At 59.4% G+C, this 110472-nt stretch carries 116 protein-coding genes (2 of these 116 only partly in view); 74 read left to right on the forward strand and 42 right to left on the reverse strand.

Annotated elements, in window-relative coordinates; all coding sequences use genetic code 11:
- From ACR0KW_RS09595 to ACR0KW_RS09610, 4 genes are all read left to right on the forward strand, one after another.
- On the forward strand, positions 1 to 902 hold the 3' portion of the coding sequence (locus ACR0KW_RS09595) for a sarcosine oxidase subunit beta family protein (protein ID WP_480804782.1). Its footprint begins 343 nt before the window's first position; 902 of the gene's 1245 nt are visible here — the last part of the coding sequence; the start codon falls outside the window, past its left edge; its stop codon occupies positions 900 to 902.
- A gap of 77 nt (positions 903 to 979) precedes the next feature.
- The gene (locus tag ACR0KW_RS09600) at positions 980 to 1309 is read left to right on the forward strand and encodes a sarcosine oxidase subunit delta (RefSeq protein WP_170325354.1); all 330 of its coding nucleotides are present in this window, start codon (positions 980 to 982) and stop codon (positions 1307 to 1309) included.
- Positions 1310 to 1376: 67 nt separating this feature from the next.
- A complete protein-coding gene (locus ACR0KW_RS09605) occupies positions 1377 to 4406 on the forward strand; it encodes a sarcosine oxidase subunit alpha family protein (protein WP_480804783.1) in 3030 nt (1009 codons plus the stop codon).
- Complete coding sequence (locus ACR0KW_RS09610; protein WP_480804784.1) at positions 4399 to 4965, forward strand: sarcosine oxidase subunit gamma; 567 nt, start codon at positions 4399 to 4401, stop codon at positions 4963 to 4965. Before ACR0KW_RS09605 ends, ACR0KW_RS09610 begins: the two co-directional genes overlap by 8 nt.
- Positions 4966 to 5015: 50 nt before the next feature.
- On the opposite strand, the gene ACR0KW_RS09615 is transcribed toward ACR0KW_RS09610, so the two are convergent.
- The 3 genes from ACR0KW_RS09615 to ACR0KW_RS09625 form a co-directional block, all read right to left on the reverse strand.
- Positions 5016 to 5447, reverse strand: coding sequence for a hypothetical protein (locus ACR0KW_RS09615; RefSeq protein ID WP_480804785.1), 432 nt, complete (start codon positions 5445 to 5447; stop codon positions 5016 to 5018).
- 272 nt (positions 5448 to 5719) lie between these two features.
- Positions 5720 to 5896 (reverse strand): hypothetical protein, encoded by a 177-nt coding sequence (locus ACR0KW_RS09620; RefSeq protein ID WP_480804786.1) that lies wholly within the window; start codon positions 5894 to 5896, stop codon positions 5720 to 5722.
- Between the two features lie 102 nt (positions 5897 to 5998).
- A complete protein-coding gene (locus ACR0KW_RS09625) occupies positions 5999 to 6760 on the reverse strand; it encodes an FkbM family methyltransferase (protein ID WP_480804787.1) in 762 nt (253 codons plus the stop codon).
- A gap of 100 nt (positions 6761 to 6860) precedes the next feature.
- Here ACR0KW_RS09625 and ACR0KW_RS09630 point away from each other — a divergent pair, with 100 nt between their 5' ends.
- Positions 6861 to 7460 carry a superoxide dismutase gene (locus tag ACR0KW_RS09630; RefSeq protein ID WP_480804788.1) on the forward strand — a complete coding sequence of 200 codons (600 nt, stop codon included), beginning with the start codon at positions 6861 to 6863 and terminating at the stop codon, positions 7458 to 7460.
- Between the two features lie 329 nt (positions 7461 to 7789).
- Positions 7790 to 8239: a host attachment family protein gene (locus tag ACR0KW_RS09635; protein WP_480804789.1), complete on the forward strand. Its 450-nt coding sequence runs from the start codon at positions 7790 to 7792 to the stop codon at positions 8237 to 8239.
- Between the two features lie 44 nt (positions 8240 to 8283).
- Here ACR0KW_RS09635 and ACR0KW_RS09640 read toward each other — a convergent pair whose 3' ends face one another.
- Positions 8284 to 8835 (reverse strand): LOG family protein, encoded by a 552-nt coding sequence (locus ACR0KW_RS09640; protein WP_480804790.1) that lies wholly within the window; start codon positions 8833 to 8835, stop codon positions 8284 to 8286.
- A 126-nt stretch (positions 8836 to 8961) separates the two neighbouring features.
- On the opposite strand from ACR0KW_RS09640, the gene ACR0KW_RS09645 reads away from it, so the two are divergent.
- The 4 genes from ACR0KW_RS09645 (at position 8962) to ACR0KW_RS09660 (ending at position 13084) form a co-directional block, all read left to right on the forward strand.
- Entirely contained in the window at positions 8962 to 10269 is a 1308-nt protein-coding gene (locus tag ACR0KW_RS09645) for a LysM peptidoglycan-binding domain-containing protein (protein WP_480804791.1), read from the forward strand.
- A gap of 79 nt (positions 10270 to 10348) precedes the next feature.
- The gene (locus ACR0KW_RS09650; RefSeq protein WP_480805057.1) at positions 10349 to 12154 is read left to right on the forward strand and encodes an ABCB family ABC transporter ATP-binding protein/permease; all 1806 of its coding nucleotides are present in this window, start codon (positions 10349 to 10351) and stop codon (positions 12152 to 12154) included.
- A 57-nt stretch (positions 12155 to 12211) separates the two neighbouring features.
- Positions 12212 to 12616 carry a DUF2147 domain-containing protein gene (locus tag ACR0KW_RS09655; RefSeq protein ID WP_480804792.1) on the forward strand — a complete coding sequence of 135 codons (405 nt, stop codon included), beginning with the start codon at positions 12212 to 12214 and terminating at the stop codon, positions 12614 to 12616.
- 144 nt (positions 12617 to 12760) lie between these two features.
- Positions 12761 to 13084 (forward strand): hypothetical protein, encoded by a 324-nt coding sequence (locus tag ACR0KW_RS09660; protein WP_480804793.1) that lies wholly within the window; start codon positions 12761 to 12763, stop codon positions 13082 to 13084.
- Positions 13085 to 13130: 46 nt separating this feature from the next.
- Here ACR0KW_RS09660 and ACR0KW_RS09665 read toward each other — a convergent pair whose 3' ends face one another.
- Positions 13131 to 16904, reverse strand: coding sequence for an efflux RND transporter permease subunit (locus tag ACR0KW_RS09665; protein WP_480804794.1), 3774 nt, complete (start codon positions 16902 to 16904; stop codon positions 13131 to 13133).
- The gene (locus ACR0KW_RS09670) at positions 16901 to 18133 is read right to left on the reverse strand and encodes an efflux RND transporter periplasmic adaptor subunit (protein WP_480804795.1); all 1233 of its coding nucleotides are present in this window, start codon (positions 18131 to 18133) and stop codon (positions 16901 to 16903) included. Before ACR0KW_RS09670 ends, ACR0KW_RS09665 begins: the two co-directional genes overlap by 4 nt.
- Positions 18134 to 18358: 225 nt before the next feature.
- Between ACR0KW_RS09670 and ACR0KW_RS09675 the strand changes: the two genes are divergently transcribed.
- The 5 genes from ACR0KW_RS09675 to ACR0KW_RS09695 all read left to right on the forward strand — a co-directional run bounded on the left by ACR0KW_RS09675 (position 18359) and on the right by ACR0KW_RS09695 (position 23768).
- A complete protein-coding gene (locus ACR0KW_RS09675) occupies positions 18359 to 19030 on the forward strand; it encodes a hypothetical protein (RefSeq protein WP_480804796.1) in 672 nt (223 codons plus the stop codon).
- Between the two features lie 39 nt (positions 19031 to 19069).
- Positions 19070 to 20392 (forward strand): outer membrane protein assembly factor BamB family protein, encoded by a 1323-nt coding sequence (locus ACR0KW_RS09680; RefSeq protein WP_480804797.1) that lies wholly within the window; start codon positions 19070 to 19072, stop codon positions 20390 to 20392.
- 48 nt (positions 20393 to 20440) lie between these two features.
- Positions 20441 to 21904 carry a ribosome biogenesis GTPase Der gene (gene der / locus ACR0KW_RS09685; RefSeq protein WP_480804798.1) on the forward strand — a complete coding sequence of 488 codons (1464 nt, stop codon included), beginning with the start codon at positions 20441 to 20443 and terminating at the stop codon, positions 21902 to 21904.
- Between the two features lie 164 nt (positions 21905 to 22068).
- Positions 22069 to 23055, forward strand: coding sequence for a fatty acid desaturase (locus tag ACR0KW_RS09690; protein WP_480804799.1), 987 nt, complete (start codon positions 22069 to 22071; stop codon positions 23053 to 23055).
- 92 nt (positions 23056 to 23147) lie between these two features.
- Positions 23148 to 23768: a helix-hairpin-helix domain-containing protein gene (locus ACR0KW_RS09695; protein ID WP_480804800.1), complete on the forward strand. Its 621-nt coding sequence runs from the start codon at positions 23148 to 23150 to the stop codon at positions 23766 to 23768.
- A gap of 54 nt (positions 23769 to 23822) precedes the next feature.
- Here the strand turns inward: ACR0KW_RS09695 and serS are convergent, their stop codons facing one another.
- Both serS and ACR0KW_RS09705 read right to left on the reverse strand, forming a co-directional pair.
- Positions 23823 to 25115, reverse strand: coding sequence for a serine--tRNA ligase (gene serS, locus ACR0KW_RS09700; RefSeq protein ID WP_480804801.1), 1293 nt, complete (start codon positions 25113 to 25115; stop codon positions 23823 to 23825).
- Positions 25116 to 25187: 72 nt separating this feature from the next.
- Positions 25188 to 26852, reverse strand: a complete 1665-nt coding sequence (locus ACR0KW_RS09705; RefSeq protein ID WP_480804802.1) for a mechanosensitive ion channel family protein — start codon at positions 26850 to 26852, stop codon at positions 25188 to 25190.
- Between the two features lie 201 nt (positions 26853 to 27053).
- Here ACR0KW_RS09705 and yajC point away from each other — a divergent pair, with 201 nt between their 5' ends.
- The 11 genes from yajC (at position 27054) to ACR0KW_RS09760 (ending at position 34504) form a co-directional block, all read left to right on the forward strand.
- Positions 27054 to 27341 (forward strand): preprotein translocase subunit YajC, encoded by a 288-nt coding sequence (yajC, locus tag ACR0KW_RS09710; protein WP_170325331.1) that lies wholly within the window; start codon positions 27054 to 27056, stop codon positions 27339 to 27341.
- Positions 27342 to 27374: 33 nt separating this feature from the next.
- Positions 27375 to 29036, forward strand: coding sequence for a protein translocase subunit SecD (gene secD, locus ACR0KW_RS09715; protein WP_480804803.1), 1662 nt, complete (start codon positions 27375 to 27377; stop codon positions 29034 to 29036).
- 1 nt (position 29037) lies between these two features.
- Positions 29038 to 30006, forward strand: a complete 969-nt coding sequence (gene secF / locus ACR0KW_RS09720; protein ID WP_480804804.1) for a protein translocase subunit SecF — start codon at positions 29038 to 29040, stop codon at positions 30004 to 30006.
- Entirely contained in the window at positions 29987 to 30745 is a 759-nt protein-coding gene (locus ACR0KW_RS09725) for a sulfite exporter TauE/SafE family protein (RefSeq protein ID WP_170325328.1), read from the forward strand. Before secF ends, ACR0KW_RS09725 begins: the two co-directional genes overlap by 20 nt.
- Before the next feature lie 9 nt (positions 30746 to 30754).
- Complete coding sequence (locus tag ACR0KW_RS09730) at positions 30755 to 31108, forward strand: Mth938-like domain-containing protein (protein WP_480804805.1); 354 nt, start codon at positions 30755 to 30757, stop codon at positions 31106 to 31108.
- 66 nt (positions 31109 to 31174) lie between these two features.
- Positions 31175 to 31789, forward strand: a complete 615-nt coding sequence (gene ccmA / locus ACR0KW_RS09735; RefSeq protein ID WP_480804806.1) for a heme ABC exporter ATP-binding protein CcmA — start codon at positions 31175 to 31177, stop codon at positions 31787 to 31789.
- Positions 31786 to 32442 carry a heme exporter protein CcmB gene (ccmB, locus tag ACR0KW_RS09740; RefSeq protein WP_170325325.1) on the forward strand — a complete coding sequence of 219 codons (657 nt, stop codon included), beginning with the start codon at positions 31786 to 31788 and terminating at the stop codon, positions 32440 to 32442. The genes ccmA and ccmB overlap by 4 nt, the downstream gene beginning before the upstream one ends.
- A gap of 61 nt (positions 32443 to 32503) precedes the next feature.
- Entirely contained in the window at positions 32504 to 33277 is a 774-nt protein-coding gene (locus tag ACR0KW_RS09745; RefSeq protein ID WP_170329247.1) for a heme ABC transporter permease, read from the forward strand.
- Positions 33274 to 33432, forward strand: coding sequence for a heme exporter protein CcmD (ccmD, locus tag ACR0KW_RS09750; RefSeq protein WP_170325323.1), 159 nt, complete (start codon positions 33274 to 33276; stop codon positions 33430 to 33432). The genes ACR0KW_RS09745 and ccmD overlap by 4 nt, the downstream gene beginning before the upstream one ends.
- Complete coding sequence (locus ACR0KW_RS09755) at positions 33425 to 33964, forward strand: DsbE family thiol:disulfide interchange protein (RefSeq protein WP_480804807.1); 540 nt, start codon at positions 33425 to 33427, stop codon at positions 33962 to 33964. The genes ccmD and ACR0KW_RS09755 overlap by 8 nt, the downstream gene beginning before the upstream one ends.
- A gap of 165 nt (positions 33965 to 34129) precedes the next feature.
- A complete protein-coding gene (locus tag ACR0KW_RS09760) occupies positions 34130 to 34504 on the forward strand; it encodes a group I truncated hemoglobin (protein ID WP_480804808.1) in 375 nt (124 codons plus the stop codon).
- Positions 34505 to 34577: 73 nt separating this feature from the next.
- Here the strand turns inward: ACR0KW_RS09760 and acnA are convergent, their stop codons facing one another.
- Positions 34578 to 37268: an aconitate hydratase AcnA gene (acnA, locus tag ACR0KW_RS09765; RefSeq protein WP_480804809.1), complete on the reverse strand. Its 2691-nt coding sequence runs from the start codon at positions 37266 to 37268 to the stop codon at positions 34578 to 34580.
- A gap of 237 nt (positions 37269 to 37505) precedes the next feature.
- Between acnA and ACR0KW_RS09770 the strand changes: the two genes are divergently transcribed.
- A complete protein-coding gene (locus tag ACR0KW_RS09770) occupies positions 37506 to 38201 on the forward strand; it encodes a DUF1223 domain-containing protein (RefSeq protein WP_480804810.1) in 696 nt (231 codons plus the stop codon).
- Here ACR0KW_RS09770 and ACR0KW_RS09775 read toward each other — a convergent pair whose 3' ends face one another.
- From ACR0KW_RS09775 to ACR0KW_RS09785, 3 genes are all read right to left on the reverse strand, one after another.
- A complete protein-coding gene (locus ACR0KW_RS09775; RefSeq protein ID WP_480804811.1) occupies positions 38202 to 39125 on the reverse strand; it encodes a lysophospholipid acyltransferase family protein in 924 nt (307 codons plus the stop codon).
- 91 nt (positions 39126 to 39216) lie between these two features.
- A complete protein-coding gene (locus ACR0KW_RS09780) occupies positions 39217 to 40305 on the reverse strand; it encodes a flagellar motor switch protein FliG (protein WP_480804812.1) in 1089 nt (362 codons plus the stop codon).
- Positions 40306 to 40373: 68 nt separating this feature from the next.
- Positions 40374 to 40919 carry a tetratricopeptide repeat protein gene (locus ACR0KW_RS09785; protein ID WP_170399908.1) on the reverse strand — a complete coding sequence of 182 codons (546 nt, stop codon included), beginning with the start codon at positions 40917 to 40919 and terminating at the stop codon, positions 40374 to 40376.
- A gap of 361 nt (positions 40920 to 41280) precedes the next feature.
- Here ACR0KW_RS09785 and ACR0KW_RS09790 point away from each other — a divergent pair, with 361 nt between their 5' ends.
- Positions 41281 to 41700, forward strand: a complete 420-nt coding sequence (locus ACR0KW_RS09790) for a hypothetical protein (protein ID WP_480804813.1) — start codon at positions 41281 to 41283, stop codon at positions 41698 to 41700.
- 487 nt (positions 41701 to 42187) lie between these two features.
- On the opposite strand, the gene purB is transcribed toward ACR0KW_RS09790, so the two are convergent.
- Positions 42188 to 43492, reverse strand: coding sequence for an adenylosuccinate lyase (purB, locus tag ACR0KW_RS09795; protein WP_480804814.1), 1305 nt, complete (start codon positions 43490 to 43492; stop codon positions 42188 to 42190).
- 172 nt (positions 43493 to 43664) lie between these two features.
- Here purB and ACR0KW_RS09800 point away from each other — a divergent pair, with 172 nt between their 5' ends.
- The 5 genes from ACR0KW_RS09800 (at position 43665) to ACR0KW_RS09820 (ending at position 46045) form a co-directional block, all read left to right on the forward strand.
- A complete protein-coding gene (locus tag ACR0KW_RS09800) occupies positions 43665 to 43913 on the forward strand; it encodes a hypothetical protein (RefSeq protein ID WP_480804815.1) in 249 nt (82 codons plus the stop codon).
- Complete coding sequence (locus tag ACR0KW_RS09805) at positions 43910 to 44332, forward strand: DUF6314 family protein (RefSeq protein WP_480804816.1); 423 nt, start codon at positions 43910 to 43912, stop codon at positions 44330 to 44332. The genes ACR0KW_RS09800 and ACR0KW_RS09805 overlap by 4 nt, the downstream gene beginning before the upstream one ends.
- 76 nt (positions 44333 to 44408) lie before the next feature.
- Positions 44409 to 44996 (forward strand): biotin transporter BioY, encoded by a 588-nt coding sequence (locus ACR0KW_RS09810; protein WP_480804817.1) that lies wholly within the window; start codon positions 44409 to 44411, stop codon positions 44994 to 44996.
- Between the two features lie 137 nt (positions 44997 to 45133).
- Positions 45134 to 45694 (forward strand): hypothetical protein, encoded by a 561-nt coding sequence (locus ACR0KW_RS09815; protein ID WP_480804818.1) that lies wholly within the window; start codon positions 45134 to 45136, stop codon positions 45692 to 45694.
- A 12-nt stretch (positions 45695 to 45706) separates the two neighbouring features.
- Positions 45707 to 46045 (forward strand): hypothetical protein, encoded by a 339-nt coding sequence (locus tag ACR0KW_RS09820; protein WP_480804819.1) that lies wholly within the window; start codon positions 45707 to 45709, stop codon positions 46043 to 46045.
- A gap of 10 nt (positions 46046 to 46055) precedes the next feature.
- Here the strand turns inward: ACR0KW_RS09820 and ACR0KW_RS09825 are convergent, their stop codons facing one another.
- Entirely contained in the window at positions 46056 to 47270 is a 1215-nt protein-coding gene (locus tag ACR0KW_RS09825) for a bifunctional alpha/beta hydrolase/OsmC family protein (protein WP_480804820.1), read from the reverse strand.
- A gap of 235 nt (positions 47271 to 47505) precedes the next feature.
- Between ACR0KW_RS09825 and ACR0KW_RS09830 the strand changes: the two genes are divergently transcribed.
- Complete coding sequence (locus ACR0KW_RS09830; protein ID WP_480804821.1) at positions 47506 to 47694, forward strand: hypothetical protein; 189 nt, start codon at positions 47506 to 47508, stop codon at positions 47692 to 47694.
- A 4-nt stretch (positions 47695 to 47698) separates the two neighbouring features.
- Here ACR0KW_RS09830 and dddP read toward each other — a convergent pair whose 3' ends face one another.
- Positions 47699 to 49042: a dimethylsulfonioproprionate lyase DddP gene (gene dddP, locus ACR0KW_RS09835; RefSeq protein WP_480804822.1), complete on the reverse strand. Its 1344-nt coding sequence runs from the start codon at positions 49040 to 49042 to the stop codon at positions 47699 to 47701.
- Positions 49043 to 49161: 119 nt separating this feature from the next.
- Here dddP and ACR0KW_RS09840 point away from each other — a divergent pair, with 119 nt between their 5' ends.
- Entirely contained in the window at positions 49162 to 49905 is a 744-nt protein-coding gene (locus ACR0KW_RS09840; protein WP_480805058.1) for a heme-dependent oxidative N-demethylase family protein, read from the forward strand.
- Between the two features lie 36 nt (positions 49906 to 49941).
- Here the strand turns inward: ACR0KW_RS09840 and ACR0KW_RS09845 are convergent, their stop codons facing one another.
- The 5 genes from ACR0KW_RS09845 to ACR0KW_RS09865 form a co-directional block, all read right to left on the reverse strand.
- Positions 49942 to 50856, reverse strand: coding sequence for a hypothetical protein (locus ACR0KW_RS09845; RefSeq protein ID WP_480804823.1), 915 nt, complete (start codon positions 50854 to 50856; stop codon positions 49942 to 49944).
- A gap of 199 nt (positions 50857 to 51055) precedes the next feature.
- The gene (locus tag ACR0KW_RS09850; protein ID WP_480804824.1) at positions 51056 to 51844 is read right to left on the reverse strand and encodes a lytic murein transglycosylase; all 789 of its coding nucleotides are present in this window, start codon (positions 51842 to 51844) and stop codon (positions 51056 to 51058) included.
- Positions 51845 to 51910: 66 nt separating this feature from the next.
- Complete coding sequence (locus ACR0KW_RS09855) at positions 51911 to 52555, reverse strand: MSMEG_1061 family FMN-dependent PPOX-type flavoprotein (RefSeq protein WP_480804825.1); 645 nt, start codon at positions 52553 to 52555, stop codon at positions 51911 to 51913.
- Positions 52556 to 52657: 102 nt separating this feature from the next.
- Positions 52658 to 54064 carry a type I glutamate--ammonia ligase gene (gene glnA / locus ACR0KW_RS09860; RefSeq protein ID WP_058280622.1) on the reverse strand — a complete coding sequence of 469 codons (1407 nt, stop codon included), beginning with the start codon at positions 54062 to 54064 and terminating at the stop codon, positions 52658 to 52660.
- 30 nt (positions 54065 to 54094) lie between these two features.
- On the reverse strand, positions 54095 to 54433 hold the full coding sequence (locus ACR0KW_RS09865) for a P-II family nitrogen regulator (RefSeq protein ID WP_170325301.1): 339 nt from the start codon (positions 54431 to 54433) through the stop codon (positions 54095 to 54097).
- A 169-nt stretch (positions 54434 to 54602) separates the two neighbouring features.
- Between ACR0KW_RS09865 and ACR0KW_RS09870 the strand changes: the two genes are divergently transcribed.
- The 3 genes from ACR0KW_RS09870 (at position 54603) to tig (ending at position 59234) form a co-directional block, all read left to right on the forward strand.
- Positions 54603 to 56291 carry an NAD(P)H-hydrate dehydratase gene (locus ACR0KW_RS09870; RefSeq protein ID WP_480804826.1) on the forward strand — a complete coding sequence of 563 codons (1689 nt, stop codon included), beginning with the start codon at positions 54603 to 54605 and terminating at the stop codon, positions 56289 to 56291.
- Between the two features lie 304 nt (positions 56292 to 56595).
- Positions 56596 to 57720 carry a porin gene (locus ACR0KW_RS09875; protein ID WP_480804827.1) on the forward strand — a complete coding sequence of 375 codons (1125 nt, stop codon included), beginning with the start codon at positions 56596 to 56598 and terminating at the stop codon, positions 57718 to 57720.
- A gap of 182 nt (positions 57721 to 57902) precedes the next feature.
- Positions 57903 to 59234 (forward strand): trigger factor, encoded by a 1332-nt coding sequence (tig, locus tag ACR0KW_RS09880; protein WP_480804828.1) that lies wholly within the window; start codon positions 57903 to 57905, stop codon positions 59232 to 59234.
- A 99-nt stretch (positions 59235 to 59333) separates the two neighbouring features.
- Here tig and ACR0KW_RS09885 read toward each other — a convergent pair whose 3' ends face one another.
- The 6 genes from ACR0KW_RS09885 to rpsF all read right to left on the reverse strand — a co-directional run bounded on the left by ACR0KW_RS09885 (position 59334) and on the right by rpsF (position 63109).
- Positions 59334 to 60188, reverse strand: a complete 855-nt coding sequence (locus tag ACR0KW_RS09885; RefSeq protein ID WP_480804829.1) for an acyl-homoserine-lactone synthase — start codon at positions 60186 to 60188, stop codon at positions 59334 to 59336.
- Positions 60189 to 60295: 107 nt separating this feature from the next.
- Positions 60296 to 60997: an autoinducer binding domain-containing protein gene (locus ACR0KW_RS09890; protein WP_480804830.1), complete on the reverse strand. Its 702-nt coding sequence runs from the start codon at positions 60995 to 60997 to the stop codon at positions 60296 to 60298.
- A gap of 237 nt (positions 60998 to 61234) precedes the next feature.
- On the reverse strand, positions 61235 to 61678 hold the full coding sequence (locus tag ACR0KW_RS09895) for a transglycosylase SLT domain-containing protein (protein ID WP_480805059.1): 444 nt from the start codon (positions 61676 to 61678) through the stop codon (positions 61235 to 61237).
- A 189-nt stretch (positions 61679 to 61867) separates the two neighbouring features.
- Positions 61868 to 62488 (reverse strand): 50S ribosomal protein L9, encoded by a 621-nt coding sequence (rplI, locus tag ACR0KW_RS09900; RefSeq protein WP_170325295.1) that lies wholly within the window; start codon positions 62486 to 62488, stop codon positions 61868 to 61870.
- Positions 62489 to 62500: 12 nt separating this feature from the next.
- A complete protein-coding gene (rpsR, locus tag ACR0KW_RS09905; protein ID WP_005608650.1) occupies positions 62501 to 62728 on the reverse strand; it encodes a 30S ribosomal protein S18 in 228 nt (75 codons plus the stop codon).
- 27 nt (positions 62729 to 62755) lie between these two features.
- Positions 62756 to 63109, reverse strand: a complete 354-nt coding sequence (rpsF, locus tag ACR0KW_RS09910) for a 30S ribosomal protein S6 (RefSeq protein ID WP_170325294.1) — start codon at positions 63107 to 63109, stop codon at positions 62756 to 62758.
- A gap of 294 nt (positions 63110 to 63403) precedes the next feature.
- On the opposite strand from rpsF, the gene ACR0KW_RS09915 reads away from it, so the two are divergent.
- From ACR0KW_RS09915 to ACR0KW_RS09925, 3 genes are all read left to right on the forward strand, one after another.
- On the forward strand, positions 63404 to 63922 hold the full coding sequence (locus ACR0KW_RS09915; RefSeq protein ID WP_170325293.1) for a hypothetical protein: 519 nt from the start codon (positions 63404 to 63406) through the stop codon (positions 63920 to 63922).
- A gap of 126 nt (positions 63923 to 64048) precedes the next feature.
- Entirely contained in the window at positions 64049 to 64639 is a 591-nt protein-coding gene (locus tag ACR0KW_RS09920; RefSeq protein WP_480804831.1) for a YceI family protein, read from the forward strand.
- A 295-nt stretch (positions 64640 to 64934) separates the two neighbouring features.
- On the forward strand, positions 64935 to 65519 hold the full coding sequence (locus tag ACR0KW_RS09925; protein WP_480804832.1) for a YceI family protein: 585 nt from the start codon (positions 64935 to 64937) through the stop codon (positions 65517 to 65519).
- A 57-nt stretch (positions 65520 to 65576) separates the two neighbouring features.
- Here the strand turns inward: ACR0KW_RS09925 and ACR0KW_RS09930 are convergent, their stop codons facing one another.
- On the reverse strand, positions 65577 to 66803 hold the full coding sequence (locus ACR0KW_RS09930; RefSeq protein ID WP_480804833.1) for a cytochrome b/b6 domain-containing protein: 1227 nt from the start codon (positions 66801 to 66803) through the stop codon (positions 65577 to 65579).
- Positions 66804 to 66973: 170 nt separating this feature from the next.
- Between ACR0KW_RS09930 and fabD the strand changes: the two genes are divergently transcribed.
- The 7 genes from fabD (at position 66974) to mltG (ending at position 73310) form a co-directional block, all read left to right on the forward strand.
- Positions 66974 to 67912, forward strand: coding sequence for an ACP S-malonyltransferase (fabD, locus tag ACR0KW_RS09935; protein WP_480804834.1), 939 nt, complete (start codon positions 66974 to 66976; stop codon positions 67910 to 67912).
- A gap of 41 nt (positions 67913 to 67953) precedes the next feature.
- The gene (fabG, locus tag ACR0KW_RS09940) at positions 67954 to 68691 is read left to right on the forward strand and encodes a 3-oxoacyl-[acyl-carrier-protein] reductase (RefSeq protein WP_170399855.1); all 738 of its coding nucleotides are present in this window, start codon (positions 67954 to 67956) and stop codon (positions 68689 to 68691) included.
- 209 nt (positions 68692 to 68900) lie between these two features.
- Complete coding sequence (locus ACR0KW_RS09945) at positions 68901 to 69134, forward strand: acyl carrier protein (RefSeq protein WP_008756330.1); 234 nt, start codon at positions 68901 to 68903, stop codon at positions 69132 to 69134.
- 141 nt (positions 69135 to 69275) lie between these two features.
- The gene (locus ACR0KW_RS09950) at positions 69276 to 69815 is read left to right on the forward strand and encodes a GNAT family N-acetyltransferase (RefSeq protein ID WP_480804835.1); all 540 of its coding nucleotides are present in this window, start codon (positions 69276 to 69278) and stop codon (positions 69813 to 69815) included.
- Between the two features lie 120 nt (positions 69816 to 69935).
- Entirely contained in the window at positions 69936 to 70679 is a 744-nt protein-coding gene (locus ACR0KW_RS09955; protein ID WP_480804836.1) for a 1-(5-phosphoribosyl)-5-[(5-phosphoribosylamino)methylideneamino]imidazole-4-carboxamide isomerase, read from the forward strand.
- Between the two features lie 204 nt (positions 70680 to 70883).
- A complete protein-coding gene (gene fabF, locus ACR0KW_RS09960; RefSeq protein ID WP_480804837.1) occupies positions 70884 to 72149 on the forward strand; it encodes a beta-ketoacyl-ACP synthase II in 1266 nt (421 codons plus the stop codon).
- On the forward strand, positions 72150 to 73310 hold the full coding sequence (gene mltG, locus ACR0KW_RS09965) for an endolytic transglycosylase MltG (protein WP_480804838.1): 1161 nt from the start codon (positions 72150 to 72152) through the stop codon (positions 73308 to 73310).
- Positions 73311 to 73347: 37 nt separating this feature from the next.
- Here mltG and ACR0KW_RS09970 read toward each other — a convergent pair whose 3' ends face one another.
- Entirely contained in the window at positions 73348 to 74604 is a 1257-nt protein-coding gene (locus ACR0KW_RS09970) for a DEAD/DEAH box helicase (protein ID WP_480804839.1), read from the reverse strand.
- Between the two features lie 413 nt (positions 74605 to 75017).
- Here ACR0KW_RS09970 and ACR0KW_RS09975 point away from each other — a divergent pair, with 413 nt between their 5' ends.
- The 20 genes from ACR0KW_RS09975 (at position 75018) to ACR0KW_RS10070 (ending at position 91165) form a co-directional block, all read left to right on the forward strand.
- The gene (locus ACR0KW_RS09975) at positions 75018 to 76088 is read left to right on the forward strand and encodes a linear amide C-N hydrolase (protein WP_480804840.1); all 1071 of its coding nucleotides are present in this window, start codon (positions 75018 to 75020) and stop codon (positions 76086 to 76088) included.
- Positions 76089 to 76323: 235 nt separating this feature from the next.
- Positions 76324 to 76668: a hypothetical protein gene (locus tag ACR0KW_RS09980; protein ID WP_480804841.1), complete on the forward strand. Its 345-nt coding sequence runs from the start codon at positions 76324 to 76326 to the stop codon at positions 76666 to 76668.
- Positions 76577 to 77947: a DNA-packaging protein gene (locus ACR0KW_RS09985; RefSeq protein ID WP_480804842.1), complete on the forward strand. Its 1371-nt coding sequence runs from the start codon at positions 76577 to 76579 to the stop codon at positions 77945 to 77947. The genes ACR0KW_RS09980 and ACR0KW_RS09985 overlap by 92 nt, the downstream gene beginning before the upstream one ends.
- Before the next feature lie 178 nt (positions 77948 to 78125).
- Positions 78126 to 78476 carry a 4-fold beta flower protein gene (locus tag ACR0KW_RS09990; RefSeq protein WP_480805060.1) on the forward strand — a complete coding sequence of 117 codons (351 nt, stop codon included), beginning with the start codon at positions 78126 to 78128 and terminating at the stop codon, positions 78474 to 78476.
- Positions 78477 to 78623: 147 nt separating this feature from the next.
- Entirely contained in the window at positions 78624 to 79784 is a 1161-nt protein-coding gene (locus ACR0KW_RS09995) for a phage portal protein (protein WP_480804843.1), read from the forward strand.
- Positions 79777 to 79995 (forward strand): GTA head formation protein, RCAP_rcc01685 family, encoded by a 219-nt coding sequence (locus ACR0KW_RS10000; protein ID WP_420586776.1) that lies wholly within the window; start codon positions 79777 to 79779, stop codon positions 79993 to 79995. The genes ACR0KW_RS09995 and ACR0KW_RS10000 overlap by 8 nt, the downstream gene beginning before the upstream one ends.
- A 26-nt stretch (positions 79996 to 80021) precedes the next feature.
- The gene (locus ACR0KW_RS10005; protein WP_480804844.1) at positions 80022 to 80567 is read left to right on the forward strand and encodes an HK97 family phage prohead protease; all 546 of its coding nucleotides are present in this window, start codon (positions 80022 to 80024) and stop codon (positions 80565 to 80567) included.
- 35 nt (positions 80568 to 80602) lie between these two features.
- Positions 80603 to 81781 (forward strand): phage major capsid protein, encoded by a 1179-nt coding sequence (locus ACR0KW_RS10010; RefSeq protein WP_480804845.1) that lies wholly within the window; start codon positions 80603 to 80605, stop codon positions 81779 to 81781.
- 178 nt (positions 81782 to 81959) lie between these two features.
- A complete protein-coding gene (locus ACR0KW_RS10015; protein WP_480804846.1) occupies positions 81960 to 82559 on the forward strand; it encodes a head-tail connector protein in 600 nt (199 codons plus the stop codon).
- Positions 82556 to 82894 carry a phage head closure protein gene (locus tag ACR0KW_RS10020; protein WP_480804847.1) on the forward strand — a complete coding sequence of 113 codons (339 nt, stop codon included), beginning with the start codon at positions 82556 to 82558 and terminating at the stop codon, positions 82892 to 82894. The genes ACR0KW_RS10015 and ACR0KW_RS10020 overlap by 4 nt, the downstream gene beginning before the upstream one ends.
- A complete protein-coding gene (locus ACR0KW_RS10025; RefSeq protein WP_480804848.1) occupies positions 82891 to 83304 on the forward strand; it encodes a DUF3168 domain-containing protein in 414 nt (137 codons plus the stop codon). Before ACR0KW_RS10020 ends, ACR0KW_RS10025 begins: the two co-directional genes overlap by 4 nt.
- A gap of 20 nt (positions 83305 to 83324) precedes the next feature.
- Positions 83325 to 83738 (forward strand): phage major tail protein, TP901-1 family, encoded by a 414-nt coding sequence (locus tag ACR0KW_RS10030; RefSeq protein ID WP_224889277.1) that lies wholly within the window; start codon positions 83325 to 83327, stop codon positions 83736 to 83738.
- Between the two features lie 4 nt (positions 83739 to 83742).
- Positions 83743 to 84060: a gene transfer agent family protein gene (locus tag ACR0KW_RS10035; protein ID WP_480804849.1), complete on the forward strand. Its 318-nt coding sequence runs from the start codon at positions 83743 to 83745 to the stop codon at positions 84058 to 84060.
- On the forward strand, positions 84057 to 84266 hold the full coding sequence (locus tag ACR0KW_RS10040; RefSeq protein ID WP_480804850.1) for a rcc01693 family protein: 210 nt from the start codon (positions 84057 to 84059) through the stop codon (positions 84264 to 84266). Before ACR0KW_RS10035 ends, ACR0KW_RS10040 begins: the two co-directional genes overlap by 4 nt.
- Positions 84253 to 84915: a phage tail tape measure protein gene (locus tag ACR0KW_RS10045; RefSeq protein ID WP_480804851.1), complete on the forward strand. Its 663-nt coding sequence runs from the start codon at positions 84253 to 84255 to the stop codon at positions 84913 to 84915. Before ACR0KW_RS10040 ends, ACR0KW_RS10045 begins: the two co-directional genes overlap by 14 nt.
- Positions 84916 to 84931: 16 nt before the next feature.
- A complete protein-coding gene (locus ACR0KW_RS10050) occupies positions 84932 to 85564 on the forward strand; it encodes a phage distal tail protein, Rcc01695 family (protein ID WP_480804852.1) in 633 nt (210 codons plus the stop codon).
- Positions 85564 to 86451: a DUF2163 domain-containing protein gene (locus ACR0KW_RS10055; protein WP_480804853.1), complete on the forward strand. Its 888-nt coding sequence runs from the start codon at positions 85564 to 85566 to the stop codon at positions 86449 to 86451. Before ACR0KW_RS10050 ends, ACR0KW_RS10055 begins: the two co-directional genes overlap by 1 nt.
- Complete coding sequence (locus tag ACR0KW_RS10060; RefSeq protein ID WP_480804854.1) at positions 86448 to 86894, forward strand: NlpC/P60 family protein; 447 nt, start codon at positions 86448 to 86450, stop codon at positions 86892 to 86894. Before ACR0KW_RS10055 ends, ACR0KW_RS10060 begins: the two co-directional genes overlap by 4 nt.
- Entirely contained in the window at positions 86895 to 90860 is a 3966-nt protein-coding gene (locus ACR0KW_RS10065) for a baseplate multidomain protein megatron (protein ID WP_480804855.1), read from the forward strand.
- 8 nt (positions 90861 to 90868) lie between these two features.
- Positions 90869 to 91165 carry a DUF7742 family protein gene (locus ACR0KW_RS10070; RefSeq protein WP_480804856.1) on the forward strand — a complete coding sequence of 99 codons (297 nt, stop codon included), beginning with the start codon at positions 90869 to 90871 and terminating at the stop codon, positions 91163 to 91165.
- On the opposite strand, the gene ACR0KW_RS10075 is transcribed toward ACR0KW_RS10070, so the two are convergent.
- A complete protein-coding gene (locus tag ACR0KW_RS10075) occupies positions 91146 to 91484 on the reverse strand; it encodes a TraR/DksA family transcriptional regulator (RefSeq protein ID WP_480804857.1) in 339 nt (112 codons plus the stop codon). The genes ACR0KW_RS10070 and ACR0KW_RS10075 overlap by 20 nt on opposite strands.
- 84 nt (positions 91485 to 91568) lie before the next feature.
- Between ACR0KW_RS10075 and cysE the strand changes: the two genes are divergently transcribed.
- Positions 91569 to 92378, forward strand: coding sequence for a serine O-acetyltransferase (gene cysE / locus ACR0KW_RS10080; RefSeq protein WP_170325280.1), 810 nt, complete (start codon positions 91569 to 91571; stop codon positions 92376 to 92378).
- A 66-nt stretch (positions 92379 to 92444) separates the two neighbouring features.
- Here cysE and ACR0KW_RS10085 read toward each other — a convergent pair whose 3' ends face one another.
- From ACR0KW_RS10085 to ACR0KW_RS10115, 7 genes are all read right to left on the reverse strand, one after another.
- On the reverse strand, positions 92445 to 93746 hold the full coding sequence (locus ACR0KW_RS10085) for a pyruvate dehydrogenase complex dihydrolipoamide acetyltransferase (protein WP_480804858.1): 1302 nt from the start codon (positions 93744 to 93746) through the stop codon (positions 92445 to 92447).
- A gap of 14 nt (positions 93747 to 93760) precedes the next feature.
- On the reverse strand, positions 93761 to 95134 hold the full coding sequence (locus ACR0KW_RS10090; protein ID WP_480804859.1) for a pyruvate dehydrogenase complex E1 component subunit beta: 1374 nt from the start codon (positions 95132 to 95134) through the stop codon (positions 93761 to 93763).
- 15 nt (positions 95135 to 95149) lie between these two features.
- Positions 95150 to 96139 (reverse strand): pyruvate dehydrogenase (acetyl-transferring) E1 component subunit alpha, encoded by a 990-nt coding sequence (pdhA, locus tag ACR0KW_RS10095; RefSeq protein ID WP_480804860.1) that lies wholly within the window; start codon positions 96137 to 96139, stop codon positions 95150 to 95152.
- 141 nt (positions 96140 to 96280) lie between these two features.
- Positions 96281 to 96562, reverse strand: coding sequence for a DUF3144 domain-containing protein (locus ACR0KW_RS10100; protein ID WP_352988434.1), 282 nt, complete (start codon positions 96560 to 96562; stop codon positions 96281 to 96283).
- Positions 96563 to 96645: 83 nt separating this feature from the next.
- Positions 96646 to 96945 (reverse strand): FtsB family cell division protein, encoded by a 300-nt coding sequence (locus ACR0KW_RS10105; RefSeq protein WP_480804861.1) that lies wholly within the window; start codon positions 96943 to 96945, stop codon positions 96646 to 96648.
- A 129-nt stretch (positions 96946 to 97074) separates the two neighbouring features.
- Positions 97075 to 97419: a lysozyme inhibitor LprI family protein gene (locus tag ACR0KW_RS10110; RefSeq protein ID WP_480804862.1), complete on the reverse strand. Its 345-nt coding sequence runs from the start codon at positions 97417 to 97419 to the stop codon at positions 97075 to 97077.
- Positions 97420 to 97485: 66 nt separating this feature from the next.
- Complete coding sequence (locus ACR0KW_RS10115) at positions 97486 to 98676, reverse strand: phosphoglycerate kinase (RefSeq protein ID WP_480805061.1); 1191 nt, start codon at positions 98674 to 98676, stop codon at positions 97486 to 97488.
- Between the two features lie 134 nt (positions 98677 to 98810).
- On the opposite strand from ACR0KW_RS10115, the gene ACR0KW_RS10120 reads away from it, so the two are divergent.
- Positions 98811 to 99317, forward strand: coding sequence for a peptidylprolyl isomerase (locus ACR0KW_RS10120; protein WP_480804863.1), 507 nt, complete (start codon positions 98811 to 98813; stop codon positions 99315 to 99317).
- Positions 99310 to 99858, forward strand: coding sequence for a peptidylprolyl isomerase (locus ACR0KW_RS10125; protein WP_480804864.1), 549 nt, complete (start codon positions 99310 to 99312; stop codon positions 99856 to 99858). Before ACR0KW_RS10120 ends, ACR0KW_RS10125 begins: the two co-directional genes overlap by 8 nt.
- A 43-nt stretch (positions 99859 to 99901) precedes the next feature.
- Here ACR0KW_RS10125 and aqpZ read toward each other — a convergent pair whose 3' ends face one another.
- The 6 genes from aqpZ to ACR0KW_RS10155 form a co-directional block, all read right to left on the reverse strand.
- Positions 99902 to 100588: an aquaporin Z gene (gene aqpZ, locus ACR0KW_RS10130; RefSeq protein WP_170325271.1), complete on the reverse strand. Its 687-nt coding sequence runs from the start codon at positions 100586 to 100588 to the stop codon at positions 99902 to 99904.
- Positions 100589 to 100710: 122 nt separating this feature from the next.
- Positions 100711 to 101520, reverse strand: a complete 810-nt coding sequence (locus ACR0KW_RS10135) for a M90 family metallopeptidase (protein WP_480804865.1) — start codon at positions 101518 to 101520, stop codon at positions 100711 to 100713.
- Between the two features lie 97 nt (positions 101521 to 101617).
- Positions 101618 to 102118: a bactofilin family protein gene (locus ACR0KW_RS10140; protein ID WP_170325269.1), complete on the reverse strand. Its 501-nt coding sequence runs from the start codon at positions 102116 to 102118 to the stop codon at positions 101618 to 101620.
- Complete coding sequence (locus tag ACR0KW_RS10145; protein WP_480804866.1) at positions 102108 to 103433, reverse strand: DUF5930 domain-containing protein; 1326 nt, start codon at positions 103431 to 103433, stop codon at positions 102108 to 102110. Before ACR0KW_RS10145 ends, ACR0KW_RS10140 begins: the two co-directional genes overlap by 11 nt.
- 179 nt (positions 103434 to 103612) lie before the next feature.
- Positions 103613 to 104428, reverse strand: a complete 816-nt coding sequence (locus ACR0KW_RS10150) for a ferritin-like domain-containing protein (protein WP_480805062.1) — start codon at positions 104426 to 104428, stop codon at positions 103613 to 103615.
- An 85-nt stretch (positions 104429 to 104513) separates the two neighbouring features.
- Positions 104514 to 104975 (reverse strand): peroxiredoxin, encoded by a 462-nt coding sequence (locus ACR0KW_RS10155; RefSeq protein ID WP_480804867.1) that lies wholly within the window; start codon positions 104973 to 104975, stop codon positions 104514 to 104516.
- A gap of 68 nt (positions 104976 to 105043) precedes the next feature.
- On the opposite strand from ACR0KW_RS10155, the gene ACR0KW_RS10160 reads away from it, so the two are divergent.
- The 3 genes from ACR0KW_RS10160 to ACR0KW_RS10170 all read left to right on the forward strand — a co-directional run.
- Positions 105044 to 108421 (forward strand): YhdP family protein, encoded by a 3378-nt coding sequence (locus ACR0KW_RS10160; protein WP_480804868.1) that lies wholly within the window; start codon positions 105044 to 105046, stop codon positions 108419 to 108421.
- Between the two features lie 31 nt (positions 108422 to 108452).
- On the forward strand, positions 108453 to 109499 hold the full coding sequence (gene queA, locus ACR0KW_RS10165) for a tRNA preQ1(34) S-adenosylmethionine ribosyltransferase-isomerase QueA (RefSeq protein ID WP_480804869.1): 1047 nt from the start codon (positions 108453 to 108455) through the stop codon (positions 109497 to 109499).
- Between the two features lie 114 nt (positions 109500 to 109613).
- Positions 109614 to 110472, forward strand: the 5' portion of a protein-coding gene (locus tag ACR0KW_RS10170) for an MFS transporter (protein WP_170399744.1). 413 nt of this gene lie beyond the right edge of the window; the window shows 859 of its 1272 coding nt (coding positions 1-859); it begins with the start codon at positions 109614 to 109616; its stop codon lies beyond the right edge, outside the window.

Consider the following 110472-nt stretch of genomic DNA (forward strand, 5'->3'; position numbering starts at 1 on the left):
CGCGCGGCGTGATGATGCTGGCCCAGACCCAGCACGAAATCCGCGGCTATCAGCGCACGGCGCACGCCAACGCTCTGCAGGGTGTGAAGACCGAATGGATCACGCCCGAGCGTGTGAAACAGCTGGTGCCGATCATTAACCTCGACGGCCCGCGCTATCCGGTTCTGGGTGCGTTGTGGCAGGAACGCGGTGGCACCGCCCGTCACGACGCCGTGGCCTGGGGCTATGCCCGTGCGTGTTCGGCCATGGGAATGGACATCATTCAGCAGTGCGAAGTGACCGGTGTTCGTTCGGATAACGGCCGCGTTGTCGGTGTCGATACGACCAAAGGTGCGATCGACTGTGACAAGCTGGGTATCGTCGTTGCGGGTCACTCGGGCCAGTTGGCCGAGATGGCAGGCTTCCGTCTGCCGCTGGAGGCGATCGCGCTGCAGGCTCTGGTGTCCGAGCCGATCAAACCCTGCATGGACGTGGTCGTGATGGCCAACACCGTGCACGGCTACATGTCTCAGTCCGACAAGGGCGAGATGGTGATCGGCGGCGGGACCGACGGGTTTAACAACTTCACCCAGCGCGGCAGCTTCCACCATATCGAGGAAACCGTCCGCGCGCTGGTCGAGACCTTCCCGATGATCTCGCGCCTGAAGATGCTGCGCCAGTGGGGCGGTATCGTGGACATGACCGGCGACCGCTCGCCCATCCTGTCGAAGACGCCGCTGCAAGGCTGCTTCATCAACGGCGGCTGGGGCACAGGCGGCTTTAAGGCAATCCCGGGGTCCGGCTGGGGAATGGCACAGCTGATGGCCACAGGCCATTCACCGCTGACCGAAGCCTTCTCGCTGGACCGTTTCAAAGAGGGCCGCTTCATCGACGAAAGCGTAGCCGCCGGGGTGGCGCACTAAGGGCATTGCCCAAAGTTGCCCACTAACAGAATTCAGGTCGGCCATTGCGCCGACCGACCGCCAAAAAGGATGACCATATGCTGATCCTGAATTGCCCGTATTGCGGCGTTGACGCCGAAGAAACCGAACTGGCCGCTGGTGGCGAGGCGCATCTGAAGCGTTTCGGTCCGGGCTCATCGGATGACGAGTTCCACGACTACCTGTTCATGCGTGAAAACCCCAAAGGTGTTCACTTTGAACGCTGGCGCCATGCGAATGGCTGCGGCAAGTGGTTCCACGCTGCCCGTTGCACGAACACTCTTGAAGTGTTCGGCACGTACTCGGCCCAAACCACCGAGCCGCCGCAAGAGATCAAGGACGCCATCACCGCCAAACGTCCGGGATGGACATGGAGAGAGTTCTCCTGATGCTTCGTCTTTTCAAAACTATTCCCGCCGGAGGCTTTGATGCCTCCACCTGCGAAAGGTCCGCAACATGAGCACCCGTCTCGCAAAACAGGGCCGGCTGATTAACCGGTCAAAACAGGTCACCTTTACCTTCAACGGCACATCGATGCAGGGCTACGAGGGCGACACGCTCGCCTCGGCCCTGTTGGCCAACGATCAGATGATGGTGGGCCGGTCGTTCAAATATCACCGTCCGCGCGGCGTTGTCGCCAGCGGCGCCGAAGAGCCGAACGCTCTGGTTGGTCTGGGGCAGGGTAACCGGTTCGAGCCGAACCAGCGCACCACCACGACCGAGCTGTTCAACGGCCTGACCGCGATCTCGCAGAACCACTGGCCGAACCTCGAGTTCGACATCGGCGCGGTCAACACTGCATTCGCGCGCTTCCTGCCGGCCGGTTTTTATTACAAGACGTTCATCCATCCGAAACCGTTCTGGAAACACGTCTACGAGCCGTTCATCCGTCAGTCCGCCGGTCTGGGCAAAGCGCCCGACAAGGACAGCCGCGACGCGGACACCTATGAGCACTTCTACCACTTCACCGATGTTCTGGTGATCGGCGGCGGTGTCGCTGGCCTGCAGGCCGCGAAAGTTGCCGCGCAATCCGGTGCCAAGGTCATGCTGATCGAGCAGACCGCCCATTGGGGTGGCCGTGCTCCGGTTGATGGCGGAACCGTTGATGGCGAACCTGTGGATAAGTTCGTGGAGCAATTGGTTTCCGAACTCGAAGCAATGGACAACGTCACCATGCGCATCCGCTGCATGGGGGCAGGGGTCTATGATCACGGCTATGTGCTGGGGTATGAACGCCTGACCGACCACACCCCCGGCGTTCAGGGCCCGCGTCACCGCCTGTGGCGCATCCGCGCCAAGCAGGTTGTGACCGCCACAGGTGCGATCGAACGTCCGCTGTCTTTTGCAGGCAACGATGTGCCGGGCGTGATGCTGGCCGCAGCCATGCGCGATTACGTGGTGAACTGGGGTGTGACCCCGGGTGAACGCGTAATCATTGCCACCAATAACGACGACGCATATCGCACCGCGATCACTCTGAAACAGGCTGGTGTAGACGTTCTGCGCATCGTTGATGCACGGGCCGCGGCTGGTCCTCTGGCCGAAGAGGCGCGTCAGCTTGGCATCCAGGTCGACCCGGGCAAGGCGATCGCCAAGGTCAAGGGCGGCAAGCGCGTCAAGAAGGTCGCGCTGTGCAATCAGGAAGGCATCGGCGGCGCTCGCGAAGAAGTTGAATGCGACGCAATTGCCATGTCGGGCGGCTGGTCTCCGGTCGTTCATATGTGGTCGCATTGCGGCGGCAAGCTGATCTGGGATGAGGCGAACGCCCATTTCCGTCCCGACGCCGAACGTCCGCCGCTGGGCGCGAATGGCGAAGGCTTTGTGGTTGCCGCCGGTTCCGCCAACGGACCGCTGGCGCTGGGTGATGTGCTGGCAGACGCGCAAACCGCAGGTGAAGCTGCCGCCAACGGCGCGGGTTTCACCCCCAAGACGGCAGACGCTCCGAAAGGGGAAACCACGGCCGAGGCTGCGATGGAACCGGTCTGGCTGATGCCCTCGAATGCCGAGATCAGCCTGCGCATGAAGTCCTGGCTGGACTTCCAGAACGACGTCAAAGTCTCCGACGTCCAACTGGCTGCGCGTGAAGGCTATGAAAGCGTCGAACACACCAAGCGTTACACCACGCTGGGCATGGCAACCGATCAGGGTAAGCTGAGCAACATCAACGGCCTGGCGATCCTTGCTGATGCGTTGGATGCGGAAATCCCCAAGGTGGGCACCACCACATTCCGTCCGCCCTATACGCCCATCTCGCTGGCGTCGATTGGTGGCGAAGCCCGTGGTGAGGTGTTCCAGCCGATCCGTCAGACACCGATGCACAACTGGCACGACAAGAACGGCGCCGATTGGGAGCCGGTCGGCCATTGGCGCCGGACCTATGCCTATGTCCGTCCCGGTGAATCCGTGCATGACGCCGTGAACCGCGAAGTGAAGAACACCCGCGAAAACCTCGGCCTGCTGGACGCCTCGACGCTGGGTAAGCTGATCGTCAAAGGCCCGGATGCTGGCAAGTTCTTGGACATGCTGTACACCAACATGATGTCCACGCTGAAGGTCGGCAAATGCCGCTATGGCCTGATGTGTTCGGAAAACGGCTTCTTGATCGACGACGGTGTTGTTGCCCGCATCGATGAGGACACCTGGCTGTGCCACACAACCACCGGCGGAGCCGAGCGCATCCATGGTCACATGGAAGAATGGCTGCAGACCGAGTGGTGGGACTGGAAAGTCTATGTCGCCAACGTGACCGAGCAATACGCTCAGGTCGCCGTGGTCGGCCCCAACGCCCGCAAGGTGCTGGAGAAGCTGAACGCGCAAGCGGGCGGTGGCATGGATCTGTCGAAAGAGGCGCTGCCCTTCATGGAATGGCGTGACGGCAAGATCGGTGAGTTCGACGCACGGGCCTATCGCATCTCGTTCTCGGGCGAACTGTCCTATGAAATCGCGGTTCCTGCGTCTCAGGGTCAGGCGTTCTGGGATGCGCTGATCGCGGCAGGGCAGGAGTTCGGTGTCATGCCTTACGGCACCGAATGTCTGCACATCCTGCGGGCCGAGAAGGGCTTTATCATGATCGGGGACGAGACCGACGGCACCGTGATCCCGCAGGATCTGGGGCTACACTGGGCGCTCTCGAAAAAGAAAGAGGACTACCTCGGTAAACGCGCCCATTCGCGCACCCACATGGCCGATCCCGAGCGCTGGAAACTGGTGGGCCTCGAGACTGTGGATGGTTCTGTCCTGCCGGACGGCGCTTACGCAGTGAGCGACGGCGTCAACGCCAACGGTCAGCGCAACATGATTGGGCGGGTGACCTCGACCTACTATTCAGCCAACCTGGACAAAGGCATCGCCATGGGCCTGATCAAGCACGGTCCCGACCGCATGGGCGAGATCGTCGAGTTCCCGGGCACCGATGGTAAAACCTACAAAGCCAAGATCGTTGACCCGATCTTCTTCGACAAAGACGGGGAGAAGCAGAATGTCTGAACCCATCAGCGCACTGAACCACGCCAGCTATGATGGCATCGTCAAGGTCGAGGAATGCGGCCTGCAGGGGATGATTACCCTGCGCGGCGACCTGTCGGACAAGGTGCTGGCCAAGGCCGTCAAGGACGCAACCGGGCAGAAAGTGCCCGGTCAGCGCGAAGCTCTGGTCAATGGCGATACCGGCGTCTGCTGGATGTCCACTGACGAGCTGCTGGTGCTTGTTCCTTATGCCGAGGTCGAGGCCAGGCTGACTGCAATGAACAACGCGCTTAGCGGCACCCATGCGCTGGCCGTCAATGTTTCGGACGCGCGCGCCGTGTTCCGTATCTCGGGCGCAAGCGCGCGCGAGGTGATGGGCAAGGTCGCGCCGGTTGAGCTGTCAGTCGAAGCGTTCCAGCCCGGCCAGATCCGCCGCTCGCGTCTGGCACAGGTGGCGGGCGCGTTCTGGATGGACGATGCCGAAACCTTCCGCGTCGTCTGTTTCCGATCGGCCGCGGATTACGCGTTCAAACTGTTTAAGGTTGCGGCGCAGCCCGGCAGTGAGGTCGGGGTTTACTAGTCCGGCTGCAAGTCATGAAAAAGCCCCGAGTGCTCGGGGCTTTTTTGCATTCAACTGCGCCGGATTTTGCACTTTCCAAATGTTTTTGGAGGGTTTTCCAGCCAGCGCCGAACGAAGGTGCCGCGCAGACCGATGGAATTGCTTTCCGGATCGATCCTGGCGAAGTAGTCTATCCAAAACTGCTGGCCATTCGTGGCTGTGGGTCGGCTTTGCCAGTAAAGGAGGTAATGACCTTTCCGGTTTCTTCTAACCCGGGTTGGTGTAAAGCCGTAAACGTCTGTCGCGTGGTCTGCTTTCATGTGCTGGGTGTCAATTCTGAACACGTACTGCGGTGCAATCCAGCCACGGCTTTCTTGGTTCTGTATGGCGCATTCATAGATCAACGGCTCGCCAATTGCCATTTGCGCTGTCATCGTTGCGCCGCAAACCAACGGCAGCAACCGTTTCAGCAATGCAGAATGTTGCAGGGTTTTTCGACTCACACAGGTTACCCTCAGAATTTAGTTACAGAAGGCAATTAGCTCTGTTTCATCCAGGCCGGTTCCTGCTCGACGACGGCGCAATTTCCGGTTCCGTAGGGTTTGTTTGATGCGCTGACGTTGCCGAAAGTGCCCCGCACCTTGATCGTGTTTTTCTTCTGATTAAGGTTGGCCTGATATCGCATCCGAATGGCCTGACCTTGCGAACTTGGGAGTGTGACCCTCCAAGTCACTTGGTACGTGCTGTTATTGCGGGCTTTAAGGTTGGCATCTGTCTAGTCGTGATACCCGTTGATGACCTGCGCCTTGCCTGTTTCGGGATCAAGACGAAAGTAATATTCCGGTGCAATCCAGCCGTCGCGGCCTTTAATTTTGCAGTGATAAATAAGCTCTTCAGCCGCGACGGTGTGGGCAGCGAATGCCGCGGCGAACAATGCCAAAAGACGTTTCATTTCTTTCTCGCTATGGGAAATCAATTTCCATCCTGGATTGAATAAAAAGCTTTAAAAAACAACCGTATTCACACGCTTAGCGCGAAGGCGAAATGCCGCAGTCTACCTCTGCAGTATAATTGCGCGGTACCGCAGCAATTCCTGTGGTTCCAGCAATTCCCGAGCACTTACCGGCTTCCCGGCTTCGTCAAAGATTTCCGTGTAAAAGGAAAGGCTCTGCAGCAGTTCAGATGTGCGCTTCAGCCGGTCTTGTTCCGGCAACATCGGCGAATGTAATGACAGGAACAGAGTAGGGCGCTGTTTTTTCAGCCATTCGATCAGGGTGGGCAATACGAAAAACTCGGCGCCCTCGATATCCATCTTGACCAGTGATACGCCCGACAGATCGTTTGTGGCCTCGAACTGATCCCACGCGATGGTCAACGCATCGGAACCATGCGCGCCGTCATGCAGTAGGGAACTGGTGGAATCGCCCGGCTCTCCGCGCACCGAGGCGATGCGGGCCACTCCGAACCGGTCCGACAACGCCACCCCAAAGGCCGAGACGTTGTGGATGCCGTTCAGGTCCAGATTCCACGCCAGATGTCGGAACGCGGTGGGGTCGGGCTCGAAACACCAGACATGCCGGGCCTTGCGGGCACCGTACAGGACCGTGGGGCCGATCCAGGCGCCGATATCCAGATAGTCGCTGTCCGGTGACAGGTATTTGTCCAGCACGGCGAAGGTTTCCGGCTCCCATGCACCGGAAGAGGCCTTGCGCCAGAATTTCGAGTGGTAGGGGTCCAGACGAAACGGCTCATCGTTCAGATTGCCCGCATAGTATCCGCGGGCGCGGTAGAACATCTTGCGCGCCTGTGTCAGCATCGCCTGCCTCCGGGTTTTGTGATCTCTGCCCTTGACCTGCGGCGCTTGCCAAAGCATTTAACCCTTGGGAACCGCAACTTTTATTTTACAGGGGGCCGAGATGGCTTTTGAACTTCCTGATCTTCCTTATGCACATGACGCGCTGGCAGCCAAGGGTATGTCCGCGGAAACGCTGGAATATCACCACGACCTGCACCACAAGGCCTATGTCGACAACGGCAACAAGCTGATCGCCGGCACCGAGTGGGACGGCAAGTCGCTGGAAGAGATCATCGTTGGCACCTATGACGCAAATGCCGTCGCGCAGAACGGCATCTTCAACAACATCAGCCAGCTGTGGAACCACAACCAGTTCTGGGAAATGATGGGCCCCGGCGACAACGCCATGCCCGGTGAGCTGGAAAAGGCTCTGGTCGAAAGCTTTGGTTCGGTTGATGAATTCAAATCGCAGTTCAGCGCCGCTGGTGCTGGTCAGTTCGGCTCGGGCTGGGCATGGCTGGTCAAGAACGCTGACGGCTCGCTGGCTGTGACCAAGACCGAGAACGGTGTGAACCCGCTGTGCTTCAACCAGACCGCTCTGCTGGGTTGCGACGTGTGGGAGCACTCGTACTACATCGATTTCCGCAACAAGCGTCCGGCTTACCTGTCGAACTTCCTCGACAACCTGGTGAACTGGGAAAACGTCGCTTCGCGGATGTGATTTTTGACCCGATAAGGTGTCAACAAGGGCCTGCTGGCGGTGACGCTGGCAGGCCTTTTTGCTGCCGGACACAGGCGTATCAGATCGCAGGTCGAAATCTTGGAACAGGTGCCGGTCTGACAGGAGAAATCCCGCCGATGAAGAAAGTTTCATCCTGAGACGGGATTGCACCTCGCCCGACAGTACTTACCTTAGGTGAGGCGGAGGGAGAGACCGCTAACCAGTTGAAACATAATCAGGCAACGCACCGGATCACTCTGGTCGCGTCACGGTAAGCCTTTGCCTGATGGAAAAGAGACGGCTGTTACAGCCACTACAAGGAGAGCACGATGGTCGCACTTGAGCAGGGAACATGGGTTGTCATTGCCGATGGGGAAAAGGCGTTGTTTGTCGAGAATATCACCGATGCCGAAGACCCCAATCTGGTCGTTGTCTCGGTCGAGGAACAGGATGCGTCCACAGGCCCGACCGACCGGGCAGGGCGGCGTTTCGACGGTGGGCCGAACCAGAAATCGGCAGTTGAAGAGCCAAACTGGAAATCCCACGCGAAGTCCCTGTTTGTTCAGGATGTTGCCAATCTGTTGAACCGCAAGGGGCTGAAGGGGGCATTCAACCGTCTGGTTCTGGTCGCCAGCCCGCATGTTCTGGGCCTTCTGCGCCGCCGTCTACACAGCGAGGTTTTGGCCAAGGTCGTGGCCGAGGTCGACAAGACCCTGACCAATCACCCCATTCACAAGGTTGAAAAGCTGCTGATCAGCCGCCTTAGCCCGGCCACCTAGGCGACAGAATTACGACGGGCGGTCCAACACCGCCCGTTCACTCGTCAGGTTAGGAAGCCGCGCAGAGTGGACATTGCGTGTGCTGGGTCATCGACCCAGGTGATAAACTCCGCCAGCGATCCGTCGGCAAATCCCCGACCGATGACCTGCTGCAACAGATCGTGTAGCGCATCCCAATAGCCATCCACATTCATCACCAGAATGGGTTTTTCATGCAGGCCCAACTGACGCCATGTCAGGGCCTCGAACAGTTCGTCCAGCGATCCCGGGCCGCCGGGCAGGACTACCACCGCATCCGCATTCATGATCATGACCTTTTTGCGTTCGTGCATCGTCTCGGTGATCACGAAACGGGTCAGATCGGTTTTGCCGACCTCGCGCCGCAGCAGGTGAACCGGGATCACGCCGAACGTGTCGCCCCCGGCGGATTGAGCGGCGCGCGCGACCTCGCCCATCAGGCCCACATCCCCGGCGCCGTAGACAAGGCGCCAGCCTTCCTGCGCCAGCAGGGTCCCAAAGGTCTTGGCGGCTTCAGAGTAGGCGGAATTGGCGCCGTTGCGTGACCCGCAATACACACAAACAGATTTCTGAGTCATGGTGAACGCTCTCCGGGGTTGCGCCGTGGGTTTTGACCCCTGATAGCGGGATTGATAGATTGGCTCAACCGTCAGGCAGAATGTGTTATAGCCAAGGCACTTGCGCTGCGGAGTGAAAGGAAAAGAATGAACGCCGAGTCGGGAAACGGAAGCTCTGGTAGCGTTGTCTGGGGGGTGATCGCCGGTATCGTAGTAGTAGTTGGAGCGGGCGGGTTGTTCTTGTCCCGTATGGGTGCAGACGCGCCTGAAGAGCCAGCGCCGCAGGTCGAGGTTGCAGTTCAGAGCAACGAAGACAGCACCCCGGATGAGCCAGCCGAACAAGAACCCGAGGCCGAAGCGCCTGCCGCTGAAGCGTCCACTGCTGAACAGGAGGATACGGCAGAGGCCGCCCCGCCTGTCACCCCCACTTTGGATCAGATATTTGTCGAGCCGGACGGCAATGCGGTTTTGTCCGGCTCAGCAGAACCCGGTGCCGAGGTGAACGTGCTGTTGGATGGTGAGCCGGTCCACAGTTTCACGGTCGACCCCAGCGGCCAGTTCGCCGAATTCCTGTCGATCCCGTTTGCTGACACCGCACGCGGCCTGACGCTGCAAACGCAGGGCGATGAGTCGGTGCGCTCGGACGACTATGTCATCGCGGCTCTGCCAGAGCCGGAACCGGTGGCAGAGCCCACAGCGCCCGCCGAAACGGCGGAAAATGAAACTACCCAGCCGGAGAATGCGGAAACGGAAAACGTGGCAGCAGCCGAAACAGCTGACGTGGCTGAGCCGATTGAGACAACCGATGCGCCTGAACCTGTTGAAACAGCCGACGTCTCCGAACCCGAGGCTGAGACTGAACAATCGGCGCAAGCGACGGGTGAAGACGCTCAGGCCCAAGGCGTCGCTATCCTGCGGTCGGGTGAGGACGGCGTCGAACTGGTACAAGCACCAACTGCGCAACCGAAAGAACCGGATCAGGTTGCTCTGGACACGATCGGCTATTCCGATGCCGGCGATGTCGAACTGACGGGCCGGGTGCCGGATGGATCGGTCGTACGGCTGTATCTGGACAACCGGCTGGTGGATGACCTGACCCCCGCCGAAGACGGCAAATGGCGTAGTGAGCTGGATGGTATCGAGCCCGGCGTCTATACCCTGCGCGTGGATGAGGTCGGCGCAGATGGCACAGTGATCAGCCGCCTTGAAACCCCGTTCAAACGCGAGCCGCAAGAGGTCCTGCGCGCGGCTGAGGCGGCCGATGAGCCGGAGCTTGACCCCGATACACCTCCGATCCGTTCGGTGACCGTGCAGGAGGGTGACACGCTCTGGGCCATTTCCCGCGAACGGTTCGGGGACGGTGTTTTGTATGTGAGGCTGTTCGAAGCCAACCGGGATTCGATCCGCGATCCTGACCTGATTTATCCCGGTCAGATCTTCACGATCCCTGAATAAACCTTTTGCCTCTGGCCCTTTCCGGGCTAGGGGCTATCTCTGACCGCAGATCAGGTACGTGATGAGACGAACAGCCCCGATGCATTCCGACGACATGCCCAAAACAGACGAGCGCCGCTCCGGCTGGCGCACGATCCGCAAGGTTGCGCCATATCTCTGGCCCGAGGATGAGCCTTGGGTCAAACGCCGCGTGGTTCTGGCGCTTGGTATGCTGGTGCTGGCCAAGCTGATCGCGGTCTACACGCCGATCCTGTACAAAGGCGCGGTCGACGCTCTGGCTGGTGAGGGTGTGCCGCCGCTGGCATTGGGCGCTGTTGGCCTGACCGTTGCCTATGGCGTGGCGCGGATGATGACCGTGGGCTTTCAACAGCTGCGCGATGCGGCTTTTGCGCCGGTGGGTCAACGCGCCTTGCGGGCGCTGGCATTGGAGACGTTTCAGCACATCCACCAACTGTCTATGCGCTATCACGTGACGCGCCGCACCGGCGGCCTCAGCCGGATCATCGAACGCGGCGTGAAAGGCGTGGAGTTCCTGCTGCGCTTCCTGCTGTTCTCGATCGGGCCGCTGATCCTGGAACTGCTGCTTGTGGCAATCATCCTGATGTGGCTATTCGATGTCTGGTATCTGGTCGTCGTGGCGGTGACCATCGGGTTTTATATCTGGTTCACCTTCGCCGTCACCGAATGGCGCGTAAAGCTGCGGCGTGAGATGAACGATCAGGACACCGAGGCCAACCAACGTGCCATCGACAGCTTGCTGAACTTTGAAACCGTTAAGTATTTCAACGCCGAACAACGCGAAGCTGCGCGCTATGACGTGTCGATGAAAGCCTATGCAGGGGCGGCTTTGAAAACGGCCTATTCGTTGGCCTTCCTGAACTTTGGCCAGTCTTTTCTGATCACCTGCGGGCTGATTGGGGTGATGGTTCTGGCTGCCATCGGGGTTCAGAATGGCTCGCTGACCGTGGGCGATTTCGTCATGGTCAACGCCTACATGATCCAGATCACCGTGCCATTGAACTTTCTGGGCACAGTGTACCGGGAAATCCGTCAGTCACTTGTGGATATGGGGCAGATGTTCGACCTGTTGGAGCAACCCGCCGAGGTTACCGACAAACCCGACGCGCCGGATCTTGCAGTCAATGGCGGAGAGGTCACGCTGGAGAATGTCCATTTCGGCTATGACGCGGATCGGGAAATCCTCAAGGGTGTGTCGCTGACCGTACCAGCGGGCCGGACGGTGGCTATCGTCGGGGCGACGGGCTCGGGCAAGTCCACCATCGGGCGGCTGTTGTTCCGGTTCTATGACGTGACTGGCGGGGCGCTGAAGATCGACGGGCAGGACGTACGCGACGTGACGCAGAACAGCCTACATTCCGCCATCGGCGTAGTGCCGCAGGACACGGTACTGTTCAACGACACCATCCGCTATAACATCGCCTATGGCCGCGACGGTGCCTCGCAGGAAGAGGTCGAGGCTGCCGCCAAAGCCGCCCAGATTCACGACTTCATCGTCACGCTGCCCGAAGGCTATGACACCAAAGTGGGCGAACGTGGCCTGAAACTGTCCGGTGGCGAAAAGCAACGGGTCGGCATCGCCCGCACGCTGCTCAAGAACCCACCGATCCTGTTGCTGGACGAGGCGACCTCGGCGCTGGATACCGATACCGAGCAGGACATCAAGGACGCGCTGGCGCGGGCCGGGGAAGGGCGCACCGTGCTGACCATTGCGCACCGTCTCAGCACCATCGCCGAGGCTGACCGCATCGTCGTGCTGGAACAGGGCGAAATCCTTGAACAGGGCACCCATGACGAACTGCTGCAACGCGAAGGCCGCTATGCGCAGTTGTGGAGCCGTCAGCAATCGGACGCACAGGCTGCCTGACCTGCACTGCGCGCGTCCACGGATGTGCTATGATGGCCGGATATAGGAGGAGGTGTGATGCGAAAACTCGTTCAACCTGCATTTATCGCAGCCGCGCTCGCCCTGTTGACGCCAGCCCTTGCGGCGGCTGACCCAATCGTCGGCGTCTGGAAAACCGAACCGGACCGGAAAAAGCTGATCTCTCATATCAAGATATCGGCTTGCGGAGACAAATTCTGCGGCCAAATCCAGTCGGCCTATGACACATCCGGCAAAGAGGTGCAGACCCCGAATATCGGCAAGAAGCTGTTTTGGGATGTCGCCAGTGAAGGGGGCGGCAAATATGGCGGCGGGGATTTCTGGATTCCGATGGTCAATGTTGATGTCGTGCCGCAAATGACGCTGAATGGGGACACCCTGCGCGTACGCGGCTGTGACCACGCGATATGCGGGCACCAGACGTGGACCCGTTTGTCCAACTAAAAGTAAGGACTCGGTTGCTGGATTGTGAATTCTTTCAGTTCCCGGCTTGATCGCAGACGATTGTCGTTTGCCCGATGGCGCCTTCCGGTTATGACCGGTAGCACCAATCGTTTCGTGTTGGAAAACAAATCAGGGAAACACCAAATGAAGAAGTTGTTTGCTGCGCCGTTTGTTCTGGCGTCGCTTTTTGCCTCGACCGCATCTGCCGAGGATCTTGTATTTCTGCTGGCCAACGAAAGCAGCGTCGATCTGGTTGAATTCAACGTCTCTCCAAGCTCGTCGGACAGTTGGGAATCGAACTTGCTCGGCGGTGATTACATTGCACCGGGGTACGAGGCGGACGTATTGATCGCCGACGGGCTGCAAACCTGCGTATACGACATTCGTGGCGGGTTTTCTGATGGATCCTCTGCCGAAGACTTCGGCTTGGATCTATGCGAACTGGGCGAATACGTTTTCACCGACTAAGACAGGTTAAAGCGAAAAATGGCGAGCCTTCGGGCTCGCCATTTTTTTATTCAGCGGCTTTCAGAGGCGTCCCCGGCGGACGTTCCGGCGTTTTGGCATCCGTGGACGCGGGTTCCCTTTCATCGCCCCAGACAACTTCGGTCGCCTGTGCCTGACGGGCAGCCTTGCCGATGGCCATATCCTGCGCCACCTGGCTGGAATGCCCCGACGTTACACGGGCCAGAACCCTGCCCAACCACACCAGATAGGTCGAGACCCACACGCGCAGCGCAAGGAACGAAGGCGTCACGATCAGCGTCAGAACTGTCGCGATGCCCAGTCCGAACACCACAGCAGTGGCCAGCTGTTTCCACCACAGCGCCGTCGGGCTGTTGATCGAGTAACCGCCATTGATGAAGTCCAGCGACAGGCCGAACATCATCGGCGTCAAACCGGCCATCGTGGTTAAGGTGGTCAGCAGAACCGGGCGGATACGCGCCTCGGCGGTGCGGACGATCGCTTCGATCCGGGGCATGTAGCGGCTGTATTCCTGATAGGTGTCGATCAGAACGATGTTGTTGTTCACCACGATCCCCGCCAGCGCCACGATGCCGGTACCGGTCATGATGATCGAGAAGGGCTGCTGCATGATAATCATCCCGATCAGCACCCCGGTGGTCGACAGCACGACCGCCAGCAGCACCAGGACCGAGTTATAGAGCGAGTTGAACTGCGCCAGCAGGATTACGAACATCAGCCCCAGCGCGCCCAGGAATGCGCTTTGCAGGAAGGCTCCGGATTCCTCCTGATCCTCCTGATCGCCGGTCCATTCCCAGCTGATCGCGGTCGAGAACGGCTCGGTGTTCAGCCATTCGGTCAGCACTGCAATCCGCTCGTTCGGATTGACCAGAGCAAATCTGGCCTCGCCGTCTTCGATCGCTGCGCGCAGGTCGTCGACGCTGTCGGCTCCGGTCAGTTGGAACAGCTCGTATACTGTACCGTCCGGTTTGGTGACGGTTGCCCCGCTGGGATCGACGCCTTCTTCGACGGCTCGCACAACGGCCAGACTTTGCTCGGATCCGTCCGGACCATCGACAACCACTTTGGACAGGCCCGGTTCGACATCCGCCTTCACGTCGTAATACCGCTGCTGATCGATCCGGTTGATCTCGGCCAGTTTGGCCACCGGCTGGCGGGTCACAAAGTTCGACAGCGGCACCAGCCCGTCGGGCGTGCGCACCTTGAGCGTGTCGAGCGTGGACAGTACCCGGTCTTCCTCGGGCAGGCGGACGCGGATTTCGACCTCTTCATCGGTGCTGTCGGGGCGCATCTCGCCCAGCAGGATTCCGCGTGTGACAAGTTGCACCATCGCGCCGACGGTGGCGACGTCGGCGCCGAACCGACCTGCCTTGGCAACATCCACGTCGATCTGCCAGTCGATGCCGGGCAGGGGCATGGTGTCTTCGACCTTGATCAGGCCGGGCGTTTCATCGAACACGGCGCGCGCTGATTGGGCGGCGGCGGTCAGTTCCTCCCACCCGTCACCCTTGATGCGCAGATGCACCGGCTTGGCTGCCGCCGGGCCTTGTTCCAGCGGAAGGATTTCCACGATGAAACCGGGCAGTTTGGCGAGTTCCACGTTCAACTCGTCCAGAACGAAATCACCGTCATATTCCGGTGCGATGATTTCACGGTCGAACAACCCGAACAGGGCGGGTTCGGTCTGCTTGGGCCGGTCTTCCCACGGAGTGATTTCGAACTGCACACGGCCCACGGTATCGGCAGGCGCCTGCGCGCCTCCGTTGTTCTGGTTCAGACCGCCTTCGCCGGCAAAGGAGAACACGTTGGTCACGGCCGGGTGCGCGCTGATCACCTCTTCGGCGGCCAGCACCATCGCGTCTTTTTCCTGCAGCGACAGGTTGCCCCGGGCTCGGACATAGGCGGTGGCCTGTTCCGGTTCGGTTTCGACGAAGAACTCGACGCCACGGTTGTTGTTTATGAAATAGGTCATCACCCCCATGACGCTGAGCGCCACGACAGCAATCGAAACCACGGGCATGATCGGGTTGCCGACCAGGAATTTGACCACGTAACCGAACCAGCTGTGTTCGCGCGCGGTATGGACGCGCTCTTCGTGGTGGCGCTCGATCTTGGCGGCGCTCAGGGTCACCGAGCCGGCAAAGCCACCTGCGATGAACAGAAGCGCACCCGCAACCACTCCGCCGGGCAGAAGGTAGTCCGGGTTCAGCATTTGCATCGCGCCAAGGAAGATCATATAGAGCGACGGAGGAACCAAGATCGCGCGCACCCACCATGGGGCTACACTCCGCAGCCAGTTTGATGTGCGGTCGAAGGTCCGGCTGAGGCGACCCGAGACACCACCCACGACAGGCAGGTAGATCAGCGCGACGATCAGCGACGAAGAAAGTACGAAGATCAGCGTGATCGGCAGCATCTTCATGAATTCACCGGGCACACCCGGCCAGAACAGCATCGGCAGGAAGGCGCACAGCGTCGTTGCGGTGGACGACACGATGGGCCAGAACATCCGCTGTGCCGCCTCGACATAGGCGTGCATCGGACCGATGCCTTCCTTGATGCGTTTGTCGGCGTATTCCACCACCACGATGGCCCCGTCGACCAGCATCCCCACGGCAAGGATCAGCCCGAACATCACCATGTTCGAGATGCTGACCCCCATAATGGCAAGAAACGCAAAGCTCAGCAGGAACGAGGTCGGGATCGCAAAGCCTACCAGCAACGCTGCGCGGGTGCCCAGCGAGGCCAGAACCACGATCATCACCAGCGCAATGGCGGTCAGGACCGAGCCCTCAAGCTGACGTACCATCGAGTCGACGATACGGCTCTGGTCGTTCGAGGTGCCGACATCGACGGCGGCACGCAGCTCGGATGGCCATTTCTCCTGTGCGGCGGCCAGTGCCTGTTTCACCTGCGCCACCGTGTCGATCAGGTTGAAACCTTTGCGTTTGACCACCTGCAACGCCACGGTGGATTCGCCGTCGAACCGGGCGGTGCCTTCGCGGTCTTCGAAGGTGTAGTTGATCTGCGCCAACTCACCCATCGTCACGACACGGTCGCCATTGACCTTGACGGGCAGGCTGTAAACATCCTCGGCGGTTTTGAACGAGGACGGAATCTTGACCGAGAAGGTGCCCTGCGCGGTGTCGACCTCACCCGCAGCGATCAACTGGTTGTTGTTCTGCACGACGCTGATCAACTCATCCGCTGATACGTCGTAGGCCTCAAGCCGCAGCGGGTCGATGATGACCTCGAGCAGTTCATCGCGATTGCCCGCGATTCCGGCCTCAAGCACCGAATCCAGCGCTTCCAGATCGTCCTGCAAGTCTTTGGCAATGCGCGCCATCGTGCGTTCGGGCACGGCGCCAGTCAGGTTGACGATGACGATGGGGAATTCGGAAAAGTTGATTTCGAACAGCGAGTATTGCTCGGCCCCTTCCGGGAAATCGGCCTGTGCGCTGTTCATCGCATCGCGCACGTCCGCCATGATCGCCGTCTTGTCCCAGCCAAAGTCAAACTCGAGCGCGATACCGGCATAGCCTTCGGCGGCGGTGGCAGTCATCTCTTTCAGACCGTCCAGATCCGCCAGCTCGGTTTCCATTGGCTTGATCAGCAGGTTTTCCGAATCCTCGGCAGAAATGCCGGGGAACTGGACCGAGACGAACAAGGCCGGGATTTCGATATCCGGCTCGCCTTCCTTGGGCAGGCTGACATAGGCGAACCCGCCGACAACCAGCGAGATCGCGATGAAGGCCAGAACCATGCGGGCCCTGTCGGCGGCCCATCCTACCAAACCTGTCATTGTGCAGCTTCCCGATAGGTGGGCTTAACGATGACGCCCTGTGTCACGAACTCCTGCCCGACAACGATGACATCCGCGGTTTCCGGCAGCCCGTCGACCCAGACGCCCTCAGCCGTGTCACGCAGCAGGCGGATCGGCATGAAGCCGACGACGTTTTCCGCGCCTACGGTGCGGACGCCAACCTGACCTTCGTTGTTCAGTGTCAGGGCGGATTGCGGCAGAAGATGCGCTTTTGCCCCTTCGGCCGAAATGCGGATATCGGCAGTTTGACCGTCGCGAATGTTAAGCTCTGGATTGGGGACAGTGATCTCAACCTCGAATGTGCGGGTGGTTTCATCCGCCGACCGGCTCAGGAACGTGACACGACCAGCGACCTGAAGACCGGTAACAAGCTGCGCCGAGGCTTCTGAGCCGACAAGGATCTTGTTCACATCGACCTCGGGCACGAAACCGACCAGCTTGATCGGGTCCAGCTGAATGACGGTCGCACACAGCGAGCCGGGCTGCATCAGGCTGCCCAATTCGGCGGTGTCGCTTTCCAGCAGCCCTTTGAAGGGGGCTTCGATGGTCTGGCGGTCGATCTCGCGCTGGGCGGCCTTGACCTCGGCAGTGGCGGCTTCGATCCCGGCGCGGGTGGCTTCCAGACCCGCCTCTGCGGTTTTGACACCGGCTTCGGCCGAACGCATCGCGGCCTCGCTTGAAATCCGGCGGGTTTCCGATCCGAACCCGGTTTCCGACAGTTTCTGAGCTGCCGTCAGATTGATCTGCGCCTCGGCAACCAGCGCGTGCGCTTCTTCCAGGCGCGCCTCGGCCTCAGGAATACGGCTTTCGGCTTCAAGCCGGGCGGCTTCGGCCTCGGCCAGGCTGGCAGGGCGGGTGCCGGGGTCCAGTTCACACAGCAGGTCACCGGCCTCAACAAAGGTCCCTCTTCGCTTGGGTTCCGAAATCACGGTCGAGGTGGTTTCGGCCAGAACTTCAACCTGACGGTTGGCCTTGGTTTGCCCGCGCAACAACACGGCGCTGTCAATTTCTCGTGCTGCGGACCGCAGGACAACAACGCCTATGGCGTTCTGGTCTGACGTCGTGTTGGCTGCGAATTCCGCATTTGACGCAGCGTCAGTCTCAGAGTCGCCACGACCGGCGAAAGCAAACAGCGCGTCCCTTTCGAAGACCAAAAAGAACAGTGCGGCAATCACCAAAAGCGCATTCACGAATGAAATCAAACGCATACAAAGACTCTCCCAGAATTCGTCGCCGATTGTCCTTCGGCGTGTATGCCTGAAAATGGGGTCAGGCATGCACCATTTCTACACTAAACTGGATAGTTCGGTTCACTTTTTTCTGCAAGGGCAGTGCATCGCGGTGAAAATGTCCGAATTCCGGCCCTTGGCTTGGCAAAGGCGGCGGGGTATGACATGGCGCCATATGAACAGGTTACAGCCCGGGGAGCAGGGATGAGCGACACCGACAGTTTTATTGATGAGGTGACCGAAGAGGTCCGCCGCGACCGTCTGTTCCTGCTGCTGCGCCGCTGGGGTTGGGTCGGCGTTTTGGCCGTAGTCCTGATCGTAGGCGGTGCCGCCTTCAACGAGATTCGCAAAGCCCGGACCACCAGCGCGGCGGAAAAGCTGGGGGATGAGATTCTGAGCGCGCTGACGCAGAATGACTCCGCGGAACGTGCGGCCAGCCTGGCCAGCATCGATGCGGCCACGCCCGGCGGCGATGCCGTTCTGAACCTGCTGCTGTCCTCGTCGCAGATCGAGGCCGGATCACGCGAAGACGCTGTGAACAGCCTGAATGCCGTCGCCGTTCAGGGCGACCTTCCCGAGATCTACCGCGCCATTGCCGCCTTCAAGGCGCTGCTGCTGCAAAGCGACACTTTGCCGGTCGCCGACCGCCGCCAGCAGTTCGAAGCTCTGGCCGCACCGGGCGCACCCCTGCGGTTGCTGGCCGAGGAACAGCTGGCTCTGATCGACATTTCCGAGGGCAACAACGATGCGGCGATCGAGCGGCTGCAGGCGATGCGTCAGGACGCAGAGATCGGCGTAGACCTTCAGCAACGTGCCGCACAATTGATTGTCGCGCTCGGCGGCGAACCGGAACCGTTGGTGGCCCAGCAGGGCTGATACGGCGGCAAAAAGAATGACAGGCGAGTTCGGAGCATCATGGTGACAAGTCTTTTCTCCCGCATTGGATTGTCGGTTGCGGCACTATCTCTGACGGCGCTTGCTGCCTGTGAAGAGCCTGAGGTCATTCTGCCCGGCGAGCGCGAGGATATCCGTCCGGCCTCGGATACTGAGACCACCGAAACCCGCGGTTCGAAGCCGATCAGCCTGCCGGCGCAAAAGGCGAATGCCAACTGGTCGCAAAGCGCTGGAACGCCGGCTTACCGCACCACCAATGCGGCCCTGCGTGCCACGCCCCAGCGCATCTGGTCCACCTCGATTGGCGACGGAGATTCGCGGAAGCGGCGCATCACCGCCGAGCCTGTCGTTGCAGGTGGCCTGATCTATACGCTGGATTCCGGCGCGACCGTCTCGGCGGTTACCCCGCAGGGGCAGGTGGCGTGGAACACGAACCTTATCCCTGCGAACGACGGGGATTCGGATGCGACCGGTGGCGGACTGGCCTATGCAAACGGAGTTCTCTACGTGTCGTCCGGCTTTGGGCGGCTCACGGCACTCGATGCGAAATCCGGCGCGATCAAGTGGCAGAAACGCCTGAATGCGACTGGCAGCGGTGCACCGCTGGTCAATGACGGCCTGTTGTATTTGGTTGCGGGTGACGAAACCGGCTGGGCCGTGAACACCAAGGATGGCCGCATCGCCTGGCAGATTCAGGGTACGCCGAGCGTTGGCAATGTGCTTGGCGCACCGGCTCCGGTCATTGCGTCAGAATTTGCGGTGTTCGCTTTCGGCTCGGGTGACGTGGCTGCGACCTTCCGCAAGGGCGGCATCCGGCGCTGGAACGCGTCAGTTGCGGGCGGGCGCCGTGGGCGTGCTGCGGCGCAGATCGTGGACGTAACCGGCGGCCCGATGGTTGTTGGCGACAAGATTTATATCGGTAACCACTCGGGCCGGACCGTGGCATTCGACGCGGGCTCGGGCGAGCGGATCTGGACTGCGGGTGAAGGTGCCGTTGATACGGTCTGGCCTGCAGGCAACAGCCTGTTCCTGATCAGCGACCGCAGCCAGCTGGTCCGTTTGAATATCGCGGACGGCTCGATCGTCTGGGCGCAGGACCTGCCAGGCTTCGTCAAGGACAAGCCGAAACGTCGCGGCCCGATCGTTGCCCATTATGGTCCGATATTGGCGGGCGGGCGCATCGTGGTCGCCTCGAATGACGGTTACCTGCGGTTCTTCAACCCTGTGGACGGGACGCTGGTGAACAGGGTCGAGGTGCCCGGTGGCGCCACCACGGCCCCCGTTGTGGCGGGGCAGACGTTGTACGTCGTATCGACCAAAGGTGAACTGCACGCTTTCCGTTGACGACAAGATGCGTTAAAGGGCGCGTCTGAGTCTTGAAAGTTGAGTATCATGTCGCTGACCCTCGCCATCGTGGGGCGCCCGAATGTGGGCAAATCCACTCTGTTCAACCGCCTTGTGGGCAAACGTCTGGCTTTGGTCGACGATCAGCCCGGCGTGACGCGTGACCTGCGCGAAGGCGAAGGGCGTCTGGGCGATCTGCGTTTTACGGTGATCGATACGGCGGGTCTTGAGGACGCGACCGATGACAGCCTACAGGGCCGGATGCGTCGCCTGACCGAACGCGCGGTGGACATGGCCGATGTCTGCCTGTTCATGATCGACGCCCGTGTGGGTCTGACCCCGACCGATGAGATGTTCGCCGAGATTCTGCGGAAACGCTCGAAACACGTGATCCTTGCGGCGAACAAAGCCGAGGGCAGCGCGGCGGATGCCGGTGTGCTTGAGGCCTATAACCTGGGTCTTGGTGAGCCGGTTCGCTTGTCGGGCGAGCACGGTGAGGGGATGACCGACCTTTATGCGCAGCTGATGCCCCTGGCCGATGCAGCGGCCGAAAAGGCCGAGGATAACGCGCCTGAAATCGATGTCGAACTGGATGAGGATGGAGAGGGTGAAACCCCTCTGATCAGCGCAGCCAAGCCTTTGCAGGTGGCCGTCGTTGGGCGTCCGAACGCGGGTAAGTCCACTCTTATCAACAAGATCATCGGTGAAGACCGCCTGCTGACCGGCCCCGAGGCCGGGATCACGCGCGATGCGATCAGCCTGCGGATCGACTGGGCCGACCCGGATGGCGGCAGCACCCCTATGCGTATTTTCGATACGGCGGGGATGCGCAAGAAAGCCAAGGTGCAGGAGAAGCTGGAAAAGCTCTCGGTCTCTGACGGTCTGCGCGCGGTGAAATTCGCCGAGGTTGTGGTGGTTCTGCTGGACGCTGCGATTCCGTTCGAACAGCAGGACCTGCGTATTGCTGACTTGGCAGAACGCGAGGGCCGCGCCGTGGTTGTCGCCGTCAACAAATGGGACATCGAAGAAGACAAGCAGGAAAAGCTGCGCGATCTGAAAGAGTCGTTCGAGCGTCTGCTGCCGCAGCTGCGCGGCGCACCGCTGGTTACCGTGTCCGCCAAGACCGGCCGCGGGCTGGAGCGTCTGCGCGCCGCCATTTTGCGTGCCCATGATGTCTGGAACCGTCGCGTCCCCACCGCGGCGCTGAACCGTTGGCTGACCGCGATGCTGGAACAGCACCCGCCGCCAGCTCCGCAGGGCCGCCGGATCAAACTGCGCTATATGACACAGGCCAAGACCCGTCCCCCTGGGTTCGTGGTGATGTGCTCGCACCCCGACAAGATGCCGGAAAGCTACACGCGCTATTTGGTCAACGGTCTGCGCGAAGATTTCGACATGCCGGGAACGCCAATCCGCCTGACGTTGCGCGGGCAGGGCGACAAGAACCCCTATAAGGGGCGGCGCAAGAAAAACGCGGGCGCGCTGGCCAAACATCTCAAAGGTCGCGCGTAACTGCGCCAATTTTCAGCATTTTTGGCTGAAGGGCGTGACAGCCCGGCTGCCGCAGGCTAGCATTCGCCTGTGCGCATGTGTTTCTGTGTGCGCGACTTGAATAATAGGAAGATGCAAATAGTTTCGTTGTGATACTAACTTGGCCAACCGTGGGGACAGGCTGAATGAATTTGCGGGAATATACACGACAATATGCGGTGCAGGACAATCGGCTGGCTGCACTGAGCTATTTTGGAACATTCGCGGTTTATTTCACGTCGCTGGCGCTGGCCATTGTATATGTCGACCGCTGGTACATCATGATCCCCGCCGGGATCGTCTTCGCCTTTTCCGCTGTGCGGCTTTACGTGTTGCAGCATGATTGCGGACACCATTCCCTGTTTGAAACGCGTGAACAGAATGAATGGGCCGGGCATGGGTTGTCTCCGTTCACCTTTGCTCCGTTCGAGGTGATGAAGCAGAACCACAACCTGCACCACGCGGGCATCGGCAACTTGGAACATCGGGAAACCGGTGAGATCCACACTATGACCCTGCGCGAGTGGAATGAAGCGGATTGGAAAACCCGTTTGTTCTATCGGCTTTACCGCAACCCATTCATTCTGGTTCCGGTTGGCGCGCTGTTCACCTATTTCATCCGCTATCGCTGGCCCAAGAACACGGTTCGGTTCGGGGCCAAGGGCGTGGTGCTGCACAACCTGTCCATCGTGGTGTTCCTGGGTCTGCTTTATCTGATCGCAGGCTCGACAGGCATTCTGGTCTGGCTGGTGTTCTCTCTGCTGGGCGGGATGCTGGGCGTGTTCCTCGTCTATCTGCAGCACAATTTCGAGGACACCTATTGGGACCGCCGCCCGGATCTTGATCCGCAACTGGCGGCCCTGCAGGGGTCTTCCGCGTTGGATTTCGGCTGGTGGTTCGACAACGCGGTGGCGTGCATTACCTTGCATGACATTCACCATTTCAACGCGCGCATTCCGTCTTACCGGTTGCGGGCGTGCCACTATAACCTGCCGCCCGAATACACGCCGCGCCGGATCAAATTCCCCGAGGCCGTGGCGGCACTGAATCTGAAACTTTGGGACGAGGATGCCAAACGCCTCGTGCCATTTCCGAAAAAGGACTCAACCGGTACGCTGGCGCACAGCAGTTGACAACTTGGGGCGGCTTTGGCCGTTCATTGGCTTGCTGCTATGTATATTCAGCGTATATACGTTAGAGCGCAGGGAAAAAGAAAGGACTCGCAATGACCGCAGTGACCAACGTGAAGGGTGTAGGTGAGGCGCTGGGGCAGGCGCTGACCGCTAATGGTTTCAAGACCGCCGAAGCCATCGCCAAAGCCAGCCCCACCGACCTGGTCAAAGTTTCTGGAATTGGTGTTGCCCGTGCGCCGTTGCTGATCGCCGCAGCGAAAGAGGCGATTGCGGCAAAACCAGCTGCGGCCAAACCGGCCGCGAAACCTGCGGCCAGAAAACCCGCTGCCGCCAAGCCCGCAACGCGCCGCACCCCGGCCCGTAAACCTGCGACGCGCAGACCTGCGGCCCGGAAAACCGTCGCCGCTGCAGCCGCCGAAAAGCGTGCTGAAGACGCTGCACGCAAGGCAGCCGAGGAAAAGGCCGCAGCCGCGGCCGCCGAAGCGAAAGCCCGCAAAAAGGCTAAGGCGAAAGCCAAGGCTGAAAAGGCCGCCAAAAAACTGCAAGAGATGGAAGCCGTGTTCTCGAAGGCAAAGGACAAGGTAAAGGCCAAGGCCAAGAAGGACAAAAAGTCCAAGAAGGACGACAAGAAAAAAGCTCAGAAGAAAAAAGACGACAAGAAGAAAGATAAAAGCAAAGACAAGAAGAAAGGTAAGAAAAAGGCGAAGAAGTAAGCCCTCTCCGCCTTTTGGGTTGTCGAACCGGTGCCGTTTGAGGCGCCGGTTTTTTTAGGCCAGCGTGCCGTCCAGTTGCAGGATCAGCTTACCGCCCAGATAGGGGGCCAGAACCTCGGGCAGGGTGACTGTGCCATCGGCGTTCTGGCCGTTTTCCAGCACGGCAATCAGGCAGCGACCAACGGCTAGGCCCGAGCCGTTCAGCGTGTGAACATATCCCGGCTTGCCGCCGCCTTCGGGGCGGAAGCGCGCGTTCATGCGGCGGGCCTGAAAGTCACCGCAGGTCGAGACCGAGCTGATCTCGCGATAGGTGTCCTGACCGGGTAGCCATGCCTCGATGTCGTAGGTGCGGCGCGCGCCAAAGCCCATGTCGCCGGTGCACAGGATCACGGTGCGATAGGGGATGCCCAGTTTTTCGAGGATACCCTCGGCGCAGCGCAGCATGCGTTTCTGCTCGTCGTCCGATTTATCCGGATGGGTGACCGAGACCATCTCGACCTTTTCAAACTGGTGCTGGCGCAGCATGCCACGGGTGTCTTTACCGGCGCTGCCTGCCTCTGACCGGAAGCACAGCGAATGCGCGGTATAGCGGCGGGGCAAGTAGCTTTCCTCGATCATCGTGTCGTTGACGATGTTGGTCAGCGAGACCTCGGAGGTCGGGATCAGCCACCAGCCCTCGCGGGTTTGATAGCTGTCTTCACCGAATTTCGGCAGCTGACCGGTGCCTTGCATCATCTCGGATAGGACCAGAACCGGGCCGTTCACCTCGGTCAATTCGTTTTCGTTGATATGCGTGTCCAACATGAACTGCGCCAGCGCCCGGTGAATGCGGGCAACACCACCGGACAGCAGCACAAAACGCGAGCCGGAGAGTTTCGCGGCGGTTTCAAAATCCATGCCGTTCTGAACGGCTTCGATCTCGAAATGCTCTTTGGGTGCAAAGTCCAGTTCGCGCGGCGTGCCCCAGCGGTTGATCTCGACATTGTCGTTCTCATCCGCACCTGCGGGCACGTCCTCGGCGGGCAGGTTGGCGATGCGGATCAGCTGGTCGGTCAGCAGGGCGTCCAGGTCCTTGGCTTCGGTCTGCATGCGCGCGACCTCGGCCTTTTTCTCGGCGACCAGAGTGCGCAGACGTTCGAACTCGGCCTCATCGCCGCGCCCTTTGGCTGCACCGACCTCTTTGGACGCCTTGTTCTGTTCGGCCTGCGCGGTTTCCGCGGCCAGAATCTTGGCGCGGCGGCTTTCGTCCAGCCTCAGCACATCTGACGACACCGGCGCGTCCCCACGGCGCGCAAGGGCGGCGTCGAAGGCGGCTGGGTTTTCGCGAATGGCGCGGATGTCGTGCATGGTTCAGATCCTTAAATGCGTGAATCACTGAAACCGCTTATGCACCATCTGAAAGGCAGGGTGTAGCACCGGTTACGACTTATCCGCGCCCTCGTGCGATTCATGTGCCAGGTGGCCATCCCATTCCTCTGCCGGGATTTTTGGCTCGGGCGGATCGGCCATGTAAGAGGGCGTCATGATCTGCACATTGTTCTCATTGAAGACGGCCACGATGTTGCGGTGCAGGTCCGAGCGGATTTTCGGGATGATGCTGCCGCGCGTGGTATAGCCGTTGATCTGATAGTTGATCGCGTAATCCGCCAGAGCGGTCCACAAAACAAAGGGTTCCGGCTTGGCCTTGATCCCCTTGGTCCGATGGGCGGCCTCGATCAGCATCGCTTCGACTTTCTCGGGCGGCTCTTCATAGCCGATGCCGACGGTGGTGTGCAGCAGCAGCCCACTGCCATCGGTTTTCTTTGAGAAATTGACCACGTCCGAATTCATCAATTGCGCATTGGGGATCGAGATCAGTTCGTTCTTGATCGATTTCAGATGCGTCTCCATCAGCTTGATCTGAACCACGTCGCCAATATGATCCCCAATCTGAATGCGGTCCCCGATCGAGGTTGAACGGCGATAGATCACGAACAGCCCGGCCAGCATGTTCGATACGACCGAGTTCGCCCCCAGCGACAACATCGCCCCGACCAGAATGGTCAGGCCCTGAAACGCAGCCGAATCCGAGCCTGGTATGTAGGGCACCGCAAAAACCAGCGCGATCAGGATGACAACGACGCGGGCGATGTTGAACGTAGGGCTGACCCAATGTTTCTCGAAATCGCCCATGTCGAATGAGCCGGCCTCGACCGCGTCAAAAAACACACGCAACCCTTTGATGATGTACATCGTCACCCAGGCGATCAGACCCAGCATGATCATATTTGGGATGTAGCTGAGGATACCTTTGAAGATCAGCAGAACCGGCTCGGTCAGATAGGTGAGCAGCAACTGCGCGAAATAACGGGTTTCGGCAAAGGCCAGCAGGACGAAGGACAGATAGTAGTAGAAGCCCAGAAAAAAGATCACCAAAAGAACGAAGTTCAGCCCGTAGCGGACTAATGCGGCAATTGCTTCGGCCTGAACGCTTTTGGCGGTGGCGGTTTCCACATCCTTCAGGTGTCGTTTGACGAATTTCAGCGTGCGTCGCCGAATTCTTCGGTGCAACCAAAGGATGGCCACGACAAAGATAACAAATCCGAACGTCCAGGCGGCGGCTTCGATAGCACCGGATACGCGCGCCTGTTCGGTGCGATTGGCGCGATAGGCCTCGATGGCTTGTTCGATCGCAGTGCCGTGCAGCACGCTGAGGACGCCCAACTCCATCTGGTCCAGTTCGGAATCGGCAGTGGTGACGATCGAGATTCTCTCGCCATCGGCCATAATCCATGTACCAAGTTCGGTCTCTTCATAGGTGATCTCGACCGAAGGCGCGTCCGAGGCTTCGGCGATTTCTATGATCTTGTTCTGCACGCCTTCCGCGCGCTCTGGCGCGGGCAGGGCGCTGGACCCCCGGACCTGAAACAAAACGTCCCCATCCACGATGACAGGGGCCATGAAAGCATCCGACTCGTCGACCTCGGACGTGACATTTTCGACGGGCGTTTCCTGAGCCCAAACAGGACCCGAAAACCACAGGCTCAACACCAGTGGGATCAAGAAATAAGGCAATAAAAGGAAGGGCTTGAAATACCGTACCATGTGTCCCCCTTGCCCCGAACTATACCCGGTTTCGGCAATGTTCATAGGGCATATCTGCAACGCTTTGTGTGTTCTTGGTAGGGTCGGGTCGGGTTCAGATGGGTCACAGCGCCGCCTTTGCTTGCAAAGGTTCAACTCAAAGCATAGGTTCTCGCCAAATTTGCGGAGCCCTCCGCATCATCAAAACAAAAGGAATATCCCATGGAAGGTGGCGCAATCGCCCAGTTTCTCCCGCTGATCCTGATCTTCGCGATCATGTATTTCCTGCTGATCCGTCCGCAGCAGAAGAAGATGAAGGAACACCAGGCCATGGTCGAAGCCGTGCGCCGGGGCGATCAGGTGGTCACCCAGGGTGGTCTGATCGGCAAGGTGTCGAAGGTCAAGGAAGGCGAGAACGAGATCGAGGTCGAACTGGCCGAGAACGTCAAGGTCCGTGTGGTCAAGTCGACCATCGCTCAGGTTCTGAACAAGACCGAACCGGCGAAGTAACTTCGCGCGATAATTCCTTGAAAAGGCAGGGTAATGCTGCAAATTGATACCTGGAAGCGGGTTCTGATCTGGTTGGTCTGCGTGACCGGCTTGCTGATGGCCCTGCCGAATGCGTTCTACACGCGCGTCGAGCAATCCAACGATGCCAAGGCCGCGATCGAGCTTGGCATCGAAACCCCCGAAATGCAGGCGCAGGCGGCGCAATGGCCGAACTGGCTGCCGTCGTCGCTGGTCAATCTTGGCCTCGATCTGCGCGGCGGGGCGCATCTGCTGGCCGAAGTGAAGGTCGAAGATGTCTACGAATCCCGGATGGAGGCGATGTGGCCCGAGGTCCGCGACGCCCTGCGGGACGAGCGCGCAACCGTCGGCACGATCCGCAAACAGGAATCGGCCCCCGATGAGATTCGCGTGCTCATCAGCCAGCCCGAAGGGATGTCCCGAGCGCTGGAAGTTGTGCGCGGTCTGGCCCGTCAGGTCCAGACGCTGACCGGCGTTGGTGCAACCGATATCGAGGTGCGCGCCGAGGGCAATACCCTTGTTGTGCAATTGTCAGAGGCCGAGAAGCTGGCCTCGGACGACCGCACCGTTCGTCAGGCGCTGGAAATCATCCGCCGCCGGATCGACGAGGTCGGCACACGTGAGCCCACCATTCAGCGCCAGGGCGCCGACCGTATCCTGATCCAGGTGCCGGGCATCGGCAGCGCGGGTGAATTGAAAGAGATCATCGGCACCACGGCGCAGCTGACCTTCAACCCGGTTGTGGGTCGCGGCACCGAACCGGGTGTTGCTCCGGGCATCGGGGAAAAGGTTGTTCCGTCTATCGACGAAAGCGGCGTGTTTTACACCATCGAATCCGCCCCGGTCGTGACAGGCGAGGAACTGGTGGATGCGCAGCCCTCGTTCGACCAGAATGGTCGCCCGGCGGTCAGCTTCCGGTTCAACACGTCCGGCGCGCGCAAGTTCGGTGACTACACCCGAGACAACATCGGCGCTCCTTTCGCTATCGTACTGGATGACGAGGTGATCTCGGCCCCTGTGATTCAGGCACATATTGCCGGCGGATCGGGGATCATCACCGGTAACTTCACCGTAGAGGAAAGCACCAATCTGGCCGTTCTGCTGCGTGCTGGCGCGCTGCCCGCCGGGTTGGAGTTCCTCGAAGAACGCACGATCGGCCCCGAGTTGGGTCAGGACAGCATCGACGCGGGTAAAACCGCGACCATCGTGGCTTTTGTCGCGGTGCTCAGCTTCATGGCGCTCAGCTATGGTCTGTTCGGCGTGTTTGCCAATATCGCGCTGATCATCAACGTGGGTCTGATCTTTGGCCTGCTGTCGCTGATCGGGGCCACGCTGACCCTGCCGGGTATTGCGGGCATCGTTCTGACGGTGGGTATGGCAGTGGACGCCAACGTGCTGATCTTTGAACGTATCCGCGAGGAACTGAAATCCGCCAAAGGTCCGGCGCGTGCCATCGAATTGGGTTATGAAAAGGCGTTGTCGGCCATTGTCGACGCTAACGTGACGACGTTCATCACAGCGGTGATCCTGTTTGCCATGGGCAGCGGCCCAGTGCGCGGTTTCGCGATTACGCTGGGTCTTGGTATCCTGACCTCGGCCTTCACCGCAATCTTCGTCACGCGCCTGTTTGTCGTGATGTGGTTCGAACGCCGCCGCCCGAAAACGATCGAGGTTTGACATGAGACTGAAACTCGTACCCCAGAATACCTCGTTCGATTTCTTCAGCCGCTGGAAAGTTTGGCTGGGCATCTCGGCCCTGATGATGGTTGTGGCCTTCACCTCCTTCATGCTGCAGGGGCTGAACTTTGGTATCGACTTCCGCGGCGGGACCACGATCCGGACCCAATCCACGCAAGAAATCGACATCGGTGCCTATCGTGACGCCATCGCGCCGCTGGAGCTGGGCGATGTGACGATAACCGAGATTTTCGATCCAACTTTTGGAGACGACGAGAACGTCGCTATGATCCGCATTCAGGCGCAGGCTGATGCCGAAGCGGTCTCGGCCGCCACGGTCACCGCGGTGGAAGAGGCGTTAAAGGTTTCCGTGCCGGATATCGAATTTGTCTCGGTCGAATCCGTTGGTCCCAAAGTGTCGGGCGAGCTGATCCAGACCGCCGTAATCGCGGTGATGCTCGCTATCGGGGCGGTGCTGGTCTACATCTGGCTGCGCTTCGAATGGCAGTTTGCGCTGGGGGCCGTGGCCGCGCTGGTGCATGACGTGATCCTGACCATCGGTATCTTCTCGGAGCTACAAATCCGGTTCGATCTGGCCATCATCGCGGCGCTTCTGACCATCGTGGGTTACTCGCTGAACGACACTGTGGTCGTGTTCGACCGGGTGCGTGAGAACCTGCGGAAGTACAAGAAGAAGGACCTCAAAGAAGTTCTGAACATCTCGATCAACGAAACGCTCAGCCGGACGGTGATGACCTCGGTGACCACGCTGCTGGCGCTGATCTCGCTGTATGTGCTGGGCGGCGACGTGATCCGCGGCTTTGTCTTCGCGATGATCTGGGGTGTGATAGTGGGCACCTATTCGTCGGTCTTCGTGGCCTCGACCATCCTGCTTTGGCTGGGGGTCAAGCGCGACTGGTCCAAGCCGTCCAATACGGCGGGCAATCAGTTTGCCAACATCGACGCCTGAGATTTTCGGCCAGTCCCCAACGGGGCTGGCCGTTATCGTTTTTGCGGCCTTTCTCGGCGGCATTGTGCGCGGGTTTTCCGGCTTTGGAACCGCGCTGATCTTCCTGCCGATCTCCACCCCCTTCCTTGGCCCGTTCGGAGCCCTGATCGGCCTGACCATCATGGACATCTTCGGACCGCTGCCGAACCTGCGCAGGGCCTGGCGTGCGGTGGATCGTGGTGATCTGGTGCGACTCGCGGCCGGATGCGCGTTGCTGCTGCCAGTGGGATTATGGGTGCTGACGCGGGTTGAGCCCGAAGTATTTCGTTACGCGGTCAGCTTTCTGGCGCTCTTCATGCTGGCCGTGCTGATTCTCGGGCTGCGGTATCATGGTCGCGTCGGTCGCGCGATGGTCGCCGGTATCGGCGGTGCGGCGGGTTTTCTGGGCGGCGTGGCTGGGTTGCCCGGTCCGGCGGTGATCCTGTTCTACATGTCGCGCCCCTTACCGGTCGAGGTAATCCGCGCGACGATCCTGCTGTTCCTGTTCGTCTTCGATTTCCTGATCCTCGGTTTTCTGACCGGCATGGGGCGGGTCACCTGGCCCGCTGTGGCTTTGGGGTTGGTGTTGTCCGTGCCGAACTTGCTGGGCAACTGGCTGGGGGGCTGGCTGTTCCGGCCCGAGTACGAACGGCTTTATCGCGCCGCTGCTTATCTGGCGATCGCGGTTGCGGCCTTGTCGGGGCTGCCGCTTTGGGGCTAGAAGGTGCCCATGCGCTTGAATGAGATCACCTATAACAACGCAGTTCCGGTTGACGGCTACGGCCCCGGCTTTTTCCGCATCGGCGGGCAGGTTTACAATGGGGCCGTTCTAACCGGACCTACCGGAACCTCGGACTGGGGCGGATACACCGACGATGCGCCGCTGCTGGCGTTGTCCGAGGCGGTGGACGTTCTGTTCATCGGTACCGGAGAGGCACTAACGCATATCCCATCCGACCTGCGTAAGGCGCTTGAGGATGCGGGGTTGGGGGTTGAGATCATGAACTCCCCTGCGGCGTGCCGCACTTACAATGTGCTGTTGTCCGAAGGCCGCCGTGTTGCGTTGGCGTTATTGCCGGTCTGACCCGGTCGCAGGGCCTGCGGCAAATCTCGCCTTTTGCCTCTGTCAGCAATCAGATAAGCGGAACCCATGACACTGACTGTGACCGATCTGGCCATCGCCCGTGGTGGCGTTCCCGTCCTTGAGGGGCTAAGCTTTGCGCTGCAACCGGGCAAGGCGCTGATCCTGCGCGGGCCGAACGGCATCGGCAAGACGACGCTGTTGCGTACTCTGGCGGGATTGCAACCGCCTCTGACCGGACAGATCGAAGGGGCCGAGGACCAGATCGCCTATGCCTCGCATTCCGACGGGCTGAAGCCGACGTTGACGGTGGTCGAGAACCTGACCTTCTGGGCCTCGGTTTTCGGCACGAATGGCATCCAAGCTGCACTGGACGCCTTTGCGCTGAACGAATTGTCGGATCGCCACGCGGGCAACCTGTCGGCGGGGCAAAAGCGGCGTCTGGGTTTGGCGAGGATGCTGGTCACCGGGCGGCCGATTTGGATGCTGGACGAACCCACCGTATCGTTGGACAAAAACGCCGTGCAGATGTTTGCCGATGCCGTGCGGGCGCATCTGGGGCAGGGCGGCTCGGCCCTGATCGCCACCCATATCGACCTCGGCCTGGATGGTGAGGTGCTGGACGTGGGTCCCAACAAGGCGAAACCTAAACCCATCGACGATTTCGACGGAGGCTTCCTGTGATCGCCCTGTTGCTGCGTGACCTGAAACTGGCCTTCCGCGCGGGCGGGGGCTTTGGCCTCGGTCTGGCGTTCTTCCTGATCGTGACCGTTCTGGTGCCGTTTTCGGTGGGGCCGCAATCCTCGCTGCTGTCGACCATCGCACCCGGTATCCTGTGGCTGGGCGCGCTTTTGGCCTGCCTTCTGTCGCTGGACCGCCTGTTGGCGCTGGATTGGGAGGACGGCTCGCTGGACCTGCTAGCCACCGCGCCACTACCGCTGGAATCGGTGGTCTCGATCAAGGCGCTGGCCCATTGGCTGACCACCGGTCTGCCGCTGGTTCTGGCCGCGCCGTTTCTGGGGGTGCTGCTAAACCTGCCGGTGCCGGGGTTCTTCTGGCTGGTGGTTTCGCTGCTGATCGGCACTCCGGCCATGAGCGTCATCGGCACCTTCGGCGCGGCCCTGACAGTGGGTTTGAAGCGCGGCGGCTTGCTGCTGTCGCTGCTGGTCCTGCCGCTTTACGTGCCGACCCTGATCTTTGGCGCCGAAGTTGCGCGGCGTGGCGCCACGGGGATGGAAACACAAACGCCGCTACTGATGCTGGCGGGGATTACGGCAGCCACCATCGCACTGCTGCCCTTTGCCAGCGCAGCTGTTCTGCGCATCAACCTTCGGTGACGCGTTCAAACTTTGACCAATGTCAATTGAGAACGCACCCGACTCGGACTAGATAAGGCCCATGTCTATCGCAGCCAAAGCCAACGCCCTCTGGGAATACGCCAACCCGCGCAAGTTCCTTGCCACCAGTGAACGGGTGATGCCGTTTTTCTGGGTGACCTCGCTTGCGTGCATCGTGGTCGGACTGGTCTGGGGGTTCTTCTTCACGCCGGACGATTACAAGCAGGGCTCGACCGTCAAGATCATTTACCTGCATGTGCCGGCTGCGCTGATGGCGATCAATTGCTGGCTGATGATGCTGGCGACCTCGCTGGTCTGGCTGGTGCGGCGGCACCATGTCAGCGCGCTGGCTGCCCGTGCGGCGGCCCCCATTGGCATCGTGATGACGCTGATCGCACTGGCGACCGGCGCGATCTGGGGCCAACCGATGTGGGGCACATGGTGGGCCTGGGACCCGCGCCTGACCTCGTTCCTGATCCTGTTCCTGTTCTATCTGGGCTATGTTGCCCTGTGGGAAGCGATCGAAGACCCCGATACAGCGGCCGATCTGACCTCGGTCCTGTGTCTTGTGGGGTCGGTCTTTGCGCTCCTCAGCCGTTATGCGGTGAATTTCTGGAACCAAGGCCTGCATCAGGGCGCATCGGTGATGCGTGCGGCGGCCGTGACCGGGGCGGATACCGAAGAGAAGGTCAGCAACATTTATTTCTACCCGCTGCTGCTGTGCATCATCGGTTTTGTGCTGCTGTTCATCGCACTGGTTCTGTATCGCACCGGCACTGAAATTCGGGCGCGGCGGATCAAGGCGCTGCTGGCGCGGGAAAGGGTAAACGGATGATCCCTGATCTTGGAAAATATGCCGATACGGTCCTGTGGTCCTATGCGGCCTCGATCGGGCTGCTTGTTCTGCTGATCGTGTTCAGCATTGCGCGAGGGCGCAAGGTTCGGGCCGAGATGGAAAAAGTCGAACAAAGGATGACGCGCAATGGCTAAGATTTCGCCCCTGATGATTGCGCCTCCGGTGATTTTCGGCCTTTTTGCGGTCGCCGCCTTGGTGCAATTGCAAGATGGCTCGGACGACACGCTGCCGTCGGCCCGTCAGGGCCAGGCTGCGCCACCGGTCGTTCTGACCGAGTTTCCGGGCAAGACGGTGTTCGACGATGCGACCCTGCGCGACGGCGAGGTTAAGCTGGTCAACTACTGGGCCAGTTGGTGCGCCCCCTGCCGGGCCGAACATCCGAACCTTGAGGCGCTTTCCGAGGAAGGCATCCCGGTCTATGGAATCAACTACAAAGACAAGTTGGACAACGCCGAAGCGTTCCTGACTGATCTGGGTGACCCGTACAAGGCCATCGGACGGGATGAACAGGGACGCATGGCGCTGGACTGGGGCCTGTATGGTGTGCCTGAAACCTATGTGATCGATGGTGAAGGTACGATTATTCTGCGGTTTGCCGGGCCGATCACCCAACGCGTCATCGAAAGCACCATCCGACCCGCCTTGGAAGAGGCAGCAGGTCGCTAAGGTTTTCCCACTCTTTGGTCACTGTAAATTCCTGTCGTTCAGGGCTTGCCTTGGGGCGGGCAATTCAGATCACCGAACGGTGAACAACCGTTTTGACCAATGTCAATTGGCGCGTGGCGCGGTCTGATAGACGTTCCGGATCATCATCTGACAAACGGAAACGACATGACTGAACAAGCAAGCCTTTATAGCCGACTGGGTGGCTATGACGCCATCGCGACATTTGCCGATACTCTGATGCCGAAAATGATGGCGGATGAAGTTCTGGGCCGTTTCTGGGCCAATCGCGGTGCAGATGGTATCGCCCGCGAGCATCAGCTGCTGGTCGACTACCTTGTCGCCAAAACCGGCGGTGCGCTGCACTATACCGGGCGCGACATGAAGATTACCCATGTGGGAATGAAAATCAGCGAGGATGATTGGAACCGCTTTTTGGGGCACGCGGTGGATAGCATGAACGCCTTGTCGATCCCGGTCGACATGCAGGGAGAGATCGCGGAATTTGTCGCCAGCCTGAAAGACGATATCGTCGAGGTTTGAACGGTCGCTTCAGCCCAATTGGGAAAGGCCATCAGCATAGCTGGTGGCCGTCATTTTGTATTGGAACAGGCTTTTACCCCGCTTTCGCCAAGTTTCTCAGTACGTATTGCAGCACACCGCCGTTCTCGATGTATTCAATCTCGGGTGCGGTATCGATGCGACACTTGAGGAGGATCGTCGTCTCGGCACCGTCGGCATAAGTGATTGTGCAGGGCACCTTTTGCAGCGGCTCAACCGTGTCCAGCCCGTGGATCGAGACGGTCTCATCACCCTTCAGTCCCAGTGTTTTGCGGTTGTCGTTGCCAGTGAATTCGAACGGGATCACCCCCATACCCACCAGGTTTGAACGATGGATACGCTCAAAGCTTTCGGCGATCACGGCCTTGACGCCCAACAGTGCGGTGCCTTTAGCCGCCCAGTCACGGGACGAGCCCGCGCCGTATTGCTCGCCGCCAAAGACCACCAGCGGCGTGCCCTGCGCCTGATAGGCCATCGACGCGTCATAGATCGAGGTCTGCTGACCGTCCGGTCCCTTGGTATAGCCGCCTTCGACGCCATCCAGCATCTCGTTCTTGATGCGGATATTGGCGAATGTGCCGCGCATCATGACCTCGTGGTTGCCCCGGCGCGACCCGTACGAATTGAACTCGCGCGGTTGCACCTGACGGTCCATCAGGTATTTGCCCGCAGGCGAGGTGGTCGCGAAGGACCCGGCGGGCGAGATGTGGTCGGTGGTGACCATGTCGCCCAGAATGGCCAACACTTTGGCTCCCTCGATATTCGTAATCGTGCCTGGCTCAGGCCCCATGCCCTGAAAATAGGGTGGGTTCTGAATATAGGTCGATGTGGGCGGCCAGTCATAGGTTTCCTGTTGCGGAACCTCGACATCGCGCCATTTCTCGTCACCTTTGAAGACATCGGCATATTTCGACTGGAACGCATCGCGGGTCACCGTCTGCTCGACCAGTTCCGCAATTTCGCTTTGGGTTGGCCAGATGTCCTTCATGAAGACGTCGTTGCCATCCTTGTCCTGCCCGATCGGTTCCGAGGTCAGGTCGATATCCATGGTGCCCGCCAGCGCGTAGACGACCACCAGCGGCGGTGAGGCCAGATAGTTGGCGCGCACGTCCGGGGAAATGCGACCTTCGAAGTTGCGGTTGCCGGACAGGACCGAGGTAGCGACAAGATCGCCTTCTGCAATGGCTTCGCTGATCTCCTTCTGAAGCGGGCCCGAGTTACCGATGCAGGTGGTGCAGCCATAGCCCACAAGGTTGAAACCGATGGCATCCAGATGCTGTTGCAGACCGGCGGCCTCAAGGTACTCCGACACGACCTGCGATCCGGGCGCCAGCGAGGTCTTGACCCAGGGTTGACGGTTCAGACCCAGCTCATGCGCCTTTTTCGCCACCAGACCGGCGCCAATCATCACATATGGGTTCGAGGTGTTGGTACAGGAAGTGATCGAGGCGATCACGACCTTGCCCGAATCCATTGCGTAGTTTTCACCTTTGACCAAGACTTCCTTGCCCATCGGGCGCTTGAAGGTCTTCTCCATCTCGTTCAGGAAAGCCGCCTTGGCATCGGTCAACGCCACATAGTCCTGCGGGCGTTTCGGGCCCGAGATCGCCGGGACGATAGTGCCCATGTCCAGCGTCAGGGTGTCGGTGTAGATCGGCGCGTAGTTTTCATCACGCCAGAAACCGTTCTCCTTGGCATAGGCCTCGACCAGCGCCAGACGGTCCTCGTCGCGCCCGGTATTGCGCATGTAGCGCAAGGTTTCGCCGTCGATCGGGAAGAAACCGCAAGTCGCGCCATATTCGGGGGCCATGTTTGCAATTGTCGCCCGGTCGGCCAGGGGCAGACGGTCGAGACCTTCGCCATAGAACTCGACGAACTTCCCAACCACGCCTTTCTCGCGCAGCATCTCGACGACCTTCAGCACAAGGTCTGTGCCGGTAGTGCCTTCGACCATCGCGCCAGTCAGTTCAAAGCCCACAACCTCGGGGATCAGCATAGAGATCGGCTGACCCAGCATTGCGGCCTCGGCCTCGATCCCGCCGACGCCCCAGCCCAGAACGGCCATGCCGTTGACCATGGTGGTGTGGCTGTCGGTGCCGACCAGCGTGTCGGGATAGGCGACCTCATCCCCGTTCTGGTCGGTGTCGGTCCAGACGGTCTGGGCGAGGTACTCCAGGTTCACCTGATGGCAGATGCCGGTGCCGGGGGGAACAACGCGGAAATTGTTGAATGCCGACTGTCCCCATTTCAGGAACTGGTAGCGCTCCATATTGCGCTCATATTCCCGGTCCACGTTCATCTGGAAAGCGCGTGGGTTACCGAATTCGTCAATCATGACCGAGTGGTCGATGACCAGATCCACCGGGTTCAGCGGGTTGATCTTTTGCGCGTCACCACCCAGCCCCTTGATTCCGTCCCGCATCGCAGCCAGATCAACCACGGCGGGCACACCGGTAAAGTCCTGCATCAGCACGCGGGCAGGGCGATAGGCAATCTCACGCGGGTTCTTGCCGCCATTGGCCCCCCATTCGCCAAACGCCTTGATATCATCGACCGAGACGGAAAAGCCATCATCCTCAAACCGCAGCATGTTTTCCAGCACGACTTTCAACGCGGCAGGGAGTTTCGAAAAATCGCCCAGACCAGCCTCTTGCGCGGCGGGGATCGAATAATAGGAAATGGATTTGCCGTTCACGTTCAGGCTGCGGCGCGTCTTGGCGGTATCCTGTCCGACTTTAATTGGCATGAGTTGGCTCCCTCTCAAATGACTTGGGCAACGGGGTTCGCTGATAGCAATCTTTATCACGTTTCGCCGGGGTTCAAGGACCAAGACGCGCAAAGTTGGTCCGGTTCTGCCGCGTCACGCATCGTTGGGGCAGGGTGGTTTCAAGAAACCTTGATTGGAGGGTGAAGTCCAAAGGGTTTAAAGCATTCGGGTATCTTATCGGTCGCAAACAGAAAAGTTATCACCCCGAGGTCAAACATGCTCAGAACCGCCATCATTGCCACTGTGCTTGCTCTCGCCGTGCCCGCAGCGGCTGAAAACGATCCTGTGGTGGTCGAGTTGTTTACGTCGCAGGGCTGTTCGTCCTGCCCACCGGCCGACCGGCTGATGCATGACCTGGCCAAACGCGATGATGTAATCGGCTTGGCCCTGCACGTGGATTATTGGGACTACATCGGGTGGGAGGACGAATATGCCGATCCCGATCACACATTGCGCCAGCGTGCGTATGCGCGTCAGGGCGGACGGACGATGATCTACACGCCACAGATGGTGATAAACGGTCAGCATGACGTGGTCGGTGCGCAATCGCGTGAATTGGAGCGCCTGATCAACGCGCATCTGACGGCCGCGCCCGAGGCCGAAGTCGTGGCCAAACGGTCGGGCAATGAGGTGACGGTCGATGTCACCCCTGTCGAACTTCCCGAAGGTGAGGCCTATGATGTGCGGGTAGTGCAGTATTCACCGATGCGCCATGCCTCGATCCGTCGGGGAGAACTGGCGGGGCACGAGTTGGATTATGCCAATGTCGTGGAGTCCTGGCAGGTGGCCGGTCAGTGGGACGGGGTCGCGCCTCAACGGTTTTTGGCCAAGCTGAATTCGGATCTGCCAGCCGTCGTTCTGGTGCAAAGGGCCGGGCACGGGCCGATCGTTGCCGCTGCACGGGTCAAGTGATCAGGGCATGTCCTCGGGCTGCACGCCAAGCCCGTTCCAGGCCTTCCAGCGCCGATGAATCCAGAACCATTGACCCATATGTTGCCGGACCACAGCCTCAAGATCGTCATTGGTGAACTGGGTCATGGTCTTGGGGTCGGTATGCGGAACCGGATCGTGCAGCACGATCTCAAAATCGAGGCCATTGGGCTGACGAATGGCGTAGCAGGGGATCAGCTCGGCCTTGTATTTTATCGCCAGTTCGGCGTTCAGAACCGACGTGACCGCGGGTTTACCAAAGAATGTCAGTTCCTCTCCACCATGGGCGTGTAGGTCCGAGACGATGGCGATGATGCCACCCTTCTTGAGCGAGCGCACCATTTCAACCATGCCGCGGCGACCCTGTTCGAACATGGGCGCGCCGGTTTTGTAGAAGGCGTCTACGTAAGCGTCGTTGAAATAAGGGTTTGCCATACGGCGATACAGGCACCCGATGGGCTGGCCGCTGCGGGCCTGAAGGGCTATCCGGGCGGCCAGGTAGTGACCGAAATGCGCCGTGATCATCATCACCGGGCGGCCCTCGGCCACGGCTGCGTCAAACGCCGCGATGCCGGGGCCGGAAATCTTGGCCGTGCTCTGACGTTCGGTGAACCCTTCGGGCGAGAAATGCTCCATGATCGCGCGGCCTGCATTGTCGGGAACGGCGCGGCAGATACGTTTCACTTCGGCGTCCGGCAGATCGGGGCAGGTCAGTTTCAGGTTCCGGCGCACCCGCTCGGTGAACCCGACCAGCGGGGCAAGGCCCCGCACGATGGCCCCCATTGTTGCGATGCGCCGCTCATAGGGCAGCAGTCGCATCGCGCCGATCACGCCTTTCATCAACAGACCGGTGACGTAGTATTTTCGAAGCGCCCCGCGGCTAAGTTCCGACTTTTCAACGGGCATAATCTGTTCTCACCGGCTGTTGCGATTTGCCGGCCAGACATACAAGGCGCATTCCCCGACCACAAGCGTTCCAGTGGATTGGGTCATTCGGCTAGTCTTCACTTTCTTCTTCAATCAGCGTTATCGCCCTTTCATCCACAAGGACACGGATGGCGCCCACGATCTGAGTCATCGCCACTTCGGCGGCGGTTTGTTTGACCTTGCCGCGTTCCGACATCTCTTCGCGCAGGTTGTCTGCCATGCGCGTGGACATGTTGGACAGCATGAATTCCGCTGCAGTTTTGTCGTCCTCCGCTGCCGCACCCGCCAGCGCTGTGACCAGATCGGCCTGTTCCACGCCACGCAGAATTGCGGGAACGTCGCGGGGCAAAACCCGTGCCGGTATATGGGCAAAGGTAAAGATCGAGCGGCGCACAACGCTGGCGAAATCCGAATCCTCTTCGTCCAGCGCGGTCAGCAACCCGTCGCGTGTGGATGCCGCCGACTGGTTCAGGATCGCACCAACCCGCGCGCCGGGGCCATCGGCAAAGGCCTGAGACGGGCGCTGATCCAGTTGCGCCGCCAGCGACCAGCCGATCCGCTCGACTGCTTCGGGGGTGACATTGGCAGTTTTCGAGATTGCATAGGTGATCCGCCGCGCCACCGGACCGGGCAGGTGGCCTAGCAACTGCGCTGCCTTCGCGGTCTCTAACTTGGACAACATCACGGCGGCAATCTCTGTGCTTTCCGCCTGAGCCATCGTGGCGAGATCCTCGGTGGGGATTTCGCGCAGGCGCTGCCACGGATCTCCGATCTGGCGCACTCCGGCCACCTTGCGCAGCCGCGCCGCCGTGGCCGAACCGATCCTGCCGTCCACTGCGTCCAAAGCCCCCGCCAGACCATGCGGGAAGGACAGGCCGACGCTGTCCAGCGCCTCGGCAAATTCCTGCGCCACGGCATCCAGCGTGATGCGATCGACAAGACCCATCTGACCCAGTTGATGGGTCAGTTTTTCCTGCAGATCATCGGGAAGCTCTTCCAGCGGGATATCGGCGCCTTCGTTCAGCAAAAGCCGGACGACAATGGCCGCCTTCTGCCGGTTGCTGAGGGCGCGGGGAACGACGCGGGGCGCGTCGTCCTTCTGATTGGCCACCGGAGCCGCCCCCGGTGCCACCTGTAGCAAAGTGTTCGTGTCCTGCATCTGCCTGCGGTGCCAAAGTTCTGTTCCACAGGCAGAGTACAGAGAGTCGGGTAAAGAAAGGCTGAAGCTTAATAGTTATAAGTCAGCCCGGTGCGGATCGCTTCGCGCAGGGACGCTTCGGCCCAGGTGCCTTCGCCGCCACGCGCCTTGATCTCGCGCCATTGTTCGATGGCCTGATCGGTTTTGCCTTCGGTCACAAATCCCTGACCCATATAGCTGCGGGCAAGGATGTTGTCCGGGTTGGCCTCGATGGCGTTGGTGTAGAAGACATTCGCCAGCTCAAGCTCGCCCATTTTGCGGTAGGTAAAGCCCCAATAGGTAAGCACACGATCATCGTCCTGATCCATGATGCGCAGGATGTTCTGCGCATTCTCGAATTGGCCGTCATAGGCCAGCTCGCGCACGGCGTCGTAGAGTTCATCCTGAGTAAAATTGGTCTTGTTCGGCTTGACGCAACGCCCGGCGTCCTTGTCATAGACGCGGCCGAACAGGCATTTCTTAGTCGTGTTGGTGGGTTTCGGTGGGGTGGTGGCACCGCCACCGCCGGCCGCATATAGGGCCGGAGCGAAGGCAAAGGCCTGAAGGGCAATAGCTGAAACTAATACGAGGCGCATTTTCCTACTCCGTTCTTTGGGCTGCTCTGATCAAGCATAGCGCGATCTGATAAAAAGCTAACAATCGACTGCTCGCTTTTATTCACAAGCAGTTTTGTTCTTAGAAATCTATTTTCCCTGGAGCCAAACTTTCAGGGTGGTTTTCAGCCCCGAAAATTCGGCTGCTCCGTGACCCGGTGGATGCAAGGATCAGCTTCCTGCGGCAAAGTTTCGGGCTGAGCGCCAAGACCTTTCGACCGAGATGGAAATACTGGCGTGCTTAAAACGAGCCAGCGTTACCGCCGATCTTTCCTGAAGGTGTCGATATTTATTCACAACGATGTGCCCTATGCTTTTCTGATCATATTGCGAAGGAAATATTATGACCCTGAATGCTCGGACAATTTTGGAAGTCAGTGAGAGATTGATCGTGATAGCGGCTGCGGTAATCGCGGTATTCCCGCTTTATCAATGGTATACCGAAGCAGAAGATCGAAGGCTGCAACGGATTACAGGTTTCATATCCGCGGGTGCGGAATGCTACGACATTATGGACTACGACGAACTCAAAGTTCTCATCGAGTACGAATCCTTGGATGTACATATTCGCAATACAATTTGGTCCAGATTGCAGGTGGCGGGTTTGTGCAGTGAGTTGTTCTCTTCCCTGTGGCTTGAGTTTGGCGGGAAAGAAACCGACAAGTTTCTGGATGACATCGTGAAGTGGGGCACTTCAAATGAATTCCTAAATTATTCCAAAACACGTGATCCACAAAATCTGATACAAATAGATCGTCGATGACTTTGCGTTGGGGCATCAGTGCCTGGTTGCTTGCGTCTACTCTGAGTCGTCGGAGAGCGGTCGAAACTACTGGCACCCGCTACGTGGCACGTTCCTAGTATTCCTGAATACGGACGAACAACGAATATCGGTAACGTCGCTGCGCGTCAGTAAAATATCTGCTGACACTGTTCTGAGGTCAGCGCTACATTTTTCACGCGGGAAGAAAATTATTAGCTATCGACTATTTTCGCACAGGTTTGGGTTTCGGAATCCCAATACGTTCCATCGACGCAGGACTGCGTTTGCTTGGAATGTGCGCTGCACGCCAGTGCGACAGACGCGGAGCAGGTAAGGGCCAAGGCGCAAATCAAGGTACGGATCATCGTGTTTCTCCTGTCCGGAAATACACAGGCATTATAACCGAATTTGGCAGGTCTGGCAAAAAAACAGGGCCCGGATCGCTTGATGCGAACCGGACCCGTCGAAGCGTTTGATTGGTCTTGCTTTATTCGCCGAACACCCGGGCGAAAATCGTGTCGACGTGCTTGGTGTGATAGCCGAGGTCGAATTTTTCTTCGATCTCTTCGGGGCTCAGCGCGGCGGTGACGTCAGCGTCTGCAAGCAGTTCCTCTTTGAAATCGGTGCGGTGTTCCCAGACCTTCAACGCGTTGCGCTGAACCATTGCATAGGCATCTTCACGGCTGACCCCGGCTTGGGTCAGGGCCAGCAGAACACGCTGGCTCATTACAAGGCCAGGGAACTTGTTCATGTTCTCGAGCATATTCTCGGGGAAGATCAGCATCTTGTCGATCACGCCGGTCAGACGGGCCAGTGCGAAATCCAAGGTGATCGTGGCGTCCGGGCCGATCATGCGTTCGACCGAGGAGTGCGAAATATCACGCTCGTGCCACAGCGCCACGTTTTCCATCGCCGGGATCACAGCCGCACGCACCATGCGCGCCAGACCGGTCAGGTTCTCTGTCAGGACCGGGTTTTTCTTGTGCGGCATGGCCGACGAGCCTTTTTGACCCATCGAGAAGAACTCGGCCCCTTCCAGCACCTCGGTCCGCTGCATGTGGCGGATTTCGATCGCGATATTCTCGATGCTGCTGGCGATGACGCCCAGCGTTGCAAAGAACGCCGCGTGGCGGTCGCGTGGGATGACCTGCGTGCTGATCGGCTCGGGCACCAGACCCAGCTGGTCGCAGACATGTTCCTCGACGCGCGGGTCGATATTGGCGAAGGTGCCAACCGCGCCGCTGATCGCGCCGGTGGCGATTTCGGCGCGGGCGTCACGCATCCGCGACAGGTTGCGGTCCATCTCGGCGTAGAAACGGGCAAAGGTCAGGCCCATAGTGGTCGGCTCGGCGTGGATGCCGTGGCTGCGACCGATGCGGATTGTGTTCTTGTGTTCAATCGCGCGGCGCTTGAGGGCGGCCAGCAGACCTTCGAGGTCGGCGATCAGCAGGTCAGCGGCGCGGGTCAGCTGCACGTTCAGGCAGGTGTCCAGAACATCTGAAGACGTCATGCCCTGATGGACAAAGCGCGCCTCTTCGCTGCCGACATGTTCGGCCAGGTGGGTCAGGAACGCGATGACGTCGTGCTTGGTGACGGCCTCGATCTCATCAATGCGGGCCACGTCGAATTCCACATCCTTGGCTTTCCACACGGCTTCGGCATTCTCACGCGGGATCACGCCCAGATCGGCCATGGCGTCGCAGGCGTGCGCTTCGATCTCGAACCAGATGCGGAACTTGGTCTCGGGCGACCAGATGGCGACCATATCGGGGCGGGAATAACGTGGAATCATTGGCGGCGAGACCTTTTTGTGGTTGGGATAAGGCGTTCGCGCGCGGTTTAAACCCGCAGCCCCGAGGGAACAAGGCACGAGTGCAGGTATGAGACGGTTTGCCCTGATTTTGGCCCTTTGGCCCGGTTTTTTGACTGCAGAAGAGTTCCGGAAGTTGACCGGAGACGAGATCTTGGAGGCCCTCACCGGCCAAAAGCTCGATTACGGAGAGGGTGTCTGGCAGACCTTCGATGAAACGATGCTGACCCAGTATTTTTCGGGAAGACCCAGTGCGGGGCGCTGGGCCGTGCGTGAGGATCGGTATTGCTCGCTCTGGCCCCCTTCGGATCTGTGGGCCTGTTACGACGTGCGGAAAAGCGGTGATGTGATCCGGTTTGTGGATGACGCGGGAGGGACTACCGACGGAACCTTCGCGGAATGACTTTGCCGCTCAGCCTGTCCGATTTCGAGGGCAATTGGAGCCTGACCCGCACCATTCATGACACGCGGGCAGGGCAGGTCGTGCAGGCCGAGGGGCAGGCGGTATTGCGCCCGGACAAACAGGGCCTGATCTATGATGAGGACGTGACCTTGCGGATACCGGGGCAGGCCGCGATGAAAGGCACGCGGCGGTATCTATGGCAGGAGTCCGGCGACCGAATTGCGATCCTTTTCAATGACGAGCGGTATTTTCACGCATTGAAGCTTGGGCAAGCGCAGTCTAGGGATCATCATGATTGTCCGCCAGACAGCTATGATGCGGTCTATGATTTCTCGGGTTGGCCCATTTGGTCCGTAAGCTGGACCGTCTCGGGGCCGCGAAAATCCTATGAGATGAAGACCGAGTACCGCCCTCGATAGCGCAATCATCTTGAAGTATCGATGTGAAATAGGCTTTGATGGGCCCGAATTTCCATCCGGATGTGGAGAAACGAAAATGAATACAAGTGTTCTGGCCGAAGCAATCGGCCCGCGCGAGGGCACAGCGCTGCGCGTGAAACAGGTTGTCCTGGTGGCTCTGGGTATTTTGGCGCTGGCGATTGCCGCGAAGGTCAAGGTGCCGATGTGGCCGGTTCCGATCACCATGGGCACCTTCGCCGTGCTGACCATCGGCACTGCATACGGCGCGCGCCTGGGACTGATCACCATGCTGGGCTATCTGCTGGTCGGTGCGCTGGGTTTTGACGTGTTTGCGGGGTCTTCGGCCGAGAAATTCGGGCTGACGTATATGATGGGCGGCACCGGCGGTTATCTGGTCGGTTACCTGCTGGCCACTGTGCTGCTGGGCGCACTGGCTGCGCGCGGATGGGATCGCTCGGTTGGTAAACTGGCGCTGGCGTTGGTTCTGGCGAACGTCCTGATCTATGTGCCGGGCCTGCTGTGGCTGGGTCAGCTTTACGGCTGGGACAAGCCGATCTTGGAATGGGGCCTGACACCGTTCCTGATGGGCGATGCGATCAAGCTGGCACTGGCTGCTCTGTTGATCCCGGGTCTGTGGAAACTGGTCGGCGATGCCCGTACCTGATTTCAGCTAAACAAAAACACACCCGCGTCCTGAGCAATCCGGGCGCGGGTTTTTTGTGGACCTTACAAACAGACGCTGGACAAAACAGCTGGGTCTCGTTCAATCTGATGGCAAGGAAATCATCGGGTTATTGAGATATGCGTATTTTTTCTAGCACGACTTTGGCCGTTTGTGCCGCGTTTTGGCTGGGGGCTGTGGCACCTGCTGCGGCGGATACTCCGATCACGTATACCGATGCAGGGCGCGCGTTGTTCAGCTTTGCTGCGCCCGACTTCTGGGTCGTGCGTACCGGCGGCCCGCGCGAGATTGAGGACACCGAACTGGGTGACCCGCGCGCCGTTGCGCGTGTCATGGGCGTGCGGCCCGTGACCGATGACAATGTCTGGATTGGATTTGTCTCTCCGACGGGGGTCGCCTCGATTGAGGGCGGTTTGCGGTATCTTGAGGATATCGACAAGTTTCTGGTCAAGGACCCGACGGTTACCAGTACATCCGACAGCCGGATCGGGGGTTTGCCGGCACGCGTGATACGGGGCACCGGCACCCGTGACGGGCGCGGCATCAACTTTACTGCCACCATCATTGATCTGCCAAAAGATCGCGTAGCCGTTGTTGTGGCGATCCTACGTGACGGGGCCGATCCGGCCTATGTCGACGTTCTGAATGACGTTTTCGCGTCGTTCCGGGCCGTACAGTAAGGAGAGGCGCTGATGACCACCAAACCTATCAAACGTCTGTTTCTGGCGCTGGGCCTTGGGGCTGCGAGTTTCTCTTTGTCCGCCTGCGATGGTGTGACGGTCGGGGTCGGATATGGGTATGACCCGTTCTATGACTCGATGCTGTGGAACGATTACTACCACGACGTAAACGTGGATGTTGATATCGACCGACCAGTGCGGCCCAACCCGCCCGCGGGCAGGCCACCAGTTCGGCCCACACCGCCAATCGCGAAGCCGCCAGCCCGTCCGACGCCGCCTGTGGCGCGCCCGCCGGTTGCGCGTCCGCCCGTGGCCCGGCCGCCCATCCATCGCCCGTCGCCGCGCCGATAGTCTGACGGGGTCAGCTCAACAGTTCTGTTGTAATCTGGGCTGACCCTTCCAGCGTGCGGTGAACGGGGCATTTGTCTGCGATTTCCAACAGCCGTGCGCGCTGTTCCTGGTCCAGCGGGCCTTCCAGACGGATCTTGCGGCGGAACTGGTCGATTTTGCCGTCTCCGGCCAGTCCGGCATCCTGCCCGTGTACCTTGTTGTGGCAGACATCGACAGTGATGCCCGTCAGAGGCCACCGCTTGCGTCGCGCATACATGCGGATCGTCATCGACGTACAGGCCCCCAGACCCGAGGAGACGAAGCCGTAGGGCGACATGCCCCTGTCGGTGCCGCCATAGGATGCAGGCTCGTCCGCCACGGCGTGATGCCGGGGGCCGGACTGGATGTCCTGCAGGAAGCCCGAGGGATCAACCTCGGACACGCGTACCACGCCTTCGGGCGCGCCAGGGGGCGGTGCGGGCGGCCTGAGGGGAATATAGCGCGTCACCCAAGCTGCAATCACGTCGGCTGCGTATTCAGCGTCCGAGGCGCGGGTGATCAGGTGATCGGCATCATCCAGCGTAACAAAGCTCTTGGGGTGTTTGGCGGCCAGAAAGATGGTGCTGGCATTGTCGATGCTGACGGTTTCGTCACGCGGTGCGTGTAGGATCAGCAGTGCGGCCTTCAGCTCGGCAATCGCCGGGGTCAGTGCGGATTCCGAAATGTCATCGACAAAGGCCTTGCCGATGCGGAAAGGGCGGCCCCCCAGCATGACCTCGGCCGATCCGTCCTGTTCGATCTGGGGCAGGGCGCCTTCGAAATGGTGTGCGACATGGCCGGGATCGGCGGGCGCGCCCAGCGTCACTACGGCCTTGACGCTGGGAATACCGGCCCGGGCCCGCAGGACGGCAGCCCCGCCAAGAGAATGCCCAATCAGCAGGGCGGGGGCCATGTTGCGACTGGCCAGATAGTGTGCAGCGGCGATCAGGTCCTCGACATTCGAGGTGAATGTGGTGTTGGCGAACTCCCCACCCGAATGGCCAAGCCCGGTGAAATCAAACCGCAAAACCGCGATGCCCATCGCTGCCAGACGGGCGGCGATGCGGCGAGCGGCCGGAATGTCCTTGGAGCAGGTAAAACAATGCGCAAACAACGCGGTTGCCAGCACCGGTCCGTCCGGCAGATCAAGGCGTGCAGCCAACTGGTTGCCGTCGTGACCGGCAAAGGTAATGCGTTCGGTGGGCATGGCAATTCCTTACGTGTCGGGATGGACCCAATACTGTGTGCTTCCGACTGGTGCCTCAACCCCATTGTAAGACGCGTCACGGGAAGGTGAGAAAAGTGAGCGCTTTCGGGTCAGGAAAGCGGATTTCTCTGATGTTCAAAATTTGTGATGCAATAGATGATAAATATTCGTTTTATTAATCTTGGGAATGCCCCCATCTTGCAGCTATCACTGATAGCAAGCCAAGGAGGCTTACATGTCCCATACCGCATCCGCCCCGCGTGGCGTTGTTTTCCGCCCCGACCTTCTGATCGTCATCGCCCTGACTGGAGTGTTGGGCTTCACGCTGGGTCAAACCTGGCCAGCGGCTTCGACCACAGCCGAAGTCACCATCCCGTCCGAGGACTGGCACGGCAACGTTCGGCGTTCAACCTGGCCAGATTGAGGCGTTACGCCTGTCCCATCAACTGGGGATCGAACGGGTAGGTGGTCAGGTTCTCATACCCGTCCTCGGTGATCAGGACCTGATCCTCGAGCTTGATCGAGAAGTCGCCGCCAACCTCACCGACGGCGGCTTCGACACATAGAACCATACCGGGTTCGAGCGGGTAATCGTAAGAGCCCGCCACCGCCTTATCCGGATAGGCGACCAGCGGCCATTCATCACACAGGCCGACGCCGTGCATCAGGCAGCCGTATTTCTGCGCCTGAAACTTGTCGTCCAGCTTATGTGCATTGGCGGTCAGCTCGGGGATCATCACGCCGGGTTTCAGCATCTCCATGTTAGTCATGATATGCTCATGCGCGTGCTGCATGGCATAGACCATGTCGGGGCGGGGTTTTTCATCCCCGATCCACCATGTGCGCGAGATGTCGATGCAGATGCCGTAAGATCCGATCAGGTCGGTATCAAAGGCGATGATTTCGTTCTGTTGAGTGATCCGAGGCCCGCATTCCTGAAACCACGGGTTGGTGCGCTGACCCGAGGCCAGCAGGCGGGTTTCGATCCACTCACCGCCGCGCCGGATGTTCTCGGCGTGCAGAACGGCCCATATATCATCCTCGGACGTCTTGCCGTCGCCCACATTGGCGCGGGCGAATTTTTCCATCTCGGCCACGGCGGTTTCGCAGGAATGGTGCGCGCAGCGCATGGCCAAAATCTCATCCGGGCCCTTGATGGCGCGGGTCTTTTCGGTGACCTCTTCGCCCTCCATAATCTCAAACCCCTGAGCCTCTAGCGCACGCAGGCCGTGCAGCATGATCTTGTCGACAGCCAGACGTTTGTTGCCGCCGCCATGTTCGTCGATCAGCAGCCGCACCTCATTCGAGAATACATCGGCCGCTACATCCACCTTGTCGCCACGGTCGAAATAGAACAGGTCCGCACCCGAGCGTTGCTCGCGCACCAGCGGGTTGAATTTCGACAGGAAAGGGGAGTTCTTATAGTCCCAGATCACCATATAGCCATCGGCACACAACAGCACAGCGCGGAACGGGTTATGCGTGTTCCACAATTGCATGTTGGTGCTGTCGGTAGCGTAACGGATATTGAGCGGATCAAACATCAGCAGCCCGCCATAACCGCGATCCACGATGGCCTTGATCAAGCGTTTCCACCGGTATTCCCGCATCCGGGCCAGATCGGGCAAGGCCAGACCGGCTGCCTCCCATTCCGCAAAGGCCAGTTGCGTCGGCCCAATCTCGATCCGGTCATTGTCGTTTGGGGTGCCATCGCCCAGTGTCGTGCCTTTGGTTGGATCGATCTTGCGGCTGTCGCGGTAATGCTGGTTCATGATGGGCCTCCCTGCCTGAAATTCAACGTGAAGAATCATTTCCCAAGCGTCTTGAAAGTTTGCGACGGCGCACTCGTCGCTTTTGGGCCGACAACCCGTTCAACTGGTGATAGGCCGTCATTATGACGATCCTACAGACCTCGATCCCCTATGACCCGCTGACGCCACGCCCTTTGCCGGGAATCCAACCGGCAAGCATGGATGACTGGCTGCATTGCGACGATGCGTTCGCCGGGCAGATGCAGCGGCGCGAAGAGATTCTGCAAGAGCAGCGACCGGACGTTCTGGCGCTGGACCCGGGTGCCGAGCCCGCAGCGCAAGAGCTTTTGGATATGGTTCTGCATCAGGTCTATCTGGGTTGCACCGATCAGGTCACCCGCCCGGATGGTCAGGTTGTTGAAATCGACCGTTCACGCCCGTTAGACACTCTATGCCGTCTGGTGCAGGAAGATTTCTGTATCCTGCAAAAGCACGGGGATGAACACGTCCTGACCGGGGCTATTCTGTGTTTTCCCGCAAGTTGGCGCCTTTCGGAAAAGTTCATGCGCCCTCTGATCGACATTCACATCCCGGTATCAGGCTATGACGACGACATCGCGCGACGGGTGCAGCGCCTGTTTGACGGGATACAGCCGGGGCGTCCGCTGTGGCGGTTTAATGCGCTTTGGTACGAGGACGCGGAACTGCATCAACCCCGTAGTTCCAACGACCGGCGCGATGTCAGCAACCCGGGGGCCGCTCAGTTCCTGCGCAGCGAACGCCAGACCTTGTTGCGCCTGCCGGAAACGCGGGCGGTGGTCTTTTCGATCCATACCTACGTGCTGGAGGCGCAGCACTTGCGCAAAATGGAAAACCCCGCCTGATGGCGGGGCCTCCACGGAGGGTATTGAAGTTTAGTTCTACATGCCCAACGCATTGGCGACACCGGCGAATGCCCCGCTTGTGCTGAGAGCGGAGATTGCGACGGTGTAGGCAAGAACCTGAGTATTCAGGCGAAAATCTTCGCCCCTGATCAGGTTCACTGCGGCCACAGAGACCGCGATGGGTACGGACACGCTAGCCACGGCCCCGGTCAATCCCCAACTGGTCAGTCGCAGGATATCACTGGGTTTTTCGTGGTCGAGGGGGGGCGTGTCCACTTCCCCATCAGTTTGCTGCTCTTGGGTTTCTGTCCGAAAAGCGATGCTGAGCAACTGCTCATCAGACAACTGGATCGGCCGGGCTGCTTGCGTAGGCGCCCTTTTTTGCGGCTCATCCAGATCCTGTTCGTCAGGTATGTTCAGCCCGGCGAACGGGCCTGTCACTGCCTCGAAAATCTGTTTTCTGTTTCGTGGTTTGGGGGGCGTCAAAGTGTCAAACGCACTCATGAATTGTTCAACGGTCAGAATGGTGTTGGACGACAACCACTCGACACGCTGCGTCGCGCAGATGTCGACCATCCGATACAGGATGACCACCAGCATGAGCTCAGAAATTTCGCTGTCATCCAACAACGGAGACACTGGTGAAAGAGTGATCGTCAGACGGTTCTTCGGTAGGGTGACAACCGGTCTACTTGCGGTTTTCAACCCCGCGGCGCGGTCCAGACGTCCGAACCGGTCTTCTGCGCCGACGACTTGAGTGTCCAAAGTCAGGCGAACCAGATATTGGCTTGATACGATGCTGGCCTCGGTCTCGCTCAGCATGTTTTTGCGTTCGACCAGGTGGCCATAGTCGCCCAAAGTCGTTGCAACAATAGCGCCGAAACGCTCAAGCGCGCCCTCGGTTTCTCCGTTGAACTGAAGACCGCCGTGATAGCTGTGCTTCGAAGTCACCACGCATTCCTTTGTCGTATCCTGTCCTGAGAATCAGGTTAACAACTGATATGGGGCAGAATTTGGCGAAAATGGAAAAAAATGAAAAATCAGCGGGATTGATTACTCATTGGAAACCTAGGCATTTTAGGGGCCGCTTAACGTCTGTGGCAATATTGTGTCCGGATTGCGGTGTATTGGCGCTGAAACATGGCGCGTATCAGCCGTCGATTCGGGCGGCCATGATGGCGATGGATTGCTGATAGACCGAGGCCGCGTTCCATTCCTGAATCACCCTGAAATTGGGTTGCCCCGGTTGATAGCCGCGCCCCGGTTTCCACCCTTTCTGCCGTAGAAAATTCGCGGTCGAGGCCAGCGCGTCGGTCATGTTGTAGAAATCCACGCGGCCGTCGCCGGTGGCATCGACGCCGTAGATCAGCGCATTGCCCGGCAGGAACTGAGTATGCCCCAATTCGCCGTGCTTCGCCCCTTTGGTCGCCGTCGTAATGCTGCCTTGATCGACCAGTTTCAGCGCCCCGATGGCATGGGGGGTAAAGAACTCGGATCGGCGACAATCATAAGCCAGTGTGGTGATTGCGGAAACAACCTGACTGTCGCCCATGAAATTCCCGAACCCTGTTTCCATTCCGTGGATCGCGATCAGTACGCCGCTTGGGACGCCGTATTGCCGTTCCAGCGCGGCGTAGAATTGAGGGTTGCGCGCCTTGCGCTTGCGCCCTTGTGCCACGATCGTATCGGCTCCGCGCACGCGCATGAACTTGTCCAGCGAATATTTGAAGCTTTTCTGATTGCGATCTGCCGCAATGGTGCGCGTGGCGTACTGGGTTTGCGCCAGCGCTTGCAGACCTTTCTTTTTGACACCCGAGCGCTTGGCCTGCTTTGCAAAATCCTGTTTCCAGGCCTCGAAACCGCTGCTGGTGTTGCCGCAAGGGGCAGCAGCTGCAAGCGTTGGCAGGGACAGGGCTAAAATCAAAGCAAATCGTAACATCAGCGAAATCCGGTTAATAAAAGGCTGAGAGCAAGGGTAAGCTGCATCTTGCGATCCGCAAAGCAGTTAATACAGGTCAAGCTCTCCGGTTTCTTTCAGGGTTTCGAACCACTCATCAGGCGTTTTGTCGATTTTGGCGTGTTTCACCATCATCGCGTTCATGTTTGGTAGGTTCGACGAGTCCGGCCACTTTTCAGGCTGCCACAGGTTCGAACGGATGACGCATTTGGGGCAATGGGCAAACACGGTTTCAACATGGATTAGCAGGGCCAGCTTGGGCGCATGGTCGTTCACCGCCATTCCGTTCAGCAGCTCAGGGTCGGCGCAGATCCGGGCGGTGCCGCGAATGCGCAGGGTTTCCATCTTGCCGGGGACAAAGAAGATCAGGCTGACGCGCGAGTCCAGCAGCACATTGTGAAACGTATCCACACGCTTGTTGCCGGGTCGGTCCGGGATTGCCATCAGTGTGTCTGAAATCACCTGAACAAAACCTTCGGGGTCTCCGCGCGGTGAAATGTCCAGATGCCCGCCGGGGTTGGCCGAGGCGATCAGGCAAAAGGGCGATGCCGCGATAAAGTCGCGGCACATCTGGTCCAGTGCGTGCAATTCCTTGGCGATGATCTGGGGCAGGGGCGCGCCGGTTATGCGCTCCAGCTCCTCTGCCGTCGTCACGAACTCCGAGAATTGCGAAAAGGGATCATCAGTTGGCATTGGATCTCTCCTGACCGGGATAGTCCCGAGTGTGAAAGATCACGCCAAACGAAACAAGGGCGCCCGATTGGACGCCCTTGCAGATGTAAACCCAGAACCGGATCAGCAGCTGTAGTACATGCCGTATTCAACCGGGTGCGGGGTGTGCTCGTAGGTTTCGACCTCTTCCATCTTCAGTGCGATGTAGCCGTCGATCTGGTCTTTGGTGAACACGTCGCCCTGCAGCAGGAAGTCGTGATCGGATGCCAGAGCTTCCAGCGCTTCGCGCAGCGAGCCGCAAACGGTCGGGATGTCGGCCAGTTCTTCGGCAGGCAGATCGTACAGGTTCTTGTCCATGGCTTCGCCCGGATCGATCTTGTTCTTGATGCCGTCCAGACCAGCCATCAGCAGAGCGGCAAACGCCAGGTAGGGGTTCGCAGCTGGGTCAGGGAAGCGAGCTTCGACGCGCTTGGCTTTCGGGCTTTCGGTCCACGGAATACGGACACAACCCGAACGGTTACGAGCCGAGTAGGCGCGCAAAACAGGTGCTTCGAAGCCCGGGATCAGGCGCTTGTAGCTGTTGGTCGCCGGGTTGGTGAAGGCGTTCAGGGTTTTGGCGTGCTTCAGGATGCCGCCGATGAAGTACAGCGCTTCGTCCGACAGGTCGGCATATTTGTCGCCAGCGAACAGCGGCTTGCCGTCTTTCCAGATCGACATGTTCACGTGCATACCGGTGCCGTTGTCACCTGCGATGGGCTTCGGCATGAAGGTAGCCGATTTGCCGTAGGCGTGCGCGACGTTGTGGATGATGTACTTGTACTTCTGCAGCTCATCAGCCTGTTTGGTCAGGCTGTCAAAGATCAGGCCCAGCTCGTGCTGACAGGACGCAACCTCGTGGTGGTGCTTGTCAACTTTCATGCCCAGACGCTTCATGGTCGACAGCATTTCCGAACGCAGATCCTGTGCCTCGTCGATCGGGTTGACCGGGAAGTAGCCACCTTTGACGCCCGGACGATGGCCCATGTTGCCCATCTCGTACTCGGTGTCGGTGTTCCACGATGCGTCGGTTGCATCAACTTCGTAGGATACCTTGTTGATGCTGTTTGAGAAACGAACGTCGTCGAACAGGAAGAATTCAGCTTCGGGGCCCATGTAGGCGACGTCACCGATACCCGATGCTTTCAGGTACGCTTCTGCTTTCTGAGCGGTGCCGCGCGGGTCGCGCTCATACGCTTCGCCGGTGTCAGGTTCGACAACCGAGCAGTGCACACAGATGGTTTTTTCCGCGTAGAACGGATCGACATAGGCGCTTTCGGTGTCGACCATCAGCTTCATGTCGGATGCTTCGATCGACTTCCAGCCCGCGATGGACGAACCGTCGAACATGAAGCCTTCTTCCAGAAAGTCCTCGTCGACCTGATCGGCCATCAGGGTCACGTGCTGCAGCTTGCCGCGCGGGTCGGTGAAACGAACGTCGACGTATTCGGCGCCTTCGTCCTTGATCAGCTGAAGAACTGCGTCCTTGCTCATACTCTCTATTCCTCTACTTGGAGTGTTCGATTACAGCGCTTCCGAGCCGGTCTCACCGGTCCGGATGCGAATGGCTTGCTCAACGGGCGAGACAAAGATCTTGCCGTCGCCGATCTTGTCGGTTTTCGCGGCCGAAACGATGGCCTCGATGGCGGCATCGACCTGATCGTCGTCCAGTACGACCTCGACCTTCACCTTGGGCAGAAAGTCGACGACGTATTCCGCACCGCGATAGAGTTCGGTGTGGCCTTTCTGACGGCCAAAACCCTTGACCTCGATCACGCTGAGACCCTGGACACCCACGTCCTGCAGCGCCTCTTTCACTTCGTCCAGTTTGAACGGCTTGATGATCGCTTCGATCTTCTTCATCCCGGGCTCCCTATAACACTTGTCAGGATGGCACTGATCACGTCTAAGATCGGTCGGCAATCTGATTGCGAAAATGGCGGCACGCGCGTGCCGAGAAAATAGGCGGCGGGTGAAATTTTGATCGACTTGCACAAAAAGTAATCAGAATTGAATCGCTGAGGGATTTGAGATGACAGAATTGCTGACTGCTGCGCAAATGCGAGCCATCGAACAGGCCGCGATTGAGTCCGGTGCGGTGACCGGGCTGGAACTGATGGAGCGGGCCGGGCGGGGCGTTGTCGAGGCGATTTTTGAAGAGTGGCCGGAACTGGCAAAATCGCCTGGCCGGGCTGTGGTTCTGTGCGGGCCGGGGAACAATGGCGGCGATGGATTTGTCGTCGCGCGGCTGCTCAAAAGCCGTGGTTGGGAGGTTGAGGTCTTTCTATTCGGAGACCCAATGAAACTGCCGCCGGACGCGCGTAAGAATTATGGGCGGTGGAGCACGCTCGGACCGACCAAAAACTTGACCGCCGAAGCTGTGGGGCAGGGCGACCGTCCTGACGTTCTGGTTGACGCAATGTTTGGCACAGGTCTGTCCCGCGCTATCCCACTGGATTTGGCAACTGCCTACCATTCGGTCGAGGCGCGCAATGTGGGCGAAAGGCATCCGTGGCTTGTTCCATTTCATCGTGTCGCAGTTGATTGCTCATCCGGGTTCGACACCGACAGCGGCAAAACTCTCCTCCCTGAGATGCCGGAAGACACGGGTGGCGAAGAAAAGGACCTAGAGGCCAAATGGAAGTGGTGGGAAACGGACGCGTCAAAAAGGTTGTTTCAAACCGATCTCACCGTTGTCTTTCACAGAAAGAAAATTGGTCACGCTTTGTCTAATGCCAGCGGGTCGGTTCGCGTCGTTGATATCGGGCTGGGGGCCGAGGACAGACATCCCGGCCACCTCAAATCCCCAAGGCCAAAAGACCGCGTCATAGGTTTGGAGTTTGTTCGACCAAAGGGGCGGCACGGACGCATTTGGCCCTGGTATGATCTCGACAAGAAATCGGTAGTGGGGCCACATAAATACTCTTACGGCCACGCGTTGATCCTCTCAGGTGGCGCTGGCAAGACCGGGGCCGCGCGGCTGGCGGCGCGGGGGGCTTTGCGCATAGGGGCGGGGTTGGTGACCTTGGCGGTGCCTCCGGCGGCTCAGATGGAGGTCGCGGCGCAAGTGACCGCGATCATGTTGCAGCGGGTTGAGGGGGCGGATGGCCTGACCGATGTGCTGAAGGATGAGCGGCTGAATGCTGTTTGTCTGGGCCCCGGGTTGGGCATAGAGCGCGCGCGGGAATTGGTGCCAGCCGCTCTTGCGGCCGAACGCGCTACTGTACTGGACGCCGACGCGCTGACGGCGTTTGCGGATGATCCGGCGGTGCTGTTCTCTCAACTCCACGACACCTGTGTTTTGACGCCACATGGCGGAGAGTTCTCGCGGTTGTTCCCGGATATTGCCGAGAAGCTGGCGGCAACACCAACCAAAGGCCCAGCCTATTCCAAGGTAGATGCCACGCGTGAGGCCGCGAAACAGGCAGGGTGCGTGGTGCTGTTCAAAGGGCCGGACACGGTGATTGCTGCGCCGGATGGTGGATGTTCGATCAACGCGGCGATGTATGAACGAGCAGCTCCGTGGCTGGCAACTGCGGGTTCGGGCGATGTGCTGGCAGGCTTTATTACCGGGCTTCTTGCCCGCGGGTTCGGCCCGATGCAGGCGGCGGAAACGGCGGCGTGGCTGCACGTGGAATGCGCGCGTACATTCGGACCAGGTTTGATTGCCGAAGATTTGCCCGAGCAATTGCCTAAGGTTTTTAAAGAACTGAATATTTGATTGTCTAGGCAGGATTCGGCCGATCGGCCTCGTGTTCGGCGGCAATTGGCCGACGGGATTGCTGTATGGGCAAAGCGAGTGTTTGCCACGCGCATGGCTGGGCGTCAAAATTCCCTTGGAGTGGATCTCTGGCTGCGGCATGACCGCAGATAAGGCGTTGATTAAAAGGGGAATTAAGTCCGGATTTCGTGGCCTGAGTGGCAGGTTTGCAATACCTCGAAAGTATCGTCGCCGACCGCTGGAATGTCAGCGGTAACTACGCGATTGAGAGGTAACGGGAGCCGGAGTTTTCAAGGTGAATGAAATGACGCAGAAACTGAAACTGACCTCAATAGCAGCTGTGCTGGCCGCGACAACGGCAATTCCTGCCGCGGCCGAGTTGAAATACGAAAACAACAGCGGCGGCTATGTGCTGTTGTACGGTCAATTGCACCCGGCCCTGATCTCGGTGGACGACGGAGAGGAAACGGATACCCGCGTACTGGACAACGACCTGTCGAACAGCCGTGTTGGGCTGCGATTGATGCAACCCTATGGCGCCAACGAGTTTACCTTCCGGTTTGAAACCGCGCTTGGTCTGCCGAACTCGACTGAATGGAACCAGGATGGCACTGATTTCAGCGGCTGGACGCGGGAAGACATCCGCCATGTCGATTTCGCACTGAAGGGCAGCTACGGTAAGTTTTCGGCCGGTCAGGGCAGCATGGTTTCTGATGGCGCGGCTGAAACCGATCTCTCTTATGTTGGTACCACTCTGTATTCATTCACGAATGATGAAAACTCGGCCTTCTTTTACCGGGGCACAGATGGACTCCTGAGCGATATCACTGTCGGCGACTCCAGCAGCAACCTTGATGGGGCTCGCCGTGGTCGTATTCGTTATGATACGCCGGAATTCAATGGCTTCTCGGCGGGCCTTGCCTATGGCGAGAACATCTTGTCCAGCAGTGATGACGATACCTACTACGACATAGGTGTTTTCTACAAAAACACCTTTGCGGGCGGCATCGAGTTTGCGGCTAGTGTGGCCTACGCGGTTCGCGATTTTGATGATATATCGGGTGAGCGGAAAGATACTATCGGGTCAGCCTCTGTACTGTTTCCCAGTGGTTTCAGCTTTACCGCAGCCGCGGGTACGCGCGATGACACCTCCACTGACGCTAGTGACCCAAACTACTGGTATGCGAAGCTCGCCTATGAAGGTGACTGGGTATCCTGGGGCAAGACGGGCATCGGGATTGACTATTTCGATGGTTCGGATTTCGACACTGACGGTTCCAGCACTGAAGCATGGGGCATCGCTGTTGTGCAGAAATTTGAGGCGATCAACACTGACGCCTATCTGAAATACCGTAACCACGACTTCGATGATGGCACCTCGTTCGACAACAACGAAGCCTGGGTATTGGGCGCGCGCTGGAAGTTCTGACCAGACCCGTTTGACCAAAACGCGCCCCGGCTCTGTCCGGGGCGTTTTTTTGTTCAAATCGGCGGCAAAACAAGACCGATCCGGGCTTTGCCCCTTGCACGTGGGCGGCTGGGCAAATAGAAGGCGTCAAATTTGCCCGGCGCGCCGTTTTGCGCGCCCCGAATCCTATGGGGACTACCATAATGCAGGTTACCGAGACGCTGAACGAAGGTCTGAAACGCGGCTACAACATCGTCGTTTCCGCGGCTGAGCTGGACGACAAAGTTAATGAGAAACTGGTCGAAGCGCAGCCGGAAGTCGAGATGAAGGGTTTCCGCAAAGGCAAAGTGCCAATGGCACTGCTGAAAAAGCAGTTTGGCCAACGCCTGCTGGGCGAAGCGATGCAGGAAAGCATTGACGGCGCCATGAACCAGCACTTCGAAGACAGCGGTGACCGTCCTGCGCTGCAGCCGCAGGTCAAGATGACCAACGAAGACTGGAAAGAAGGCGACGACGTCCACGTAGAGATGTCCTATGAGGCACTGCCCGAGATTCCGGAAGTTGACCTGAAATCGGTTGAGCTGGAAAAGCTGGTTGTCAAAGCCGACGACGCGGCTGTCGAAGAGGCGCTGAACAACCTGGCCGAAACCGCACAGGATTTCAAAGCGCGTCGTAAAGGCTCCAAAGCCAAGGACGGCGATCAGGTTGTGATCGACTTCGTCGGTAAAGTGGACGGCGAAGAGTTCGAAGGCGGTTCCGCCGAAGACTATCCGCTGGTTCTGGGCTCGAACAGCTTCATCCCCGGCTTCGAAGAGCAACTGGTTGGCGTGAAGGCCGAGGAAGAAAAAGACGTCAACGTCAAATTCCCCGACGAATACGGTGCCGAGCATCTGGCAGGTAAAGACGCCGTCTTCACCTGCACCGTGAAAGAGGTGAAAGAACCCGTCGCTGCCGAGATCAATGACGAGCTGGCTACCAAGTTCGGCGCCGAGGACCTGGAAGCGCTGAAAGGCCAGATCGCCGAGCGTCTGGAAGCCGAATACAACGGCGCATCGCGCGCTGTCATGAAGCGTGCTCTGCTGGACATTCTGGACGAGAAAGTTTCGTTCGATCTGCCGCCGTCGCTGGTTGAAGCCGAAGCCAAACAGATTGCACACCAGCTGTGGCACGAGGAAAACCCGGAAGTCGAAGGTCACGACCACGGCGAGATCGAGCCCACTGACGAGCACAACAAACTGGCCGAGCGCCGCGTGCGTCTGGGCCTGCTGCTGGCCGAGCTGGGCCAGAAGGCCGAGGTTGAGGTCACCGATGCCGAGATGACCCAGGCAATCATGAACCAGGCGCGTCAGTACCCTGGTCAGGAGCGTCAGTTCTTTGAGTTCGTACAGCAGAACGCCCAGATGCAGCAGCAACTGCGCGCGCCGATCTTCGAAGACAAGGTCATCGACTATATCGTCGAACTGGCTCAGGTCGCTGACAAAGAAGTCAGCAAAGACGACCTGCAGAAAGCCGTTGAGGCACTGGAAGAGGAGTAATCCTCTTCCGCCCATCCCCATATGGGCACCAAAAAAAGCGGAGCCGCCTGTAAATCAGACGGCTCCGGTGGGTGGCTTTTGTACTATGAGGTGAGGGGGTCAGGCCTCATGAGCAAAAGCACGGGGGGTACTTAGCAGAGCGGTCTTCTGCTCTGGCGTGAAACGGTCCGAAAGGGCCTCGATCAGCTTCAACACATCCTTGACTTCGTTCTCTGTTTTTGCCGAATGCATTTGTTCGACAAAATACTTCTCTAACTCGGTCAGGGGTTGATGATCGCGGTTCGCGACTTTCGGGTCGACCAGTTTTTTGCTGTTGAACAGGGCAAGCGCTTGCTCTTCTTCAAGGAAAACATCTCCTTGGATACCTGCGAACTCCCTGAGGGCGGCGATGCGCTCGTCGGTGCAGTCTACCAGTGCCGCGAGGGCTGAAACTTTGCCCATTGGCACGGTCTTCCCGACATAGTCGTAAGGCGCACAAGCCGAGCGTTTGAGTACCCGGTCCATCACCGGATCGATGACTGTGACAATGTCCTGGACGCCCGCAGCTTTGGCATATTCCAGCGACCCGATCATCAGTTCACAGGTGGCATAGGACAACGAGTTTTCGCCTTTGCCGCGGGTCAAGCGCTGAGTGTCGACGCAGAAGCGGGTGGACTCCCACAGTGTCGCACTTCGAATAGGCGGCTCTCCGTCCAGAATGGCCGAGAAAACATCGGCCAGCATATGAGGTCCGGTAGTCTGTAGGGCACGCACGGCTGCGACGACATTTCCCCCGTCGTCGAAGCCGACTACGTATGTCGGATCCAGGTTATCGAATTCATCGATTTCTTTGCCGTCTTCGATTTTGACGTCCCAACCGAGACGTTCACCAAAAACGCGTGCTCTTAACTCGAACATCTCGTCAAGAACTTCGCCGAACATATGTCTGTTCAGGCCATCTACAACGATGATCATTTCTTCCCCCTTCGAGTGGTCATTCGGTAAATTAGAGGTTACCGCTTCGAGGGAGATTTTCTATTGGGGGTTTCCCGTATTTTGTTCACATAGTGTTAATCTTGTTTCTAACCCGTACCGATAAGTCCGACTGCGATGGCACGCCCCACGGCCTGTGGTGTGGTCAGCGCGCATAGTTTTTCGCGGCTTGACCGCAGATGGACCTCGACCGTTCGGTGCGAGATTGAGAGAATGTCACCAATGTCCTGTTGCGATTTTCCTGCGGCGACCCATTGCAATATCTCGGCCTCGCGGCTCGATAGGTTGGGGTGATACAACGCCCCGGTAAACTCGTCCGAGGTGATTACGTTGTCATGAATATGTACTGCCATCGACTGTAGGTCGCTGATGACGTGGGAATAGAGCTTACGCCATTCATCTTTGGGGCAGTCGCGTGTCACACTTAGGAATCCTACGTCACCATAAGGACCGCGAACAGGAATAGTAACCCCTTGATTAGGAAGCCCAAAATCATGCGCGTCCCGAAAAACACGTTGGAAATTTTGGTTGCGCTCCAAGCGGCTCCAATCGACTGGAGCAATACTGCGTTTGGCCACGTGCAGCGTTGGGTCGATCATCACTAGATCGTGTTTCTGGTAGTGCTCTTTCCAGTCGTCATTGTAGGTAACGTGACCCGCAACTTTCCCCTCTGACGGGTTCATTCCCGCATAGGCTGCATGGTCCATTTCAAACTTTTCGCACACTTGCTTCAGAAACTCGGTGTACCGAGTTTCTGTACCTGGCAGCATGCTCAGATCAATAATCTCCATATTGCGCCTATGAACTACTGTCCGTGTTTTGGCCCGAGAGCGGCTTCGAAACGGCAACTTACCTAGGATGGAACCAACTTACCTTGAGGAAGGCAAGTCAGCATATATTTTAAAAAATGACAAGACGATGAAAAAAAAGCCTGTGATTTTCTAAAGGGTGTTGTATGCAAGAAAGCTATTTAGTGACTTTTCCATCATTCGCGCTCAAAAAAGCACCCTAAGTTATGACATAATTACCTATGGTGATGGCTGAAGGCCGGTTTCGACCAACATGCCTCTGGCTTTGGCTTCTGGCCAATATCCCTTTGCGTACAGAAATATTGCCCGTTGCTGATCTCCGTCCGACAACAACCAAGCGCCGCGCAAGTACTTGCCAGCGAATTCAAGGTTGGTATCCGCATCCAGCAGCCCCTGTGCATCTCCGGAATAGCCCATCGAGCGTGCCGTGGCGGGCAGGATCTGCAGCAGGCCGTAGTAGGGGCGGTTCACGGCCCAGGGGCGATGTGTACTTTCCCGGATTGCCAGTTTGTGCACCAGCTCGCGCGGAACCTCGTAGTGGTCCGCCCAGTGGTTTATGGATGCGCGCAGTTCCGGCGTCTCGTTGGGGTATAGCGGGGGATCAAACGCATCTTGTGTCGGCGTATCCGGCCCGCCGCAAGCGGCGAAAGGGGCTGTCAGCATTATGGCAAGGACGCTGCGGCGCAAGAAAATTGTCATCTGTGTACTCCGAAGTTCAGGCCGCGATGATAGGAAACGCGAAGCCGCGTGCAAGCGTAGGCCTGAATTCTGGCTGAATTTTGCCCGTTTGCTGTGTGCAAGAAAAAAGGCCGCACAAATCGTGCGGCCTTTTCAAAATTCGGTTCGACCGGATCAGGCTTTGGCTTCGTCTTCTTCAGCCGGTGCTTCTTCGGCAACCAGATCGTCGTCGTCGGAAGCAGCGGAACCGATATCGTCGAACAGTTCGGCGATTTCGAATTCAGCAGCGGCTTCTTCTTCTGCGGCCAGTTCCTGGATCGACTTGCCCGACGCCTGCAGTTCGGCTTCTTCTTGCGAACGGGCGACGTTCATCTTGATCTCGACTTCGACCTCGGGGTGCAGCTTGACTGCCAGCGAGTGCAGACCCAGTTCCTTGATCGGAGCGATCAGGGCGATCTGTTTCTTGTCGACGGTGAAACCTGCTTCGGTCGCAGCGTCTGCGGCGTCACGCGGGGTGACCGAACCGTACAGAGCGCCGGCATCCGATGCCGAGCGAATCACGATGAACTGCTGACCGTCCAGCTTTTCAGCCAGCGCTTCAGCTTCTTTCTTGGTTTCCAGGTTGCGGGCCTCAAGCTGCGCTTTCTGGGCTTCGAACGACGCGATGTTGGCGTCCGATGCGCTCAGGGCTTTGCCTTGGGGCAGCAGGAAGTTGCGGGCGTAGCCGGGCTTGACGTCAACGACGTCGCCCATCTGACCCAGTTTCGCAACGCGTTCCAGCAGGATAACTTGCATGTCAGTCTCTCCTTACTTCACAGCGTAGGGCAGCAGGGCGAGGAAGCGGGCGCGCTTGATAGCACGGGCCAGTTCACGCTGCTTTTTCGCCGAAACGGCGGTGATGCGCGAAGGTACGATCTTGCCGCGCTCAGAGATGTAGCGCTGCAGCAGACGGGTGTCTTTGTAGTCGATTTTCGGCGCGTTCTCACCCGAGAACGGGCAGACCTTGCGGCGGCGGAAAAATGGTTTTGCGGCCATGGTTTATGTCCTTTCGTCAGGCTTAGATCAGCGGCGCTCGCGGCGGCCTTCGCGCTCATCGCGCTTCTGCATCTGGACCGAGGGGCCCTCGGCATGCTCGTCGACCTTGATGGTCAGAACGCGCATGACGTCTTCGTGCAGGCGCATCAGGCGCTCCATTTCCTGAACGGCGCCGGCGGGGGCGTCGGTCTTCAGGAAGGCATAGTGGCCTTTGCGGTTTTTGTTGATCTTGTAGGCCATCGTCTTGACGCCCCAGTACTCGCTTTCGACGACGTTGCCGCCGTTGTCAGCCAGAACGGTGCCGAAATGTTCGACGAGGCTTTCTGCCTGCGCGTTGGACAGGTCCTGACGCGCGATCATTACATGCTCATACAGTGGCATGTGCACTCCTGTTTCTATCAAGGCGCATTTCATAGGCGGGGCCATTTCGTCCTTCGCGACCCTGCCACGAGAGGCTGCGCGATTCATGTGATTTGCGAAGGATGGCCCCATATACACGTTCCAGCGTGAGGGGCAAGACCCGGTGCGATGCCTCGGTGAAGTCGCGCTATTAACATCCAATTAACATTGCGCCGCCCAATTCCTGACGTTTTTCGGCTCAAAGTTGTTTTCCATACCGGGAAACATCCGGGGAAACCAGACCCAGGACGGCAACCTGAAAACAGGGTGAGAGATATGAGTGCGATGAATACGAACACATTCGATGAGTCCGCAAATTCAGCGAACTACGAGAAATCTGTACCTGTGCTGATCGCTTTCGCGCCGAACTGGAAGGTGCGCATGGTTCTAGCCCGGGTTGTCGGTGCGCTTCTGATCGTTATGGCGTTTTCCATGTGGCTTATGGACGGATCGGTCATGGCGACCGAGGTTTGGCCGATCAAACTGGCTGCATCGCTGATGTTCCTGCTGGTCGGGGTCAGCCTGCTGACGATCCAGATTCTCGATGCCCGCCCTGACGCCTATTTCGACCCGATCCGCCGCGAGGTTCGGGTTCTGCAAAAGAACGAAAACGGACGCCCGCAAACCGTTCTGCGCCGCAGCTATGACACGCTGGGTGGTGCGCGCTTTGCCGACGAACAGGTTGAGCTGTTCGACGTCGATGGCAGCCTGCTGATGAAGCTGCCGTTGCAGTCGGCGGATGTCAGCCGGGCGCTTAAGGGGCAACTGAGTGGAAGTGTAACAATCTTCGCCTAAGATTTATTCTGTTCATCAAAGAACAGAAAATGTGAGAGAATGATACTTGTGTGCTGCCCAAGGGCAGCACATTTTCGTTATCGAGCAACCCAACGGGTTTGCGCGCCTCATTTTGTGGAGATCGTTATGAAAACCAACTTATTTGCCACTACGTTGTTCGCCGCCGCAGCAATGGCTTCATCAGCATTTGCAGAAACATGGAAAGTAGATCCGGGTCATACCGAAGTTCGGGTGTACTATTCCCACGCTGGGTTTTCGCGGCAATCCATCGAGTTTGGTATTGTTGAAGGTGAACTCGAATTCACGGAAGGCGCCGTTGCAGATGCAAAAGCCAACTTTAGCATTCCTGTAAGCAGCGTTGTAACGGGGAACGATCAGTTCAATTCGGACATAGTGGGCGAGGCTTTATTCAATGAAGCGAACTTCCCAATTGTTCAATTCGTTTCGACTTCGGTAGAACAGACAGGTGACAACACGCTCAACGTCGTTGGTGATCTGACAATCAAGGATGTTTCGAAACCAGCAACTTTCGAAGTGACCGTCAATGGATACGGTGAACATCCGGTTGGGCAGTTCTTCGATTATTACAAGGGCCAGTGGTTGGGCATCACAGCGACCACCAAGATCAATGCTTCGGATTGGGAAATGGGTGCATTCTTTCCGCCCGACGGCGACGAGCTGGAAATCGTCATCAATGCGGAACTGAAGGCTCAGTAATCGATTGAAGCACGCGCTTCTTCAGGCGGTGCGCTTCGGCGGTTACTAAGCGAGTTTGATGAACGCTGACAGCAGGATTTTGAAGAAAAGGCTGCTGGAGTCGGCGGATGTCTGCCGAGCATTCGCACCCAATTGAGCCAAAGTTCAGCAATTTTTGCCTAAATGCATTTCTGTTCAAAAAAGAACAGAGGTTGTGAGTCAGTTGGACTTGTGTGCTGCTGTTGCACAGCACATTTACTTATGAGCAACCCAATCGGATTGCTCATAAACATACTCAAATAAAACGGAGATTGTCATGAAATCCACCCTTCTTGCTGCTGCTCTTGCCGTGTCGGCGACATCGGCATTTGCCAGCGCCGAGAAATACGTTTTGGACCCCAGCCACAGCCAGGTTGTATTTAGCTACAATCATCTGGGCTATTCGACCACAACCGGCATGTTCTCGGGCTTTGAGGGCGAGATCATGTTCGATCAGAATGACCCTGCCGCGTCTAGCGTTTCCGTTTCGATCCCGGTCGTCGAAATGATCACAGGCTGGAAGCCGCGTGAAGACCATTTTATGACCGAGGATTTCTTTGGTGCTGACGAAGGTGATCTGGTGACTTTCACGTCGACGGCCATCGAGGTGACGGGCGAAAACACAGCCAACATCACCGGTGATCTGACCATGAACGGTGTGACCAAATCGGTTGTTCTGGACGCAACGCTGAATCAGGTGGGCGATCACCCGATGGCGAACAAACCGTGGGCCGGGTTCGACGCGACAACTACGCTGGTCCGCAGCGACTTCGATCTGGGCCAGTTCGCACCCTTTGTTAGCGATGAGGTCGAAATTCGGATTTCGATCGAAGCACAGAAGGCTGAAGGTGTAGGAGGCTGAATAAGCTGGGTCCTGCGATCTGAAATGAAACCGCCGGGGGCTGCCCCGGCGGTTTTTTTAGGTTTCTCGTTCAGCGGTCAGGTTGACCGAGACCACGACCCCAAAGCCTAGTGACTCTTCGGTCGGTTGTGAGGTGCCAACGTCGAAGTCCAGACGGTTCAGCTGAAGTTCTCCGGCCATCGTTGCGGTGTTTTCCTGCAGGTCGAGAGTGAACGGCAGCACGACGTCTACCGATTTGTCGCGGATGGTCACGGGGCCGCGCGCCTCGTACCCGGTGTCCGTCTTGTAGATGTCGGCTTTGAATTGGGCGGTCGGAAACTGGGTGCTGTCAAAGAAATCGGCGGCCATGGCCTGATCCGTAACTGTGCCAAGGCTCAACGATGTGATGGCAATCGTCACGTCCACTGATCCAGCTAGGCCCGGTTCTGCCGGATCTTCAAAGGCGATCGCGGCGGTCCAGTCGGCGAAATGGCCGGTCACCGGGCTACCCAATTGGGTGATGGTGATGGACAGGTCGCCGTCCTGCACCTGCCAGTCCGATTGTACCTCGGTCAGTTCGGCGGTGTCGGTCGCCGCAGTGGAGTGGTCAGAGAAGATACCGATGGACCAGCCACCGATCAAAATCGCCACCCAGGCCGCCAGCGCCGCGGCAGCTGGGATCATTGAATGGTGCTGCGCAGGGGGCTGGGGCGCATCCGATTGGCCGGGCAACATGCGGCGTAGGGTGCTGTCCTTGTCGACCACATGGTGCTTGAGGGCCCCGACAATGTGCAGGACCAGAGACCCGGCCAAAACCCAGATGAACAGCCAGTGCAGGCCAGATGTCACCTCAGAGACAAAGAGCGACTTGGGCACGAGGGGCAGGTTTTGTCCAAAGGGCCACAGGATAGGTGCAAACCCTTCGGATGCGGCATGGTGCAGCCAGCCGGTCAGCGGCACCAGAACCAGCGAGGCATAAAGCATCCAGTGAACCGTTTCGGCGGCGAACGCTTCGGGCTTGTTCTCGGCGTTCAGGAGCCCCGGTTTGGTTTGCGTCACAGCCCAAAGGATGCGGGCGAGGGCGACAAAGAAAACAGTGACCCCCACGGTCTTGTGTACCGAGAATAGGCGGGTCGCCCGGGCGATATCGTCTTCGGTGGTGGGGATCGAGGGGTCATAGATCGCGTGCGCCAGATCATTGGCGATCCATCCCAGCGGCAGAGCCGTCAAGATCAGCAAGGCGGTCAGCCAGTGAAACGTCTTGGTCACGCTGCCATAGCTGGAAAAGGTATTGGTCGAGGGCATCTGTTGCTCCGAGGTGAGGTGACTGCGCTCAAACTAAGGACATGGGATCAGGACTCAATAGCGTACAGTGCACATCAACGGTGCCACAGTGCAGACGTCAGGCAATGCTTGTGCCGCGTCCGCACTCGGTTTACACCCCCCGGCAACCTAACGTCATCCAAGAGGTCGCAATGACACGCGCATTCGTTTTTCCGGGGCAGGGCGCCCAAACCATCGGGATGGGCAAGGCTCTGGCCGAGGCTTATCCGGCTGCTCAGGCTGTGTTCGACGAGGTCGACGAGGCGCTGGGTGAAAAGCTGAGCAGCCTGATCTGGGAAGGTGACATCGCAGACCTGACGCTGACGCAGAACGCGCAGCCCGCCTTGATGGCCACCTCGATCGCCGCGATGCGCGCACTGGAGGCCGAGGGCGTTTCGGTCACCGATGCGGCCTTTGTCGCCGGTCACTCGCTGGGCGAATACTCGGCTTTGGCCGCTGCCGGTGCGTTGTCGGTTGCCGACACCGCCCGTCTGCTGCGCACCCGCGGTCAGGCAATGCAAAGCGCCGTGCCGGTCGGCGAGGGCGCGATGGCCGCCATTCTTGGGCTGGACCTGGACGCTGTCCGCGCCGTTGCCGAAGAGGCCGCACAGGGTGAGGTTTGTCAGGCCGCGAACGACAACGACCCGACGCAGGTTGTGGTGTCGGGTGCGAAGGCTGCCGTGGAACGCGCGGCAGAGATCGCCAAGGAAAAAGGCGCCAAACGGGCGGTTATGCTGCCTGTAAGTGCTCCATTTCACTGTGCGCTGATGCAACCTGCTGCAGATGTAATGGCAGAGGCTCTGGCTGCCGTAGAAATCAAGGCTCCTGCTGTGCCGTTGGTTGCGAATGTACGCGCCGAAGCGGTTACCGACCCCGACCTGATCCGCCAGTTGCTGGTCGAACAGGTCACCGGTTCGGTCCGTTGGCGTGAAAGCGTGCAGTACATGGCCGCGCAGGGTGTGACCGAGACTTGGGAGATCGGCGCAGGCAAGGCTCTGTCGGGCATGATCCGCAAGATCAATCGCGACATCGCGGGCAAGGCCGTTGGCACACCGGAAGATGTGCAAAAGGTCACTGAGGCCGAATCGTAAGTTAAAAACGTCCCGCGGGGACGCACCAAAAGGGAAACCGAATGTTTGATTTGACAGGTAAGAACGCGCTGATCACAGGCGCTTCGGGCGGTATCGGGGGCGATATCGCACGTGCTCTGCATGGCGCGGGGGCCACTGTCGGGCTGTCTGGTACACGGGTCGAGCCTCTGCAGGCATTGGCGGATGAGCTGGGTGAACGTGCCCATGTCCTGCCCTGCAACCTGAGCGATCCCGAAGCCGTTGCAGCGCTGCCGAAGCAGGCGGCGGATGCGATGGGGTCGGTCGATATTCTGGTCAACAATGCGGGCATCACGCGGGACAACCTGTTCATGCGCATGTCGGATGAGGAATGGCAGAGTGTGATCGACGTGAACCTGACCGCCACCGCCAAGCTGTGCAAAGGCGTGTTGCGCGGCATGATGAAGGCGCGCTGGGGTCGGATCATCAATATCTCGTCCATTGTAGGTGCAACCGGGAACCCGGGTCAGGTCAACTATTCCGCGTCCAAGGCGGGCATGGTCGGCATGACCAAGTCTCTGGCCTGTGAGGTCGCAAGCCGCGGAATCACGGCCAACGCGGTGGCTCCGGGCTTCATCACGACGGCGATGACCGACAAGCTGACCGACGATCAGAAATCCGGTCTACTGACTCAGGTTCCAGCCGGTCGGATGGGTGAGCCATCGGAAATTGCTGCGGCAGTTCTGTACCTTGCCAGCCCCGAAGCGGGTTATGTTACAGGAGCGACCTTGCATGTGAACGGCGGCATGGCCATGTTGTGATCGCGCGCTGAGGCGGGCGCGAAAGCGTTTGCCTCGGGCGTTGTCTGTGCTATAGGCGGCACATGTATGCAGGGGTCGGCCAAACGGTCGGCCTTCTACTTTCCCGGTAATTCGGGGACCCAACCGCCCGGACCGGGCAAATCAAAGCCAGCCTGAGCGGGCAAGGGCTGAACCGGGCATTACGCCCTGAAATGGAATGAGGAATAGACATGAGCGACGTCGCAGATCGCGTTAAAAAGATCGTTGTTGAGCACCTGGGTGTTGAAGAAGACAAAGTGGCTGAAAATGCTTCGTTCATCGACGATCTGGGCGCAGACAGCCTGGACACCGTTGAGCTGGTCATGGCCTTCGAAGAAGAGTTCGGCATCGAAATCCCGGATGACGCAGCCGAAACCATCCAGACCTTTGGCGACGCCGTCAAATTCATCTCTGAAGCGTCCTAATCGCTTCGAAACCGCTTAAAAACGGCGCTTCCGGGCAACGGAGGCGCCGTTTTTTTTGTCTGTTTGGAATTCGGGCTTGTCAGGTGAAGGTTTCGTTCGCAACCATTCCCCTGAGGCATAACAATTCTGAGCGGGCAGGGCATGATACGATCCACCCCGACGATAAACACATCGCGCCTGATGCTTTGCGGCATGCGGCCCGAAGATTTCAACCGGTTCGCCGAGATTTGGCGGAACCCATGCATTGTGCGCCATATCGGCGGCAAGCCCCGCTCGCGCGGTGAGGCGTGGGAATCGTTTCTGCGCAACGCGGGACATTGGCAGATGGCGGGGTTCGGACAATGGGCCGTGTTGCAGCAATCGAATCGGCTGATGATCGGTCAGGCCGGATTTTTCTATGGTAACCGTGCGCTTGGCGAGGATTTCGACAGCTTCCCCGAAGCCGGATGGATTCTGGTGCCCGAGGCGCAGGGGCAGGGGTTGGGTTTCGAGGCCGCTCAGGCCGCCCATGATTGGTTCGATCGCATCATGCCTGGGCCGTTGGTGGCAATGGTAAATTCGGCGAATTCGGCCTCGCAGAAATTGGCTCAAAAGCTGGGCTATACCGAAATGCGGGAATGCGATTACAATGGTACTCCGGTCGTGTTGCTGCGCCGGAACGGACCGCCTGCTCGCATGTAGTCTCAAATTGGCTGTGATGCCGCAAAATGACCTCAGTTTGCCGAAACTGGTGAAATTCGAGATTGTCAGTGCGCGTATGGTACGGTGAATTTCAATGCGATTGAGCGGAGGAGCTGGCTCATGAGGATTTACCCCACGATGGAACTGCAGAACGGCCGGTGTGTGACACTGGAAAAGGGCCGTCTGGACGAAGCCATGATCTGGCACGTGGACCCCGTTGAAACGGCGCGTAGCTGGTCGGCTGCAGGTGCGGAATGGATGCAGCTGACGGATTTCGACGCGATCGAAGGACGGGACACCAACGCCGAACTGGTTGAAGAGATCATCCGCTCGGCCGAGATGCCGGTGCAGCTGGCTGGCGGTATGCGCAGCCGTGAGCAGATCGAGCACTGGATCGACAAAGGGGCAGGGCGGATCGTCGTCGGTACACTGGCCGCACGTGACCCGATCCTGGTTAAGGAACTGGCCAAGCTTTATCCGGACCAGATCGTTCTGGCTGTGGATGTCTGGCAGGGGCTGGTCATGACGGAAGGCTGGCGCAGCCAAAGTGCCTTCACGCCCGAAGCCTTTATCGAAGCTTTCGCCGACACTCCGTTTGCCGCCATTCTGGTCACGGATATCGATAGCGATATGGAGGACGTTGAGGCGCAGCTAGGTCTGATCTCCGGCCTTGCTGAAAAGTCCCGCACGCCGATCATCGCCAGCGGAGTTGTGCGCACGGCGGACGATATCTCGCGCTTGGCTTACATCTCGAATATTTCGGGCGCGATTGTCGGTCGGGCGCTGTTCCGCAAATCGCTTGATCTGGCTGACGCGCTGGAAGTGGCTAAAACTGCACACGAACCGGTTGCGCAGTTCCAGTAACTGACGGGCAATTCGGAAACCGCCTGTTGTCCATCAGGGCAGCGGGCGGTTTTTTCAATTCTGAACCGTTCTTGTGGTGATGAGCTGAATTTCTTTCGGTTTTGGCAGGATGCTGCCGGAAGGGAATATGCCGTTGCTCTTGCCCCCGGCCCCCGGGCCGGGGTATGAGCGGTTCTCAAACAGGAAGCAGGCAAGAGGCATTTCATGCGCAGAGTCGTTGTAACCGGTCTGGGATTGGTCACTCCGTTGGCCAGCGGGGTCGAGGAAACCTGGTCGCGGCTGCTGGACGGAGAATCCGGTGCGGGCCCGATCACTCAGTTCGACGCTGAGGCAAGCGGGGTCACCACGACCTATGCCTGCGAAGTGCCGCGCGGAGACGGCACCAACGGGACGTTCAACCCCGACGATTGGATGCCGCCGAAAGAGCAGCGCAAGATCGAAGACTTTATCCTGTATTCCATCGCGGCGGCCGACATGGCCTGTGCGGATGCGGGCTGGACGCCCGAGGACGAAGATGCGCGCCTGCGCACCGGCGTTCTGATCGGCTCTGGTATCGGTGGCCTTGGGTCCATCGCGGATACAGCCAACCTGATCCGCGACAAAGGCCCGCGTCGCGTGTCGCCCTTCTTTATCCCCGGTGCGCTGATCAACCTGGCCTCGGGGCAGGTCTCGATCCGTCACGGTTTCAAAGGTCCGAACCACTCAGTAGTAACGGCTTGTTCGACTGGTGCGCATGCGATTGGTGATGCCAGCCGCATCATCCGTGCAGGCGACGCTGACGTGATGGTTGCAGGTGGTGGCGAAGGCTGCATCTGCGAAATCGGTATCGCGGGCTTCAACGCGTGCAAAGCGCTATCGACCAAGTATGCCGACGATCCGAAGAAAGCCAGCCGTCCCTATGACATCGACCGTGATGGGTTCGTCATGGGTGAGGGTGCAGGCATCGTTATTCTGGAAGAATACGAACACGCCAAGGCACGCGGCGCCAAGATTTATGCTGAGGTGCTGGGCTATGGCATGTCCGGCGACGCTTATCACATCACAGCACCGTCTGAGGATGGCGACGGGGCTGAACGTTCGATGAAAGCCGCACTGCGCAGCGCCGGGCTAGAGCCGAAAGATCTGGACTACATCAACGCGCATGGCACCTCGACTATGGCGGATACGATTGAGCTGGGTGCGGTAGAGCGGCTGCTGGGTGAGCACGCCAGCAACGCCACAATGACCTCGACCAAATCGGCCACTGGCCACCTGCTGGGCGCTGCTGGCGCGATCGAGGCGATCTTCTCGATCCTCGCGATCCGTGATCAGGTGGCTCCGCCGACGATCAACCTGGACAACCCGGCGGTTGAGACACCGATTGATCTGGCCCCGAACGCAAAGCGTGAGCGTGAGATCAACGTGGCCTTGTCGAACTCTTTTGGGTTCGGTGGTACCAACGCCAGCGTGATCTTCGGAAAGGTCAGCTAAATGTGGCGGGCTTTGGCATCGAATGCGCTGACCATCCTGGTGGTCAGCCTGTTCCTGATCGGCGGTCTGATCCTTTGGGGACAGTCGCAATACAAGGCCGAGGGCCCGCTGCAAGCTGCCATGTGCCTGCAGGTCAAAAGCGGGTCGAACATGACCCGCGTCAGCCAGCAGCTTGAAGATGAGGGCGCCATCAGCAGCGCCATGATTTTCCGGATGGGTGCGGATTACACCGACAAGGCCCAGCAACTGAAAGCGGGTAGCTTTCTGGTTCGCGAGGGCGCGTCGATGGAGCAGATCATCGACGAGATCACCAGCAGCGGTGCCAGCACTTGTGGGTCCGAGATTGAGTATCGCATCGGCGTGACACGCGTTCAGACCCGCGTACGCGAACTGGACCCGGCCACGCTGGACTTTGTCGAGATTGCAAGTTTCGAGGCCGGCGAAGAAGAAGCCCCCGCTGAATACGCTGAAAAGCGTCAGGATTCCGACACGCGCTATCGCGTCTCGGTTGCCGAGGGCGTGACCTCGTGGCAGGTGGTTGAGGCACTGAAGGGCATCGACGCGCTGACCGGTGAGGTGTCTGAGGTCCCGGCCGAGGGTATGCTGGCCCCCGACAGTTATGAGCTGGCCCCGGGCGATGATCGGGCCGCCGTGCTGCAGGACATGCAGGAAAAGCAACAGTTGCGGATCAACGCGGTCTGGGAAAACCGGCAGGATGACTTGCCGATCAGCAGCCCCGAAGAGATGCTGATCCTGGCTTCGATCATCGAGAAAGAAACCGGTGTTCCGCACGAACGCGGGCAAGTCGCCAGCGTTTTCGTGAACCGGCTTGAAAAGGGCATGAAGCTGCAGACGGACCCGACCGTCATTTACGGCGTCACCAAGGGCCAAGGCGTGCTGGGTCGTGGTCTGCGCCGAAGTGAGCTTCGCCGGGCAACGCCATGGAACACTTACGTAATCGACGGCCTGCCGCCGACACCGATTGCCAACCCGGGGCTGGCGAGCCTTGAGGCCGCTGTGGCACCGGAAGACACCGATTATGTCTTCTTTGTAGCGGATGGAACAGGCGGTCACGCTTTTGCGGAAACTCTGGACGAGCACAACCGCAATGTAGCCAAATGGCGAGAGATCGAAGCCGAGAGAAACAGCTCGAGCAACTAAGAAAAGGGCCGCGTCGTGAAACGCGGCCCTTTCTCTTTTATGCGGCGGGGCGTCGGCGTGGACGGCGGCGTTTGGACGGCGCGGGTTTCGACGCTTCATTTGCCCCGTGTGGTCGACGACCCCGGAACCCGCCACGCTTGCGCGGCTTCTTGGGCTCGGCGAACTCGGGCATTGTGCCGCTGGCGACCGGGATTTCGATCTTCATCAGTTTTTGGATCTGACGCAGCTGATCCAGTTCATCCGGTGCGCAGAACGCGATGCCTTCACCCTCACGTCCCGCGCGGGCGGTGCGGCCGATGCGGTGCACATAGTTGTCGGGCACTTCGGGCAAGTCATAGTTGATCACGTAGGCAACGCCGGGAATATCAATCCCCCGCGCGGCGACATCTGTGGCAACCAGCACGTTGACCTCTCCGGCGCGGAACGCCTTGATCGCGCGGTCGCGCTGCCCCTGGCTTTTGTTGCCATGGATCGAGGCGGCATTGAACCCGTCTGCCACCAGACCTTTCATCAGTTTCTCTGCCCCGTGCTTGGTGCGGGCAAAGACCAGCGTCAGGGCGTCCATATCCGCTGAAAGAACCTCGCGCAGCTTCCGTGGTTTTTCAGCCCTGTCGAGGAAATGAACAGACTGCGTGATCTTGTCTGCAGCCTTGCCGGGAGGCGAGACCTGCACCCGCTGCGGATTGGTCAGATAGGACTGGCTGAGTTCCTCCATCAGTTTCGGCATCGTCGCCGAAAACAGCATAGTCTGACGCGGCGTGCCCAGGGCGGGCTCGATTTTGCGCAAGGCGTGGATAAAGCCCATGTCTAGCATCTGGTCGGCCTCATCCAGCACCAGATGGCGGACTGTGCTGAGGTCAACAGCGCCACGCTCCATCAGGTCGATCAGGCGACCCGGCGTGGCGACCAGAATATCGGTGCCGCGCGACAGGAACGAGATTTGCTTGCCTATGGATTGCCCGCCGACCACTGTGGCCACACGCAACTTCGTCTTTTTGGTCAGATTGCGCAGGCTCTCGGCGATTTGGTTTACCAACTCGCGCGTAGGGGCAAGGATCAGGGCCTTGACCGTTTTGGGGGCCGGTTTGCCGGGTTGCGCCAACAGGTGATCGATCAGCGGCAGGCCGAAGGCCAGCGTCTTGCCGGTGCCGGTCTGGGCCAGCCCAAGGATGTCGTGGCCCTGTAGGGCCAGCGGGATCGCCTGATTCTGGATCGGCGTAGGTTGCGTAAAGTTTGCGCGTTGCAGCGCGTCATTCAGGGCCGGGGCAAGACCCAGCATGTCGAAGTCGAACAAGTATCATTCCTTTTTGATCCGGGACGGCTTTCCGCACCGGACAAGAGCGTTGGGCCACGCCAACAGCGCGACCGGCAGGGTTTCTGCGAAGCCTCGAGGCATACAGGCGAGTCCTGTACGTCCGGCCGTCGCATCAAGAACCCTGCGTGAAGGGGAACTAGGAGATGTGTAGTGCGCTGTGGGGGCCGTTACGGCCAGATGCTCACGCTTCAGCGCTGTCTTGGGGGCACATGCTGGTTTAGTGTGGGAATGTCAAGGGTTGGTCTGAAATGTGGAGGTAGGCTCGACCGCTTCCGTCCGGGGTTGGTTGCCGAAATTCAGAATACCGTACGCTGCGTAACTTTGAAACTCCGGAGAGGATTCCGCTTTAAAATCCCTATAGAACTACCAAATTTCAGAGACATTGGTTCATCATGGGCAAACTATCAAAAGGAATTCCTGCAATGAATGCAAAGATACTTGGGGCCTCCGTCTTGTCTGTGGCACTTGCCGCGTCTTCAGCAATCGCGTGTTCTCGGATCGTCTATGAAACGGCAGATGGATCCTTCCTTACAGGGCGAACGCTTGATTGGTTTGAAGATACCGCAACAGATCTTTGGGCTTTTCCGCGCGGGATGGAGCGTAGTGGCGGTGCCGGTGAAAACTCAATCAAGTGGACTTCCAAATACGGGTCGGTCGTTGCGACCATCTATGATGGTGCAACTGTTGATGGAATGAACGATGCCGGGTTGGTTGGCAACGCACTCTATCTTGCCGAAGCTGATTACGGCACCGAGACTTCCGGGGATAAGCCACGCTTGTCTGTTGGCGGATGGCTGCAATACTTCCTGGACAACTTCGCAACTGTCGAAGAGGCCGTGGCGGCAATGGAACAGGACCCGTTTGTGATTGTGGCTCCGATGCTGCCAAGCGGGCATGAAGCAGGCGGGCATGTGGCGCTATCTGACGCGTCCGGCGACAGTGCAATTTTTGAATATCTTGACGGCGAGCTGGTCATCCATCATGGCCGCGAGTTTACGGTTATGACGAACTCTCCGACCTTTGATGAACAACTTGCCATCACGACCTATTGGGACGAAGTCAATGGCCTCTCGTTTTTGCCGGGGACGCATCGGTCTTCCGACAGGTTTGCGCGGTTGAGCTGGAACCTGAATGCTGTACCGTCTTTCGAAGACAGGAACGACGCAACGGCGGCAGTGTTTTCTCTGGTTCGCTCAATTTCCGTGCCATATGGAGTGACTGATCCCGAGCGTCCAAACATTGCGTCAACAACCTGGCGCACGGTCGCCGACCATGAACTGGGGCGGTATTATTACGAGAGCGTGTTTAGCCCGACGCTGTTTTGGGTGGATATCGAAAACCTTGATCTCTCGGACGGAGCATCAACGCTGAAGTTGGAGCTGGGAGAAAAGCCTATCCTTGCCGGTGAGGTCTCAGCCAGCTTTGAAGTTTCCGAACCATTTCGCTTTCTTGGTGATGCGTAAGGTGGTTTTCCTAGGGCGCGATTACTGACGGCACTGTCCAACCCGCACGGGGGCTTTTAACAATCTCCGTGCGTTACCCGTTGCGTCCGTGTTGCGTGAAGTCTTGACTTTACGAACTTATTCTCGTATAAGTTGTGTCATGCTAGAAGAAATGGGCAACGGCCCCGGGGAAACCCGGTGGCCGTTTTTCGTTTCTCTCGTGCGGAAAAACTCACGCATGAGGTCACAGGCAAACATGACTTTGATTACCCCGGAAGAGCGGATGTCCCAGACGGCGGAACTTTTGCAGTCGCTTGAGACATCCATTCGCGGTTTGCGCCAGGCAGCGGAAGAACTGCGCATGCAAATCGGAACCGGGGAGGATGCAGACCTGGCTGGTACGGCCAAACAATTCGGGCAGTTAGAGGGGCTGATCCGAAGTTGCCAGAAAGTGGAGACAAGCTTTGTCGAACAACATCACAGACAAGCCGGAATTGCCCAAGGGGGGTATGCGCTCGACCTTGAGCGTGCTCGATTTGAAATCGGGTGCAGGCTGGCTCGCCTCCGCACCTGCTGCGGTTCGGGATCGATTTCTGAGTGAGATCGGGGAGGGGGGGCTGTGTGCCCTCCCTTTCCTTTTCGAGTTCTGGGCGCTTCCGCATCAGTTGCCGCCTCAGGGAGATTGGCGGTCTTGGGTAATTATGGGCGGGCGCGGGGCCGGTAAGACGCGGGCCGGGTCCGAATGGGTGCGGTCGATGGTTGAGGGTGCAAAGCCGATGGACCGGGGAGAAGCCTGTCGCGTGGCTTTGGTTGGTGAGACTTTTGATCAGGTGCGCGATGTGATGATTTTTGGCGACAGCGGGATATTGCACTGTTCGCCACCGGATCGGCGACCGCAGTGGAAAGCATCGGAACGCAAGCTGATCTGGCCCAACGGGGCCGAGGCGCAGGCGTTCTCGGCGCATGATCCCGAGGGGTTGCGGGGGCCGCAATTCGATGCGGCCTGGGTGGATGAACTGGCCAAGTGGAAAAAGGCCGAAGAGACCTGGGACATGCTGCAATTCGCGTTGCGCCTGGGCGAGCGACCGCGGGTCTGTGTGACCACGACGCCGCGTAATGTGAAGGTTCTTAAGGAGCTGCTGGCGTCTCCGTCAACCGTGCAGACCCACGCGCCGACCGAGGCGAACCGGGCCAATCTGGCGGATTCCTTCTTGGCAGAGGTGCGCGCGCGCTATGCGGGCACGCGGCTGGGACGGCAGGAACTGGACGGTGTTTTGCTCTCAGATGCCGAGGGCGCGATGTGGACAGGTTCGATGCTGGACGCGGCGCGGGTTGTGGCCGTGCCGGAAATGGACCGTATCGTGGTGGCGCTGGACCCAGCGGTGACGGCGGGATCGAATGCGGATGCCTGCGGGATCGTGGTTGTTGGTGCACAACTGCAGGGGTCGCCCGAGGAGTGGCGCGCCTATGTGCTGGCCGATCGGACAGTGCAGGGCGTCGGCCCGGCGGGTTGGGCGCAGGCGGCGATTGCCGCGATGGATGAATTCAGGGGTGAACGGCTGGTGGCCGAGGTCAATCAGGGCGGGCAACTGGTGGAAGAGGTTGTGCGGCAGGTGGACCCTCTGGTCCCGTTCCGCGCGGTGCGGGCGTCTCGTGGAAAGGTGGCGCGGGCTGAGCCTGTGGCGGCGTTGTACGAGCAGGGACGGGTGAGCCATGTGGCGGGGCTGGACGCGCTGGAGGAACAGATGTGCCAGATGACGGCGCGCGGGTTCGAAGGACAGGGCTCGCCCGACCGGGTCGATGCGCTGGTCTGGGCGCTGCATGAGTTGGTTGTGGGACCTGCGGGGGCGTATCGGCGGCCTAGGGTAAGAGCGTTGTGAAATAGAAATTTATTTGAGTTACCCGGAACTATAGCACAACCGTTGAAGATCAGTTCAGAAATAGCTGTTAGTTTGTAGTTTAGATGTATCTCGTTCACGCTTTATCTATACACTGTAAGTGTTTAACCAAAAGTTGTCCATCGTTAGGCGGTTTCGCAAGGAAGAATTCAAATGACTGATTTTTTATAACTCTCGAGGCCACGCAACTTGTTTCGTGGTGGATAGGCAGTGGGTTTACCTGTGGAATGGTAAACCTGTTGGCTGGGTTGCGGATGGAAAGGTCTATTCTTACAGAGGTACGTTGCTGGGTTGGTGGCAGAACGGTTGGCTCTATGATCGGTCGAACCGCCCTTGCTTCTTTAGTTCTGATGCTACCGGAGGTCCCGCCAAGCCTGCTAGGGCTGCACGGCCAGCAAAGGGTGCGCGAGGAGCAAGACCCGCTCGGGAAGCTCGCCAGGCAACTCCAGCGCGACCAGCGAGAAGCGTGACATGGTCTAGTTTTGGCGGTGAAGATTACTTCCTTCAATAGAGGTCGTGCAAAACGCGCTTGGGAATTGACATCGCTCGACCATACCCGTTGCCCAACCCCCGCACGCCCCATTCCCGAGGCTTAAACTTCTTTCCGTCATAACTCCTTTCAATAAGCCGGGCAGAGCGGCGGTAGAAAGGAGCACAGATGGTATTCGATTTCTTGCGTCGTGGATCGGCTGAGGCAGCGCCCGAGGCGAAGGCGAGCGCGGCGGGGCCTGTGGTGGCGTGGCAGACGGGCGGGCGCGTGGCGTGGAGCCCTCGGGATGCGGTGTCGCTGACGCGGACGGGATTTTCGGGGAACCCGGTGGGGTTTCGCTCGGTAAAGCTGATTGCCGAGGCGGCGGCGGCGTTGCCTTTGGTGCTGCAGGATCAGGCGCAGCGGTTTGATGTGCATCCGATCCTGTCGTTGATGCGCCGTCCGAATGCGGCGCAGGGACGGGCAGAGTTGATGGAGGCGCTGTTCGGGCAGTTGCTGCTGTCGGGCAATGCGTATGTTGAGGCGGTTCAAGCCGAGGAAGGCCTGCCGGTTGAGCTGCATGTGTTGCGATCCGATAGGATGAGCGTGGTACCGGGGGCGGATGGCTGGCCCAGGGCTTACGATTACGCGGTGGGTGGCAAGAAGCACCGGTTTGCGGCGGAAAATATCTGTCATATCAAATCGTTTCACCCTCAGGATGATCATTACGGATTTTCACCGATGCAGGCAGCGGCGATGGCGATTGATGTGCATAACAGCGCGTCTCGGTGGTCGAAATCGCTGCTGGACAATGCGGCGCGGCCCTCGGGGGCGCTGGTGTGGAAGGGTGATGGCCACGGGGTGATGGCCGAGGATCAGTTCCGGCGTCTGTCCGATGAGATTGAGCAGAACTATCGCGGGGCGCGGAATGCTGGTCGCCCGATGGTTCTGGAAGGGGGGCTGGATTGGAAGCCGATGGGCTTTTCTCCCTCGGACATGGAGTTTCAAAAGACCAAGGAAGCCGCTGCCCGCGAAATCGCGTTGGCCTTCGGGGTGCCGCCGATGCTGCTGGGAATACAAGGCGACGCGACCTATTCGAACTATCAGGAGGCCAACCGGGCGTTCTATCGCCTGACCGTGCTGCCCCTGGTGACGCGGGTGGCGGCGGCGGTGTCGGAATGGCTGACAGGTTTCACAAACGAGGATCTGTTGCTGAAACCCGATCTGGATCAGGTGCCGGCGCTTTCGGCGGAACGCGATGCCCAGTGGGCGCGGGTCAATGGGGCCGATTTCCTGACCGATGCCGAGAAGCGCGCGCTTCTGGGGCTGCCGGAGCGAGCGGATGTCTGAGGGGTATCCCCCGTTTGATTGCGCGCCGGGCCTGCGTCTGGCCGCGCATGAAAGGGTGGCCGAGATCCAGCATGCGCATCTGTGCAAACGGTTGGATCAGATCGAAGAGATGATGGAGCGGCTGGAGCGGCGGTTGTGGCTGACGGTCTACGGTGTGGCGGCGGTGATCCTGGCGCAGGCCTTTCAGTCATTCCTTGTGGTGACGCCGTAATGTCAGTGGGTTACATGGAGAAGTTCATGGATTTAGAGCATAAATTCGCACGGTTCGGAAACCGGTTGTCAGTCACGGACGATGCGATGATTGAGGGCTATGCCAGTCTGTTCGGGCAGGTCGATCAGGGCAGCGATGTGGTGCAGCGAGGGGCGTATCAGGCCTCGCTTGCGGAGCTCAAGGCCGCGGGTCAGCGGGTAAAGATGCTGTGGCAGCACGACCCGGCGCAGCCCATTGGCGTCTGGGGTGAGGTGCGCGAGGACGACAAGGGCCTGTGGGTCAAGGGGCGTCTGTTGGAAAGCACTCAGAAAGGCCGTGAGGCGGCGGAATTGATCCGTGCAGGCGCGATGGATGGCCTGTCGATTGGCTATCGCACCAAGCGAGCCGTGAAGAACGACAAGGGCCAGCGGGTCCTTACCGAACTGGAGCTGTGGGAGGTGTCCTTGGTGACGTTCCCGATGCTGCCCAGTGCGCGGGTGGCGGCGAAGGGGGCGGATCCTGACGCTGATGAGACCCTGCGTAGTATTGCCGTGGTGTTCAGTGACGCCCGGCAGGAGCTGGCGCGGATCTAGCGCGCCTCAAACCCATCCAAAAACAGGACATGCTGATGAGCAAGACCGAAACCCCGGCCTTGACCGGAGAGGGTGCGCCCGTGGTTCAGGAGGTGAAGCAGGCGATGGCTGGCTTCGTAAATGAATTCAAGGGCCTCAAGGCCGAAGTTAAAACCCAACTGCAACAGACAGAAGAGCGACTGACCATGCTGGATCGTAAATCAACCATCGCGGCGCGTCCGCACCTTGCGGCCTCGATCGAAGATGGCGCACCACATCAGAAGGCATTTGATGCCTATGTGCGTTCGGGCGAAGATGACGGCCTGCGCGGGCTTGAGATGGAGTCGAAATCGCTGTCGAGCGCAGTCAACAGCGATGGCGGGTATCTGGTCGATCCGCAAACCGCCGAGATCATCAAATCGGTTCTGAAATCCACTGCCTCGATCCGCTCGATTGCGTCGGTGGTGAATGTCGAGGCGAACTCGTTCGACGTGCTGATCGACCACACCGATGTCGGCGCAGGCTGGGCCGATGAGACCGCGGCCGCGACCGAAACCGCGACCCCGTCGATCGACCGCATCTCGATTGCGCTGCACGAGCTGAGCGCCCTTCCCAAAGCCTCGCAGCGTCTGCTGGATGACAGCGCGTTTGACGTCGAGGGCTGGCTGGCAGGTCGCATCGCCGACAAGTTCGCCCGCGCCGAGGCGGCTGCGTTCATCTCGGGCGACGGCGCTGACAAGCCGAAGGGCATTCTGGACCACACCAAGGTCGACAATGATGTCTGGGCCTGGGGCAACATCGGCTATGTACCCACCGGCATCGACGGTGGTGTCGAGGCGGATGCGATTGTCGACGTAGTCTATGCGCTGGGCGCCCAGTACCGCGTGAACGGCACTTTCGTGATGAACTTGAAAACCGCCGGTCTGATCCGCAAGCTGAAGGACAGCGATGGCCGCTTCCTGTGGTCGGACGGTCTGGCCGCGGGTGAGCCTGCGCGCCTGATGGGTTATCCGGTGCTGATCGCCGAAGACATGCCGGATGCGGCGTCCGACAGCTTCTCGATTGCCTTTGGAGACTTCCAGGCCGGGTACACCATCGCCGAACGTCCCGACCTGCGCGTCCTGCGCGACCCGTTCAGCGCCAAGCCGCATGTCCTGTTCTACGCAACCAAGCGCGTTGGCGGCGACGTGAGCGACTTTGCCGCGATCAAGCTGGTGAAATTCGGCACCGCCTAAGCGGTGGCGGATCCGAGGGGCCGGGCAACCGGCCCTTCGGGCGGCGGGTACGGGCCGGGGTGAGATCCCCTGCGTTGTCTAGCTGCTCCCCTCCGTCCGAGCAACGTGGGGCGGCGCGTGCCCGCCAATTTCCTGAAGTGACGACCCCCGGAGGGGGCCGAGATTGCGGAGTGAATGGATGATGTTGATCGAAGAAACCGCCATCGCGGATGCGGCGCTGCCGGTGGATCAGTTCAAGGCGCACCTACGGCTGGGCACGAGCTTTGCCGAGGGCAATGTGCAGGACGAGGTGCTGAAAAGCTTTCTGCGGGCCGCCATTGCGGCGATTGAAGCGCGCACCGGCAAAGTTCTGATTGAACGCGGTTTTTCGTGGAGCCTGAACGGATGGCGGGATCAGACGGCCGAGGTTCTTCCGGTGGCTCCGGTGGCGTCGATTGACGCGGTGACCGTGACGGATGCGGCGGGTGATGAAAACGTCGTAGATGCGGATGCCTACAGGTTGGAACAAGACAGCCAGCGCCCCCGGTTGCGCCCGGCGGGTTCAAACCTGCCGACAATTTCCACGGGCGGAGCGGTGAAGATCGCATTCACCGCAGGCATGTCCTCTGATTGGGGCGGTTTGCCCGCCGACCTGGGACAGGCAGTGCTGCTGTTGGCGGCGCATTACTACGAATATCGCGATGAAACGGCGCTGGGCGCTGGATGTATGCCTTTTGGCGTAACCAGTCTGATCCAACGCTACCGCACTGTGCGTTTCGGCGCGGGAGTAGCGCAATGAAGACGCCGCGATTGAACCGAAAGCTGGTGCTCGAGGCGCCGGTGCGCAGCGCCGATGGTGCGGGCGGATACACCGAGACCTGGCAGGCATTGGGAACGGTCTGGGCCGAGCTCACCGCGCGCAGCGGGTCCGAGCGGCAGGTGGCCGGAGTTCCCGTCTCGCGCGTTGGCTACCGCATCGTGGTGCGCGGCGCGCCGGAAGGATCGGCTATGCGCCCTTCGCCGGATCAGCGATTTGCGGAAGGCACACGGCGTTTTGTCATTCGCGCCGTCGCCGAGCGCGACCCGCGTGGCCAGTATCTGACCTGTTTCGCAGATGAAGAGGTGGCGGCATGAGCTATGGCGTTTCAGCCGCTTTGCAGGCGGCCTTGTATCAGCAACTTTCCGGCGATGCGCAGGTCAGCACACTTTCCGGTGGCGCCATCTATGACGCGGTTCCCACCGGGTCGGTGCCCCACACCTATGTGACGCTGGGCCCGGAGGAGGTGCAGGACGCCTCGGACCGGACGGGCGCGGGTGCTGTGCATCGGTTCACCGTGTCGGTGATGTCCGAGGCCGCCGGGTTCGGTGCCGCCAAGACCCTGGCCGGGGCGGTGTGTGACGCGCTTGAGGGCGCCGCGCTGACCTTGGATCGGGGGCGCCTGGTGGGCCTGTGGTTCGAACGCGCCTCGGCCCGGCGTACGGGAACCGGCGGCGCTGTCCGTCAGATCGACCTGAGATTCCGCGCCCGCGTGGAAGACGACTAAGCAACAAACGGAGAGAGCATATGGCTGCCCAGAACGGAAAAGACCTGTTGGTCAAAGTGGATATGAACGGCTCGGGCCTGTTCGAGACCATCGCGGGGCTGCGGGCTACGCGGGTCAGTTTCAACGCGGAAAGCGTGGATGTCACCAGCCTTGAAAGCCAGGGTGGCTGGCGCGAGCTGCTGTCGGGGGCAGGGGTGAAATCCGCTGCGATCTCGGGCTCGGGGGTGTTCAAGGACGCGGATACCGATGAACGCGCGCGACAGCTGTTCTTTGATGGTGAGACGCCGAATTTTCAGGTGATCATTCCCGATTTCGGCATCGTCGAGGGCGCGTTCCAGGTGACGGGCATTGAGTATGCGGGCTCGCACAATGGCGAGGCGACCTATGAGATGAGCCTGGCCAGCGCCGGTGCTCTGGCCTTTACGGCGCTGTAATCCGATGGCCAATCCGTGGACGGGCGAGGTGGCTTTGACCATCGATGGGGAGCGGCGGGTGCTCAAGCTGACGCTGGGCGCTTTGGCGGAATTGGAACAGGAGCTGGGCACCGGGTCTTTGGTGGAACTGGTGCAGCGGTTCGAGGGTGGCGCCTATTCCAGTGGCGATGTGCTGGCACTGATCGTGGCGGGTCTGCGGGGCGGTGGGGCCGATGTGAACCGCACGGACCTGCTAAGCGCCGAGATCGAGGGCGGACCGATGGCCGGGGCCAAGGCAGCGGCTGAGCTGCTGGCGCGGGCCTTCATGGTGCCGGAGCAGTGAGCGGGTTCGACTGGCCCGCCCTGATGCGAGCCGGGTTTGTCGGGCTGCGTCTGACGCCGGATCAGTTCTGGCACCTGACCCCGGCCGAGCTGCGGCTGATGCTGGGGCAGGAGGCGGGGATGCCGTCGATGAACCGCGCGGGACTGGACGCCCTGCTGGCGGCCTACCCGGACAAGAAACAAGGAGAGCGTGATGACGGATCGTGACGGGTTAGACGACCTGCAGGAACGGGGCGAGGCGCTGGGTGACTCGCTGGGGGATGCGGCGTCGATGGCCGCGGCTTTTGACAACCAGATGAAGCGGATCAGCGCGGCCTTTGAAGAGACCGGCAAGGATGTCGCCACATTGGAGCGCGGCATGTCCGGCGGGTTGCGGAAGGCGTTTGACGGAGTGGTGCTGGACGGGATGAACCTGTCGGATGCGTTGGATGTTCTGAAGAACTCGATGATTCGGACAGCCTATTCGGCCGCGATCCGGCCGGTAACAGATCATTTCGGCGGGATGCTGGCCAATGCAGTTGGAGGTCTGGTGCAGGGTGTTCTGCCCTTTGCCGATGGCGGCAGCTTTTCTCAGGGGCGGGTGATGCCTTTCGCCAATGGCGGCGTGATCAGCGGGCCAACCACCTTCCCGATGCGGGGCGGAACCGGGTTGATGGGTGAGGCCGGGCCCGAGGCAATCATGCCCCTAGCGCGTGGCCCGGACGGCAAACTGGGCGTGCGCACCTCGGGCGGTGGGCGTGCGGTGAACGTGGTGATGAACATCACAACCCCCGACGTTCAAGGGTTCCGGCGTAGCCAGGGCCAGATCGCCGCCCAGATGAGCCGCGCCTTGGGCCGCGGCAATCGCAACAGGTAATACGAGGGAGCAGGTCATGAATTTCCACGAAGTCAGATTTCCCGCCAGTCTGAGCTTTGGCTCGGTCGGCGGCCCCGAACGGCGCACCGATATTGTAACGCTGGCCAATGGGTTCGAAGAGCGAAACACGCCCTGGGCGCATTCCCGGCGCCGCTATGATGCCGGGCTGGGGATGCGGTCGCTCGATGATATCGAAATGCTAGTGTCATTTTTCGAGGCGCGTCAGGGTCAGATGTTTGGCTTTCGCTGGAAAGATTGGGCGGACTACAAATCGGGGGCGGCAACGGCTGATGTGGCCCAAGACGATCAGGTGATTGCCCGCGGTGATGGAACGACAACCGAGTTTCAACTGGTCAAGACCTACAGTTCCGGCGGTTTCAGCTATGTCCGCCCGATCGTCAAACCTGTGCTCGGCACGGTCAAGATCGGCCTCGAGCAGGACCAGATGCGCGAAGGTGTCGATTTCGACGTAGACCTCGCCACCGGCAAGATCGTGTTTTCCGCCCCGCCGCCCGAGCAGGTGGAGATCACCGCCGGGTTCGAGTTCGACGTTCCGGTCCGGTTCGACACCGACAGGATTCAGACTAGCGTGGCCAGCTTTCAGGCGGGTGACGTCCCCAATGTTCCGGTGGTCGAGGTGCGTGTCTGATGAGCGGCGACAAGCAAGGGCTGCAGACCTATCTGCAAAGCGGGCTGACCACGACCTGCCGGTGCTGGTTGATCCGGCGTTCCGACGGGCAGGAATATGGCTTTACCGACCATGACATGGAATTGAGTTTTGACGGCATGACCTTCAAGGCTAGCACTGGCCTGACGGCCTCGGCAATCGAGCAGGCGACGGGGTTGTCCATCGATAATTCCGAGGCCATGGGCGCCCTGTCCGACGCCGCAGTCACGGAAGAAGATATCGAATCTGGTCGGTTTGATGGTGCCGAGGTGCGGGCATGGTTGGTCAACTGGGCCGCGCTTGAGCAACGGGTGCTGCAATTCAGAGGCTCGATCGGAGAGATGCGCCGCGCGGGCGGCGCGTTTCACGCCGAACTGCGGGGGCTTACGGATTTGCTGAACCAGCCAATGGGCAGGATTTATCAAAAACCCTGCACCGCGGTTCTTGGAGACGGTGCCTGCAAATTTGACCTCAACACATCGGGTTTCTGGGCTGAAGCCGAAGTCGTGAGTTTGATCGCCGGCAGTGCCCTGCAGCTGAAGGGCGCCAGCGGATGGGACACGGGCTGGTTCAAACGCGGCAGGTTGGACGTTGTGTCAGGACAGGCAGCCGGGCTTTGGGACGCGATCAAACAGGATGAGCAGGTCGCAGGCGGGCGCAGTGTTTCACTTTGGTCCGGGATCACCGGAGGTCTGGCTGTCGGAGATCGGGTCAGGCTAACGGCCGGATGCGACAAGCGCATGTCTACCTGCCGTTTGAAATTCAATAACGTGATGAACTTCCAAGGCTTTCCTGATCTTCCGGGGGAGGACTGGATGATGGCGGTGCCAAAACAAGGCAACCCGAATACCGGGGGAAGCAGACGATGAATGCGCGCAGGCAAGCTATTGTGGATGAGGCGCGCAGTTGGCTGGGGACCCCGTATGTGCACCAGGCGTCGGTTAAGGCGGCAGGCACGGATTGTCTGGGCTTGCTGCGAGGTGTGTGGCGCGCGCAGCTTGGGCGTGAGCCCGAGGCCGTACCCACCTACAGCATGGACTGGTCCGAACCTCAGGGAGAGGAACGCATGTGGGCTGCAGCCCGCCGCCATCTGATCGAAAAGGACCCCAACGATGCGGTTGCCGGTGACGTCCTGCTGTTTCGGATGCGCGATGGGCGTGTTGCCAAGCATGTCGGCATCGTCAGCGCCACGGGGGCCGTTCCACGGTTCATACACGCCTACTCCGGTTACGGCGTTGTCGAAAACACGCTGAGCGACCCTTGGCGCCGCCGGGTGGTCGCCTGTTTTGAATTCCCGCTGGAGGATAAGTGAATGGCTACAATAGTTTTGTCCGCAGCAGGGGCCGCGATTGGCGGCGCGATTGGTGGCACCGTTGCAGGGCTTTCAACGGCAGTTATTGGCCGTGCCGTGGGGGCAACGATGGGCCGGGTCATCGATCAGAGGTTGATGAGTCAATCAGTCATGGGGGGCGGCAGCGAAGTTGTTGAAACCGGACGCCTGGACCGGTTTCGTCTGACGGAAACCGGGGAAGGCGCCCCCGTCGCAACGGTTTTCGGACGTATGCGGGTGGGTGGTCAGGTTATCTGGGCGTCGGATTTTCTGGAAACCAGAAGCACAAGCACGACCACGCAATCCGACGGCGGAGGCGGCAAGGGTTCTCCCAAAGCGCCCGAGGTTACAACGACCACGCACAGCTATAGTTATTCGATTTCTCTGGCCATCGCAGTGGGCTCCGGTCAGATTTCGGATGTCCCGCGTATTTGGGCCGACGGAGAAGAGCTGGAGCGGGCAAGCCTGAACATGCGCATCTATCCCGGGGATGAATACCAACTCCCCGACCCTCTGATCGAGGCCATTGAAGGCCCGGGCAATGTTCCGGCCTATCGAGGTACGGCATACGTGGTGATCGAAGACCTGCAGCTGGCGTCCTTCGGCAACCGGGTGCCGCAGTTTTCGTTCGAGGTCGTGCGGCAGGAGCAACCGGGATTGCCGGACACACCGGACGCATTGTCGAAAATGATCAGGGGCGTTGCGCTTATGCCGGGCACCGGCGAATACGCTCTGGCCAGCGAACAGATCAACTATACCAAGGGCAGGGGGCAAAGCTGGGCCGCGAATGTCAATTCTGCCTCGGGGACGCCGGATTTGGTAACGGCCACCCGATCCCTGCAAACAGAGCTGGGGTCCTGCGATGCGGCCTCGTTGATCGTGTCGTGGTTCGGGGATGATCTGAGGTGCGGAACCTGTCAGCTGCAGCCGAAGGTTCTGCACAAGGACATCGAAGGCGAGAACATGCCGTGGCACGTGGCTGGGGTGTATCGCAACTCTGCCCAGCAGGTTCGGCACAAGGATGGTCTGCCTGTCTATGGCGCGACACCCGCCGATCAGTCGGTAGTGCAGGCGATCCGACACCTGAAGGCCTCGGGCAAGCGCGTCATGTTCTATCCGTTCATTCTGATGGACCAGCTTGAGGGCAACGGTTTGCCCGACCCCTGGTCTGATGGCGACAACCAGCCGCATCTGCCGTGGCGTGGCCGGATCACGTTGAGCGAGGCTCCGGGGCGTGCCGGGTCACCGGACCAGACAGCCGCCGCAGACGCGCAGGTCGTTGCGTTCTTCGGATCCGCGCAGGCCAGCGATTTTTCCGTCGGTGACGGAGTGGTGTCCTATACCGGACCACAGGAATGGGGCTTGCGCCGCTTCATCCTGCACTACGCGGCCTTGTGCAAAGCTGCTGGTGGTGTGGACTCTTTCTGTATCTCATCCGAAATGCGTGGCCTGACACAGATCCGCGGCGCGTCCGGCTTCCCGGCCGTGGCGCAATTGCGCGCGCTTGCTGCAGAGGTGCGCGCGATTTTGGGGGCGGAGACCAAGATCGGCTATGCGGCGGATTGGAGTGAATATTTCGGCTATCAACCCAATGATGGCTCGGGCGACCGCTATTTCCATCTTGATCCGTTGTGGGCCGATGAGAACATCGATTTCGTCGGTATCGACAACTATATGCCACTGTCCGACTGGCGTGACGGAGTGGATCATCTGGATGCCTTGGCCGGGGCCGACGCGATCTATGACCTTGATTACCTGCGCGGCAATATCGAAGGCGGCGAGGGTTATGACTGGTACTACGCCTCACCGGAAGAGGCCGAAGCTCAGATCAGGGCGCCGATCACGGACGAGGATCACGATGAGCCGTGGATCTGGCGCTACAAGGATCTGCGCAATTGGTGGTCAAACCGGCACCATGAGCGCATCAGTGGTGTTCGGCAAGAAAACCCGACGGATTGGGTGCCCGGGTCCAAACCGATCTGGTTCACGGAACTTGGTTGCGCCGCTATCGACAAGGGGTCCAACCAGCCGAACAAGTTTCTTGATCCCAAATCTTCAGAATCCAGCCTGCCGAAATACTCCAACGGCCTGCGCGACGATTTCATGCAGGTGCAATACCTGAAGGCGATGCTGGGCTATTGGTCCGATCCGGCGATCAACCCGGTTTCGGACAAATATGGCGGACCGATGGTGGACATGGCGAACGCTTATGTCTGGGCTTGGGACGCACGCCCTTTCCCCACCTTTCCCAACCTGCGCAGCCAGTGGAGCGACGGAGTGAATTACCCTCGTGGTCATTGGCTGAACGGGCGTTCGGGAACGCGGACATTGGCCTCGGTTGTTACGGAAATCTGCCACAGGGCCGGGGTAACCGATATCGATGTATCGCGCCTATATGGCGTGGTGCGGGGATATGCGATCGAAGACGTATCCACTGCGCGTGCCGCGCTGCAACCGTTGATGCTGCGCTATGGTTTCGACGCGATCGAACGGGACGGAGTTTTGCTGTTCCAGATGCGCGATGGTCGCAGGGCAATTGAGCTGGACACCGATCTTTTGGCCGACAGCGCGGACATTGAAGGTCATGTCGAATATCGCCGAGAGGCCGAGGCCGAATTAACGGGTCGTGTGCGCCTGCGTTTTGTGCAGTCGGATGCCGACCATGACGTCGTGTCAGAAGAGGCCGTCCTGCCGGATACACGCACTCATTCCGTGTCGGTGAATGAGGTGCCCTTGTCGATGACGCGCGCCGAAGGTCGCCAGACGGCCGAACGCTGGCTGAGTGAAGCGCGGGTTTCGCGCGAGACAGCCCGGTTTGCGTTGCCGCCGTCGATGCTGCATCTCGGAGCGGGCGACGTCGTCACTCTGGCCAAAGATGGGCAGGGTGCACGATACCGGATCGACCGTCTGGAACAGGCCGATCTGCAATTGGCCGAGGCGGTGCGGATCGAACCCGGCGTCTACGCGCCGTCCGATCTGCCCGATGATGTGGTGACCGCAAAACCCTTTGTCGCGCCGACTCCCGTCTTGCCCGTGTTCATGGACTTGCCGCTGATCACCGGATCGGAAGCACCGCACGCCCCTTATCTGGCGGCTTCGGCCAATCCTTGGCCCGGCAGTGTCGCCGTCTACTCGGCGGCCAGTGACGAGGATTATGCGTTGCAAGAGGTCATCTCGGGGCAGGCCGTTATCGGGTTCACCGAAACGCCGCTTAGCCGGGCCAGTGCAGGTATCTGGGACGAAGGTGCGCCGCTGCGGGTCAAACTGGTCGACGGTTTGCTGGAATCGCGCCCGCGCGATGCGCTGCTGAACGGTGCCAATCTGGCGGCCATCGGGGATGGGACGCCGAGCAACTGGGAGGTTTTCCAGTTCGCCGACGCCACCCTGCAGGAAGCAGGCATCTATACCTTGTCCGGGCGTTTGCGCGGCCAGTTGGGGACAGATGCAATGATGCCCGATACCTGGCCCGAAGGGTCGATGTTCGTTTTGCTGGATCAGCGGGTCTATCAAACAAGCCTGTTGCGATCCGAGCGGCGGGTGAGCAAACACTATCGCATCGGCCCGGCGACGCGGGGTTATGACGACCCGTCTTTCGTCCACCTTGTCGAAGCCTTCGATGGTAACGGATTGCGCCCTTATGCACCGGTACATCTCAGGGCGGCTCCCTCGGCCACAGGCGACCAGTTGTCATGGATACGCCGCACCCGGTTGGACGGGGACGATTGGGCCGGTTTGGATGTGCCGCTGGCGGAAGAAAGCGAATCCTACCTTGTTCAAATTCGCGTCAACGGCATGTTGGCCCGGGAACAGGTTGTGAACGAGCCGAGCTGGTTCTATTCCGCCGCGGCACAAGCGGCGGATGGGGCCAGCGGGGCCTATGAGGTACGGGTGGCTCAGGCCTCGGCCAGCTACGGGCCGGGTCTGTCCGCCAGCCTATCAGTCGGGTAAGCCGCGACATGCGTCCTGTTTTACACGGAGATGTCAGCGCTGCGGCGCGGGCCTTGCTGGCCGCGTCGCCGGTGGACCGCAATCGCCTCTGCACCCGTATGATCCACGAAGCGGATCTGGCCGACAGACATGTCGGCCAGACCGGGCGGCTTCATCCATTATTCGGCAATGGATCATTGATGGCAGCGGCGCGCAACAGGCGGCTGGCGGATGAACCGGGTTTTGACGACCCGCAGTATTGCCAGTGTTTTGAGATGGTTCTGCGCCATCTGATCCGGTTTCAGATCAACCGGATGCACAGCTGACGCATCTGGTGGCGGCGAGGTCTAGGTTCAGACGATCTTTGGGGATCTCGTCGCCGCAATCCTCGCAATAGCCGAACTCCCCTCCCTCAATGCGGATCAGCGCGGCCTGCAAGCGCCGCGTCTCGATATCCCGGTTGGCCTGCTGTGCCTTGGCCATCGCCTGATTCTGCAAAGCATCCATCCTGCTGAGGCGCCCAACGGCCTGCTGATCCAACTCGACTATGGCCTGCGCATCTTTTTCTGAGGCCGAATGATCTGCAATCTCGGCCAATCGTGCCTGAATCCTTGCAGTAAAGTCTGCCAGTTCGGTGTCATTCATTTTCGTTACCCTGCAGATCACGGGTTTGCGTTTGGTGTTTTTACAACTAAATGGCATTCTAGGCGCAGCAAAGGATCAAAAACCATGTTGGAAAAGCGCAGTCACGTGAGGCCGGTTGACCCGGTCTGGACCCGTATCACCACCGAAGCTCAGGCAGCGGTCGAGAGCGAACCACTGATGGGTGGTCTGGTGCATGCTTGTGTCCTGCACCATCGCAGCCTTGAACGGGCCTTGTCGTATCGAATCTCAGCCAAGCTGTGTTCAAACGAAATGTCGATGATGGTGCTGCGCGAAATCGTGGATGAGGCCTATGCGGATGACCCGTCGCTGATCGAAGCGGCGCGTGCGGACCTGATGGCCGTCTATGAGCGCGACCCGGCGTGCCACCGTCTGTTGCAGCCGATCCTGTACTTCAAAGGGTATCAGGCGATGCAGGCCTATCGTGTGGCGCATTGGCTGTGGAATAAAGGTCGCCATGATCTGGCGTATTTCTTCCAGATGCGCTCATCCGAGATTTTCGGGATTGATATTCACCCCGCTGCCCGTATCGGCAAGGGCATCATGATCGACCACGCTCATTCCATCGTAATCGGTGAAACGGCTGTGGTGGGCGATAATGTCTCGATGCTGCATTCGGTGACCCTTGGCGGAACCGGTAAGGAAGAAGAACAGCGTCATCCCACGATTGGTGACGGCGTCCTGATCGGGGCCGGGGCCAAGGTTCTGGGCAATATCGAGGTGGGCCATTGCAGCCGCATCGCCGCAGGTTCGGTGGTGCTGCAAGAGGTTCCGGCCTGCACGACTGTTGCCGGTATCCCTGCCAAGATCGTGGGCGAAGCCGGGTGTGATCAGCCGTCGATCTCGATGGATCACATGCTGGGCAAAGACAAGTAAAGCGTTACTAATAAACGAAAAAAGCCGCCTCGGGTCTGAGGCGGCTTTATTTGTTTTTGGGGTGGATCAGGCCAGCATGACCATCGGGTTTTCCAGATTGTCGACAATGGCCTGCAGCAGCTCGGCTCCCAGTGCACCGTCGATTACCCGGTGATCGACCGACATGGTGACCGACATCACGGTAGCCACGGTCAGTTCTCCGTCATCGCCGACAACCGGCTTTTTGACGCCGGAGCCCACCGCCAGAATACCGGCATGGGGCGGGTTCACGATGGCGTCGAAATTGTCGATGCCGAACATGCCGAGGTTCGAGATCGCAAACGTGCCGCCCTGATATTCATGCGGCGCCAGCTTGCGCTCGCGGGCGCGGGAGGCGAGGTCTTTCATCTCAGTCGAAAGTGCGGACAGAGACTTCATGTCAGCATCCTGCAGAACCGGCGTGAACAGGCCGCCTTCAATCGCTACCGCGACCGCCACGTCCGACGGTTTCAGTTGCAGAACGCGATCACCGGCCCAAACGGCGTTACAGGCTGGGACTTGTTGCAGCGCGTTGGCGACGGCCTTGATGATGAAGTCGTTGACGCTGAGCTTCACGCCGCGACCTTCCAGCTGTTTGTTCAGCTGGCCACGGAATTTCAGCAGTGCGTCCAGCTTGATATCGCGGCGCAGGTAGAAATGCGGGATGGTCTGCTTGGCTTCGCTGAGGCGCGCTGCGATGGTCTTGCGCATTCCGTCGAGCTTGATTTCCTCGTACTCGCGACCCTCGTACATGCGGGCCACTGCGTCTGCCGACGGGCCAGCCGGTGCTGCGGCTGGGGCTGCTGCCGCTGCGGGGGTCGGAGCGGCCGCTGCCGGAGCTGCCGAGGCGCCTTCGACATCCGCTTTGACGATACGACCATGGGGCCCGGTGCCGGTGATCTGCGCCAGATCGAGACCTTTTTGCGCGGCAATCCTGCGAGCTAGAGGCGAGGCAAAGATACGACCGCCATCCGCCTTGACCGGAGCAGCCGGGGCAGGGGCGGGCGCCTCGGACGCCGCTGGCGCGGCAACCTCGTTGCCCGCGGCGGCTGCGGGGGCAGCCGCAGGGGCTGCAGCAGGGCCGGCTGTGATGTCATCGGCGCTTTCGCCATCTTCCAGCAGAACCGCGATGGCGGTGTTGACCTTGACCCCTTCGGTGCCCTCGGGGATCAGGATTTTGCCGATGGTGCCTTCGTCAACGGCTTCGAATTCCATCGTGGCCTTGTCGGTTTCGATCTCGGCCAGCAGGTCACCGGAGGAGACGCTGTCGCCTTCCTTGACCAGCCATTTGGCGAGCGTGCCTTCCTCCATTGTCGGCGAAAGGGCGGGCATCAGAATTTCGGTGGGCATCTGTCTGTCGCTCCTTACCGGTAGGTCACTTGTTTGACGGCGGCGATCACCTCATCGGTGGTGATCAGCGCCAGCTTTTCGAGGTTCGCGGCGTAGGGCATCGGAACATCTTTGCCGGTGCAGTTGATGACCGGCGCGTCAAGGTAGTCGAACGCCTCCTGCATCACCACGGACGAGATGTAGCTGCCGACCGAGCCCTGCGGCCAGCCTTCTTCAACCGTCACCAGACGGTTGGTTTTCATCACCGAGTTAATGATCGCGCCTGTGTCCATCGGGCGGATGGTGCGCAGGTCGATCACCTCGGCGCTGATGCCTTCTTCGGCCAGCTTGTCGGCGGCTTCCAGTGCGAACTGCATACCGATGCCGAAGCTGACGATGGTCACGTCCGAACCTTCGCGCCAGATGCGGGCCTTGCCCAACGGGATGGTCAGGTCATCCACTTGCGGCATGTCAAAGGACCGACCATAGAGGATTTCGTTTTCAAGGAATATCACCGGGTTGGGATCACGGATCGCCGATTTCATCAGGCCTTTGGCGTCAGCCGCCGAATAGGGCATCACCACTTTCAGGCCGGGCACTTGCATGTACCATGCGGCGTAGTCCTGAGAGTGCTGTGCTGCCACGCGTGCTGCGGCACCGTTGGGACCACGGAACACGATCGGGCAGCCCATCTGGCCGCCGGACATATAGAGCGTCTTGGCAGCGGAGTTGATGATGTGGTCAATCGCCTGCATGGCGAAGTTGAAGGTCATGAACTCGACAATCGGTTTCAGGCCACCAAAGGCCGAGCCAACCGCGATGCCGGCAAAACCATGCTCGGTGATCGGGGTGTCGATGACGCGCTTGGGGCCAAACTCGTCCAGCAGACCTTGGCTGATCTTATAGGCGCCCTGATACTCGGCGACTTCTTCACCCATCAGGTAGACGTCTCCGTCACCGCGCATTTCCTCGGCCATCGCGTCGCGGAGGGCTTCACGGACGGTCTCGGTCTTCATTTCAGCGTCGGCCGGCCAATCAGGTGAAAGATCCACGACCGGAGCGGCCGGTGCGGCAGCTGCGGGAGCGGCGGCCTCAACCGCCACAGGGGCGGCCTCGGTCACCGCTGCGGCTGCAGGGGCAGCCGCGGGCAGGGCGGAGGCGTCTTCGCCTTCTTCGACCAGAACGGCGATGGGGGTGTTGACCTTGACCCCTTCGGTGCCCTCGGCGATCAGGATCTTGCCGACGATACCTTCATCGACCGCTTCGAACTCCATCGTCGCCTTGTCGGTTTCGATCTCGGCCAGAATGTCGCCCGAGGATACGGTGTCGCCTTCCTTGACCAGCCATTTGGCCAGCGTGCCCTCTTCCATCGTGGGCGAAAGGGCGGGCATGAGAATTTCGGTTGCCATGTCTTAGTCGTCCTCTCAGGCGTAGATATCTGTCCAGAGCTCTTCCACGGAAGGCTCGGGGCTTTCTTTCGAGAATTCGGCGGCCTGGTTGACGATCTCTTTGATTTCCTTGTCGATCGCCTTCAGGTCATCCTCGGTCGCGTGTTTGCCGGTCAGCAGCAGCTCGCGGACATGTTCTATCGGGTCGCTTTGTTCACGGACCTTCTGAACTTCTTCACGGGTGCGGTACTTGGCCGGGTCAGACATCGAATGGCCGCGATAGCGGTAGGTCTTGATTTCCAGAATATACGGCCCCTTGCCTGCGCGGCAGTGGGCGACGGCTTTCTCACCCGCCGCCTTGACCGCCAGCACATCCATGCCGTTCACGATCTCACCGGGGATGCCGAACGCTTCGCCCCGGTGGAAGATATCCTTGGTCGAAGTCGAGCGCGCTTGCGCCGTGCCCATGGCGTATTGGTTGTTCTCGATGACGAAGACGACAGGCAGGTCCCACAGGGCGGCCATGTTGAACGTCTCGTAAACCTGACCCTGGTTGGCCGCGCCATCCCCGAAATAGGTGAAGGTGACGCCACCGTTTTCCTTGTATTTGTCCGCAAAGGCCAGACCCGCGCCCAGCGGCACCTGTGCGCCGACGATGCCATGGCCGCCGTAGAAATGTTTCTCTTTCGAGAACATATGCATCGAACCACCTTTGCCTTTGGACAGGCCGCCAATACGGCCGGTCAGTTCGGCCATCACGCCGCCCGGATCCATGCCACAAGCCAGCATATGTCCATGGTCGCGATACGAAGTGATCCGCTTGTCGCCGTCCTTTGCCGCGGCCTCGAGGCCCACAACAACAGCTTCCTGGCCGATATAGAGGTGGCAGAATCCACCGATCAGACCCATGCCGTACAGCTGGCCCGCCTTTTCCTCGAATCGGCGGATCAGAAGCATTTCGCGGTAGTAGGTTTTAAGCTCTTCCGCAGAAACATTTGGTTTCTTTGTGGTTTTTCGCGCAGCCATCGTGGCGATCCCCCCCTTCCGGACAGATAGTTTAGCGTTAAACTATCTCATAAAGCATTTCCTGCTTTCTGGCGAGTGTAAATGTGACGCGGGGGAACTAATCGGCGGATAGCAGTGTTTTTTTGGGCAAAACACCTGCGCTTAGCGCATGTACTTGTCAAAATTGTCGATGTAGTCAGTCAGGTTTTCATCGAGCATTTTTCGGTATTCTTGAACAAAGTACTCGATGGTCTCTTCTTTCATCTCTTCCATATCGTCTCGGTTTTCGAAGCCGCAGGCGCTGACCCAGGAATTGAACCGTGCCGCTGCGTACAAGAGCGATGCGCTGACCTTTCCGCGCGTCACCTGTTCCAGATATGTGTTTGCCAGATTGATTACGGCATCAGCTCTGTCGAAAAACTGATCGTCAAGTTTGTTGCTCATGACAAAAGATCCCTCGGCTTTTGGTCCACTAGTCGCCGCAAAGTGGCGAATTTCAAACCAAAAAGGATACTTAAGTAAAAAAGTTAGCGGATAACAATCTCGTCCGAACGGATCATGCCCAGAACCGAACGGGTCTGTTGATCCAGCAGGTCGAGATCCAGATAGGTATCTGATAAGCGACGGGTCAGGTTTTCCATCTTGGCGATCTCGGCCTCGAGCTTGGCCAGATCGCGCGACAGGGCGTCCCGTTCCGCCGCAATCTCGACCCGTCGGAACAGGCCATAGTCGCCCTGCACGGCGGCAAAGGTGAAATAGACACCCAGCATAAACGCCACCATGAAGAAAACGACTGCGCCCAAACCGGGCCGATGGGAACGGGACACTCTGTTTACCGCCGTATGAACTGCCTCAATAACGTGCCCTTTGCGAGCATCTGATCGCACTATGTCACAGGCGATTCGGGTTGTGAATCCCCTGATTCGCAATTTTCTGAAATTGTTGGACGCGCGTTCTCAGCGCCATGCGTCCAGCGCTTGATTGCGGGTCAGGGTCTGCTCTTCCATGCAGGCCCAGTAGAACATCGGCGCTGCGCTACCATCGCTTTTCAACTCGGGTTCACAAGTGGCATCGCGGCTTTTCAGCCACGCGCGCTGTTCGTTCAGCAGGGTTTGTCCGTCTCCCCGTGCGTCCGCTATCGGTTTGACCTCTTTCCAAAGCCGGTTGAGCTCACGGTCGGCGATTTCCCATTTCTCCTTGGCGCAGAAATTCGCATCTAACTGGGTCTGTCCGCTGCAACTGGATTGGGCAATGGCGGGCAGGGGAAACAGGGCAATGATCAGGCAGGCAAAAACTCTCATGGCAAAATCTCCACCTTAAAGAGGAGAGTTTACCACGAGTTCCGACACGCGACCAAATTGCGCGGTTTAGCCTTCCAGCGCAGCAACGCCGGGCAGGGTCTTACCCTCCATCCATTCCAGGAACGCGCCACCGGCGGTGGAGATGTACGAAAAGTCCTTGGCCGCTCCTGAAGCGTTCAGTGCAGCAACCGTGTCGCCACCACCCGCGACCGATACCAACTGGCCCGAGCGGGTCAGCGCGGCGGCTTTCAGAGCGGTTGCATTGGTGGCGGCGTCAAAGGGCTCGATCTCAAATGCACCCAGAGGGCCGTTCCAGATCAGGGTCTGGCTTTTGGTGAAGATCTCGGTGATGGCGGCAACGCTTTCGGGGCCAGCGTCCAGGATCATACCGTCTTCGGTGCATTGGTCAGCGGGCAGAACCTGATGCGGGGCGTTGGCTTCGAACTTGTCCGCAACAACGATGTCGGTGGGCAGAACGATGGTGCAGCCCGTGCTTTCGGCTTTTGCCAAAATTTCAGCTGCAGTGTCTTTCATTGAGGTTTCGGCCAGCGATTTGCCCACGTTCAGGCCCTGAGCGACAAGGAAAGTGTTCGCCATGCCGCCGCCGATCACCAGATAGTCCACCTTGGAGATCAGGTTGCCCAGCAGTTCCAGCTTGGTCGAAACCTTCGCGCCACCGACCACCGCAGTCACAGGGCGCTTGGGCGCGCCCAAGGCACCCTCCAGCGCCTCAAGCTCCGCCTGCATTAGGCGACCGGCGCATGAGGGCAGCAGGCGGGCGATTGCCTCGGTCGAGCTGTGGGCACGGTGAGCGGCCGAGAACGCATCGTTGCAATAAACCTCGCCCAGCTTGGCCATGCCTGCGGCCAGATCAGCGTCGTTCTTGGTTTCCGCCGCGTGGAAACGGGTGTTTTCAAGCAGCAGAACCTGACCGGGTTGTAGGGCCTCGGCGGCCAGCTCAGCCTCGGTGCCGACGCAATCGGCGGCGAACAGAACCGTAGAGCCAAAAGCGTCTTCCAGCGTGGGGACCAGTTGCTTGAGCGACAGGTTCTCGCGCCGTTCACCGCCGGGGCGTCCGAAATGCGCCAGCAGGATGGGTTTGCCGCCCGCCGCAAGGACATCGCGAACCGTCGGCACGATGCGCTGAATGCGGGTTGCGTCGGTCACGACCCCATCCACCACCGGAACGTTGATATCGACGCGCACCAGCACGCGTTTGCCGTTCAGGTCCATGTCGTCGAGAGTTTTCCAGCCCATCGTGCAATCCTCGGAAATGTGAAACAGATTTAGGCGGTTCTTTTCCTGCATTTTGCCCTCAGGTCAATGCGTCACTTGGCATTCGCGCGCCCGCATCATAGGTATTTGCGCAAGTTAAACGACAGGAGGGCCTCATGGCCGAGATCAAGGATCCCGAAAACACCATCATCATCGAACTGAAAGACGGCAATGTTGTCATCGAGCTGCTGCCTGACGTGGCCCCTCAGCACAGCGCCCGGATGAAAGAACTGGCGCGTAGTGGTGAATATGACAACGTGGCCTTCCACCGTGTGATCGACGGTTTCATGGCGCAGACCGGCGACGTACAGCATGGCGACATGGAAGACGGGTTCAACCTGCGTATGGCGGGCACCGGTGGTTCGTCGCTGCCGAACGTTCCGGCTGAGTTTTCCAAGCTGCCGCATGATCGTGGCACCCTGGGTGCGGCACGTTCGCAGAACCCGAACTCGGCCAACTCGCAATTCTTCATCAACTTCAAAGACAACCACTTCCTGAACGGTCAATACACTGTTTATGGCCGCGTCATCGACGGGATGGAGCATGTGGACGCCATCGTTCGTGGCGAACCGCCTGCGAACCCGGATCGCATGATCAGCGTCAAGGTGGCGGCAGATGTATAAGCTGGCCGCAGCCTTTGCCTTGCTGGCCAGCCCTGTGCTGGCCACAGGCCTTCAGATCGAGATCGAAGGCGAGGGCGCCAATGGCACCGTCACCGTCGACCTGTTCGAGGATCTCGCCCCCAAACATGTCGAGCAGATCAGCGCTCTGGCAGCTGAGGGCAAGTATGACGGGGTGGTGTTCCACCGCGTGATCGACGGGTTCATGGCGCAGACCGGCGACGTTGAATATGGCCGGATCGGTGGTGACATGCGCCGCGCTGGTACCGGTGGGTCTGATCGTCCTAACCTGCCTGCCGAGTTCTCGGACTACAATTATGACCGTGGCGTTGTCGGCATGGCGCGGGCGCAGAATCCGGACAGCGCGAATTCGCAGTTCTTCATTATGTTCGAACCGGGCCCGTTCCTGAACGGCCAGTACACGGTTGTCGGTCAGGTGACCGAGGGCATGGATGTGGTTGATGCGATCAAGCGCGGTGACGGCCCGAACGGCGCCGTGATCGGTCAGCCGGACGTGATGAAAAAAGTCACCGTCACCGAATAATACAAAAAGCCCCGACGCATTCCGCTTCGGGGCTTTTTCACGCTCAGTCGTCGCCCATCGCCTGCCAGATTAGAGCTCCGATGGCGGCACCGATCAGCGGGGCGACCCAGAACAGCCAGAGCTGCGACAGGGCCGGCGCATCAGCAAACAGTGCTACGCCAGTTGACCGCGCCGGGTTGACCGAGGTGTTGGTCACCGGGATCGAGATCAGGTGGATCAGCGTCAGGCACAGGCCAATGGCGATAGGGGCGAACCCGTCGGGCGCAAAGTTGGATGTTGCGCCAAGGATGACGATGATGAAGAAGGCGGTCATCACGATCTCGATCACCAATGCGGACATCATCGAATAGCCCTCGGGTGACGCTTCGCCGTACCCGTTTGAGGCAAACCCGCCGACACCTTCGAACCCCGGTGCGCCGCTGACGATCAGGTACAACACGGCTGCGGCGGCAATTGCGCCGATCACCTGCGCGATCCAATAGGGGATCAGCTCCTTGGCCGGGAACCTACCGCCCATCATCAGGCCAAGGCTGACCGCCGGGTTGAAATGACCGCCCGAAATATGGCCGACCGCATAAGCCATGGTCAGAACCGTCAGGCCGAAGGCAAAGGAAACGCCCAGCCAGCCGATGCCTACATCCGCGACGCCTGCTGCCAACACGGCGCTGCCGCAGCCGCCCAGCACCAGCCAGAACGTGCCGAAAAACTCGGCCATGAGTTTTGATGACATGAAAATCCCTCCTGAAAACACTGATTTAAGGTTAATTCAAAAATCACGTTTTGTGAAACGGTGGGAAACGGGGAAATTTCAAACGCCCCGTTCAGAAATGAATCTCCGGTTTTGACTGGGGGCTACCCCCAGCTGGCCGGGTCCAGCCGAAACAGTTTCGACAACTGTTCGTACACGTCAGGAACGGCGGCTTTCAGTTGCCGTGGCTGTTCAAAGAAAACCTCGACTGAGACGGCAAAGAACTCTTCGTGGCCGGTCGCTCCATAGGGGTCAATGACTGTGTGCTGACCGTGTTCCACAGCGCGCACATGGGCGTCATAGGCGGTCAGAAAGACCCGCTCCCATTCGGCAAAGCTTTGACCGTCGCTGAGAATCGGAACGCCGTTGGTACCGCCTGACAGGTCGTCGATCTGATGCGCAAACTCGTGCAGCACGACGTTCTGACCATCCCGGTCATTCATCGCCCCTGCCTTGCTGTGCCGCCACGACAGGATCACCGGCCCACGATCCCAGCTTTCGCCGGTTCGCACGATTTCCTTCTCGCTGACGACATAGCCCTCCTGCCTGCGCTGGCGCGACTTGAAGGCATTGGGATAGATCAGAATCGTTGTCAGATGATCATACCAGAGGTCACTGTTCACCAGCAGCAGGCTGGCCTGCGCGGCGATGGCCAGTTCCATTTCTTCGGTGACCTCCAACCCGTCGCAGCCGCGGAATTGCACTTGATTCAGAAACAGGTTCACCTTGCCGTCCAGCTTGGCGCGCAGGTCAGGGGGAAGGCGGCGGATCAGTGGCACCTGCTGTTCGATGAAATTGCGTTGGTGGTCGGTCAGGGGGGTGGCCAGCAACTCTTGCCGCGCCTGCGACTTGGACCAGTAGCGGTACAGAAAAAAGCCCGCGATCAGCAGAAGGATTGAGAAAAAGATCAGCATGTCAGAACCCTATACCGACCGGTCCCGGCGGCAAGAGCAAAAGAAAAACGCCGCAGGGTGACCCGCGGCGTTTGTGCATTCGGATATCAGGTCAGCGTTACTGCTTGACCTCGGCCGCCGGGTTGGCGCCGGCTTTGGCGCTGCGGCCCGGGTTCAGCGGATCGTCCTGACGCTGCACCGAACCTTCGAAATGGGCGCCGCTTTCGATGGCGATGGTCTTGTGGATGATGTCGCCTTCGACACGCGCGGTCGAGGTCAGGCGCACTTTCAGACCACGAACGCGGCCCACGATGCGACCGTTAATCACGACGTCATCAGCGGTAACTTCGCCCTTGATTGTGGCGGTTTCACCGATGGTCAGCAGGTGCGCGCGGATGTCGCCTTCGACAGTGCCTTCGACCTGAATGTCGCCAGTGGTCTTCAGGTTACCCGTGATGTGCAGGTCCGAGGACAGAACCGATGCCGGAGGCTTGGGCTTGGGCGCGGTGCTGGCCTTGTTTTCTGCCGGTGCAGGGGCCGCAGGGGTCGCCGGAGCGGCAGGCTTTGCCGTCTCAGGAGCGTTGGATGCGGGCTCGTTGATTTTGCTCTTAGAAAACATTTCTCGCAGCCTTGATGTAAGTCATTGGGTTTACAGGTTTTCCGTTTACGCGGACTTCATAGTGCAGATGCGTGCCGGTAGACCGTCCGGTGCTACCCATATCAGCAATATGATCCCCGCGCGAGACCCTTTGACCAACCTTGACGCGGATCTTGGTGTTATGGGCGTAAAGTGTCTCAATTCCAAAGGCGTGGCGGATCTTGACCAGCCGCCCGAAACCGGATTGCCAGCCTGCATGAGTGACGACGCCATCTGCGGTGGCGAAGATATCCGTGCCCTGAGCACCAGCAAAATCGACGCCGTTATGCATGCGCCGTCCGCCGGTTTTCGGGTCGCGGCGGGTGCCGTAACCGCTAGTAAACCGCACCACGGATTTCACCGGATTGGCGAACGGCGCTTTCTCGGCGGCAAGGCGGTACAGGTTCAACTGATCCATCTGTTGCAGCAGAACATTTGCGCGAATCTCGTCGGGGGTCAGGTCCTCACCGCGCGTGCTGAATGAGATGGGAGTCAGGGGTCCGCCCATACCGCTGTAACCGCGGCGGACCTCTTCAATAATACGGTCGGTGGGCATACCGGCCTGGCGGAACATCTTGTCCAGTGGTTCGACCGAGATCACCATTGCCTCTTCCAACTGGCGGAAGATCTCGTCGCTGCGCTCCTGCATCAGCCGGATTTCCAGCTCAAGCTCGTCGCGCTGGTCCAGGGCGTCCTTGGCATCTGCCGCGATCTGGTCGCGCTCCTGCGCGGTGCGGGCCAGCGCCTCGGTCATAAAGTTCATCTGTTCTGGCGAGGCCAGAGCGGTCACGTACATGTCGCCGTCACCGGCCTCGACCTGTACGTCGGCCAGTTCGGTACGGGCCTCTTCGCGCTGTTTCATAGTGGCACGCAGGGTGGTCTGGATCACTTCGATCCCGGTCTCAAGCTCGCGCCGACGGTTTTCCGAGGCCAGCAGTTCCGACTGCATTGCGGAAATCTGTTTCAGCGCCGCATTGAACCGGTCCTGTGCGGCCAGTGCCTCTTGTGCGCGGGCGTCGCGTTCGGTGGACAGGATGTTCAGTCGTTCCTGATAGGTTGCCTGATCCCGCTTGGCCTGTTCGCGGAAGTTGCCCGACCCGATGCTGTCCATCAACAGAATCGCCGTGGCAACGGCCGTCCAGCCGACGATCACCGCAACACCGGCGACAGCCGCGACCTGCGTTTCCGAGCTGAGCCGGATGAACCGCGTGTCGTTGTCAGATTTCAGGAAAACCCGGCGTTCCGGGAAATGCCGCTCGAGCAGTGAGTGTAGTTTGATTGCCAGACGTGTTCGCACGCGTCTTCACCTCTCATCCCCAAGATCGGGACCGGTTGTGAGTGTCGTCCGTCCCTTGGGCGCATTGCATAGAGCGGGCGCGTGCTTTGGGCAAGTTTGTTAACCAGTTCACACAGGAAAGCCTCAATTTCCCGCCAATTCTCGGCGGGAAATTGCCGATAACGTCAAGTTGGGTGGGTTTAAAGCGCGGAACCGGGCGATGGCAGGTCTTCTGTCAGCGGCCAGTAGAAGTCGGGCGGCAGCCCGGCCTCCGCGCGTTTTTCCTCGTTGAACGGAGGTTTCAACACCCCGTGGAAGTAGCGCCGCACCAGTTGGTGAAACACATCCTTGGGGTCGGCATTTTCGCGCCCACACAGGAAATGGAACCATTTCGAGCCATAGGCCACATGGCCGACCTCTTCGGCATAGATGACCTCCAACGCGGCGATGGCCTTTTCGTCCTTGGCCTTGCGGAAGATGTCGATCATGCCGGGCGTAACGTCCAGACCGCGTGCCTCAAGCACCATGGGAACTACGGCCAGACGCCCCATCAGATCCTCGGCCGTATCTTCGGCGGCGCGCCACATGCCAGCATGGGCGGGCAGGGCGCCGTAGTGGCTGCCCATGCGCTCCAGACAATCGCAGACCATCTCGAAATGGCGCGATTCCTCTTCGGCGCATTTGACCCAATCGTCGTAAAAACCGATCGGCATCGGCACGTGACCAAAGCGGGCGATGATGTCCCAGTGCAGATCCACCGCGTTCAACTCAATATGCGCGACCGCGTGCAGCAGGGCGATCCGGCCCGCCTCGGTTCCGGGTTTGCGCTTCGGAACCTCGCGCGGAGATAGCAACTCGGGCCGGCCCGGTCGCGCCGGTTGCAGCGGAGGCGTTGCGGTGCCGATCTCAATCGCGGGGGCGTCCTCCTTGCGCGAAGCGAACCACGCCGCGGCATGGCGTTTGGACAGGGCGGTTTTTTGCCGCGCGTCTGCTGTGGTCAGAACTTCGCTCGCCATCTGGGTCAGTGTTTTCGACACCGGGTTTCTCCGCTTGGTCAGATGAGCGGGTCTTAGACCGGATGGCGACCGTGGTCGAGAGGGGTCACAGGGCGCGCACAGCCTCCAGCACCTCATCCACGTGACCGGGCACTTTGACCTTGCGCCAGACGCGGGCGATCTTGCCCTCGGCGTCGATGAGGAAGGTCGAACGCTCGATCCCCATCGACTTGCGCCCGTACATGTTCTTTTCGACCCACACGCCATAATCCTCGCAGACCGAGGAACCCTCGTCCGACAAAAGCGGCGTGGTCAGGTTGTGTTTGGCGACGAATTTGTCGTGCTTGGCGACGCTATCGCGCGAGATGCCGAAAACTTGAGCCCCTGCATCGGCAAAGGCTTGAAGTTGTTCCGAGAAACCGATGGATTCCTTGGTGCAGCCCGGCGTATCATCACGAGGATAGAAGAACAGAACCACTGTGCCACCGCGAAGGGCCGACAAGGTGACCTCGCCGCCTCCGTCGCGGGGCAAAGTGAAATCAGGGGCGATGTCTGAAACGTCGGGCATTGGAAACTCCGCTAAAGTTTTTTAAGGGCTGCCCGACATCATAGGGCGGCGCAAGCGGGTTGGAAGGCGTGGATAAAAAATTGGTGCAGCACGAAGACAAAAGTGCGACGCAGCCCGGGAAACCCCGGCGGCGCCGCTCGAAGCGTCGTATTGCTGCGCATTTTTCCATCTGGACGTGCCTGTCGATTGGCTTGCTGGTGTTTGCGGGCTGGTTCTTTCTGTTCGGTCAGAACCTGCACGCGCCGGAATGGGTGCGCCACAAGGTCGAACAAAGGCTGGAACAGAGCTTGGGCGGGCTGAAATTCAGCTTTGGTGATGCCAGTTTCATCGTCAACGAGGAATGGCGGCCTCGTCTGAAATTAACGGATGTGACCATCAGCGATGCCGCCGGGCAGCAGATTGCGCGGGTTTCGGATTTACGCACCCGCCTGTCTATGCGAGGTTTGCTGCGGGGGCAGATTCGTCCGCGTCGCATCACTGTGCGGGGCGCGCAATTCGACCTGACACGGGGTTTGGATGGTGCCCTGTCGCTGACCGTCGGGTCGGGCAGCGCCCCGGTGCAGAAGGCACCGGACCTGGCGCAACTGATTGAGCAATCAGATGATGTGTTTCTTTCGCCCTTGTTGTCGGGGCTGCGCTCGGTCGATTTGGAATCACTGACGCTTGACTACAAAGACCTGCGTTTGGGCCGCGCCTGGGTGTTCGACGGCGGCTACATCACGGCCACCCGCAACGGTGATGAAATGCACTTGGCTACCGGGTTCTCGGTTCTGACCGGGCGGGACTATGCCAGTTCGATCGAGGCAAACTACACCAGCGTTCTGGGCACGCCAGAGGCACGGTTTGGCGTTGCGATCACCGATCTGCCCGCCGAAGACCTTGCTGGCCAGACCCTCGCGTTGTCCTGGCTGCAGGTACTCAAGGCTCCGATCTCGGGTGCGCTGCGCGGCAGTGTGGACAGCAATGCCGCGCTGGGTCCGGTCTTTGCTACCTTGAACCTTGGTGCGGGGGCGGTGCAGCCGACACAGGAAACCCGCCCGATCCCGTTCGAATCTGCCAGCACCTATTTCACCTACACCCCCAGCCGTCAGGAATTGGATTTCAACGAGGTGTCGGTGGTCTCGGCCTGGGGGGCGTTTCAGGGTGAGGGCAAGGCGTTCCTGAACGGGATAGAAAAAGGTGCGCTGGAAAGCCTGACCTCACAGTTGAGCTTTAGCAGCATCAGTATCAACCCGGCCAACCTGTTTCCTGAATCGCTGAAACTGGCGCGGGCCGAACTGGACATGCAGATGAAACTGGCCCCGTTCGAGCTGCGACTGGGCCAGATCATGGTACAAGACGCCAATTACCGGTTGCTGGGCTCGGGCAAGTTGACCGGCGATCCGGAAGGCTGGGCGGTGCAGGTGGATGCCCATCTGGACCACATGAATGCGGATCAGTTGCTGGACTATTGGCCAGACCGTCTGGCGCCGAAGCCGCGGATTTGGGTGGCGGACAACCTCTATGAGGGGCAATTCTCGGATGTTGATTTTGCCTTGCGGCTGCTGCCCGGAAACAAGCCGGATATCTATCTGGATTTCGGGTTCGATAAGGCAAAGATACGATTTGCCAAAACCTTGCCGCCGCTCGTTAACGCGCAGGGGCAGGCCAGTCTGATCAACAACCGGTTCACGGCCACGGCGGAATCCGGGGTCGTCATCGCCGATCAGGGTGGTTCTATTGATGCCACCGGCACCTCGTTCATTATCCCTGACACGAGTATCAAAGGAGTGTCTCCGTCGATCACCCGGATCACCGCCAAAGGCAGTGTTACGGCGGCAATGTCGCTGCTGGATCGGCCACCGCTAGAGTTGCTGACCAAGGCGAACCTGCCTGTCGATCTGGCAGAGGGTGAGGTGAGCCTAACCGGCACTCTGTCTTTGCCGATGAAGAAAGGCCTGAAGTTCGAAGAGACCGAGTTCCACTTTCTGGGCGAGATTGACGACGTGAAAAGCGACAGGTTGGTGCCTGGATTTTCGGTCAGCGCCGCCCGGCTTGACCTGCAGGGTGACCAGACCGGGGTTGAGGTTTCGGGCAACGGGTTGTTTGGCGATGTTCCGTTACGGGCCACGTGGCGTCAGCCCATCGGAGGCACCGAACCACAGCGCAGCGAACTGACCGGGCAAATCGAACTGTCCCCCCGCCTGATGACCGAGTTGAAGGCCGGTCTGCCGCAGGGGATGCTGACCGGACAGGGCACAGCCGATATCACGTTGGGCATCGGTGCCGGTACACCGCCGAAACTGACGGCGTCATCCAATCTGGCGGGTGTCGCTCTGTCCATTCCCGAACTGGGCTGGCGCAAGGGGGCGGGCTCGACCGGCTCGATGACCGTTGCGGCGACGCTGGGCAGCAACCTGCGTGTGGATGAGCTTAAGCTGGACGCTGCCGGGTTGCGCACAACTGCCTCGATCTCGTTCCGCAACGGTGATTTTGACCGGGTTCGGTTCAGCTCGTTCGATCTGGGCAATTGGTTGGCGGTGCCAGCCGAACTGGTCAATAACGGCGGCTCTGTGCCGGATATCCGTGTTTTGGGCGGCGTAATGAACCTTGGGCGCGCGAATTTCGGTAGTAGCGGTGGCGGAGCGTTCGGGCCCGGTCCTCGTCTGGATGTGACGCTGGATCGCCTGCAAGTCACCGAGACCATCGCCCTGACCGGGTTCAAAGGCGCGTTTCAGACCACCGGGGGTGTTAACGGCGCCTTCACCGCCAATGTGAACGGCGGCGCTGCGGTGCGCGGACAGGTCTCGCCGCGCGCAGGCCGCAGTGCGGTGACGCTGACCTCGGGCGATGCGGGTGCGGTTCTGCGATCTGCAGGAATGATCACGCAGGCGCGCGGCGGATCGATGAACCTGCAACTGGAACCGGTCGCGGGCCCCGGTAACTACGATGTAAACCTGAAAATCACGGACACGCGTATCAAGGACGCCCCGGCGATGGCCGCGCTGCTGAATGCCATCAGCCTTGTGGGTCTGCTGGATGAAATGGCCGGGCAGGGCATCTTTTTCGGAACCATCGAAAGCCGGATGCGTATCACGCCAACGCAGGTCAAAGTTCTCAGCGGCAGTGCGGTCGGGCCGTCGATGGGCCTGTCCTTTGACGGCACCATCGACACGGTTAACGGATTGCTGAACCTGCGCGGCGCAATCTCTCCGATTTATCTGGTCAATGCGATTGGCAGCGTCTTTACCAAAAAGGGCGAGGGCATCATTGGCTTCAACTACACGCTGACCGGGCCACTGAGACAGCCGAAAGTGTCGGTCAACCCGCTATCCGGATTGGCACCGCTGTTCCTGCGCAACCTGCTGAGGCCGCCGGCACCCAAAGTCACTGACGGGCCCAATGCGCTGCCGGTCAAACCGGATGAACCGAAACGAACTTTCGGAGCACCCGCATCAGACCGTTGAACTGGGGTAAAGAGCGCTGTATGGCGCGGCCATGAAACTCAGCGATTTTGATTTCCATCTGCCCGAAGACCTGATTGCCACGCGGCCCGCCAACCCGCGGTCTTCGGCGCGTTTGCTGGTGGCCAGCGGCGATGCGGTGACGGATGCTCATGTGTTCGACCTGCCCGATTGGCTGCGACCCGGTGACCGGCTGGTGTTGAACGATACCCGCGTGATCCCCGCGCGCCTGAATGGCCGCCGCCACCGCGACAGCGCGCAGAGGCCGGTGTCCGCCGCGATCGAGGCCACTTTGTTGGACCCGCAGGCCGATGGCACATGGGCGGCGCTGATCAAACCGCTGAAGAAGGTTAAGCTGGGTGAAGAGATCCAATTCTCTGACGACCTCAGCGCCACGCTCGACCGGGTCGAGTACGGACAGGCTTATCTGCGCTTCAACCGGACGGGCGAGGATTTCGATGCCGCGCTGGAGCAGGCCGGCGCGATGCCGCTGCCGCCCTATATCGCCGCCAAACGACCGGCGGATGAGCAGGACAAGACCGATTACCAGACGATCTGGGCGCGCAATTCGGGCGCGGTCGCGGCCCCCACGGCCTCGTTGCATTTCGATCAGGCGCTGATGCAGGCCCTTAAGGCCCGCGGTGTCACGTTCAGTCATGTGACCCTGCATGTGGGCGCGGGCACTTTTCTGCCGGTCAAGGTCGAGGACGTGACAACCCACAAGATGCACGCCGAATGGGGCAGGGTCAGCGCCACCGCAGTTGAAGAAATTCGCGCCACCAAGGCGGCTGGCGGTCGGGTCATTCCGGTTGGCACCACCGCGTTGCGGCTGATCGAAAGCGCGGCGCGCACTGGTCAGATCGAACCGTGGGAGGGTGACACCGACATCTTCATCTATCCCGGTTTCGAATTCCACGTCACCGACGCGCTGATGACCAATTTCCACCTGCCAAAATCGACATTGTTGATGCTGGTTTCTGCGTTGATGGGTCAGGACCGGATGCGGGATGTCTATGCTCATGCGATTGAACAGAAATATCGGTTCTTCTCGTACGGGGACGCGTCGCTTTTGATCCCTTAGTGGCCGCGATGTCGGGATCACGCCTCCGCAATGTCGTAGACAAGCGGGTTCTGAGCCGTTTTTCATATCAAAACGAATCCTTAAGTCCGGTCGGCAAATAGTACGGAGACCCCAATGCTTCAGGTCCTTTCCAGCGCGTGGGCGCTTCTTCTTGGTATGGGGCTTCTGATGGTCGGCAACGGTCTGCAGGGCACGATCCTGGGTGTCCGGGGCGAGATCGAGGGCTTTTCGACGCTTGAGATGTCTTTTGTGATGTCGGCCTACTTCATGGGCTTTCTGGGCGGATCGCGCCTTGCGCCCGAGATGATCCGACGGGTCGGGCATGTGCGGGTGTTCGCGGCGCTGGCCTCTTTCATCTCGGCGGTCATGATCCTTTACCCGCTGATGACCAATCCGATCGTCTGGGTGCTGGGGCGTTTTGTCATCGGTTTCTGCTTTTCCGGCGTGTATGTCACTGCTGAAAGCTGGCTGAACAATGCCGCCAGTAATGAAAACCGCGGTCAGGCGCTGTCGCTGTATATGATCTTTCAGATGACCGGCATCATCAGTGCGCAGGGGTTGGTGGTGTTGAGTGACCCGGCCGGGTTCGACACTTTCGTAATCGCGTCCATTCTGGTTTCGGTCTCTTTTGCTCCAATCCTCCTGTCGATTTCACCAACTCCGGCGTTCGACACGACAAAGCCAATGACCCTGCGAGAGTTGTTCAACAGCTCTCCGCTGGGCTGTGTCGGTATGTTCCTTCTGGGCGGAGTGTTTTCGGCCCAGTTCGGCATGGCATCGGTTTACGGTGCCCGATCGGGGCTGACCCTGGTCGAGATTTCGACCTTTATTGCTTCCTTCTATATTGGCGCGTTGGTGCTGCAGTACCCGTTGGGCTGGATGTCGGATCGCATGGATCGCCGCTTTCTGATCATGCTGGTTGCGGGTGTGGGGGCCTGCGCGGCGTTTGCGGGTATGATATTTGGGGTCACGT

The organism is Ruegeria sp. CG11 (genome assembly GCF_056537245.1).

What these genes read in the sequence shown, in the direction of transcription:
- ACR0KW_RS09600 (WP_170325354.1), top strand. Translation starts at nt 980, where the DNA reads ATGCTGATCCTGAATTGCCCGTATTGCGGCGTTGACGCCGAAGAAACC.
- ACR0KW_RS09605 (WP_480804783.1), top strand. Translation starts at nt 1,377, where the DNA reads ATGAGCACCCGTCTCGCAAAACAGGGCCGGCTGATTAACCGGTCAAAA.
- ACR0KW_RS09610 (WP_480804784.1), top strand. Translation starts at nt 4,399, where the DNA reads ATGTCTGAACCCATCAGCGCACTGAACCACGCCAGCTATGATGGCATC.
- ACR0KW_RS09620 (WP_480804786.1), bottom strand. Translation starts at nt 5,896, where the DNA reads ATGAAACGTCTTTTGGCATTGTTCGCCGCGGCATTCGCTGCCCACACC.
- ACR0KW_RS09625 (WP_480804787.1), bottom strand. Translation starts at nt 6,760, where the DNA reads ATGCTGACACAGGCGCGCAAGATGTTCTACCGCGCCCGCGGATACTAT.
- ACR0KW_RS09630 (WP_480804788.1), top strand. Translation starts at nt 6,861, where the DNA reads ATGGCTTTTGAACTTCCTGATCTTCCTTATGCACATGACGCGCTGGCA.
- ACR0KW_RS09635 (WP_480804789.1), top strand. Translation starts at nt 7,790, where the DNA reads ATGGTCGCACTTGAGCAGGGAACATGGGTTGTCATTGCCGATGGGGAA.
- ACR0KW_RS09640 (WP_480804790.1), bottom strand. Translation starts at nt 8,835, where the DNA reads ATGACTCAGAAATCTGTTTGTGTGTATTGCGGGTCACGCAACGGCGCC.
- ACR0KW_RS09645 (WP_480804791.1), top strand. Translation starts at nt 8,962, where the DNA reads ATGAACGCCGAGTCGGGAAACGGAAGCTCTGGTAGCGTTGTCTGGGGG.
- ACR0KW_RS09650 (WP_480805057.1), top strand. Translation starts at nt 10,349, where the DNA reads ATGCATTCCGACGACATGCCCAAAACAGACGAGCGCCGCTCCGGCTGG.
- ACR0KW_RS09655 (WP_480804792.1), top strand. Translation starts at nt 12,212, where the DNA reads ATGCGAAAACTCGTTCAACCTGCATTTATCGCAGCCGCGCTCGCCCTG.
- ACR0KW_RS09660 (WP_480804793.1), top strand. Translation starts at nt 12,761, where the DNA reads ATGAAGAAGTTGTTTGCTGCGCCGTTTGTTCTGGCGTCGCTTTTTGCC.
- ACR0KW_RS09665 (WP_480804794.1), bottom strand. Translation starts at nt 16,904, where the DNA reads ATGACAGGTTTGGTAGGATGGGCCGCCGACAGGGCCCGCATGGTTCTG.
- ACR0KW_RS09670 (WP_480804795.1), bottom strand. Translation starts at nt 18,133, where the DNA reads ATGCGTTTGATTTCATTCGTGAATGCGCTTTTGGTGATTGCCGCACTG.
- ACR0KW_RS09675 (WP_480804796.1), top strand. Translation starts at nt 18,359, where the DNA reads ATGAGCGACACCGACAGTTTTATTGATGAGGTGACCGAAGAGGTCCGC.
- ACR0KW_RS09680 (WP_480804797.1), top strand. Translation starts at nt 19,070, where the DNA reads ATGGTGACAAGTCTTTTCTCCCGCATTGGATTGTCGGTTGCGGCACTA.
- der (WP_480804798.1), top strand. Translation starts at nt 20,441, where the DNA reads ATGTCGCTGACCCTCGCCATCGTGGGGCGCCCGAATGTGGGCAAATCC.
- ACR0KW_RS09690 (WP_480804799.1), top strand. Translation starts at nt 22,069, where the DNA reads ATGAATTTGCGGGAATATACACGACAATATGCGGTGCAGGACAATCGG.
- ACR0KW_RS09695 (WP_480804800.1), top strand. Translation starts at nt 23,148, where the DNA reads ATGACCGCAGTGACCAACGTGAAGGGTGTAGGTGAGGCGCTGGGGCAG.
- serS (WP_480804801.1), bottom strand. Translation starts at nt 25,115, where the DNA reads ATGCACGACATCCGCGCCATTCGCGAAAACCCAGCCGCCTTCGACGCC.
- ACR0KW_RS09705 (WP_480804802.1), bottom strand. Translation starts at nt 26,852, where the DNA reads ATGGTACGGTATTTCAAGCCCTTCCTTTTATTGCCTTATTTCTTGATC.
- yajC (WP_170325331.1), top strand. Translation starts at nt 27,054, where the DNA reads ATGGAAGGTGGCGCAATCGCCCAGTTTCTCCCGCTGATCCTGATCTTC.
- secD (WP_480804803.1), top strand. Translation starts at nt 27,375, where the DNA reads ATGCTGCAAATTGATACCTGGAAGCGGGTTCTGATCTGGTTGGTCTGC.
- secF (WP_480804804.1), top strand. Translation starts at nt 29,038, where the DNA reads ATGAGACTGAAACTCGTACCCCAGAATACCTCGTTCGATTTCTTCAGC.
- ACR0KW_RS09730 (WP_480804805.1), top strand. Translation starts at nt 30,755, where the DNA reads ATGCGCTTGAATGAGATCACCTATAACAACGCAGTTCCGGTTGACGGC.
- ccmA (WP_480804806.1), top strand. Translation starts at nt 31,175, where the DNA reads ATGACACTGACTGTGACCGATCTGGCCATCGCCCGTGGTGGCGTTCCC.
- ACR0KW_RS09745 (WP_170329247.1), top strand. Translation starts at nt 32,504, where the DNA reads ATGTCTATCGCAGCCAAAGCCAACGCCCTCTGGGAATACGCCAACCCG.
- ccmD (WP_170325323.1), top strand. Translation starts at nt 33,274, where the DNA reads ATGATCCCTGATCTTGGAAAATATGCCGATACGGTCCTGTGGTCCTAT.
- ACR0KW_RS09755 (WP_480804807.1), top strand. Translation starts at nt 33,425, where the DNA reads ATGGCTAAGATTTCGCCCCTGATGATTGCGCCTCCGGTGATTTTCGGC.
- ACR0KW_RS09760 (WP_480804808.1), top strand. Translation starts at nt 34,130, where the DNA reads ATGACTGAACAAGCAAGCCTTTATAGCCGACTGGGTGGCTATGACGCC.
- acnA (WP_480804809.1), bottom strand. Translation starts at nt 37,268, where the DNA reads ATGCCAATTAAAGTCGGACAGGATACCGCCAAGACGCGCCGCAGCCTG.
- ACR0KW_RS09770 (WP_480804810.1), top strand. Translation starts at nt 37,506, where the DNA reads ATGCTCAGAACCGCCATCATTGCCACTGTGCTTGCTCTCGCCGTGCCC.
- ACR0KW_RS09775 (WP_480804811.1), bottom strand. Translation starts at nt 39,125, where the DNA reads ATGCCCGTTGAAAAGTCGGAACTTAGCCGCGGGGCGCTTCGAAAATAC.
- ACR0KW_RS09780 (WP_480804812.1), bottom strand. Translation starts at nt 40,305, where the DNA reads ATGCAGGACACGAACACTTTGCTACAGGTGGCACCGGGGGCGGCTCCG.
- ACR0KW_RS09785 (WP_170399908.1), bottom strand. Translation starts at nt 40,919, where the DNA reads ATGCGCCTCGTATTAGTTTCAGCTATTGCCCTTCAGGCCTTTGCCTTC.
- ACR0KW_RS09790 (WP_480804813.1), top strand. Translation starts at nt 41,281, where the DNA reads ATGACCCTGAATGCTCGGACAATTTTGGAAGTCAGTGAGAGATTGATC.
- purB (WP_480804814.1), bottom strand. Translation starts at nt 43,492, where the DNA reads ATGATTCCACGTTATTCCCGCCCCGATATGGTCGCCATCTGGTCGCCC.
- ACR0KW_RS09805 (WP_480804816.1), top strand. Translation starts at nt 43,910, where the DNA reads ATGACTTTGCCGCTCAGCCTGTCCGATTTCGAGGGCAATTGGAGCCTG.
- ACR0KW_RS09810 (WP_480804817.1), top strand. Translation starts at nt 44,409, where the DNA reads ATGAATACAAGTGTTCTGGCCGAAGCAATCGGCCCGCGCGAGGGCACA.
- ACR0KW_RS09815 (WP_480804818.1), top strand. Translation starts at nt 45,134, where the DNA reads ATGCGTATTTTTTCTAGCACGACTTTGGCCGTTTGTGCCGCGTTTTGG.
- ACR0KW_RS09820 (WP_480804819.1), top strand. Translation starts at nt 45,707, where the DNA reads ATGACCACCAAACCTATCAAACGTCTGTTTCTGGCGCTGGGCCTTGGG.
- ACR0KW_RS09825 (WP_480804820.1), bottom strand. Translation starts at nt 47,270, where the DNA reads ATGCCCACCGAACGCATTACCTTTGCCGGTCACGACGGCAACCAGTTG.
- ACR0KW_RS09830 (WP_480804821.1), top strand. Translation starts at nt 47,506, where the DNA reads ATGTCCCATACCGCATCCGCCCCGCGTGGCGTTGTTTTCCGCCCCGAC.
- dddP (WP_480804822.1), bottom strand. Translation starts at nt 49,042, where the DNA reads ATGAACCAGCATTACCGCGACAGCCGCAAGATCGATCCAACCAAAGGC.
- ACR0KW_RS09850 (WP_480804824.1), bottom strand. Translation starts at nt 51,844, where the DNA reads ATGTTACGATTTGCTTTGATTTTAGCCCTGTCCCTGCCAACGCTTGCA.
- ACR0KW_RS09855 (WP_480804825.1), bottom strand. Translation starts at nt 52,555, where the DNA reads ATGCCAACTGATGATCCCTTTTCGCAATTCTCGGAGTTCGTGACGACG.
- glnA (WP_058280622.1), bottom strand. Translation starts at nt 54,064, where the DNA reads ATGAGCAAGGACGCAGTTCTTCAGCTGATCAAGGACGAAGGCGCCGAA.
- ACR0KW_RS09865 (WP_170325301.1), bottom strand. Translation starts at nt 54,433, where the DNA reads ATGAAGAAGATCGAAGCGATCATCAAGCCGTTCAAACTGGACGAAGTG.
- ACR0KW_RS09870 (WP_480804826.1), top strand. Translation starts at nt 54,603, where the DNA reads ATGACAGAATTGCTGACTGCTGCGCAAATGCGAGCCATCGAACAGGCC.
- ACR0KW_RS09875 (WP_480804827.1), top strand. Translation starts at nt 56,596, where the DNA reads ATGACGCAGAAACTGAAACTGACCTCAATAGCAGCTGTGCTGGCCGCG.
- tig (WP_480804828.1), top strand. Translation starts at nt 57,903, where the DNA reads ATGCAGGTTACCGAGACGCTGAACGAAGGTCTGAAACGCGGCTACAAC.
- ACR0KW_RS09885 (WP_480804829.1), bottom strand. Translation starts at nt 60,188, where the DNA reads ATGATCATCGTTGTAGATGGCCTGAACAGACATATGTTCGGCGAAGTT.
- ACR0KW_RS09890 (WP_480804830.1), bottom strand. Translation starts at nt 60,997, where the DNA reads ATGGAGATTATTGATCTGAGCATGCTGCCAGGTACAGAAACTCGGTAC.
- ACR0KW_RS09895 (WP_480805059.1), bottom strand. Translation starts at nt 61,678, where the DNA reads ATGCTGACAGCCCCTTTCGCCGCTTGCGGCGGGCCGGATACGCCGACA.
- rplI (WP_170325295.1), bottom strand. Translation starts at nt 62,488, where the DNA reads ATGCAAGTTATCCTGCTGGAACGCGTTGCGAAACTGGGTCAGATGGGC.
- rpsR (WP_005608650.1), bottom strand. Translation starts at nt 62,728, where the DNA reads ATGGCCGCAAAACCATTTTTCCGCCGCCGCAAGGTCTGCCCGTTCTCG.
- rpsF (WP_170325294.1), bottom strand. Translation starts at nt 63,109, where the DNA reads ATGCCACTGTATGAGCATGTAATGATCGCGCGTCAGGACCTGTCCAAC.
- ACR0KW_RS09915 (WP_170325293.1), top strand. Translation starts at nt 63,404, where the DNA reads ATGAGTGCGATGAATACGAACACATTCGATGAGTCCGCAAATTCAGCG.
- ACR0KW_RS09920 (WP_480804831.1), top strand. Translation starts at nt 64,049, where the DNA reads ATGAAAACCAACTTATTTGCCACTACGTTGTTCGCCGCCGCAGCAATG.
- ACR0KW_RS09925 (WP_480804832.1), top strand. Translation starts at nt 64,935, where the DNA reads ATGAAATCCACCCTTCTTGCTGCTGCTCTTGCCGTGTCGGCGACATCG.
- ACR0KW_RS09930 (WP_480804833.1), bottom strand. Translation starts at nt 66,803, where the DNA reads ATGCCCTCGACCAATACCTTTTCCAGCTATGGCAGCGTGACCAAGACG.
- fabD (WP_480804834.1), top strand. Translation starts at nt 66,974, where the DNA reads ATGACACGCGCATTCGTTTTTCCGGGGCAGGGCGCCCAAACCATCGGG.
- fabG (WP_170399855.1), top strand. Translation starts at nt 67,954, where the DNA reads ATGTTTGATTTGACAGGTAAGAACGCGCTGATCACAGGCGCTTCGGGC.
- ACR0KW_RS09945 (WP_008756330.1), top strand. Translation starts at nt 68,901, where the DNA reads ATGAGCGACGTCGCAGATCGCGTTAAAAAGATCGTTGTTGAGCACCTG.
- ACR0KW_RS09950 (WP_480804835.1), top strand. Translation starts at nt 69,276, where the DNA reads ATGATACGATCCACCCCGACGATAAACACATCGCGCCTGATGCTTTGC.
- ACR0KW_RS09955 (WP_480804836.1), top strand. Translation starts at nt 69,936, where the DNA reads ATGAGGATTTACCCCACGATGGAACTGCAGAACGGCCGGTGTGTGACA.
- fabF (WP_480804837.1), top strand. Translation starts at nt 70,884, where the DNA reads ATGCGCAGAGTCGTTGTAACCGGTCTGGGATTGGTCACTCCGTTGGCC.
- mltG (WP_480804838.1), top strand. Translation starts at nt 72,150, where the DNA reads ATGTGGCGGGCTTTGGCATCGAATGCGCTGACCATCCTGGTGGTCAGC.
- ACR0KW_RS09975 (WP_480804840.1), top strand. Translation starts at nt 75,018, where the DNA reads ATGGGCAAACTATCAAAAGGAATTCCTGCAATGAATGCAAAGATACTT.
- ACR0KW_RS09980 (WP_480804841.1), top strand. Translation starts at nt 76,324, where the DNA reads ATGACTTTGATTACCCCGGAAGAGCGGATGTCCCAGACGGCGGAACTT.
- ACR0KW_RS09985 (WP_480804842.1), top strand. Translation starts at nt 76,577, where the DNA reads ATGCGCTCGACCTTGAGCGTGCTCGATTTGAAATCGGGTGCAGGCTGG.
- ACR0KW_RS09995 (WP_480804843.1), top strand. Translation starts at nt 78,624, where the DNA reads ATGGTATTCGATTTCTTGCGTCGTGGATCGGCTGAGGCAGCGCCCGAG.
- ACR0KW_RS10000 (WP_420586776.1), top strand. Translation starts at nt 79,777, where the DNA reads ATGTCTGAGGGGTATCCCCCGTTTGATTGCGCGCCGGGCCTGCGTCTG.
- ACR0KW_RS10005 (WP_480804844.1), top strand. Translation starts at nt 80,022, where the DNA reads ATGGATTTAGAGCATAAATTCGCACGGTTCGGAAACCGGTTGTCAGTC.
- ACR0KW_RS10010 (WP_480804845.1), top strand. Translation starts at nt 80,603, where the DNA reads ATGAGCAAGACCGAAACCCCGGCCTTGACCGGAGAGGGTGCGCCCGTG.
- ACR0KW_RS10015 (WP_480804846.1), top strand. Translation starts at nt 81,960, where the DNA reads ATGATGTTGATCGAAGAAACCGCCATCGCGGATGCGGCGCTGCCGGTG.
- ACR0KW_RS10020 (WP_480804847.1), top strand. Translation starts at nt 82,556, where the DNA reads ATGAAGACGCCGCGATTGAACCGAAAGCTGGTGCTCGAGGCGCCGGTG.
- ACR0KW_RS10025 (WP_480804848.1), top strand. Translation starts at nt 82,891, where the DNA reads ATGAGCTATGGCGTTTCAGCCGCTTTGCAGGCGGCCTTGTATCAGCAA.
- ACR0KW_RS10030 (WP_224889277.1), top strand. Translation starts at nt 83,325, where the DNA reads ATGGCTGCCCAGAACGGAAAAGACCTGTTGGTCAAAGTGGATATGAAC.
- ACR0KW_RS10035 (WP_480804849.1), top strand. Translation starts at nt 83,743, where the DNA reads ATGGCCAATCCGTGGACGGGCGAGGTGGCTTTGACCATCGATGGGGAG.
- ACR0KW_RS10045 (WP_480804851.1), top strand. Translation starts at nt 84,253, where the DNA reads ATGACGGATCGTGACGGGTTAGACGACCTGCAGGAACGGGGCGAGGCG.
- ACR0KW_RS10050 (WP_480804852.1), top strand. Translation starts at nt 84,932, where the DNA reads ATGAATTTCCACGAAGTCAGATTTCCCGCCAGTCTGAGCTTTGGCTCG.
- ACR0KW_RS10055 (WP_480804853.1), top strand. Translation starts at nt 85,564, where the DNA reads ATGAGCGGCGACAAGCAAGGGCTGCAGACCTATCTGCAAAGCGGGCTG.
- ACR0KW_RS10060 (WP_480804854.1), top strand. Translation starts at nt 86,448, where the DNA reads ATGAATGCGCGCAGGCAAGCTATTGTGGATGAGGCGCGCAGTTGGCTG.
- ACR0KW_RS10065 (WP_480804855.1), top strand. Translation starts at nt 86,895, where the DNA reads ATGGCTACAATAGTTTTGTCCGCAGCAGGGGCCGCGATTGGCGGCGCG.
- ACR0KW_RS10070 (WP_480804856.1), top strand. Translation starts at nt 90,869, where the DNA reads ATGCGTCCTGTTTTACACGGAGATGTCAGCGCTGCGGCGCGGGCCTTG.
- ACR0KW_RS10075 (WP_480804857.1), bottom strand. Translation starts at nt 91,484, where the DNA reads ATGAATGACACCGAACTGGCAGACTTTACTGCAAGGATTCAGGCACGA.
- cysE (WP_170325280.1), top strand. Translation starts at nt 91,569, where the DNA reads ATGTTGGAAAAGCGCAGTCACGTGAGGCCGGTTGACCCGGTCTGGACC.
- ACR0KW_RS10085 (WP_480804858.1), bottom strand. Translation starts at nt 93,746, where the DNA reads ATGCCCACCGAAATTCTGATGCCCGCCCTTTCGCCGACAATGGAGGAA.
- ACR0KW_RS10090 (WP_480804859.1), bottom strand. Translation starts at nt 95,134, where the DNA reads ATGGCAACCGAAATTCTCATGCCCGCCCTTTCGCCCACGATGGAAGAG.
- pdhA (WP_480804860.1), bottom strand. Translation starts at nt 96,139, where the DNA reads ATGGCTGCGCGAAAAACCACAAAGAAACCAAATGTTTCTGCGGAAGAG.
- ACR0KW_RS10100 (WP_352988434.1), bottom strand. Translation starts at nt 96,562, where the DNA reads ATGAGCAACAAACTTGACGATCAGTTTTTCGACAGAGCTGATGCCGTA.
- ACR0KW_RS10110 (WP_480804862.1), bottom strand. Translation starts at nt 97,419, where the DNA reads ATGAGAGTTTTTGCCTGCCTGATCATTGCCCTGTTTCCCCTGCCCGCC.
- ACR0KW_RS10115 (WP_480805061.1), bottom strand. Translation starts at nt 98,676, where the DNA reads ATGGGCTGGAAAACTCTCGACGACATGGACCTGAACGGCAAACGCGTG.
- ACR0KW_RS10120 (WP_480804863.1), top strand. Translation starts at nt 98,811, where the DNA reads ATGGCCGAGATCAAGGATCCCGAAAACACCATCATCATCGAACTGAAA.
- ACR0KW_RS10125 (WP_480804864.1), top strand. Translation starts at nt 99,310, where the DNA reads ATGTATAAGCTGGCCGCAGCCTTTGCCTTGCTGGCCAGCCCTGTGCTG.
- aqpZ (WP_170325271.1), bottom strand. Translation starts at nt 100,588, where the DNA reads ATGTCATCAAAACTCATGGCCGAGTTTTTCGGCACGTTCTGGCTGGTG.
- ACR0KW_RS10135 (WP_480804865.1), bottom strand. Translation starts at nt 101,520, where the DNA reads ATGCTGATCTTTTTCTCAATCCTTCTGCTGATCGCGGGCTTTTTTCTG.
- ACR0KW_RS10140 (WP_170325269.1), bottom strand. Translation starts at nt 102,118, where the DNA reads ATGTTTTCTAAGAGCAAAATCAACGAGCCCGCATCCAACGCTCCTGAG.
- ACR0KW_RS10150 (WP_480805062.1), bottom strand. Translation starts at nt 104,428, where the DNA reads ATGGCGAGCGAAGTTCTGACCACAGCAGACGCGCGGCAAAAAACCGCC.
- ACR0KW_RS10155 (WP_480804867.1), bottom strand. Translation starts at nt 104,975, where the DNA reads ATGCCCGACGTTTCAGACATCGCCCCTGATTTCACTTTGCCCCGCGAC.
- queA (WP_480804869.1), top strand. Translation starts at nt 108,453, where the DNA reads ATGAAACTCAGCGATTTTGATTTCCATCTGCCCGAAGACCTGATTGCC.